This window comes from Sphaerisporangium sp. NPDC049457 (genome assembly GCF_055586705.1).
On record NZ_JBVJHR010000002.1, the window covers coordinates 422,370 to 537,712 of the forward strand.

Consider the following 115,343-nt stretch of genomic DNA (forward strand, 5'->3'; position numbering starts at 1 on the left):
CGGTGAGGACCAGCACGGTGATCAGCTTGCCCGCGGGCGCGAATGGGCCCGCACCCGCGAGCTCGTCGCGCACGAGCAGATGGGCGGCCGAGCTCGCCGCCGGCAGGTCTCCAGCGGCGACCGCGTAGGTGACGGCCATGTGGAGGATGTCGGCGATCTCCGGTCCGGTGGCCGGATCATGTCGCGGCAGTTTCGCCAGCAGGCCGAGCCGTTCCGTGGCCAGGGCGTGCGCGCGTTTCAGCCGTCCGGCCCTGGTGGCCGCGGCGCCGGTCGCGTCGAGGGCGGCGCTGACCAGCACCGGGTCCCCGGCCGCACGCGCCAGCGCCACCGCCTGGTCGGCGAGCTCGGCTGAGGGGGCACGCCACGTCGCACCCGCCTCCCACGCGGCGGCGACGGCCAGGGCGGCCCGCACGACGGGATCGCGTGGATCGCCGAGATCGCGTGCCCGGTCGAGGAGGCGGTGGAGCCGCTCGCGGGGGATCTCAGCGTCCGGGTCGGTATGGAACCTGTTGGCCACCTCGACGGCCCTGGCCAGCATGATGGCCGCTGTGTCGTCGTCGTCCGCTCGTTCCGCGGCCTCGAGCAGCAGGTCGAACGGCACGAGCTGCGAATTGGTGCGCAGCAGCTCGGCGTCGGCCGCCATGCGCAGGTGCTCGGCCTCCATCAGCGGCGTGGGTGCCAGCCTGGCCGCGTCCCTGAAGTGCCCGGCGGACTCCGCGATGAACCGGCGGGCATAGGTGAGGTTTCCCAGAGACCGGGCCAGGGCGTGATCGGCCCGTGCGGCGCGCAGGTCGTCGGCGACGATGTCGAACTCCGCGCGCCACTCGCCGGTCAGCCTGCTCTCCAGGTCGGAGGCAGTGCGCGCCGCCCATCGCAGATGTGCCCGCGCCGTCTGCTCCACCTCGCCGGAGGACGTGAGCTGTCTCATCGCGAAGGCCCGGATGGTCTCCAGCATCCGCCACCTGCTCACCACACCGCGCTGGTGGACGATCATGCTCTTGTCCGCCAGCCGGCCGAGCAGGTCGGCGGCCACACCCCGGTCACCGGCCGTGCCGACCTCCGCGGCCGCGCGCAGGTCGAACGCGCCGGCGAACAGCGCGAGCCGCCGGAACAGCGCGCGTTCCTCCTCGTCGAGGAGTGCGTGGCTCCAGCCGATGACGTGGCCGAGCGACCTGTGCCGCTCGTGGGTCCCGCGCACGCCCGCCAGCAGCCGCAGGCTGTCGTCCAGCCCGGCGAGCAGGCCGTCGGCTCCCAGTACGGTGGCCCGCGCGGCGGCGAGTTCGATCGCCAGCGGCATCCCGTCCAGGCGGGCGCAGAGCGCGGCCACGACGTCCGCGTCGGCCTCGAAGGCGGGATCGGCGGCGCGAGCCCGATCCAGGAACAGCAGCTCGGCATCGGAACCCAGCGGCAGTGGGGAGAGCCGGACGACGCGCTCACCGGGCACGGCGAGCCGCTCCCTGCTGGTGGCCAGGACGGTCAGCTCGGCGCAGCGGGTCAGCATGCCGGACACGAAGTCGGCCACCTGGTCGACGAGGTGCTCGCAGTTGTCCAGGATCAGCAAGGTCCTGCCGCGGCCGAACCGATGGGTGATCGATGTGATCAGAGGCTGCTGCGGCGACTCGGTGACGCCGAGGACGGCGGCCACGTCCTCGCTGATGAACCCGCCGCGCACCGGAACCAGGTCGACGAACGCTCCGCCGTACGGCCACGACCCGGCCGCGACCGCGGCCAGCCTGCTCTTCCCCACACCGCCGGGCCCGAGCAGCGTCACGAGCCGCTCGCCGTGGAGCGCCTCGACGATCGTTTCGAGCTCGCGGGCACGGCCGACGAACGTGGAGCGCGATCCGGGCAGTCCCGCGATGTGTCCCGGTAGCAGGATGTCCTCCGGTGGCCGGTCTGGCCCGGCGATCGCGGCCAGCTCCGATCTGCCCGCCACTCCGTACTTGCGCAGGAGCGAGGAGACGTGGCTCTCGACCGTTCGCACCGAGATGCGCAACTGCCGCGCGATCTGCGCGTTGGACCGCTGCGCGCCGAGCAGGCCGAGCACCTCCACCTCGCGACGCGACACCTGGCTCATCGGGCCATTATTACCTGCATTACGTGGCCTTTCCGTGGTCACCACGGATGCCGGCCCGTACCGGCGAACGGCACGATCAACGCCATGAAGACCATCGCATCTGCCAGTGTCTCCCTCGACGGCGTCATCGAGAACCCCCACGAGTGGTCGATGAAGTACAACGACCAGGAGGGCCTGCGGCTCACGCTCGACACCCTCTTCGGCGCTGACGCCCTGCTGATGGGGCGGATCACCTACGAAGGGTTCGCCGCCGCCTGGCCGAACATGCCCCCCGACGAGGCCGGGTTCGCCGAGCGGATGAACTCCATGCCCAAGTACGTCGCCTCCACCACCCTGGAGAAGGCCGACTGGAACAACACGACGATCATCAACGGCGACCTGGCCGACGAGGTCCGCCTGATGAAGGAGCGGTCCGGCGGCCACATCCTGATCTACGGGTTCGGCCCGATCGCGCACACGCTGCTGCGGGCGGGGCTGCTCGACGAGATCCGCCTCGCCATCTGCCCGGTTCTCGTCGGCCGGGCATCCTTCCCCGACGGCCTGCTGTTCCAGGAGGGACTCACAGCGGCCATGGAACTCGCCGACGTGCGGGCACTCGGCACAGGCTCCATCAGCGTCACCTACCGCCCCCTCTGACCGGCCGGCCGTTCCCCGAGCACTGTTCGCCCCCGCGCGAAGCGGTCACAGGCGGCGACGATGCCGAAGGCTTCTTCACCGCCGAGGTGGACAGAGCCTTCTCCGCCGCGTCACCTCCTTCAGCGGAGAGCCCGCTTCGTCTCCTTCGGAAAGCACTCGTTCGAAGGTTCGGCCGGCGGCCACGTCGTCGCGTGAGTTGAGTGAGCGCTTCCGTGCGGCGTCGCGCTACGCGTCGGTGCCCGGGTTCGAGTGGTGAAGCCGCCACTGGCGGAGGCGGGCGAGGCCGGGGCGGAGGTCGGGGAGGGCGGCGTAGGGGGTGCGCGGGCCTGAGGCGGTGGGGAGGGCGAAGCCGACGGCCTTGCCGGGGGAGTCGGTGGTGGTCGTGGTGGTGCGGTACGCCTGGCAGTGGCCCTGGGACAGCTCGTAGGTCAGCAACAGGCCGCGCCCGTTCTCGGCGAGGAGCGACAGGTCGGGCTCGGGCAGGGTCGCCAGCCGCTGGAAGGCGTCGCTGATCTTCTCAGGCTCCGGGTCGCCGTCGACGACCTCGCACCAGGTGGGGACGCCGTCGATCCGGAAGACGCGCAGCTCGTACGGGCGCCGGCCGTGCCGTTCAGCGTTCGCGGCCAGCTCGGCGACCACGATCTCGGCGTCGGTGATCGCGTCGACGTTAACTCCCGCCTGCCGTAGCACCTCCCTGACCACGGTGCGCGCCCGGCGCGCCGCCGAGCCGGGCTGCAGGATTCTCACGAGCACCCGGATGTCCTTGCGCAGCGCGGTGGCGGCCGGTGGCTCGTCCGGCCGCTGGGAAAGGGGGTGCGGGTCGGGGTCGACGGGGGGCATGACGGTGCTCCGTTCGTTGCGGTGACGGTGCACAGCAGGAAAGACCGCCGGGGGAGCGCGCGGAACGGCGTCGCGTGCGCGTTGATCAGGGGCGTGGCATGGTGTACGCCGGAAGTGGTCGATCTCTGGTCGTTTGATCCGAAGGGCTTGGCGCGGAGCCGAGACCGATGTAATCGTCATCACATTTAGTGGTCATGCGATTACCGAGGGGGTCCGGCGTGGGGGTACGGGGAGAGCAGACCGGTCGTCCGGAGCTGGTGAGGGCGCGGCGGCGCAAGGGGCTCAGCCAGGAGGCGGCGGCCGAGGCGGTCGGGGTCTCGCCGACGACCTGGGCGCGCTGGGAACGCGGTGAGCAGGGGGTACGCGCGCGGCACCGGTCGCGGATGGCCGCGGTGTTCGGCGTCGAGGCCATCGAGGTCGAACGATGGGTGGAGGGGTGGGCCTTCGTGGAGACACCTTCCTGGCCGCTCGTGGACTGTGGAGGCGGATCGCTGGAGGCTACGGTGAAGTCGGCCGACCTGCTGTGGAGGTTCGAGATGGATCCGTCCCGCCGTCACCTGCTGGCCACGCTGCCGTTCGTCCCGGCCGCGCTTGGTGAGTGGCTGACGTCCTGGACCTACGACACCCCGGCCGCCTCCACGGCGCACGCCGGGGCGGGCCGTGCGGTCGGCATGGCCGACGTGCAGCGGATCAATGAGGCGCGGCAGGCGTTCGGCCAGATGGACCACCAGTTCGGCGCCGGCCTGGTCCGCCCGGTCGTCCTGCGCTACCTCAACGGCAACGTCACCCCACTGCTCCACGGCCGCTACGACGACAAGGTCGGCGCCGAGCTGATGAGCGCAGCCGCGGGCATGAGCAGGATGGCGGGCTGGACGGCCTTCGACATGAGCCTTCACGGCCAGGCGCAACAGCACTTCGGCCAAGCCCTCAGGTTCGCCAAGGCGGCCGACGCCCCCTTGGTGGCAGCCTGGGTACTGACGGCCATGACCCGGCAGGCCATCCACATCGACCAGCCCCTCTGGGCTCTGCGGCTCTCCCGCTCGGCCGTGGACACCGCACGCCAGGCGCAGGCATCGCCTCGGGTCATGGCCCTGATGACCGTGCGCGAAGCCTGGGCGACGGCGCTGAACGCCAAACCCGGTGAGACGGGCGACAAGCACAGCGCCAGGCAGGTCGAACAGCTGCTCGCCGAAGCTGAACGCGCCTACGAACAGGGTCCCAGCGATCGTGATCCGGCCTGGATCGGTTTGCATGAGTGGGCGGAGTTGAACGCCGAGGCCGGGCAGTCGTGGGGCCTGCTCGGCGAGCACCAGCGCGCGGCCGCCTGCGCCGAAGCCGCGGTGGACGCCTTCCATGACCGCCTGCCCCGCTCGGCGCAGTTCAACCGGGTACACGCCGCGGACGCCTACCTCGGGATGAACGAACTGGAGCAGGCCCTCGACTCGGCCAGGGCCGCCATCCCGATGGCCAAGACGCTGAGCTCCGCCCGCTCGGTCGAGTTCATCCAAGCGTTCGCCGACCGCCTCGAACCGCACGGCACCACCGTCGCGGTAAGAGAGTTCCGCGACCACCTGCGCGCCGAACTGGTGGCGTGAGGCAGCACCTGGACGGTTTGGCGGATACCGCCATAAGTCGGAACTGATCGGAAGAGACGGCCAATCACTGTGAGTCATCGAGACCAGGCATAGTCCGGGACGGCTTCGGCAGGGGACGGCACCATTGTCGTCCCTGGTCAGGTCAGGGAGTCGATCCAGCGTTCCAGGCGGCGGCCCTCGGTGGACATGAGTTCGGGGTCGCGGAAGGTGTTGGTCAGGAGGGAGATGCCCTGGTAGGCGGCGATCAGGGCCACGGCGAGTTCGCGTGAGTCGGGGCGGCCCATCGCCTGGAACTGGTGCTCGGTCCAGTCGAGCAGGACTCGCATGATCTCGGCGATCTGGCGGTCCAGGCCGTCTTCGCGTTTGTCGAGTTCTGAGGCCAGCGTTCCGGTGGGGCAGCCGTACCGGGCCGCGAGATCGCGCTGCTCCACCCATCCGGCCACGAGAGCCTTCAGCCGCTCCTGCGGGGTGGGCAGCGCGTCGAGCGCGGCGATGATCGCCTGCAGGTTCTGCCCGTGCGCGTCGATCGCAGCCTCGACGAGCTGGTCCTTGGTCTTGAAGTAGTAGTAGACGTTGCCCACGGGTACGTCGGCCGCCCGTGCGATGTCGGCGAGCGTCGTCTTCTCGACACCCTGTTCGTGCAGTACGCGGGCCGCGGCCGTGGCCAGCCGCTCCCGCTTGCCCGGCTTCCGCCGCACCTTCGCTGAGTGAGTCACCTGACTAACTATAGACGCGTGGCGATCTGATCGACTAAGGTCCCTCTCGATAGTTAGTCAGCCGACTCACTCACTCTCACTGGAGGGACTTCTCATGATCGTGGTAACGGGTGCGACCGGGAACGTCGGGCGGAACGTCGTGCAGATCCTCGCCGCGGCCGGCGAGCAGGTGACGGCGGTCTCCCGGCAGTCCGTACAGCCCTCGCAACTACCGCCGGGCGTACGGCACGTTCGGGGCGACCTCGCCGAGCCCGTCAGTCTCAAGCCCGCGCTGGAGGCGGCCGACGCGCTGTTCCTGCTCGTCGCCGGTGACGACCCGCAGGGCATCCTGGACCTGGCCAAGTCGGCCGGAGTCCGGCGGGTGGTCCTGCTCTCCTCTCAGGGAGCGAGGACGCGACCCGAGGTCTACCGCCACCCCGCCGCGTTCGAGGATGTCGTGCGGGGCTCCGGTCTGGCCTGGACGATTCTGCGGCCCGGCGGCTTCGACTCCAACGCCTTCGCGTGGGCCGAGCAGATCCGGTCGCGGCGGACGGCCGCCGCGCCGTTCGGCGACGTCGGACTGCCGACCGTCGATCCGGCGGACATCGCCGAGGTCGCGGCCGCGACCCTGACCCAGGACGGCCACGCCGGCCGCTCCTACGAGCTCACCGGCCCGGAGCCGGTCACCCCGCGGGAACGGGCCGCGGCGATCGGTGCGGCACTGGGCGCTCCGATCCGGTTCGTCGAGCAGACCCGCGAGGAAGCCCGCGCGCAGATGCTGCGGTTCATGCCCGAGCCGGTCGTCGACGGCACCCTCGCCATCCTGGGCGAGCCGTCGGACGACGAGCGGAAGGTGAGCCCGGACGTCGAACGGATCCTCGGCCGCGCGCCGCGCACCTTCGCCGACTGGGCGGCACGCAACATCGCGGCCTTCCGATGACCGCCCCGGCCGGTGACCGTTCGGCGACGACCTCGGATCATTCCCGAAGGCGCCTAACCGCGTCGGCGGGCCGCTGCGCGTCGCCGAGGGGGCACGTCGCCACGCCGAACGCCACCGGCCCGCCCGGCCCGCCCGGCCGGATCGTGATCTCAGTCGACCGAGTGATGAAACCCAACATCTGAGAAGGACACAGCATGCCCATTCAGCCCGTACTCGACTCGACGATGTACTACGAAGACCTCGGCGCCGGCGCCCCTATGGTCTTCCTGCACGGCAATCCGACGTCCTCGCACCTGTGGCGGCATGTCATCCCCGCCGTTGGCGAGCCGGGCCGCGCCCTGGCTCCCGATCTGATCGGCATGGGCAGTTCCGGCAAGCCGCCCATTGATTACACCTTCGCCGACCACGTCCGCTACCTGGACGCCTGGTTCGACGCCCTCGGCCTCGATGACGTGGTGCTGGTCGGCCACGACTGGGGCAGCTTTCTGGCCTTCGACTGGGCCGCTCGCCACCCCGGCCGCGTACGCGGCATAGCGTTCACCGAGGCGATCGTCAAGCCGATGACCTGGAACGAGTTCCCTGAAGGAGGGCGCGAGCTGTTCCAGGCGATCAAGACGAGCGGTGTGGGCGAGGCGATGCTCCTCGACGACAACGCCTTCCTCCGGCAGGGGCTGCCGGGCACCGTCGCCACCGCCCTCAGCCAGGAGGACCTCGACGTCTACAGCAAGCCCTACCCCACTAGGGAAAGCCGCCTGCCGCTGCTGCGCTGGGCGCGGTCGATGCCGCTCAGCGGAGAGCCCGCCGACGTCGTGGCCAGAATCGAGGCTTACGACCAGTGGCTGGCGACCAGCCCTGACGTGCCGAAGCTGCTGCTCACCTTCAACCCGGGTCCTGGCCACATGATGACCCCGGCGATGTACGACTGGTGCGCGGCCAACATGGCCGGCCTGGAGATCCGGCACCACGACGTGATCGCCGGGCACCACACTCCCGAAGACCACCCCCACCTGATCGCCGCCGCCATCGCCGACTGGGCCGACAAGCACACACTCCGCTGATTACCGCGGAGGTCACCGGACGCGAGTCCGGCGCGGACGCCGGCGATGGCCGAGAGCCACCCCTCGGGGCCCTTGGCCAGGCCGGACCCGCGTCCTGTCCAGATTTCCGGCTATTGGGTCACCTTGGGCCGTATCCCTGGGGGCCGTACGGGCGCGGGTGGTCGTGATGCCAGTGGTGATGGCCGTGGTGCCAGTGATGGTGGCCGTGGGGGTGGCCCGGCGGGTGGGCGTGGTGCCAATGGGGATCACCGTAGGGCTGGCCGTCGTGGCAGCGGTCGCTGTACTGACCGTAGGGAGTCTGCGGGCAGGGGTGGGCCTGCGACAGGGACCCCGTGTCCTGGATCGTGGCGGATGCGGTGGCGGCCTGGGCCGACATCGCCGCGGGAACGACAAGAGCGAACGCCGCCAGCGAGCCGGCGGCGAGAGCGTTTCTGAGCATGGGAGATCTCCGTGTCTGGTGATCGAGTTCGGCATGGTGCCTGGACTCACGGAGCGCCGATCTGGCTTTCCGCAAGGTTCGCCGAATCGGCCTCTACGTCCAAGACGCTAGTCGCGGCACTGTGAATGGCCATGCCGTGGAAGCAAAAGTCGGGACCGGGATCGCCATGTAATTTGACCGACGAATAAATCGGAATTCCCGATAAATAAGCGATTTGGGCCGGTAATACCTGAGGTCGGGGCTTGCCATCGGTGCCCAGGGAAAGAGCCCGTCGCGCCGCACGTGACGCGGGCGGCACTGTCCGACACCCGAGCCTGGTGCCGTGCTGCGGCATCAACGAGTCGTATGCGTCGGATCAACGGGGCAGCAGTCGCCGGAGGTGATCCTGGGTCTCCGGGTCGACGGAGTACAGGAAGGTGCCGATCATGCCACGGGTGAGCAGGACCTTGTACGTGTTCCTGATCAGGCGGTCGGCCTGCTCGTCGGCGGTGCCTCGGGTGAGGGCGGGATCCTTGCTCGCCCGCCGGATGGTGACGAACCTGCCGTCCCGTACCACCAGGTCAGGGCCGATGATCACACCGCTCCAGTCGTACTCGAACCCTTGGGCGGTGTAGACGCAGCCGACCTGCTCGAAGCCGCCGTCGGCCGTGGCCCACAGCGCGCTGGCGGGCGCGTCGCCCACGGCACGGTCGCCTTTGACGTTCCAGGGCCGGGACCAGTCGCCGACGCGGACGTCGGGGACGAGCGTGTCGTCCGTGCGAGGTTCGCTCCATGGCCAGCAGAAGCCGGCCGTCATCCGGGCCGAGTACCCTGCGTCGAGTTTCGCGCGCAGCACACCTTCGAGTTCTCGCGGAGACTCGGTCAACGCGACCGCGAAGTGGTCGTCGCCGGCCCATGGTTCCGGCGAGCCGCCGTCCAGTCCGAGGAGCCGCAGCACCCAGTCCTCGTACGCGCGGCTGCCTCCGCAGCGGAACTGGTCGTCGAGGGAGATCACGCGGACGGGTAATCCCCTGGCTTCCGCGTGTGACCTGATCTCGGCGACCGTGCCCATCTCGCCCGGCCGCACGACCTGGTGCTCGTCCAGCAGGAATACCGGGACCCGCGCCGCGTCGAGCAACTCGTCCACCTGGCGCCGGTCGCTGCGCAGGCGGGCGGGCGTGTAGCGGTTCTGGGACGTCTCCCGGATGCGGTGCGCTTCATCGCATATCAGCACGTCCAGGTCGTTGCGTGCGGCCTGGGTGAAGCTGTTGAAGTACTTGAAGAGGTTCTTCACCTTGGAGGAGCCCTTGCCCGGCACCCGCCGAAGCGTTTCGGTGAACGAGCGGGAGCCGGTGGCGTGGACCACAGCCCGTCCCTGCCGGGACAGCTCACCCAGCAGCGACAGGGCGATGACGCTCTTGCCGCTGCCCGGCCCGCCGGTGACGACGACGACCTCCTTGGCGTCCGCCCCCCGAGCGCGCTCCACGGCGTGCATGACCATCTCGTACGCCAACCGCTGTTCGGCGAGCAGCACGAACTGCTCTCGCTCCTTGATCTCGCGGGCGGCCAGCTTGAGCAGTTGTTTGGAGGGGCGGATGGCGCTGCTCAGCAGGCGGTCCGCGGCGTCCGCGCCAGGCTGTGCGGCGAACTGGTCGCGGAGGTAGTCGAGGAAGGCTCCGCGGCGGCTCTTGGCGAACATGCGGGTGCGCTCGCCGGTGACCGCCGAGTAGAGGTCCCGGACGTCGGCGTCGGCGGCGTTGTGCAGGTAGGCCACACCTCTGATCGCGTCGTCCCGCCCCTCCAGAGCACCGGTGAAGTCGGCGATGTAGTCGCAGTACCCCTGTACCTGGAGCGCCGGATGCAGCCGGGGCCCGCCGGGCATGCCGTCGACGAGGACGAGATCGGAGTCGTCCTCGAACAGCTCGGCCCGGCTCCACTGCTTGAGCTCCACCACCACGTACGCGTCGCCGCCGGTGCGGCGGTCCACGCCGGCGAGCACGACGTCGGCGCGCTTGCTGGTCAGCGGCAGCTGGTACTCGACCAGCATCTCGATACCGCCGAGTCCGGCTTCCACCAGGTCGCGAGCGAGGATGGGGAGGCTGCGATCCCACGATCTCGCCTCGGCGGGGGAGGGGTTGATGTGCGCGGTCCTTCGGAGATGCTCCGCGAGGGCGTCGCTGAGACGCCTTTCGGGAATCGAACCGTCGAGCGCGAGCTTGGCCAAATTTTCGGCGGAATGCCGAAACGCCGTCACGGACCTACCCCCAAGGCAGCACGAGAGACTCGTGCGGTATGGGGGCGTGTCCGCGATCAGGCGATCAGCGGAAGCCCGTCGGGCCGCATCACTACGCCAGGCACATTACCTGGATCACCGGGAGAAATCAGGCGAGTCGCGGACCGTTCCACCCGATCTCCGGTGCATTCCGGCGATCAGCAGACGTCGCAAGGCACGGTGGCCTTTCTGGCCGGACCCCGGTGGCGCCTGAAGCGGCGGCGCTCATCCGTCCCAGACCGAGAACCGGACCGTTTCCTCAAGAACGGACGCCGCACCCTCGAGATCGGCGAGGCGGGCGGCCAGGGTGGCGGTGGCCAGACGTTCGGGCAGGGCGGCACTGAACTTCAAGCCGTTGAGCGCCTTCTCGTCGACGGAGGGAAGGCAGAGCCGTTCCGGGGCGTCCGCGGTGGCCACCTTCCACATCTCCGCGGTCAGATCTCCCCGCAACCGCAGGAAGGCGTCGTCGACGCGCTGCGCCTCGTCGGCGACTCCGGCGAGCGTCGCCGCCAGGGTGGCGTTCGCCCGGAAACCGGCCCAGGTCCACCAGCGGACGTCGCCGCCGGTCGAGCGGGTGATGACCGTCCCGCCCGGATGCACCGACTCGACCGCCTCCTCACGCAGCACGGCCAGCCGGTCGGCGGCCCGCCGGGTCAGATGCACAGGAGGGTCGGCGCCGAGCAGCACCGACCGCATCGACCGCGCCATGGCGAACGAGAGGCCGCCGAGCCCGAGTCCGTTCCATCGGGCCTTGCCGCGGCCGTCGGCGGGCTCCACGAAACAGCGGCGCCGTCTCCAGTCGATGTAGGTGACCCGCCAGGTCCGTCCGCCCAGCAGCAGCAATCGCGGCCCCTGGACCTCCTCGGTCAGCAGCGCCGGGTCGGTACGCCCGATCTCGGTGCGCCCGGCCAGCACGGTGAACTCGGGCGCGGCGGTGAAGACCGCGGTGAGGTTCATGAAGTGCCGATGACCGAAGCGGCGCTCGGCCTCGGGCCCGATGAAGAGCATGCCGCCGTCCTGGTCGAGGTAACCGGCGGACACCAGGTGGGCGACGACGGGGGCGGCCGACGGCCCGAACGGCCCGAGCCCGTTCCACCATTCCGGCCACAGCCGGTCGCCGACCCGATGCTCCTGCAGGCACAGCGCCAGCAACTGCTGGGCGGCGATGTGCCGGGGTTCCGGCGGCGGGCTGATCGGCTCCACCCAGCCGTGGCCCCACAGCAGCAGAAGACCGGCCGCGTGGAGGAGAGCGTCCTCGGTCAGCGCCAGGAACAGGCAGTTGCGCAGCGTCCCGGCCCGCCGTCCGGTACGGCCGAGGCGCTGGAGGAACGAGGCCACCGTCATGGGCGCGTTGAGCTGGATGACCCGGTCCAGGTCGCCCACGTCGATGCCGAGCTCCAGGGTGGACGTGGCCACGATGACGCAGTCGCGCGCCTCGGCGAACGCCTGCTCCGAACGGCGGCGCTCGTCGGCCGACAGCGAGGCGTGCGACAGGAACGTGGTCACCCCCCGCGCGCGAAGGGCGTGTCCGAGTTCTTCCACCAGTTGCTTGGAGTCGCAGAAGACCAGCCGCTTCTCGCCGCGGTGCAGCGAGGCGACGACGGTGGCCGCGTTGGACACCGAGCCGACGTAGTCGAGCTGAACGTCCCCGGCCGGGGACGCGGCGGAGCCTTCCAGTGACGGCCCCAGGGCCCGTGCGGCGGACGCGTCGGCGTCCAGGTCCGGGGCGATGACCTGGGCTGGGCGAACACCGGCCCCTGAGCCCTGCAGCCAGCGCAGCAGTTCGCCGGGGTTCCCGACCGTCGCCGACAGCCCTACACGCTGCAGTGGCCGTCCGGTGACGCGGGTCAGCCGCTCCAGCACGGCGAGCAGATGCCACCCGCGGTCGTCGCCCGCGAAGGCGTGCACCTCGTCGACCACGACGGACCGGAGCCCGGCGAAGAATGCCCGGTGGTCGACGTTGACGCTCACGAGCATGGATTCCAGGGACTCGGGCGTGGTGAGCAGGATGTCCGGCCGTTCCCGCAGGATCCGCCTGCGGGCCGTGCCGCTGACGTCGCCATGCCACAGCGCCACCCGCCTGCCCAGCCACGCCGCGTACGACTCCAGGCGGGGCAGCAGGTTGTTGAGCAGCGCCTTGATCGGGCAGACGTAGATCAGGGACGTGCCCTGCCAGTCGGAAGAGGCCATCCGGGACAGCAGGGGAAAGGTCGCCGCCTCCGTCTTGCCCGCCGCCGTGGGAGCCAGGAGCAGCGCGTCCGCGCCGTCGACCAGCGGGGCGACCGCCGCGCTCTGCAGGGGGCGCAGGGACGGCCAGCCGAGGGTGTTGACGATGTGGTGCTCGACCACGGGATGCAACCCGGTCACGGCAGGTCCAGCTCGACCTCGTCAGCGGAGCCGGACGGCCGTGCCGGCCCTCCTGCGACCGCGTTGCGCTCGTACTCGTTCAGCTCGCCGGTCGCGATCGTGAGCGCGTAGTGTGCGCGCGGGTCGAAATCGGGGAACTGGTCGACTCTGTCCAGCACGTCGCCGACCAGCTTCTTCAGGAACACTCTTGGTGCCACTCCCGCCTTACCGCCCAGCGAGCCGGCGACCGCGTGGGCCAGGTCCGCCAGGTAGGCGTCGTCCACCACGGCCAGCACTCGAGGCGGGTCGGCCGCACCGGACGCGTAAAGATCGCGCACCCGCCCTCCGAGTTCGAGCAGCGCATCGAAGGTGAACCCGGGAAGCCGGATCTGCGCCGCCCGCGGGTTGTCGAACCTCGGGTCGGTGGTGAAGTCGGTGGCCAGCCGCGACGCGAGCGGCGGGAGCCGCTGCAGGCCCTGATGGCCCTCGAAGAACGCCGGCGTCCCGGTGATGAGCACGTACAGCCCAGGGAAACGACCCGAGTCGATCTCGTCGACGAGCTGGCGCAACGCGTTGAGCGCCTTGTCGCGCACATCGGACCGGACTCGCTGCAGCGTCTCCACCTCGTCCAGCACCAGCAGCAGCCCCGGATGGCCGGAGTCCCGCAGCACGGTCAGCAGCCCTTGCAGGAAGCCGAGCGCCCCGAAGTGGTCGAGGTCGCCGCGCACTCCGGCCGCCCGCTTGGCGGCGGACGCCACGTGCGGCTGCCCGCCGAGCCAGGCGAGCACGCCTTCCGCAGTGGCCATGTCCCCGGCCGCGACCGCCGTACGGTAGCCGCGCAAGGCGGCGGCGAACGTCGGAGCCGACCGGCTGACCTCGGCGAGCCGCCTTTCCAGCAGGTCGGTGACCGCCGCCTCCAGTGCCGCGGCGTCGTCCTCGGAGACCCCGCCGGCGAGCGAGTCCTCCTCGAGGGTGAACATCCAGCCGTCCACGATGGCGCGAAGCGCGCTCGGCGGGAACTCGGCGGTGCTGAGGTTCTCGCACAGCCGCCTGTACACCGTCTCCAGCCGGTGCAGCGGGGTCTCGGTCTCGGAGATCTGCACCTCCGCCACCGCGAGCCGGGACCGCTTCGCCTGCTCGGCCAGCCATCGGGCGAAGAAGGTCTTCCCCGAGCCGTACTCTCCCCGCACGGCCTTGAACACCGACCCGCCCCCGGCGGCGGTGGCCAGCTCGGCGGACAGCGCCGCGGAGAACCGGTCCAGGCCTACGGCGAGCAGGTCGAGGCCGGCGACCGGCACCGTCCCACGGCGCAGCGCGTCGACCACCTCCCGGCGGCGGCGCTCGCTGACGTTCGAGATGGTCACGGCGCGCGCACCCCGAACTGCTCGGCGAGCACGTCGGTGGACAGCACCACGGTGACTCCATCAGGGTCGTAGGTCACCGGGTCGTAGCCGTCGATGCTGAGCAGGCGGCGGATCGCCGCGAGCACAGACCGCATGCGCGCCGCCGGCACTCCCGCGACCGTGGACAGAGCGGACTCGTGCAGCCGCCCGCCGTTGCGCATCAGCGCGCCCAGGACGGCGACCACGCGCGTGTCGTCGGGGGCCGCGCGACCGGCACGCGTACGTTGCGCGGCGTACAGCGGGCTCGCCACCAGCGCGTCGAGGAACACGGTCACCGTGTCGGCCGCCGCCTTGCCGGCCGCGCCGCCCGCCGCGGTCGCGGTCCCCGTGCCGCCTTCCTGCTCGCTCGTGTCCGGTGCGGCCTCGCCCGCCGCGGGCGGAGGCATGTCGAAGATGGCGTCCTGGCCGGGCATCTGGCGCGGCCTGTTGCGCGACTGCGTCACCCGTACCGGGGCGGTGGGCACGCCGCCGGACGGCGGTGCGGTGGCAGCGGGCGGTGAGGTGAGCGGCGCGTGCCACCAGACCGGTTCCTGCACCGGAGCCTGCGCCCATCCCGCCACTTCTTCCGTGGGGGCGGAGCTGAAGACGGCGAACGGCACGGCGACCTCGGCCGCCGACGCGCCGCCGTGGTAACCGGCCCGCTTGCCGGTGTAACGGATGTCCTCCCGCCAGGGCAGGATGACCGAGCCGCCGCCCAGGAGGACCCGCCGGCCGCGCACCAGCACCTCGCCTTCCCGGGGAGCGCCTTCGGAGACCCGCCAGCGGGCGGACTGGGCCCCCGTCCCAGAGATCATGGTGCTCCCTCGCTCGACCACGTGTCCATGGTCGGCGGTGAGGACGAGAAGGCGTCCGGCCGCCGCCGCCACGTCCACCAGGGCGGACAGGTGCTGGACCTGTGCCGGCGTCCAGGCGACGCCGCCGGGGTTCATCTTGTCGAGAGCGTCGTCGATGGAGTTCAGCACGACCCCGATCACTCGTACGTCGCTCGCGATCGCGGTCTTGACCTCCGAGGCGAGCTGGGACCCGCCGGGCCCCGGCAGATCGGCCTTGTGGAACAGCCGCGCCCGCGGGTCGCCCGTGGCGGAGGGGAAGCCGGCACGCTCCTCGTCCTGGCCGCCGGTGCGCAACGTGCCGGTCAGCAGGCTCGTGCGGCAGGCCTCGGTGACGGTCGGCAGTACGGGGAGAAGCACGTGCCGGTGTCCCAGCTCGGCGTCCACCAGCTCGGTCCAGCGCCGCTGGGTCAGCCCAGCGGCGATCTCGGCCAGGTTCCCGGCGGTCATGCCGTCGAGGACGACCACCAGTACCCGGCCGAGCGGTCGCACCAGGGCAGGCATGGCCGCCTCGATGGGGATGAGCCGGCCCGGCTGCTCGTCGACCTGCACGGCGTGCGCGAGCCGGGTGGCGAGCGACCGGTTCTCCGGCGCCCGGCGGGCCTCGACGGCTGCCAGCAGCTCCTGGTAGGCGGCTCCCACCAGGTCGTCGGTGTCTCCGGTCCAGACGTCTGCGTACGCCCATTCGATGTAGGCGCCCTCCTGGACCTGCCGGTACAGCGCGTCCGCCAGCGTGGGCGGCACAGGGCCGGCCGGGGTGGACAGCCAGCGGACCAGGCGCAACGCCATGCGGGCCGTGGGAGTGCGCGACTGCCGGTCCGCCAGCTCGTGCGCGACGAGCTGGGTGTGCGCCTCCTCGACGACCGCGAGCGCACTGGGGGACGGCGTGGGCAGCGCGTCTCTCACGGCTCGCGCGAACCGCTGGAGGCGGGTCTCGTACGCGCCGGGCAGCAGCGGCGAGAGCTCGATGAGCGACGCGGCGTTGAACTCCCGGAGGAGTCCTTCCGCGCGCTCCAGCAGGCTGTCCGGCCGTTCGAGCTGCGTGATCAGCGCCTCGGCGGCACGGGCCCAGGTCTGCGCCTGGTCGGCAGGCAGGTCGGCGCCGCCGAGGCGGGCCCGCAGCAGCCCACGGGACTCCGCCGCCTGAGGACCCGCCTCAGGGCGGGAGAGCAGCCCGGCGACCAGGCCGAGCGGCACCGCGTCGCCGCCGTACCCGCTCTGCACGGCCCGCAGCGTCCAGGCGCCCGCGGCGCCGGTCACCTCGCCCAGCCACCGGCCGAACCCCTTGCGGGTGTCGGTGTCCAGCTCGGTGAAGCGGTTCATGGCCACCGGATCGAGCGTCCACCGCAGCAGGCTCAGCGTGTCGGGATGACCGGAGCCGAGGTACGGCTCGCCGTCGGGGCCCTTGCCGAGCAGCACCTCGGCGAGCTGCCCGAGGGCGAAGTCGCGGGTGAGCGCGCCTCCCGGAGCGGCCGGCCAGCCGTTCTCAGGCGGCTGCCAGGCGGCCAGCGCCGACGCCGCCCAGCCTTCCTCCAGCAGCAGCGGGTCGAGCGTCTTGGCGTCGAACGACTGCTTCAGCAGCTCCCACGGCTTGATCGCGATGAGGTGGCCGCCGGCCAGGTGGGTGCGCACGCCGATGCCGAGGTCCCGGTCGCCGACGTCGGTGAGGACGACCAGGTAGTCGCCGTCGCGCGACGCGTGCTCGACCAGCGCCTCTCGCACGGCGAGAGCGGACGGGCAGGCACGCACGTGGACGGTCACGTCGTCATGCCGGAAGGACGGCTCACCGGGCCATTCCGGCCGGGCGTGGATGCCCACCACCCGCCGGTCGCGCTCACCCCGGTGAACCTTGCGCATGATGGTTCGCACCACGGGCAACGTGGCCGCGGCCAGGGGTGCGCGCGTGGTCGTCACGAGTGCGCCCGCCAGGTGATCGTGATCTCCATCTCGGGGTTCTTCTTCGCGAACTCGGACAGCTCCACCATCACGTCCATGATCACCTGCTCGGCCTTGCTCGCCACGACGACGAACTCGCCACCGACGTGGTCGCGGTGCTCATTCCCTCCAGGACCCGGTTTCGGATCCGGACCTGGCGCGGGACCAGGGCCGGGTATGGGACCGGGACCGGGCTTGGGATCCGGGCCGGGGCCGGGAGTCGGGTCAGGCTTTGCTCGACCGGCCAGGAAGGCCGCCGCGCGGCGGCCGGCTTCGCCCAGCGCCGGGGCGAGCGACACCTCGAACTCGTTGCGGCGAGCGATCTCCCGCAATCCCTCGACGATGGACTCGGCCTGGACATCGCCGGTCATGGAGGCGACGGGTTCGAGCAGGTCCCACTGGGCGCGGCGCAGCGCGTCGGCGGTCTGCTGCGCCGACTTGAGCGAGCGCGCGAGCACCTCCTCCTTCACCGGCATGGCGGTGGCGGCGAACACCTCGACCAGCTCGGTGTCACCCGACTCCGCGACCAGCCGCCTGACCAGATCGAGCGCCTCAGTGGCGGTGGTAAGCCGTGCGGAGGCACGGTCGAGACCGAGCAGCGACTGATGCTTCACTAGCTGGTCGTGCAGGAACTGGGCCGGTTCGCGGAGCGCCCTCGCCGCCGCCCGCACCTCGGCGGCGAGCTTGCCCACGTTGGCGGCCGACCTCAGCGGCGTGACGTGAATGCCGAAGATCTTGCCCGCACGGTCCTGCGCCGTCCGGAAGGCGACGTCGTCGGGGAGTTTCGGCAGCCGCAGCTCGTAGTCGGCGGTGATCTGGTCCAGCGGCGGCCGGGGCGTCCGGGAGCCGTGCCGGTACCAGACCCGGTCCTGGATCAGGGCGAACGCGGCGACCACCAACCCTCGGGTGTTCGCGTCCAGTCCGCGTGGGTGCGGCACGTCCATCCAGGCCAGCAGCTTGGCGACCGGGATCGACTCGCTCAGCCCGTCCTGGGCGGCGAGCTGGGTGAAGTGCCTCCGCCACCAGAAGGTGTCGCCGTTGAACAGGAAGGCGTTCTCCAGCGCCTCGCCGACGCCGAGCGGGTTGGCGACCTTGCGGAGGATCTCGCGGTCCTTGGCGACCACCGCGACCCGCCCGGACTGCTCGGCGGCGGCCAGGTCGAGGTACTCCAGCACCTTGGCCGTGTCGGCTCTGCGGACCTCTGAGGCGAACCTCGGATGCTCGGGATACTGCGCCGACAGCATCTGGTCGATCAGGTGGTCCATGCAGTCGGCGAGCCGCTGGCCCACCGGGGCCCCGAGGTTGAGGCCATGGTCGAGCGTGCCGAAGAAGGACGAATGCCCTCGCGAGGCGTCGATGTCGGCCTCCAGGCGCGGCGCCGCCCCGTACGCCTGCTGGATCACGCCGAGGAGTTTGTTCTCCAGCGTGCTCTTACGGTTCTCCAGCAGCGCCTTGGCCGTCGCACGGTCCTGCACCGACAGGTGGTTGGCGTTGGACTCGAACCTGTCGGAGGAGGCGAGGACGTAGCGGAGCCGCACCAGCTCGCCGAGATCCGTCTCCCGGGCGGCGGTGAAGAAAGCGGGCACCCAGCACACCGTGCGGCTCTGCACCCCCGAGCGTTCCAGGTCCTCGACCCGCGCCAGGTCGTCGCTGGGGCCGTGGCCGGAGGTGTCGAACGGGAAGTCGATGACGAGCTTCCATCGGTCGCCTTCGGCCATCAGGGAGGCGTCCGGCAGCTCGTGGGGGTCGCGCACGTTGCCGAACAGCACGTCCACCGTGCGCCTGCTGCCCCGCCAGGTCACCGTGTGCGGCAACCCGCCGCCGATGGTGTCCAGGTCCTTCGGCGGCAGCCCGAGCGACCGGAACACCAGCTCGCGCAGCAGCCGCCGCCGCTCGCCGGTGTTGTCCTGAGAGATGACCCGGTCCAGCACGCTCTCGTAGTCCACCCCGGCGAGCTGAATCGTGATCATGGGGTTGGCGTGGTCACCACTGAGGTGGATCTCGCTGACCCCCGACCCTGCGAGCTCGCGGAACAGGCCGAGGACCCGCTCGGCCTCGCGGCCCCTGATCGGCGTGGCGATCGTGCCGTGGTTGAGCGCGGCCAGCTTGCCCGCCGTCAGGTTGGCGAGCGCTGGCACCTTGGGAGCGAGCGCCGCCAGCAGCGCCGTCTTGACCAGCCGGTCGTCGGTGACGAACGGGTGGGTACGCGGTAACCCCTGCTGCGCGCCCTCGGCGAGCTTGTGCCGGTCCAGCAGCCGGGGGAGAAGCTTCTCTCCGTACAGCGTCCGCGCGTTGGCGAAGTGCTGCTTCATGTCGTCGGTGAGCGGCACCACCCCCGCGTCCATGAGCACGTCGAAGACGTCGCCGACCGGGATGATGTCGTCGACGGTCAGCTCTTCCCGGCCGCGCCGCAGCAGCTCGGCCATCGTGCGCAGCGCCGTCCGCTCGCGCTGGAGCAGGCCGGACAGGGCGACCATCGTGGCGACCAGCGCGGGGGAGAAGGGGTAGGTCTGGCGGAAGCTCGCGGCGTCCGCCGACTCGTCCAGACCCTCCAGCAGAACGTTCCAGATCTTCGGCTCGCGGGTCACCTTCGTGAACGCCGCCGACAGCTCGCCGTCCTGGCCGGGCTTGGCACGCAGCAGCCGGCGGCCGACGATGACCGGCAGGTTGCGATCCTCCAGGGTGACCTTGTTGAACCGGTCCTCCCACCAGCGGAAGGTCTCGCCGATGGCGTACTTCTCCGCGCCGGGCACGTTGTCCCCGAGGAAGTCGCGCAGGTCCCGCTGCCGGGCCACGAACGACACCAGCGGCACCACACGCTGCGCGTCGGAGGACTCCACCAGCTTGGCGACCCGCGCGCCCTGGTCGCCGACGAACGCCGGGTCGGAGCTGCGCGAGGCCAGCCAGAGCACCAGCTCGTCCAGGAACAGCACCACGCAGTCGTAGCCGAGCTGCTTGGCGTGCGTGCTCACCACGGCGAGGCCCTGGTCGAGGCTCAGGTACCCGGCGTTTCCGGTGTACCCGCTGAAGTGGGCGCGGATCAGGTCGGAGACCAGCCGCATCCGCTCGGGGTCACCGGCCGGGGCGTTGCGCGCCGCCGCGTACGACTCGGCGCTCCAGCCCGGCGCGAGCGTGCCCCAACCACCCGACTGGGGGGCGCTCTGGCTCGCCGAGGGGCGAAGGCTCGCGAAGAACGCCTCGTCTCCGAACCTGGCGCGCAGGTTGTCGGCGTCGTTGAGCAGCCCGTCGGTCAGGTGGACCTCGGGAGTGGGCGCGTCCGGGCGCAGACGGCGCATCTGCTCGACGTACCCGCCGAGCACCGCCTGCTCGATCGACTGCGCGCCGATCAGGTGGTAGGTCAGGCAGAGCATCTTGCGGTCGGCCAGCCACGGGTCGTGCTTCTCCAGCACCCACTCCAGGCCGTCGAGCGCGCGGGCGTCCGGGTCGTGCCGCAGGATGGCGTGCAGCACGGCCATGAAGTGGCTCTTGCCCGAGCCGAACGAGCCGTGCAGGAACGCGGCGTCGCTGCGGCCCTTCCCCAGCGCGCCCTTGACGTAGGAGAGGGCCTCGTCGAAGCAGGCGGCGAGCTGCGGGGTGACCACGTAGCTGGCCAAGGTCGCCTTGACCTGGGAGACGCCGTCGCTGAGCTTGAGCACGAAGTCGTTCGCGCTCAGCTCCTCGGGGATCTCGATGACGTCCTTGAGCATCTTCCTGGTCATGGTCAGGCCCCCTTCTTGCGCCCGCGCCCCGTGGCCGGGGGACGCCATGCCGAGAGCTGCTCGCGGGTCACGCCGTAGCGGTGCAGCTCGGTGTCGAGGAAGTCGGTGAAGTACGCGGCCGGGCTGCTGCCGTACATCGCGTCGTACTCGCCGTGCCACTGGTGCAGCCACGGCTCCAGCTCGGCGATGCCGGCCAGCAGCGGGGTCGCCCGGTCGGCGTCGTAGCCCCGGTCGACCAGCACGTTCGCGAGCGCGGTCGCCTGTGCCAGGTGGTCCCAGCCCGCCCAGCCGTACACGGGAGTGGGGTCACCGTCCCGCTCGGCGTTGGGGTAGCCGACGAACCGCTCCTTGGGCACGTCCAGCTTGCCCCGGTGCTTCCAGTAGCTCGCGGTCTTGAAGTCGGCGCTCGTGTACTTGGGCGGCACGTTGATCGTGACCTTCTCCCCGGCGTCCTCGCGCCGCTGGAGGTCCCAGACCTCTTCCCAGTCCTTGCGCTTGAGCAGGCCGGAGTCCCTGTACCGGTAGGCGGCCAGGTAGGGGACGTGCTCGTCCTTCAGCAGCTTGGCCAGCTCGGCGGTCAGGTCGTAGTCCGGCCGGTTCAGATAGAGGTCCATGACCTGCCGGAAGTCGGCATCGGTACGCACCAGGTCCGCGAGCTGCGCGACGGAGAGCGTTCGCGGGGCACCGCCGTCGATCCAGAGATACTCACCCTCCAGCTGATCCAGCAACCAGGTGCGCAGCGCCTCAGCCTGCATCTTCTCCCACGGCTCAGCCGCCCAGCGGCGCTTGCACTCGGGCCGCTCGATGAGATGAAGAAGCGGATGACTCTCAATCACCTCGATCCGCCGATTCACCAGATCCTTGTACGCCTGAGGCCAGTGCTCAGGCAGCTCAGTAATCGGCGTAGACCCATGCCGCTTATACCACTGCGTCTCGACCTCTCCGGCTGCCGTCTTGCGAGCTAGCACGATCTCGAATGCGCGCTCGCCAAGATTGATCCCCGGAAGGTCGTCACCTGTATAGGTTAGTCCCTGATCGAGAATTCCATAGAGTTGATAGACCTCCCAGTCGAGCTCTTCCTGCAGAGAGATCATCGCTATTCGAGTTGCGAGGTGGCAGCTGTTTGCCACTGCAAGAGCTTCCCGACTTGGAATCTCCGCGCTACAAATGGTTCTCGGTGCGACGGAGGCCAATTCGTGGGCCAAAGCGTCTAGATGTCGAGATCGGTGCAGGGGGCGACCAAGCGGTATGGGGTAATCCTTGAGTTTGGTTGCGTTGTAGACGAAGAAAGGTTCCCACATATCGTGCATGAAACCGCCGGTGCCAGATTGACTGCCCTTACTGTGACACATTTGCTTCAGCCAGAAGCATGCGGTAGATGAATTAAGTAGTCCAAGTAGCCCTAGATGATCATCCACCGTGGCTTGTTCGGACAGCTTGAGTATCGGTGCGGTGCGATTGAATACCCTTCCGCCTTTATCGAGAACGAAATGATTATGCGTAGCTACCTCAGCGAACGCTATCGTGAGCGGTGTTGTAAAGCGTCTGGTGAAAAACATCGAATATTCGAACCAGGTGAGTCCTCGTTCGATCTGACTATGGCCGAAGGCAACGCGTTGACGCAGAAGTACGCGACACGGCCACAGCAAACGTTGGACGTTCTCTTGTGGGAGGGCCGTCATCGACTGTGGATCGTAAGGCCATACTGATGCTACTGCGTCGGTGATCTGCCAGTCCCGAGTCGTGTCCCCATCGACCAATTCTCGTTGGAGAGAGTCAGGTACACGACTTCGACGTAACGCCCCTGACCCCAACATGTATGCACTGTCCTCGCGTGTCACGGCGCCTGTGCCGACATCTGCAATAGTTTGCAGTGACCGCTTCTGGTTCGTATTGATTATTTCAAGCAAGGAATCGGCTCCCCCGCCGGAGAGGGACCAGGGGTGAGTAGCAAGGCGTACGCGCGCCAGGTCGGTGATGGAAACGAAGTCAGTCTCAGTTCCCGGTGCATTGATGTTCTCGACGATGGAACGCCAAACTAGACCTTTTGCTGGGTCGGCTGGCTGCGTAGGCTCACCGCGGACGCCGAGGGCAGCCCGTACCGTACTGATTAGCATTCGGTCGCGGTTCTTGCCGATCAGAATGACCGTGGGAGTGCCATGGCCGGGAATGTAAGCGCCGGATGTGTCGATAACATATGTGAGGTCGACTTGGGTTTGAAGGAATCCCTCGACTAGCTTCTTGCCGAACTCTCGCTTCATAAAGGAGTTGGCGGTGATCTGCCCCACGTGGCCTGGTGAATCCTGGTCTTGGCGCGCGAGTCGAAAGAACAGCTCGGCAAATGGCACGCTCAGTGCGTATGCTCCGGCGCAGCATTCATATCGATCTCTGTATGCTTCATTGAGAGATTTGTCCTTGACGGCAATATATGGTGGGTTGCCAACGACAACGTGATACTGGTTGAAATGCAGGATTCCAGGATATTGATGGAGGTCTTCCCAGGCGTATTGGTGGTCGTTTAGTGGGCTGGCGTCCTCGAGGGTTAGTTGGCGGCCGCTGCCTCCGCCGTAGATCAAGGAGTCTCCTGTCCCGATGTGAAGGTGCAGGATGGGAGCCTCGGGGGTGTCGAGGCGGGTGACCTCGCAGGACCGTAGGGCGGTTAATGTCAAGCGGAACTTGGTGATGGCAGTTGCGGCTGGGTTGATATCGACGCCGTAGATGCTGTCGAGGACCTTCTGTACGCGCACACGGGGGTCCAGGCCCGGGGAGTGTTCGGTCCAGGCGTCGAGGAGTCGGTTGTACGCGCCTAGGAGGAAGTGGCCGGAGCCGCAGGTGGGGTCGATGAGTTTGAAGCCCTCTAGGCCGAAGTCGTCCAAGGCCGGGGTGAGGGTCAGGTCGAGGATGAACTCCTCTACGAACTCTGGGGTCTGGAGGAGCGCGTAGCGCTTGCGGATGTCCTCGGACAGGTCCTGGTAGAGGTCGCCGAGGAAGCGGGTGTCCAGGCCGGGAGAGTAAAAGTGGTGCGCCAGCCCTACGCCGGCGGCGTCGCGGCGGCGGAAGTTGGCGATGAGGGCGTCGGCCGCGTCGGCGGAGATGTCCCACCACCAGACGAAGTCGGTGTCGGGGAAGAGCCCGTGGCCGGCCCGGGTGGAGCGAAGCCAGGTGAAGGCTTCGCGCAGCCACTCGCGGGACGATAGCCGGGGGTTGGCCGCGATCCACGCTTCCTCGGCGTCGGCGGCGGCCGTGGTCGCTTCGCCCGACTCGGCGTCGCGGGAGGCGATCCAGCGATGCGAGGTCAGGTCGTTGTCCTCGCAGAAGCGGACGAACACGCAGGCGAGCACCCACGAGCTGGCGGCCTGCGTCGCCTGGGCGCTCAGCCAAGAGTTCCACGTCTCGGCGGTCCGGCCGATCGAGGTCGCCTTGGCGTGCATCTGCTGGAGTCGTGTGCCGGTGTCTTCGCGCTCTTCAGCCTGCCTGCGCAGGTCGGCTTCCAGGAAGCGAGCTTGTCTCTGCAGATCCTTCAGCATCTCCGCGGAGACCACAGACATCGCGCATACCCCTCGCCAGAGTGGTGCACCCGTCTATATGGGAAGAAAGGTGCACAAGCGACATAAAAGCGACCCGTCTATGGGTCGCCGACCAGCGAGTATGTCTAATTTGTATTACGGCTGAAAGCGAAATTGACGACCATGTTGGCCCGTCTAAAGCCCTCCTCCTGGCTTTCGTACTGATATTCGGGAAATGCATGTTCGTTGGGGCTGTGAGGACCCTGCTTCTCCTACTTCTCGGATCTGTGGTTGAGTCACAGGTTGATATCGGGCATCCTCTATACCGCTCTTTGTGGATGCATTTAGCCTATGCGGCCAGCTGAACGAGTGCTAATAATGTTCTGATGTGTCACGTAGACGCCGATACGTTGATGGCGGCGCGGTAGTCGCCGAGGGCGGGAAGTGTCCCGCGTTTGTGGACCGGGATGGTGTCGAGCACCATGTGGGCAGTGTGCAAGATCATGTGTGATCGGTAGTCGGGGTCGAGCTCTGAGATGACTTGTGTGGCGAGTTGGAGCGCTTCGTTGTGGCCGCCCAGCTTGCCGATGCTGATGGCTTCATGCAGACGGACGTTGGTCCCGTTCTGGTACGCGGGCGATTCGGAGAGGAGACGGTCACGGGCTTCGCGTCCATCTTCCGTTGCACCGCTGTGGGACAGCACCCAAGACGTCGCGAACCAGACTGACGATGGCACCCAGCCGTAGTTCTCGCCCAGAACGTCGCGTCCAGCCAGATCATGGAGGTGGTCCAGTCGCTCCCGTGCCTCCTGCTGCCTTCCAAGTACGGCCAGCGCCTGCGCTTCCGCACCCACGGCCTTGAGAAGTCCGGCGGTGACCCGACCTTGAGCGAGGGATTGCGCTGCACGGGCCAGGATGAGCACGCTCTCCGGTGCGCGCGGGGCGTAGAGAGCAAACACCGCCTCGGTCGCGCGGACCCACACCCTCATATCCGTGTCGCCGGAGGCGTCGGCGGCGTGGCGGGAAGTGGTCCACCACCGGCGGGCTGCGCCGTGCTCGCCAAGTCGGGTGAGGAGGTTGGCATGCAAGGCCGACAGCCAGGCCGCCGCTCGTTGCAGGTCGGCGGCACGGCCTGTGGTTTCGCGCTCAAGAACATGGTAAAGAGCCGCCAAGTCAAGAACGAGATCGTCCCGGACTGTGGCGGGAGGCCGAGTGACCACGGCGTGTAGGTAGTCCGCGCAGGTCAGGTGCCAGTCATCGACGGTGAAGCTGTCGGCCGTGTTCATAACCCGTTCGAAGCTCTGACGGATCGGCTCACCCGCACCGAACAGCGGGCTTTGGGCGAACAGGCCGAGGCCGGCCAACTGGAAGAGCTGTCGACGTTCCATGTCGTCTCCCTGGGGGAGGGCGCTGCTGCCGTTTTCACGGTAACTGGCGATAGTCCGGTTTGTCGCGGTGGCCAGTTCATCAAGCGTGCAATGTCCCAGCCGTTGCACCACAGGCCACAGCGTTTTCAACTGCCCGTCCGCGTTCAGGGCGTCGTCGATGGCCTGCACGCGCAGGCCGGACTCGGGGAGGCTCTCGCCTCGCTCGATGGAGCCGAGCATCGAGGCTGAATAGCCCGTGCGCGCCGCCAACTGGGCGACCGTCAACGGCTCGCCGACGCGCAGTTCGTACGAATCGCGCAGATCGCGGATGAGCGCTCCGAAATAGTGCGTCATCGATTTGTACCGATTGGTGCTCTTGCGCGGTGCGGGCATGTCTTGCCTCACCCTCGGGGGTCGCCGGAATCGCCGGTTGATCGCCGAAGTCGATCAGCTCTTGCTCCGGATGTGGACTGGATACGAGCCTCGAAATAACTCTAAATGATTGCTCGACTACAGATAGTCAGTTCTGAAAGTCGGCCCCGATCCGATCAGGAGTGCGATCGATGCCCCACCGCGAACCCCCCGAGCGCGGATGGCTCCGGCGGCAGGAGACCTCCCGATGACGGCCGTGAACGTGCACGGCACCGGTCGCCTGAGCCGCACAAGCCGCCCGTCCGCCGGACGGCACCGCCAGGGCCGGCCGAGCACCGTCCCCGACCGCCGGGAGTGGGACAGCGTCCAGAAGGCCGACACCGCCCGACTCGACCTGGTCGAACCCGGCTGGCTGGTGCGGTACGGCACGTACTACCGCCGCTTCTACGCCATCGCCCGCACGAGCGCCGTCGCCGATCCGGTGGTCGAAGCGCCGAACCTCGAGGAACTGCGCACCCTCATGCGCCAGGCCGAGGTGGCCCCCGCCCAGGGCCACCGTGGGTCCGGTGCAGGGTGGCGCCCCGCCAAGGCCCGAACCGCGCCCACGCATCCCGGTGGGACGTGGCGGTCGTGACCGGCGGGCTGGTGTTCGGGATGCCCGAAGACCAGGCGGAGTGCCACCGCCGCGCGCTCGGAGACCTCCGCAAGGAGCTGGAGTCCTGCGACCTGCGCTGCCGTCCGATCGAGCGACTGCATCTCCCCGATGGGCGGCTGGTACTACAAGCCGATTCTGCTGCCGCCGGAGATGGACGTGTACGGCGGCGGGCGGCTGATCGCGACCGTCGCCGTGGTCGACGTGCCGGGTGGCGGCGGCACCTGGTTCCTGCTCAAGGAACCCGGCGGCCTGCCGGTCCAGGCCCGGGGTGCCGGTGACCTCCCCGCGGCCGCTTCGGCGGTCCGGATCCTCGCCGTCTGCGGCACGGACACCAGCCATCATGGGGAGACCGCCTTGGGCGCGCCGCGCCCCGTACGCATGGAGGCGCCGCAGCAGGCGTCACCGGAGAAGGGAGGGGGAGCCTAGGTGTCGGCGCTCCGTCTCGCTTACGAGACCGCGGCGTCGCACGCCCGGGTGATCCAGGTGGTGGACAGGCGGACCCCGCCGAGGGCGCCTGGGGCGGGGCGGCCGTCGATGGAGGGCGGGCCGTCCTGTTCGGCCGGGAGGAGCAGCCAACGGGCGGCGGGGCGGGCCGTGGCCTGGTCGGCGAGGCGTTCGAGGACGGCCAGTCGGTCGTAGCGCGCCAGCGGTGCGGCCTCGACCACCAGCAGCGGCCGGGCGTCGGTCTCCAGCAGCCGCTCCAGAGGTGCCGCGGCCATCGCCACCAGCGTCCGCAGGTTCGACGCGTCTTGGGGAGCGGCGTCCGGCCGGTCGCTGCGCAGGACCAATGACCAGTCCACGTGATGCGCTGAAGCCTCGCGCCGCATCGCGGCCAGCAGTTCGGCTGTTGCGTCGACCGGCGTGACGCTGAAGCGCTCGGCCAAGGCACCGACGGCCTTCGCGTAGTAGCGCCAGTCCACCGACAGGGTCACGAAGGCGTGCTCGGCGAGTGAGGAGGTCATGCGCTGCTCGAAGCCGGCCAGTTCGCGGTCACGGCCGGCGCCTCCGACTCGGGTGACCGTCGTCTGGCCGTGACCGGTGGCGAGCCCACTGGAGGCGCGATCACGCGGCAGGTAGCGGCCGTCGCTGAAGACCAGCGGCACCTCGGCCACGTGCAGGAGGGCGTCGAGCTTGGGTCGGTCGGGAAGCTCGCCCACCATGGGGTATCTGGCTCGTACGCGGGCCTTGAGCTGCTCGGCGTCGAGCCCGTGACGGACGACACCGAGCGAGGAGGCCAGCTGGCGGAGCGCCCGCACCGGGTCGAGCCCCGCCGGGTACACCTCGCCGCGGCCGTTCGCCGCCGCCTTCTCCGACGCGGCGGCGCCGAGCGCGGCCAGCCGTACCGGGGACAGCGGCGCCATGCCCGGCGCCAGCCGTACCTCGCGGAGGCGCATCTCGCAGTGCGCCGCGGATGGAAGCGCCTCCTCGGCGGCGAGCTTGTCGGCCGCCCGTCCGAGCCGTACCGCGTAGTCGAGCAGGTCGGTGCCGGGAACGGCCTCCGGATTGTCGGGGATCTCCAGGGCGAGGACGACCGTGCCGTAGCAGCGCCTGGTCAGCAGGCGGGCCTCGGCCCCCCGGTCGCCCTCGACGTCCACGGCGGCCCGGACCAGGCCCAGAGCCCGGCATAGCCGCTCGGGGCCGTCCGCCAATGACCCTCGCGCGGTCAGCAGCGACTCGGCCACGTCGGACGCGGCGACGACCCCGCCCGCCTGGGCCACCAGGTCGACGATCTCGGCCCGGACCTCGGTGAGCGCCCGGTTGCGCGGCCAGCTCTTGCGAACCGTGGGCACGATCTGCCCGACGCGGCCCGAGGTGACGCCGTGCACCTGCGCGATCTCCGCCTGAGTGGGCCACACCATCGGCGCGTGGTCGCCTGTGAAGCCGAGATACGTGCGCATCACCGCCTCCGCGGAGGAGTCGGCCCTTTTCGGTTTCGGCAGCAGAGCGGCGAGGACACCGTCGACGCTGTGCATGGGGACGTCGACCGACTCGGCCGGCGCCGGCGTGGTGGTCTCGCCGGGGCGCAGCCGCGCACGCCACTGCTTGGCCCGACGGCGGACTTCTCGGCGGGTCGGCTCCGATACCCCCGAGAGGCGGGCGATGTCGAAGGGGGAACGGGCGAGCAGATCGGCCACGGTCCGGACGTCCACGCGGTGCAGTGCATCAATGGCCCGCGGCGTGAGCCCCGCGTCGGCGATCGGCGTCTCGAGAGTGGCGGCGGCGGCCCGCTCGTCCAGCTCCTCGCCGGCCACCGGCTCGGCGCCCCCTGTCACGGCGGTGTCGCCGGCGGCGGGCGGCACGGCCGCGAACACCGCCCGCCACTCCATGTGCATGCTCTCGACCGTGTCGTGGCGGTTCTTGGGATCACGGGCCAGCGCCTTGGTGAAGAAGCGGGTCAGGCCCTCGCTCACGGTCGGCTCGAACAGTGCCGGATCGATCGTCACATCCGTGCTGATCACCGCCGGATGGCTGCGGTTGCCCTCGCCGTACTCGGGGGTCTGGCCGGTCGCCATCTCGTACAGCGTCACCGCCGCCGCATACCTCTCGGCCGCGGCGTCGAACCTCGGGCGGTGGATGGTGTCGAAGAACGGGTCGAGATACGGAGCCGTGCCGACCCCCGTCTGCTCCAGCGGCGCCCGCGAGAGTGAGAAGTCGAACAAGGTGAGGTGAACCTGTCGGCTCTTGCCGAGCTCGCGGAACGCCAGGTTGTCCGGCTTGATGTCGCGGTGGTTCACGCCGGCGAGGTCGAGGGACACCAGGATCTCCAGCAGATCCTTGCCCCAGCGTTCCAGCAGGTCGAGGGAGAGTCGCCCCTCCCGCTTGATCATCGCGGCCAGGCTCTCGCGGCCGGCGTCCTCCAGCAGCAGAGCCGTACGGCCGCCGACGGCGAGCGGTCCCTCGAGGAGTTGAGCGATTCTGCTATCGCGGGCCTGCGGCAGCACCTCGGCCTCGTCCAGCAGCCTGCGGCGCGCGGAGTCCTCGTCCAGCGCCACCTTCAGCACGGCCTCGGTACGCTTCGGCGAGACCTCGCCCGGGCTCTCGTTGCGGCCTGCCTCCCGGCTCTCGCCATGGCCGGACTCCCGGAGCTCGCCTCTGCCCGCCTCGCGGCTCCCGTCGTGTCCACGTCGGCGGTGCTCATCGCGGACGAGCAGCGCCAGCGCGGTCGACCCCTGGTCGAGACGCTGCAGCACCTCGAAGCGCGTGGGATCGTCGGCGGTGCCGATGCGCTGGCCAGGTTTGGCATCGAACGGGTCGACCCGCTCGGCCGCCTCCTCGGGTTGCGACAGTTCGGCGACGAGCTTGGTGAACTCCCTGACGAAGTCGCCCACCGACTGCAGCCGCAGATCGGTGTCCCCGGCCGTCGCCTCCCTGACCAGGTTCACCATCGCCTGCGGGGCGCCGTCCATGGCCGCGCTGATGTCCAGACCGCCCGCGCGGGCGAGGACCTGCTGCAGCGCTTCCCCGCTGTCCGCCGGAGCCTGCCCTGTGAAGATCATGTAAGCCAGCGCGCCGAGACCGAACACATCGGCCAGCACCGGATCCGCGTCGTGACTGTGCAGGGTTTCCGGCGCCAGGAAACCCCGCACCCCGCCGTCGGTGAGCTCCTCGAGCGTCCTGGTGCCGGGGACGTACGACCCCTGGGTCGCCGGCGGCATTCGCAGGGCGGTGTGCCAGTCGCGTACGCGTACCCCATAGCGCCCCTGCGCCATCGGCCGGACGAACACCGACCGGGGACTGAGCCGGCGATGCACCAGCTTGCGCCGGTGGGCGTAGCCCAGCGTGTCGGCCAGCGCGCGCACCAGGTCGAGCTGGATGTCGATGGTGAGCCCGTCCCCCTTGTCGGCCAGGAAGTGGTCGAGCCGGATCTCGGACGGGTCGTGGGCGAACACCACGGCAGGGCCGCGCTCGTGCTCGTAGAACTCGATGGCCTGCGCGATGCCCGGGTGGCTGACGTTCTCCAGGATGCCGAACTCCCGGCGGGCGGCCCGCAGGCTCGCCATCTTCTCCTCGTCGGACGCCTGGGCGCTGCGGATGTAGAAGCGCACCCGCCGCACCCGGTCGAGAGCGGTGTGCCTGCCCAGGTAATCCTGCCAGCCAGGCCCCTCGGCGAGCGGGTTGTCCTCCAGCAGCAGGTTGCCCACCGTGCGATGCCTGACGCTGCGGCGCACGCCCGCGCGTTCGATCACCTTGGCGAGCTGCACCGACCGCTCGCGGTCGACGAGGTCCCGGCCGTCCCGGGGCGGGCGGGCGATCAGGTCGGTGAGCAGCTCGTCCAGCCCCGCCGGTCCCTGCCCGTCGATCCGGTAGACGCCTGCCCGGCCCCGGTCCGTGAGCTGTACTTGAGCGGCCGGCTGATGGAGCACGACCGCCGCGTGCACGAACGGAATACGCGTCCGCCCTGAGACGTCGATGAGGAGCTGCTTGAAGTGCTTGGCCTTGACGTCGGTGAGAATGCGGGGATTGTCCTCTGGACGTCTGTTGTGGAACCAGGTCTGGTGGTCACCGGTGATGGTCCCGGACCAGTGCTTCAGCTCCACCAAGTAGATGCCCGCGCGGCCGACGACCAGCAGGTCGACCTCGTACTGCCGCCCGCTGCGCGTGGTGAAGGTGAAGTTCGACCAGGCTCGGTAAGGGTCGGTGTCCGGAAGCAGCTCACGGATCGCCGCCAGCCCACCCCTCTCATGTGCGTACTCCGAAGGCGTGACCTCCACCCACCGCTTGCTCCCCGCCTCCACGCCCATCTCACCTCTCTTCGGAAGGCGTTGAGTCTAATCGGTGGAATGTCGGGAGGATAGGTGCGCCGGCTGTCCTTCTCGCGCACCGTCTCTTTGGCGCCGAGCTATGTCCAGAAAGTGGTGAAAAGTGAAATTGTACAGTGGCCTTGCGAGTGGAGAAGGCCTGGTGTCGTCGCGCGCTTCGGCATCAATTCGGATACGGCATCCATGGCCACTTCCATTCTGGGATAGCGTCTGCCTCTGGCCCCGGATCTAGGAGGCAATGTGCCTTTCGACAGCCCTGACGTCAACTTGGGTCACCTGCTCGGCGATATCGAGAGCGGCAAGTTGCAATTGCCGGATTTCCAGCGTGAATGGAAGTGGGACGACCCGCGAATCGCGGGACTGCTCGCGACCATCAGTCTTGGATATCCGGTCGGGGTGGTGATGACGCTGGAGACCGGAGGAGCGGATGTCAACTTCGCTCCCAAGCCCCTCGCCGGCGTACCCCGAGGAGAACTCTCCGCGCCCGAGCAGTTACTCCTGGACGGTCAGCAGCGGTTGACCTCGCTCTACCAGTCGCTGAAGGGCCGGCGTCCGGTGGACACGGTGGATCCGCGAGGGAAGAAGCTGGAGCGCTGGTACCTCATCGACATCGAGCGCGCATTGGGCGACGAGGGCGACCGGGAGGAGGCGATCATCTCGGTCCCCGCCGATCTGAAGCTCCGTGACGACTTCGGCCGGGTGGTCAGAGCCGACTACTCCAGTGTCGCGAAACAGTGCGAGGCGGGGGTGTTCCCCCTGTGGCGTGCCTTCGACCATGCCGCCCTCTTCGAGTGGCATGGTGAGTACGCCACGGACTCGGCAAGGGTGCAGCGATGGAACGCGTTCTTCGGGCAGGTCCTGAAGAACATCACCGACTACACCGTCCCTGTCATCGTGCTGAAGAAGTCCACCCCCAAGGAGGCCGTATGCATGGTCTTCGAGAAGGTCAATTCCGGCGGGGTGGCTCTCAACGTTTTCGAGTTGCTGACGGCGACCTTCGCCGGCGACAAGGTGCACAAGGACTTCCGGCTCAATGACGACTGGAAGGAGCGGCGGTCGCGTCTTACGGCGAAGCCGGTGCTGCGGATGCTGGAGAACACCGACTTCCTGCAGGCGGTCACGCTGTTGGCCTCGAGAGAGCGGCGCGCGAGGCATCTGGCCGCCGGTCGTGATCCAGGGCAGGCACCCGGCATCACCTGCAAGCGGCGCGACATCCTGCGGCTGACGTTGACGGAATACCTCGAACACGCCGCGCAAGTGGAGTCGGCGCTGGCATGGGCGGCGGGCTTCCTCGCCCAGCAACATATCTTCCGCGCCCAGGACCTGCCCTATCGAACGCAGCTCGTTCCCTTGGCGGCGATCAGAGTCGTACTGGGACAGCAGGCGGAGACTCACGCCGCGGACAAGAAGCTGCGACGCTGGTACTGGTCTGGGGTGCTCGGCGAGTTGTACGGGGGTGCGGTGGAGACGCGCTTCCCCCGCGACCTCGAACAGGTCGTCGCGTGGATTCGCGACGACGGGCCCGAGCCCGGCAGCGTGACCGAGGCCAACTTTCACGCTTCCCGGTTGCTGACGTTGAGGACCCGTAACAGCGCCGCCTACAAGGGTGTCTACGCGTTGCTGATGCGGGAGGGCTGCATGGACTGGATACGCCGGCAGCCGATGAACATGGCGACGTTCCTTGACCTGGCGGTCGACATTCACCACATCTTTCCCAAGGCCTGGTGCGACAAGAACGGCGTCGACGCGGAACGCAGGGAGAGCATTGTCAACAAGACCGCCCTTTCCGCCGGAACCAACCGGAAGATCGGCGGCCGTTCTCCGGCGGAGTACGTCAAGACGGTGGAGGCCGCTTCCGGCATAAGCGACACCGAACTGGACGCCGTGGTCAGTAGCCACCTCATCGACCCGGCGGCGCTCCGATCCGCGGACTTCGACCGCTTCTTCGCCGACCGTAGCCGGGGTCTTTTGCGCCTGATCCACGGGGCCATGGGAAAGCCGGCACTAGAGGACGGGGCGGAGTCTCCCGCCGAGTTCATGCAAGAAGACGACGACGTCTTCGACGCCGACCCGTCATTGCCGACGGGTGACATCGCCTGAGCGGAGCAGTAGTGGAATGAGCAGGCGGGCCGGCCCACGACGGTAGAGGGAATTCCTCGTTTTCGCCAGAAGCAGCGGCGGACCGCTGGAAGCATGGACAGTCGCATGATGCGCCCAGCCCGTAATGGAAGCTGACATGAGGTGAGACGGGCGTGACGCCCACCTTCCCGGCCGGAGAAGGTCGCCAGACCGGGGTGTCGCCGGGTGGTGTCTGGACCGCCGTGTGGCAGGCGTTCTGTTTCGTGAGCCGGACCAGGAGCGCGACGGACTCAGACTGAAGCGACGTTCCACGGCCTACGGGGTGTGCGGCAGGAACCGGGCGGCACAGGCGTGGCCGTGATGGACGTACACCACCCGGGATAGCCTGACGGTCGTTGTTCGTGGGGTCGCGGAGGACATGTGATGGTCGATCCGGCTTTGGATCATTTGGTTTATGCGAGTCCGGATCTGGCGGCGGCGGTGGCGCGGGTCGCGGAGTTGGCGGGGGTGCGGCCGGTTGAGGGTGGGCGGCATCCGGGGTTCGGTACGCGGAACTTTCTGCTCGGGCTCGGCGGACGGGCTTATCTGGAGATCATCGGGCCTGATCCGGACCAGCCGGAGCCCGATCTCCCCCGTCCGTTCGGGATCGACGAGCTGGCCGCACCGGCGCTGGTCGGCTGGGCCCTCGCGGTCGAGTCCGGTGAGCTCGACAAGCGGGTGGCGGAGGCGAGGCGGGCGGGATACGACCCTGGAGAGCCTGCGGCCATGTCGCGGCGCAAGCCGGACGGCACCCTGCTCGCCTGGCGGCTCACCCCGTCGCCAGGCGTGCCGCTGCCCTTCCTCATCGATTGGGGGAGCACCGTTCATCCGTCCGCCGGGCTGCCGGGCGTGCCGCTGAGGTCGCTGGAGATCACCCATCCCGCGCCCGAGACGATCCAGCGGGCGCTGGCCGCACTGGGTGCGACCGTCACCACTCGGGTCGGCGAACGTCCGGCACTGCTGGCGGAGATCGGTGCGGCGGACCGAACCCTCACGCTGAACTGACCGGGCAGGTCGGACGAGTGCGGTTCGACGGGCGCACCGGACCGACCGCCGGTGGCGGGTGCTGGAAATTCCAGTTCCGCCGGAGTCGGCGGCGGACCGCTGAGAGCATGTGCAGGCGCATGATGCCGTCAGCTCCTAATAGATCCTGACATGAGGTGGGTGGACCGCCGGGTGGCAGGCGTTCCGCACGGCGGGACGGTGGTATGCGCCCTACGTGCGACCGCCCGCGCTGCGGCGTGTGAATCGATCAGCCGATCTCAGCACGCGTCCGCCGGGCGAGTGTGCCGCCGGCGCCGTGGTCAGAGGTGGACGATCAGGTGGCCTTCGGGGTCGATGTGGATGGGGTAGGAGCGGAGGGAGGGCTGGCCGGTGGTCGAGCAGCCGGTGGTGAGGTCGAACATGTGCTGGTGCAGCGGGCAGATGACGACGTCGCCGTCGATCTGGCCGTCGGCGATGGGGCCTTGGGCGTGCGTGCACACGGCCGAGACCGCGCGCGCGTTCCCATTCCGCAGTCGGAACACGGCGATCCGCTCGCCGTCCACCGTGTACGCCCGGCCCTCGCCGAGCGGGATCTCGTCGAGGTGTCCGAGCCTGTGCGCTCTGACGGCCGGGCCCTCGGTCATCGTTTCGACACCGTCGGCAGTGGTCGGGCTCTCGGTCATCGCTTCGGCACCGCCAGCAGCGGCAGGGCGGGGCGGAACTGGCCGGGGGTGACGGGTTCCCGGCCCTCCTGCCAGGGGTCGCGGTAGGCGTCCACGGAAACCTGCACCGCCTCGTCCAGGCGGGCGGCGATGCCGTCGGCGTCGTCGACCACGATCTCGCGGATCCGCTCGATGCCGACGCGCGGCACGAACGCGTAGGTGCGTTCGAGCCAGTTGGCGTTCTGCCGGTAGTACTCCAGGAAGCGCCCGGTCAGGGTGATGACCTCCTCGGCCGTGTCGACCGTGGCCAGCAGGTCGCCCTTGCGTACGTGCGCCCCCGCCGCTCCGCCCACGTAGATCTCCCAGCGGCCGCCCTCGACGGCCACCACGCCGAGATCTTTGACGTAGGCCTCGGCGCAGTTGCGCGGGCAGCCGGTGACCGCCAGCTTCATCTTCGCGGGCCCTTCGAGTCCCTGGTACCTGGTCTCCAGGGCGATGCCCAGCGCGGTGGAGTCACCCAGGCCGTACCTGCAGAATTCCAGGCCCACGCAGGTCTTGACCGTCCGGAAGCTCTTGCCGTACGCGTAGCCGGACGGCATGCCGAGGTCCGCCCACACGTTGGGCAGGTCCTCCTTGGCGATCCCGAGCAGGTCGATGCGCTGGCCCCCGGTGAGCTTGACCAGGGGAACCTGGTACTTGTCGGCCACATCGGCGATGCGGCGAAGCTGGTCGGGGGTGGTGCAGCCGCCCTTCATCTGCGGCACGACGGAGAACGTGCCGTCCTTTTGGATATTGGCGTGCACCCTGTCGTTGATGAAGCGGGCGTCGCGCTCGTCGACGTACTCGTCGGCCCACATCATGCGGAGCAGCGAAGCCAGGCCCATCTTGCTCTTGGCGTCCTCCTTGCCCGCGGGTGCGAGCTCGGCGAAGACGGCGGAGACCGATTTGAGGCCGCGCGCACGGATCTCGGCCATGAGCTCCGGTTTGGCGAACGGGATGCCCGGCACGTACCAGCCGGCCGCGGGATCCTCCTCCGTCTCTCCGCCGGCCGCCCACTCGACGATCTGCGTGACGAGGGACCGGCAGGAGCCGCATCCCTTGCCGGCCCGGGTCTTGTCCATCACCCCGGTGACGGACCTGGCCCCGCCCTTGACGGCCGAGACGAGGGCCGCCTTGCTGACGCCGTTGCAGTTGCACACCTGCGCGTCGTCGGCGAGCTCGGCGACGCCGGTCTCGGCGGACGGCGCGCCCAGGTCGAACAGGAGCCGGACCCGCTCCTCGGGCAGCGGCAGCCCGCGGTCGAACGCCTGCATGAGGAAGGCGACCTTGCTGACGTCGTCCACAAGGGTCGCCCCGACCAGCCGGCCGTCGCGGATCACGACGCTCTTGTACGTCCCGCGGGTGGGCTCGGCGAACACCACGAACTCGTCGTCCTCGCGCTCGGGCCCTTTCAGGCCCATGGACGCCACGTTCACCCCGGCGACCTTGAGCTTCGTGGCGATGCGCGATCCGTGGTAGGCGGCGGTGGGATCGGCTCCGGTGATGTTGTCGGCCAGGACCTTGGCCTGCTCCCACAGGGGCGCCACCACGCCGTACACCTGGCCGCGGTGCTCGGCGCACTCGCCGACGGCGTAGATGTCGGGCTCGTCGACCGCCCGCATCTTGTCGTCGACGACGACGCCGCGCTCCACGACCAGGCCGCTGGCTCTCGCCACCTCGCTGTTCGGGCGGATCCCGGCGGCGAACACGACCATGTCGCAGGGGAGGACGCGTCCATCGGAGAGACCGATGCCGGTCACCCCCTCGGTGCCCCGGATCTCGGTGGTCCGGGCGTTCAGCTCGATCGTGATGCCCAGCTTCTCCACGCTGCGTTTCAGGACGGCGCCCGCCTGCGGGTCCAGTTGCTGGTTCATCAGGTGCCCGCCCGCGTGCACCACGGTGACGTCCAGGCCGTGGCTCTGCAGACCCCGTGCCGCCTCCAGGCCGAGCAGGCCGCCGCCGATCACCACCGCGCTGCGGTGGCCGCGGGCGTACCTGAGCATGTTGCGGGTGTCGTCGATCGTCCGGAAGGTGAACACGCCCTGATGGAAGCCGCGCTTGGCGTCGTACACCCCGGGGATGTCGGGGACGAACGGCTGGCTGCCGGTGGCGATGATCAGCTTGTCGTACGGCGTGGTCGTGCGGTCCTCGGCGTACACCTTCCGGGCGAAGCGGTCGATCCGTCTGACGCGGGTGCCGGCGTGCAGCGTGATGCCGTTGGCCGCGTACCAGGGAAGGCCGTTCAGGAAGATCCCGGCCTCGTCGTCGGTTCCGGCCAGGACGTTCGACAGCATGATCCGGTTGTAGTTGCCGTACGGCTCGTCGCCGAACATCGTGATGGAGAACTGTTCGCCCCCTCCCCGGGCGAGGATCTCCTCCACCGCGCGGGCCCCCGCCATACCGTTGCCGATCACGACCAGACGCTGCCGCATGGCGTTCCTCCTCACACCTCGACCAGTCCGAGATCGACGACGGCCGATCCGGACACGCCGTCCGGGGCGGCCACGAACACCTCGATGGTGGTCCCGGCCATCAGGTCCTCGACGACGCGCAGGGAGACGTGGACGCCGGCCTTCGCGCCGATCGGCAGATACCGCATGGGAGCCCCGTCGCGCATCAGCACGAGGCAGACGAGTTCGTCGCAGGAGTTTCCGCCCCGCAGGTAGACGGGCTGGGTGACGTACCCGTCGGGGACGACGTACCGCAGTTCCGACGCCAGCAGGTAAGGGGCGTCCATGCCCTTCCCGGTGAAGGGGAAGATGCCCTGCAGGAACCGGGGTGTCGAGTCCATATGAGTCCTTCCGCCGAGCTGTGGCCGAGCGGCCGACGCCGGCTCGGGTGGGGGTTCGATCTTCCTGACGGCGACCGCGCAGGCTTTGAAGGCGGGCATGCGGGAATGGGGGTCCAGCGCCGGATCGGTGAGGGCGTTGGCGCTGGATTCCCCGCCCCAGTGGAACGGGACGAAGAGGGTGTCGGGCCGGATGCCGTCGGTCAGCTCCGCCGCGAAGACGGCGCTGCCCCGGCGGGTGCGCAGCTCGACGGCGTCCCCCTCGCCGATGCCGTGCCGTCTGGCGAGGTCGGGGTGCATCTCCGCGCTCGGGACCGTGACGCCTTCGGTCAGTGCCGCGATCCTGCGCGTCTGGGTGCCGCTCTGGTACTGGCGCATGAGACGCCCCGTGGTGAGGACGTAGGGGAACTCCGCATCGGGCTGTTCGGCGGCGTCCCGGTGCTCCACCCGGACGAACCGCGCCCGGCCGTCCGCGGTGGCGAACCGTTCGGTGAACATCCTCGCCGTCCCCGTCTCCCCCTCGGGGCACGGCCAGAACACCCCCTGCTCCGCCTCTATCCGCTCGTAGGTGATCCCGGAGTAGTCGGCGACGCCGCCCGAGGAGGCCCGCCGCAGCTCGTGGAACACCTCTCGCGGGTCGGCGCTGAAGTACGCGCCGCGCCCGAGCCGCCGGGCCAGCGCGGTGATGATCCGCAGGTCGTCGCGCACCTGGCCGGGCGGCACGCGCACGGGCCTGCGCCGTAGGACCCTGCCTTCGAGGTTCGTCATGGTGCCCTCCTCCTCCGCCCACTGGGCGGTGGGGAACACCACGTCGGCCTCCATCGCGGTCTCCGACAGGAAGATGTCCGAGACCGCGAGGAAGTCCAGCGCGCGGAGGCGGTCGAGGACGCGGTCGCGATCCGGTGCGGACACCACCACGTTGGAGGCGAACACCAGCAGGGTGCGCACCCCGCCGTCCCGGCCGAGGCCGCTGAGCATCTCGTACGCCGACCGCCCCGGACCGGGCAGCTCGTCCGGGTCGATCCCCCAGACCGCGGCCACATGGGCCCGGGCGGCCGGGTCGTCGATCCGCCGGTATCCGGGAAGCTGGTCGGCCTTCTGGCCGTGTTCCCGGCCGCCCTGGCCGTTGCCCTGCCCCGTGATGGAGCCGTATCCGCTGTGGGGTCGGCCGGGAAGTCCGAGCGCCAGCGCCAGATTGATGTAGGCCTGCGCGGTGTCGGTGCCCTGGCCGTGCTGTTCGGCTCCCCGCGCCGTCAGGATCATCGCGGAGGTGGCGGTGCCGAGTATCTCGGCCACGCGTTCCAGGTCGGCCACCGGGACCCCGGTGATGCGCTCGACCCGGTCGGGCCAGTAGGCGGCCAGGCCCGCGCGCACCTCGTCGAACCCCGTGGTGCGCGCGGCGATGTACCCCATGTCGGCGTGACCGGCCCGGAGCACCAGATGGAGCAGGCCGTTGGCCAGGACGAGGTCGGTCCCGGGCACGGGACGCAGGTGGACCGTCGCCGCCCTCGCCGTCGCCGACGCGCGGGGGTCGACCACGATCAGGCTGCCGCCGCGTTCGCGCGCTTCGTGCAAGTACTGCATCGCCGGCGGCATCGTGTCGGCGAGGTTGCTCCCGGCCAGGAGCAGGGCCTGGGTCCGTGCCACATCGGCCAGCGGGAACGGAAGGCCCCGGTCGGCGCCGAACGCCCGGTTGGCCGCGCTCGCCGCCGACGACATGCAGAACCGGCCGTTGTAGTCGATCGATGCCGTGCGCAGCGCGACACGCGCGAACTTCCCCAGGAGATAGGCCTTCTCATTGGTGAGGCCGCCGCCGCCGAAACACCCGACGCTGTCCCTGCCGTACCGCTCCTGGCTCGTGGTGATCGCCGACACGGTGCGGTCCAGGGCCTCGTCCCATCCCGCCGGACGGAACGGGCTGCCGCGGTCGCCGGGAACCGTCCGTACCAGAGGCGTGAGCAGCCGGTCCGGGTGGTCCAGCAGCTCCGCCGCGGTCCACCCCTTCACGCAGAGGCCACCGCGATTGGTCGGGAAATCGACCGGTGAGAGGGAGACCTCGCCGTCGCGGACCGCCAGCGAGATCCCACACTGTAACGAGCAGTACGGGCAATGCGTCGTCGCCTCCGGCATCCCCACGACCACAAGGCTCAGCCCGGGCGATTACACCGGCATGCGCACGAGGTGTAGCCGCCGTTAACCCTCCCTCACCGGCTCCCGGGACAGACCGGAATCGACGGCCCTGCGCCAGCGCCGCCGCGGCGCGTCAGCTCCGGCCGCGGACGAGCAGGGCGGACATGGCGGACCACTTCCGGTCGCTGGACGCCCACCATGTGCCCGAGTCGAACGGCACTTCGGTGGCCCGCGTCCTGGTCGACGGGGCGGGCGCCGTCGTGCTCGGGGAGATCGCGCAGACGGTGAGGGGCAGCGGTGCGGCCTGCACCTCGCCGTTCGCGCTGCATCTCACCGTCGAGGACGGGTTCATCACCCGCTGTCGCATCTACGAGGACAGTCTCACGGTCGCGGGCGCCCTCAGCTCCGGGGACGCCGGGACGGCTCCTGTGCGGTCCCCCTGAGGCGCAGTGGCTCTCACATTCAGTCCGGAAGGTCGCGGGCGACGGACTGTCCCGGGAATGCGTCCCATCGAAGCCGATCCCTGTGGTTTCCCGCCGGTCATGCCGAGGGGAGCCGGTGGGGCGGCGCCGTCGCCGGCCTCTTCAACGTGGTCAGGTCTTGCGTGGTTCGCCGCGGTAGGTGCCGAAGGACCACAGGTTGCCCTCCGGATCGCGGACGGCGAAGTCGCGGGAGCCGTAGGCGGTCTCGCGGGGCGCGTAGAGCGTTTCGGCCCCGGCGGCCGTCGCCCGGGAGTACAGGGAGTCCGGATCGTCGGTGACGACGTACGCGCCGAAGGTGCCCGGCGGCAGCCACCATGGGTTGTCCTCGCCGCGCTCGCGGTCGGAGCCGAGCATGATGCCGCCGCCGAGCGGCCAGTCGAGTTGCGCGTGGTCGACGCGGTCGCCCTCGCCGTGCACGACGGTCTCCTCGAAGCCGAACGCGTCGACGAGGAAGGCGATGAGCCCGCGGGCGTCACGGGCGCGCAGTGTCGGCCAGACCTGGGGACGTGGTGTCTGTGTCATGCCGCCGAGTCTGACCGCCGGGGTGCGGTGGGGGCTTGGACGTATCGGAACTCTTCGGCCAGCCACTGGCTGGGCGGACAGCCGGCGAGGTCGCGGAACTCGCGCGCCAGGTGTGCCTGGTCGTAGTAGCCGCATTCGGCCGCGACGTCGGCCAGGCGGAGGACGGGCGTGCCCAGACCGGCCAGGTGTCGCAGTCTCCGGCGGGCACGGTCGAACCGGATGACGCGGGCGGCTGCCTTGGGGGTGAGCCCGGTCTCGGCGGTGAACCGCGCGCGGAGGTGGCGGGTGCTCCAGCCGACGTCGCGGGCCAGCGCGTCGACCGGCATCGTGCCGCCGCTGGACAGCAGCGACCGCCAGGCTCGGGCGACCTCGGGCGGTACGACGCCTCCGAGATCGGACCGGCGCAGCAGCAGTTCGTCCAGGATCGCGAAGCGTCGATCCCAGCTTGACGCGGAGTTCAGGCGCTCGTGCAGCTCGCGGGCGGCAGGGCCGAGGATGTCGGTCGCGTCCACGTCGACGTTGCCGAGCCGGCCGGCGGGCAGACCCAGCAGGGCACGCGCACCGAGCGGGGTCAGCGCGAGTTGCACGCCGGCCTGCCTGCCTTCGTGCGTGATCAGGGCGGCCGAGGTGTGCAGGCCGCCGACCAGCGTGTCGTACCGCCCGGGCGGCTGGGCCGGATCGGGGTGGGCGGCGACGATGAGCGGGTCGCCGAGCGTCACGATGACCGTCAGGTACGGCGACGGCAGCCCGCGGTGGGAACCGGGAAGCGCGTCCCGCTCGCGGTAGGCGTGGTAGGCGCGGACGAGCGCACGCAGCGGGGGAGCGGGTGTCCCGAGCACCATCTCCACGACCGCCTCCTTCTCCGGTGGAGCCTAGGTCCTGTTCCATGGTGACGGTCGCACCCGGCGGGCGCGAGGCCGGCGCGGGCGCGGCGGCCGGGCTCGGGAGGGCAGGGGTCAGCCGCGAGTCTGGGCGGTCTCCAGTCTTCGGATGATCGGGATGAGCAGATGTTCAGCTCTCTTGCCAGGGCGGTGACCGCCAGGCGGGCGGTGTCGGGGAGCGAATCGGAGGGGGCCGTCGGGGGCCGGCGGGAGGGCGTCGAGCGGGATCGGCGCGTCGACGAGCAGGGTGGTGCGCAGGAAAGGGGTGCGGGTGAGGTCATGGTCGGTCGGCTCCAGGTACTGGCCGAAGGTCTGCGGCCACTCGCGCCGGCCGCGGTCGCGCCACCATTCGCGGGAGGTGGTGAGCTCGGCGGGCAGCGGTGACACCATCAGGATGTGGGCGGTGAGCGTGCCGTCCCAAGGGCTGCGGTCGCAGGCGGCCTACAGGATGCGCCGGTGACGGCGCACGTACGGCGGCGAGGGCGAGATGGCGAGCCGCCAGGCGGCGCAGGCGAAGGTGACCGGCGCGATGTCGCCCCACGAGCCGTCGAACGCCGCTACGCCGTGCCGTACGTGGCGTAGCGGCTCGACCCGTCGGCGGCGAGCTCACGGTCGTGGCCGTGGTCGATCCAGAAGGCGTCGTGCTCGCCCATGCGTTTCTCTCCGACGTGGTTCCGTCGCGCTGACCAAAGCGGGAAATCAACCCTCAGCCGAAACCTTTATCCAACGACGTCAGGATCGAGAAAGATCGAGGTTAGCGTGACTGCACCGGATCGCCTGTACCTCGCGACCGGATGCGTGCCGACGCTCACTCTTGAGATGTCTGATCAATTTTCTTGTGTGCTGTACACAGATCAGGCATGTCTTTCCTTGTGTTGGAGCAGAAAACGTAATGCAAGTCTATGCGTAACACCCTTTCGCGGCCGCCGCTCGCATAGTCGACGAGAAAGCCTGAAGTATAACCACTCGCATCACCTGAATGCGATAATTGTAGAACCAGTTCGGCGCGTTTATGTATCGGCGAGTTTTCGGGTGAGCAGACCTGTGTGACTTCCCGGTTTCCTTGGGGCAGGCCCTTGCGCTGGATCGTGGTTGACTCGCCATTTCCGATGGTGTCGTTGTTGGAGGACCCATCGTGAGGGAGGAGGGCGAAAGCTTCAAGGTATATCCCGCCCTGCGGATGCTCTAAACGTATACTCTTTACAGTGACCGACCCGGGCCTATCCAAGCATAGGCGTAGCCCACCGTACAGGTAGGGTTTACCCGGCGTGCTTACACTCATACCCTCGCCGGTAATGACCCCTCCGCCTAGCCATTGGAGTTTAGGGCTCGCCGGAGCCGCGTCCGCACAGCCTGATGCTGCGATTAGCGCGACGCATGCCAGGGCTATGCGGACGCTTCCCATACCTTGCGGCTCCCATTCTGTGGTCGAGACTTCAGCGGCGATCAGATCACAACTTATGCGCTTCGACTCTCGCGGAGGTCATTACGCCAAGGGAGGACGACCCGCAGACCGTACTAGTGCCCGTGAAGTCCAGCGTAAGCTTCGACTCTTGCGTGTAGCCGCTTTGAGCCGACAGGCTGACGCCGACCACGGAGGCCACGTCGATGCCGCCCGCGATGGTGATGTTCTTAGATTTAGTCAAGGTCAGCTGAGAGCCAGCGTAGCGCTCAATGCATGTACCACCTAGAACTGGGTGATAGGCGCGTACGAACTTCTTGATTGGATCGCCCAGACTTGTAGGCTTGATGCGTTGCCCCAGACCACAAATGTTCTCGAAGCGCCCGTAGTTAACCGTGCCGATGGCCCAGGCGTCTACGATACGGGTGATCACATCCTCTTGTGAGCTTGACACGGACAAGGTAGCACTACCGCTTGACGTCCACTTGCTGGATGTGCCGGACGCCTTAGCTGCGACTCCCACCGTATGGTCCGAGCCAGACTTCTGCGTGAGGGTTCCCTTTGCGCCGGACCAGTTATGGAACCCCATGTACTGTTCTTCCCGTGCCGGATAACGCTGCCTGAGGAACCAACCGCAAGGCACTCGTTTGGCAGCTGCGGTAACCTCTCCCGCCGACATCTGGGCTGTCGTTATGGTTCCGGCCTGTACAGCCTGGTCGACGAAGGAGAAGTCCTGGGTCCGGGGTGCGGTCTCAGATGTCCGGAGGGCCGCGGCCGCTGCGGCGCTGATAGGTTGTGCCGGCCCAGGTTGAGTTGTGGCTGGAGGCGGCTCTTGTCCATCAGGGACTGGTTGCACTTCTTCGCCAACAGGAGCCGTCATCCAGCTAGAAGGGTTGTCGTTGACGTCGTACAGCTTCGGTTGATCACCAAGGTCGACGACGAGTTGTTGAGGAGCTGAGGCGCCGAGCGCATCCGTCTTTGCGGTAGACCATTGAGGCGTAATCACTGCGCCTCCTGCGGTTCCTACGAGGATGTTGAGGGGGGACGAGCCTGCAGATCCTGGGACAACGTATACGGGATCACCAAGATCGCCGCCATTGGTCACATCCGGTCCACACAGCTCCTCGTCCCCTCCAATCGTATTCTGATGCTGAGCCGGCCCGGCGGTGGTATTCCACCGAACCTCTCTCGTGTCGTCGGCGACAATGATCTCTAACTGCACCCGTCCCTTGGTGTCGAGGTACTGGCTTGGTAGCGACGCCGGGTTGACGTTGACGGAAAAGCGTCCCACCGAATTGCTGCTCGCGGCACCAACCAGCAGTGATGGAACCTCGGCGTCTATCGGAAGAGTATCTAGGACGTCTCCCGATGGAAAGGCGATTGCTAGGACATCTGCGCCGTATATGGGCGTTCCATTGCGAGCACGGCCGGTTGTACTCGTCCGCCACGTCCGAGATGAGATGGACGTTCACCGCGATGGGCACGCCGAGCCGGGCCGCCGGGCCGACCAGCGGGCGGACGAACTTCGCGTTCGTCAGCACGAGCAGGTCGGCGTCGCGCGCCGCCGCCCGCACAGAAAGAGGCCACACCGCGTCGGCGAGCTGCCACGTCGTCTGGAAGGACCCTCGGTCGAACGCGGTTCGCATGGCCGCCCGCACGTTGCCGAACTCGGATTCCAGCCAGTCGAGGGCCTTGACGCGCCCGGTGAACTCGGCCGGCTCGGCGGGCGGGTACACCGGCTCCGGAGGCCGCAGGCGCCGGTAGGGGAGAATGACGCCGCTCGCGGTGAAGGCGGTGTGCAGGAACCAGTCCAGGGCTCGTTGCACGGTCGCGTCGCGGACGGCCGCGCTCTCGTCCTGTTCGGCCATCTCACGGGCGTGCAGCCGGGTCAGGTCGTGGAACTGGTAGGACCCGCCCGGGACGTCGTCCAGGAGATTGGCGTCCACCAGCACGCCGAGCAGGTGCCGGACGGTCGAACGGGGAAGGCCCACGGTCGCGGCGGCCGCCCCGAGGTCGAACGTCATGCCCGGGAACAGGCCGAGCAGCCGGTAGACGCGCGCCGCCTCAGGCGGGGAGAGTCCGCGGTAGGACAGCGTCAACGTGGCCCGGATCGTGATGTTTTCCTCGACAGAAAGCGCGTTGAGGCGCTGCCTCTCGTGGCGAAGCGCGTCCGCCATCTCGGCCAGGTCCCAGCTCGGCCTGGTCGCGAGCCGTGCCGCGGCCACGCACAGCGCCAGTGGAAAACGGGAACAGAGTTCGACCAGTTCCAGAGCGGCGTCCGGCTCCAGTGCGGCCCGGTCATCACCGAGGGTCCGTCTCAGCAGTTCCAGCGCACCCTCGACGGTGAGCCGTTCGAGCTGTACGCCGCGGCCTCCGCGCATGAGGAGGCCGGCGAGCCGCCACCGGCTGGTGACGACGGCCATGCTGAACGCCGAGGCGGGGAGCAGCGGGCCGACCTGGGCGGCCGAGAGCGCGTCGTCCAGGACGACGACCAGGCGGCGCTCGCTGACGATCGACTGGTAGAGCGCCGCGCGCTCGGCCAGGCCGGCCGGGATGCGGCCGGGCTCGATGCCGAGCGCTCTGATGAACCGTCCCAGTACCTCCGCCGGCTCGATCGGCTCGCCGGCCGCGTGCCCGCCCAGGTCGGCGTAGAGCTGGCCGTCGGGGAAGGCGTGACGCTCGCGGTGGGCCCAGTGCAGAGCCACCGCCGTCTTGCCGACGCCGGCCGGACCGCTGATCACGGCCACCTTGGGGACGCCCGCCCCCTGGTCGTCCGCGCGCACGGAATCGAGCGCGGCGAGCACCTCGTCCCGGTCCACCAGGATGCCGGCCGGTGGCAGCTGGAACGGTTTGGGAAGAGGGGCGAACGGCTGGTGCACCTGGATTCCGCCGCTGATTTCGCGGGCTTGGATGAGTGGTCCGATGACCGATCCGCTCACGTCGTTGACATGACCGTCACGAACGTCGTCTTCGCTAGGACCGTTGCTCATCCGCCCTGCACATGTCGTGGGGCACGGAAATCCCGCTGAACCGCCCGAGCGGCATGGAACCGGTGCGACCGCCCGGACCGGTGGATGACCGTCCACCTGTTGGCACTGAAACCGGACTTCCATGCTTGCTCGTGCCCGAACACCCCGTCAAGGCGGGTCGCTCGATCGGTCTGAACAGGACCGGGCTTGGAGCGGCGACGATGTGCGGACCTGAATGCATTCGTCAGGGGGTGGCGACGCCGATTTTGGGGGCGATTATGGGGGCGAGGCGGTTGGCGACTTTGAGGTGGCCGGCGTCGTTGGGGTGGCCGTCGCCGTCGGCGTAGTCGGTGCCGGTCGTCAGCCAGCCCTCTGTGGAGATGTAGTAAACGTTCGCGTCGCCGGAGTTGTTGAGCGCGGCCACGGCCGCCTTGGTCTCGGTGACGTACCGCTTCTTGAAGGTCTCCATGGCGAACAGCGCGGCGCTGGGGTATCGGGCGCGGACGTTCCGCAGGAAGGTCGTGTACGAGGCCTGGAAGGTGGCGTTCGTGACGTGGTGCCCGATGTCGTTGGTGCCCAGGTTGATCACGACGGCGTTGGCCTGGTACCGGCTGAAGTCCCAGGCGGTCGTACCCGTGCTGCCCAGGTTGAAGAACTGTGAGCTGAGGCCGACGCAGCCCTCCTGGGCCACCAGGCAGTAGCCCGAGCGGGCGATCTGCGTGTGCCGTACGCCGAGGCGTTCGCCCAGGACCCAGCCGTAGGCGCTGACGGCGAGCTTGGACGACAGGTAGCCCGCGGTGATGGAGTCGCCGACGAACTCCACCAGCTTGCCCGGCGGCGCCGGGGTGTTCACCGTCCACGCGCCGCTGTCCAGGACGAGCCCCTGGAAGATCACGTCGCCGGAGCGGTAGGACACCCAGAGGGTGTGCGTACCCGCCCGCAGTGGCGTCGGGGTCAGGTTCACGGTGCCGGAGACGCCCGCGTAGAACACATCGGCGCCGCCGTCGATGCTGACGTACAGGTTGACCGCGGAACGCTGCTTGATCTTCACGGTGGTGCCGGTGAAGGCCGTCCGGATGTAGGCGCCGGCCCATTGAGGGACGTGGGCGGAGTCCCAGCGGCCGACATAAGTGATGTTGGGGTCGTTCGGTTGCCCGTCACCCAAGATCACTCCTGTAGGGGTGGGGGACGGCGTCGGAGTGGCGGAAGGCGTCGGGGTGGGGGACGGCGTCGGGGTCGCGGAAGGGGTCGGGCTGGGGGACGGCGTCGGGGTCGACGTCCCGCCGGCGCAGGTCACGCCGTTGAGGGCGAAGGACTCCGGGATCGGGTTGGCCATGTCGTTCCACGAACCGTTGAAGCCGAACGAGGTGCTCGCGCCCGTCGCCAGAGCCGCGTTGTAACCCGCGTCCGCCGCCCTGACCTGGGCGCCGGTCTGGGTGAGGGTGGTGTTCCACGCCTGGACGACCGTCTGCCCGGCGGTGAAGGACCAGGTGAGCGACCACCCGCTGATCGGGTCGCCCAGGTTGGTGACCGTGACGGAGGCGCCGAAGCCGCCGCCCCACTGGTTGGTCACCGCGTACGCGACGCGGCATCCGGGGGCCGCCGACGCCGTGGGCACGCCCCCGAACACGACGGCCAGGACCGCGGCGACGGAGAGGAAGACCGTGACCGGACGAATGAAGGACGTGCGCGACCTGGACATCACGGCTCCCTGGCGAGTGCGGTCCTGCCGTCGCAGCATTGAAACGTTCTATGGGACTGTCAACCGGCCGCCCGGCGCGCACGGAGAACGCGAAGGTAGAGCGCCCGGGGGCGCGGGGATCGGGGTGAAAGCTTCACGGCGGGCGTCGGAACCCGATCGCGTGCGGGCTGTGTCACTCGCCGGTTGGAAGGGGCCGGGGGATCCGGGTTTCCATCTCGGTGAGCTGGGCGGCGATGATCGATTCGAACACGGCCTCGCGGTTCTCGTAGAGGGGACGGATGTCGCGGGCGAAGTGGGCCAGTGCGGGGAAGCGTTCGGGGTCGGCGCCCAGCACGGCGACGCGGAACGACTCAAGGCCCTGTTCGCGCTCTTCGGGAGTGACGCTGCCGGCCGCCCCCTCGGAGGAGATCAACGCGGCGAAGAGGACCGCGAGCCGGTGGTAGTGCGCCGGGATCTCCTCGTCGGGCAGGCCCGACGCCCGCAGGGCCCCCAGCACCTCTTCTATGACCAGCCGGGAACCCGCGCCGCCTGACGCGTAGCGTCCCCAGATCGCGGCGACCTGGGGATGCCGGCCGAACGCCTCCTTCACCCGCATGGCCACGGCGGTGATGCGCTGTTTCCAGTCGCCCTCGGGGCGGTGGCCGTCCATGGCGGTGACGAGGATGCGGTCGGTGACCGCGCGCAACAGCTCGGTCTTGTTGCGGAAGTGCCGGTAGAGGCTGGAGGAGTCGGTCCCGAGCGCGGCGGCGAGCCGGCGCACGCTGAAGGAGTCGGCGTCGCTCGTGCGCAGCATCCGCTCCGCCGTGTCCAGGATCTCCTCGGTCGACCAACGCCTGCGGCCTGCCATGCCACCCCTCTCTCCAGACTCGACCCTACCGTTGCACGCGCCGTTGCACGCACCGCGTGCATAATGGGGGCATGGAGAATTCATCAGACGCCGTGGCGCTCGAAGCCGCCATGGAGAAGGTGCACCGTGCGGGGATCCCCGGGGTGTTCGCCGAGGTACGCGACGGCGACCACCTCTGGCGGGGCGCGGCCGGGGTCGCCGACGTCGCCACCGGCCGTCCCGTCACGGCCGGGATGCGGCACCGCGTCGGCAGCGTCACCAAGACCTTCACCGCCGCCGCGGTGATGCGGCAGGTCGAGAGCGGCCAGATCGGGCTCGACACGTCGATCGGCCGTTACCTGCCGCGACTGGTCCCTGGCGAACGCGGTGACGCGATCACGGTCCGGATGCTGCTCGATCACACCAGCGGCCTCGCCGAATACCTCCCCTACGCCTACCCGTCCCTCAAGGCGTTCCCCTCCGTGGCGGACACCAGGCCCGACAGCCTGGACGACCACCGGCTCACGCGGTTCGACCCGGCCGATCTCATCGCGATGGGGGTCGCGGCCCCCGCCGTCGGCGCGCCGGGCGGCGCTCCGGGGGTGTACTCCAACACCAACTACCTGCTCCTCGGCCGGCTGCTGGAACAGGTGACCGGCACCACGGCGGAGAAGTACATCACCGAGGACGTCATCGAGCGCGCAGGGCTTCCGGGCACCGGGTTCCCGGACGGACCGCATGTCGAGGGGCCGCACTCGCGCCTGTACGAGGCGTGGTTCGGCATGATCGAGCCGCCGCGCGACTACAGCGTGCACGACATGTCGTGGGTCGGGCCGGCGGCCGCGCTGGTCTCGACCGTCGCCGACCTCAACCGCTTCTACGGCAAGCTGCTCGCCGGGGAGATCGTCCGCCGGTCGTCGCTGGAGCTGATGCGGCGCACCGTCCCGGTCGTCTCCCAGGAGGGCAAGGTGATCGACTACGGCCTCGGCCTGCACCCGATGGAGATCCCCGGCGGCGGCGCCTTCTGGGGGCATGGCGGCACGGTCTGGGGCGGCGGAACGCTGTCCATGACCCGTGCCGACGGCCGCCGGCAGCTGTCCATAGCGGTCAACCTGCAGCGGTGGAACACACTCGACGCCTCGGGGAAGCCGCGGCCCCACCCCATCGACGACGCGCTCGCGGCCTTCTACCGGGTGGCGATGTCCGGCTGATCATGTGGCGTGTCCCTCCCGGCCACGGGCGGCTCGTACGGCCGCTGAGAGCTCGATACGGCCGGGAGGGACTCGCCGCGCTACGGCGCGGTCGTGCTCCGGACGGTCAGCCCGAGGCGCAGGGGGCGTCGTTCAGGGTGAAGGCGGTCGGGGAGGGGTTGCCGCCGGAGTGGGCGCCGTTGAAGCCGATCATCTGGGACTGTCCGGGTGCGAGGGTCTTGCCCCAGTCGGGTGCGGTGGCGGTCACGGTCCTGCCGGTCTGGTTCCAGGTGGCCACCCAGCCCCAGGTCACGTGCTGGGTGGTGAGGGGGAAGTCGAACATCAGCCGCCATCGCTCGATCGGCGTGCTGCCGGTGTTCTTGATGATGACACTGGCGGTGAAGCCGGTCGTCCAGCTCGTGGTCGTGTAGGTGACCGCGCACGTCACGGAAGGCGTCGGCGTCGGCGTCGCGGAAGGCGAGGGGGCGGTGTAGGTGGCGGAGTTGGACGGGGAGCTCAGCAGGGTGCCGGCGGTGTTGCGGGCGATCACCTGGAAGGTGTACGACGGCTCGTCGCCGACGGTCGCCAGGGTGCGCGGGAGCGAGCTGTCTATCGAGTAGACCCACTCGGAGGAAGAGCGGCGGAAGGCGATGAAGACGACCGATCCGCCGGCGTCCTCGGTGGACCAGCTCAGCGAGACGGTGCCCGAGCCGAGCCCGGAGCCGACGCGCAGGTTCGTCGGCGCGTGCGGGATGAGCGGTGCGGGGGAGGGCCCCGGCGTCGGCGGCTCGACCATGGCCGTGGCCTTGGTCAGCAGGCTGGGCACGCTCCTGTTGCCGGCGGCGTCCACGGCGACCACGTAGAACAGGTAGTCCCGGCCGGGGGTGAGGTCGGACACATCGGCGGTGACCAGGCTCGTCGGGGACGCGGCGACGATGCGCGCCCGCGCCAGGGTGAACGGGACGTTCGCCGGCGAGCCGTACGCCCAGGCGTACACCTGGTACCCGGTGACCCCGACGTCGTCGGTGGACGGTTCCCAGGTCAGGCCCGCGACGCCGTTCAGGTACACGTTCCGGGGAGACGGCGCGCCGGGTTCGCTGGGCGGGGTGGTGTCCGCGGCGACCTCGCCGGTCCGCGCCGTGCCGGACCCGGGGACGAGGGCGGGGGCCGGTACCGCGCCGGCGGCGGGTACCGCGCCGGCGGCGGGCATCGGGCGGGAGGCGGCGCCCGAGGCGGGCATCGGGCCGGCGCCGAGCACGGCCGCCGTGGCGGCGGCCGCGCACAGTCCGAGGAGAAGACCGCGTAACGCGGTCGCACGATGACGGGTGAAGTGCATGACAAGCCTCATTCGACGGGCGGACAGGACCCCCGGGCGGGCTTGCCCGCGGCGTGCCGATCGGGAGCGGGTGGCCCCGGCGGACGCTCGGGCGGCGCTGCGGACGACCGGCGGTCGGACGCCGGAGCGGCCGCACCACCGGGCACGAGCCTGGCGGCCGGTCGTCACATCGCCACCCGAGCGGGAACGGGGCGACCCGCACGTTATGTCAGAGATCATGCGTCCGGCAGGTGTGACGGTCCAGCGTGCGCGCGACCGGAGCGGGTTTCAGGACAGGTCAGAGACGGCGCTTCGCCGTGACCGGCTGAAACTTTCAGCCACCCGGCGAGCGCAGGGTTTCGTCAGCGGCGCAGGGTGAGGCGGAAGGCGGAGCCGGGGCCGGATTCGGTGGGGGAGCGGACGGTGAGGGTTCCGCCGTGGGCCTGGGCTGTCTGGACGGCGATGGGGAGGCCGAGGCCGGTGCCCGGGACGTCGCGGCGGCCGCGCCAGAAGCGCTGGAAGATGTGCTCCTGCTGGTCGGCGGGGACGCCGGGGCCGTGGTCGGTCACGGTGACCACGGCCCACGACCCGGTGAGCCCGACGTCCACCTCGACCGCCGAGCCGGCGGGCGCGTACCTGATCGCGTTGTCCACCAGGTTCGAGATCGCCCGCCGCACCGTGGGGGCGTCCACCGAGCACTCGACGGCCGGCGGTCCGGTGGTCACGAAGTCGATCTTCTTCGCGGTCGCCGGCACCCGTGCCTCGTCGAGGACGTCGCGGACGATGGCCGCCAGGTCCGCCGGGCGCCGCTCGATCACCCGGGCCCGCCCGCGCGCCTCCACGAGAAGCTCCTCGATCGTCGTCTCCAGCCGGGTGATCGTCTTGCGGGACCGTTCGAGCCCTTCGCGGTACACCTCGACGGTGGGGGAGGGGTGGGCGAGGAGGACCTCGGTGCCGGTCACCAGCACCGACAGGGGCGTGCGCAGCTCGTGGCTGGTCTCCTCGACGAGCCGGCGCTGCGTCTCGGCCGCCCGCTGCAACCGGTCGAGCATCGCGTCGAAGCTCGCCGCGAGCCGCACGACCTCGGCCGGACCGTGGTCGAGCCCGATGCGCAGGCCGAGGTCGGTCCCCTCGATGTCCTCGGCGACCTCGCGCACGCGCTCGATGGGACGCACCGCCCGGCCCGCCCACCACCAGGCCAGAGCGGCGGCGGCCGGGGCGAGCGCGAGGATCGTCCAGGTGACCCAGGCCGAGTGGTGGGTGGACGTGCTGCTGATCGTCTCGACGCCGTCGACCGCGTTCGCGGCCGTCTCGTCGTCGGTCAGCAGGATCACGCCGAACAGCAGGAGCGCAGGGACGTAGATCGCCAGGAACCCGAGCGCGGCCAGCCGTACTCGCAGCGACCCCCAGGCGCGGCTCATGCCGGCACCGTCAGCCGGTAGCCGGCGCCGGTGATCGTGACGATGGGGGCCGGCTCGCCCAGCTTCCTGCGCAGCCGGCTCAAGATGACCCGGACGGAGGAGGTGAACGGGTCGGCGTGGGCGTCCCACACGTGTTCCAGCAGGTCCTCGGCCGACAGCACCTGCCCGGGGTGGCGCATGAAGTACCTCAGCATGGAGAACTCCCGGGCGGTGAGCCGCAGTTCGGCGCCGGACCGCCACGCGCGGTGCGCGGCGAGGTCGAGCGTCAGTTCGCCGACGCGCAAGGTCGTCCCTTGCTGGTCGCCGCGGCGCGCCAGGGCGCGGAGCCGGGCGACCAGCTCGGCGAAATGGAATGGTTTGGTGAGGTAGTCGTCCGCCCCGGCGTCGAGCCCGGCCACCCTGTCGTCCACGGCGTCGCGGGCGGTCAGTATGAGCAGGCGGCCGGGCCGGTGCAGCTGCGGGTCGTCCGCCAGGCGGCGGACGAGGTGCAGCCCGTCGCCGTCGGGCAGGCCGAGGTCCAGGCAGGCGACGTCGTACTCGGTCGTCCGGAGCGACTCCTCGGCGCCGACGTAGGTGCCGGTGACGTCGACGGCGTACGACTCGTTGCGCAGGCCGAGGGCGACGACCTCCGCGAGGTCGGGGTCGTCCTCCAGCAGCAGGATGCGCATGACCGCCTCCCCTCAGTCCCGCCCGTCCGGCCGGACGCGCGTGTCCCCGGCCTGCGGGGTGTCCGTCTCAAAGGTAGGGCCGTCCGGGTCCCCGGCCTGTGGGGTGTCCGTCTCCAGGATGGGCCCGCTCGTGTCCCCGGCCGGCGGGGTGTTCGCGTCCTTGGCCGGCCGGGCGGTCGTGGTGCCCGCCGGTCCGGAGATGGTGAGGCCGCCCGCCGTGAACTGCAGGGTCACGTCGGGGCCGGTGCCGGTCGGGTCGTCCGGACGGTAGCCGCCGTCGCCGGACGCGACGAGCGGCAGCTTCGGCGGCTCGGACGGAACCTCGGCCGCCCCGATGCCGCCCTCCTCGTTCAGCGAGTACCAGCCGATGACCACCTTGTTCCGCGCGGTGATGGCGACGTAGGTGCGCACGTCGCCGCCGATGACGGCCGTTCCTTCGAGCGTGAACCCGCTGATGGGGCCGAACGACCGCTCGAAGCCCGCGCGTTCCTCGCGGCCCTCCTGGGTCTGCCCGCCGAGCAGCGCCAGCACGCGCTGCTCGTTCGCGCGCAGCTCGGCGGCGGGCACGCGCCGCGGCGGGAACAGCGCCGCGACGGCGTCCGCGCCGTTCGCGGAGATCGCGGTCCGGCCGCCGGTCGCGGTCACCTCGAACGAACCTCCCGAGTCCAGCCGGTAGGTTCCGGCGATGGCGGCGGCGCGGGCCGCGTCGCCGTCCCCGGCCTGCTCGGGAGGAGCCGGCAGCGGATCGCCGGAGATCAGGGCGGGCCCCACGGCTTCCAGCAGCCGCTCGGCGGTCACCTTGGGGGTGTTCGACGCCATCGCGATGACCTGCCGCCGTTCGGGGAGCCACGCGACGACGGCGTTGTGCCCGACGTCGCCCCCGCCGCCCGCCGTGACGAGGAACGGCGTGCCGAACTTCGACTTGCCGTAACGCACCCATCCGGGCGTCTCCGAGGTCCCGTCGCCCTGGTCGTACCCGGGGCGGCTGATGGCCTTCACCGACGCCGGGGACACGATGCGGCCGGTGAACAGCGCGTACGTCCACGACGCGAGGTCCCGCGTCGTCATCGCGAGGCCGCCGTTGCCGTCGAGCGCCCAGTGCGGCCCGGCGAAGTCGCCCATCTGGCCGGGCTCGCCGTCGTCGAGGTACCCGGTGGCGCGCGGCCCCGGCGCCGCGGGCTCGCCGTTCCAGAACCCGCCGGCGACGGCGCCGCCGGGAAGCCGCAGGGTCGTCGCCGTGGTGTGCTCGCGGTAGCCGGTCCCCGACACCTTGTCGATGATGAGCGCCAGCAGCGTGTACCCGGCGTTGGAGTACAGGTATCCGGCGCCCGGCCGGAAGGCCGGCGTCAGCCGGTCGATCGCCGTCAGCGCGGCGCGGCGGCTGAGCGGCTTGTAGTCCGAGCCGTGCGATCCGTTGAGGCCGCTGGTGTGCAGGAGCAGTTGCCGGACGGTCGCCTTGGCCACCGGCCCCGTCAGCTCAGGGAGGATCTCGCCCGCCCGGTCGCCGAGCGACAGCTTTCCGGCGTCGACCAGGCCGAACACCGTGGCGGCGGTGAACGCCTTGGTGACCGACCCGATGCTGAACACCGTACTCGGGGTGATCGCCGTGCCGGCGGCCTTGTCGGCCAGCCCGTAGCCGGCGAGACAGCCGAACGTCCCGTCCGTCGATACGGCGATCGAGCCGCTGAAACCGGCCTTCGCCCACGCGTCGAAACCGTCGCCGAGCCTGCCGTCGCACTGGGACCCGGCGGCGCGCGTCGCGACCGCCGCCGGCGCGGCCGGTTCGCGTTCCGCCGCGCCCCCCTGGGCGTCACACGCCGCGCACAGAGCCACCACGGCGGCCGTCAGCAACGCGCCACAAGACTTGTTCATGCGAGCGACCGTACGAACACCGCTGCGAACCTGATGTGAACGAACCCGCCGAGGCCACCGCCCACCGTCCCGTGCACGCGCGGGACGGTGGGCGCGTGGCCGGCCGCCGGGGACGCCCGGCCTTCGCCGGGCACCTCGCGCGGCTGGACACCCGCGCTGTGCCTACCCGTCCTTGGTGCAGGCGGCGCCGTTCAGGGTGAAGGCGGTTGGGGCGGGGTTGCCGCCGGAGTGGGTGCCGTTGAAGCCGATCCGTAGGGACTGGCCGGGTTTGATGGTCTTGTTCCAGGCGGTGTTGACGGCGGAGACGGCCGTGCCCGTCTGGGTCCAGGTGGCCGACCAGCCCGAGGTCAGATGCTGGGTGGTGAGGGGGAAGGCGAACGCCAGCCGCCATCCCTCGATCGGCGTGCCGCCGGTGTTCCTGACCGTGAGGTCGGCGGTGAAGCCGGTCGCCCAGCTCTTCGCCGTGTAGGCGACCGCGCAGTTCGCAGTGGCCGAAGGGGTCACGGAGGGAGTCACTGAGGGAGTCGGTGAGAGGGTCGGGGAGGGTGACGGCGAAGGGTTGAGGTAGGTGGCGGCGTTGGACGGGTTGCTCAGGTTGCCGTCGTCGTCCCGCGCCACCACCTGGAACGTGTAGGACGCCTCGCCGCCGATTCTCACCATGGTGCGCGGAAGCGGGCTGTCGTCCCCGAGGCTCCATTCCGAGGAGGAGCGGCGGAACACGGGCCAGTGGATCGTGGTCGTGGAACCGCTGGTCGCCCACTGCATCCCCGCGTAGTCGGGGGCGGGACCGGCGTAGACGCGCAGGTCCCAGGGCATGGGCGGCCACGACGGACTGGGGGACGGGCTCGGGAACGGCGGCTCCGACATGGCCCTGTTCATGGCGAGGAGGCTCGGCACGCTCCTGTTGCCGGCGGCGTCGAGGGCCACGACGTAGAACACGTAGGCGCGGCCGGGCATGAGGTACTTCACGTCGGCGCTGACCTGGGTGGGCGTGTGGCTGAAGTCCGCCTGGACGCGGCTGAAGGAGACCTCGGCCGGGGAGCTGTACGACCAGGCGTAGATGTCGTACCCGGTGACCCCGACGTCGTCGGTCGACTGCGCCCAGGTGAGGCCCGCGACCCCGTTGCGGTAGACGGTCCGGGGGGTGAGCCCTAGGGGTTCGCTGGGCGGGGTGGTGTCGGCGGCGGCCGCACCGGCCCGCGCCGGGTCGTGAGCGGCGCCCGCGGCGGCCATCGGCCCCGCGGCCGCCATCGGTCGCGCGGCGGGCGGCAGGCCCGCGGCGGCGCCGGAGGCGGGCGTCAGGCCGGCGCCGAGCAGGGCGGCCGTGGCGGTCGCCAGGACGGCGGCCGCGCAGCCCGCGACCAGAGGCCGGCGCGACGCGGTCCCACGAGGACGGGGAAAGGGCATGAGGAGCCTCTCGTCGAGCGGACAGGACCTCGGACGGACCCGCCCCCTGGGCGCAGGGCCGGAAGCCGGTGCCGCCGGACGCGCGGGCGATGCCGGCGCGCCACCGGCCGTCGCATTCGGAGCGCTCCCGTCGGACGCGCTCGCGACCGGCCATCGCATCGGCTCCCCCGAGCGGAACGGCGACACGCGCCGTCCACCTTCGATCGTGCGCCGCGGGCGAGGCCCGGTCCAACGCCGGTCCGGCCCCCGGCCGATCGGCCGCCTGTCACGACAGGTCAGGGCGGAGTGGCGGTCGTGTCAAGGTGAAACTTTCAGCCCAGAGCGCAGGGTCGAGTTCGATCTCCGTGGGCCGTGTCATTTCGAACCGTCATGTATCGCATTACGCTAGCCTCCATGGTCGCGGCGTTCGAACCGGTTGGCGAGGTCCGTCATGCGAGCCTGACGACGACGAGGGTTCCTCTGCCGATGACCGCCCTGCCCTGCCGCGTTCACCGTCATGGACATCGTGTTCGACCTTGTGGTATCGCCTCCCGGCCACGCGCCGACCCGTGGGCGACGACCTCGTCAAGGGGTTCATGGCCGCAGTGGAGCAGGGCGCACATCTTCTGATCACACAGCGATCGACCTGGGAGACCAGCAATGACCCTTTCACGCGCCATCCTCATCACCGGCGCCACCGACGGCCTCGGCCTGGCCCTGGCCGAACGCCTGGCGGCCGAGGGCTCCGACCTGATCATGCACGGTCGCGACCAGGCCAAACTCGACCGCATCGCAGCCGAGTTCGCGGCCCGCGGCTTACCCAGGCCGCGGACCGTGACCGCGGATTTCGCCGACCTCGACCAGGTCCGCCGCATGGCCGCCGAGATTCGCGCATCGGTGGGCCGGCTCGACGTCCTGGTGAACAACGCCGGCATCGGCTCGGGGCAACCGGACGGCCGCACCCGCCGCACCAGCGCCGACGGCTACGAGCTGCGCTTCGCCGTCAACTACCTCGCCGGCTTCCTGCTCACCCTCGAACTCCTGCCGCTGCTGCGCGCGTCGGCGCCGGCCCGCATCGTCAATGTCGCCTCCATCGGCCAGTACCCGCTCGACTTCGATGACCTGATGGTGGAGCGCGACTACGTCGGCGGCCGAGCCTACGGTCAGAGCAAGCTGTCCCAGATCATGTCCGGCTTCGAACTCGCCGCACGCCTGCCCGCCGACGAGGTCACGGTCAACAGCCTGCACCCCGCGACCTACATGCCCACCAAGATCGTCCTCTCCGAGAGGGGACACAGCATCGACACGCTGGAACTCGGCGTGACCGCCACCCACCGGCTCGTCGCCGATCCGGCACTCGCCGGCACCACCGGACGCTTCTACGACCGCACCCGCGTAGCACGCGCTCACCCCCAGGCGTACGACAGCGCGGCCCGGCGGCGTCTGTGGCAGGCGAGCCTGGAACTCACCAAGGCCGAGGACCCCTGGGGCTAGGCACCGCTGGAGCGGAGGCCGGGGGTGCTCGACCAGACCGGCCTCCTCGTCCTCCGCCGTCCGGCCGGCGTCCTCGCGTTCGGACGCAGGGCGGGGGCCCGCCGGACTACGCCTGGTTCGCCGCGGCGGTGGCGTCGCGGGCGCGGCGGGCTTCGCGGCGGTCGACGAAGCGGGAGGCGGAGACCTCCAGCCGGGCGAGGAAGTCGGCGAGCTCCTCGCGGGCCTTCTCGCCCCCGGCGTCCAGGCCGGTGCGGTCGAAGACCGACCACTGGCGCAGGACGGGCATCAGGACGTCGTCCAAATGCAGGCGCAGGTCGTAGATGCCGGCGTTGGCGATGGTCATCGCCTTGCGGGTGAAGCCCTCGATGCCCGTGCCGGGCATCTGGAAGGTGGTCACCACGTCGGTGACGGCGCGCATGGTCTGGCTCGGCGCGAGCTTGAAGGCCGCGTCGAGCAGGTTGCGGTAGAAGAGCATGTGGAGGTTCTCGTCGGCGGCGATGCGGGCGAGCAGCCGCTCGCAGTCGGGATCCTGCGAGGCCTTGCCGGTGTTGCGGTGCGAGATGCGGGTGGCGAGCTCCTGGAAGGAGACGTACGCCAGCGAGTGCAGCACACCCTCGTAGGAGTTGGTGAACCCTTCGCCCATGTGCGTCATGCGGGCCCGTTCGAGCGCGACCGGGTCGACCGCGCGCGTCACCGTCAGGTAGTCGCGGATGGCGACGCCGTGCCGGCCCTCCTCGGCCGTCCACCGGTGCACCCAGGTGCCCCAGGCGGCGTCCCGGCCGAACGTCGTGGCGATCTCGTGGTGGTAGCTCGGCAGGTTGTCCTCGGTCAGCAGGTTGACGATGAGGGAGACCCGCGCCTCCTCGGGGATCGCCGAGTCGGTCTCGGACCACGCGTCGCCGCCGAAGACGCCGTCGTAGTCGCGGCCGCGCGACCACGGGATGTACTCGTGCGGGAACCACTCTTTCGCCACCTTCAGATGCCGGTCCAGCTCGCCGGCCACCACCGGCTCCAGCTCGAACAGCAACTCGGTGTCGTTGAACTCACGCACGAGAAATTCCCCCCGTCGACTACCTGGCCATAACCTACGCTAGCGTAAGTTACGGCGCTTCGCGTCCGGCGGAGGTGCGTTCCGCGGCCGGCGCCATGTCGGCCGCCCCGCGATCGCTTCCCGCCCTCGTGCCGGTCGTGGCGACGGGAAGCGATCGGGTCGTACGGTGGCGCCGGTGCGTCACCTGCCGAGGTCGGTCAGGGCCGTGGTGAAGGCGGCGGCGTGCTTCAGTTCGTCGCCTGCGGTGTCGGCCAGCAGCTCGGCGGCCTCGGTGTCGCCGGACGCGGTGGCCTGCCGGGCATAGCCGGGGTACATCTCGGTACCTTCTTGGGTTTCGCCGGCGATCGTTTCGGCCAGGTTGGTCCTGGTGTCGCGGACCACGCCGGCGAGTTGCGCCTGTTCGGCGAAGTGCTCGGTGAGTTCGGTCCGCGCCGCGCTGTTGAACAGGTCGGCCAGCTTGGGCACGCCGGTCTCCCGGGCGCGCTCGGCGTACATGTCGTACTTCAGCCCGGCGAACGCCTCTCCCTGCATCGCGGTGCGCAGGTTGCGCAGCGTCTGCTCCGACGACACCCGCGACTCCCCGGCCCTGACGCTCGCGGGCTTGGCGGTCAGGCCGGAGGGGATGGTGGCGCCCGAGGACGGGTCGGTGATGGCCTTCAGCGCCTGGGCGAAGTCGTCCCGGTGCCGGGCCTCGTCGCCGCTGATCTCGGTGAAGAGCTCGGCCGCGCCGGTCTCGCCGGCCGCCTCGGCCTGGTCGGCGAAGTCCTTGTACATCCGGGTCGCCTCGTAGGTCTCCCCGTTGATGGCTTCGCGCAGGTTGGCCGCGTTGTCGCCGACCATCCCGAGCAGGTCGGCCTGCTCGGTGAAGTGCTCCTTGTACTCGGTGTCGGCGGTGCGCTCGTACATCGCCTTCACCTCTGGGAGGTTCTCGCGTGCGGCCTGGGCGGCGTAGGCGCGGTACTTGGCGTAGGCCATCGCCTCGCCCTTCATGGCGTTGGTCAGGCTGGCGCGCGTCGAGGACTGGACGTCCTCGGTCCTCGGGCCCGCCGCGGCCATCGCGCCTCCGACCGGCACGACGAGAACGGCGACGGTGCCGAGGACGACGGCCCCGGTCTTCCAGCTCATGAGCTCTCGGGCGTTCATATGCTCCCCCGATCGGCGTGTCGCTGAAGCCGGCGCCGGGGCGCGGCCGCCTCACGCGGCGTTCCGCCTCGGCACGGGGTGGACGCGGCGCTGCCGGACCGTCCACGCCGGTTCGTACACCTCGAAGTCGTACCCGCGGGGACATGCCGGGACGCTCCTTGTGCACCAAGGCAGGCATGATCTCTGGACAAAACCCCACTATTTACAAGAAAACGCTGCGAAGTGGACGGGTCGCTCGACGGAGGTCACGACGAGGGTTCGCCGCGGTGTCGACCACGCCGGAGCCGCCAACAGGGGAGTGCCGATCCAGGCCGCGGCCGTGAGGATCACCGTCCGACCTCTGTGAGACCCGAAGGTCGGACCGGTCTGGACGGCCCGGTCGCGTTTGCTGGTCCGGTGTCTCAGCCGCACGGCCGCCACGCCGAGCGCGGGAGTGAACATCATGATGCCCGCCGGCGACCCGAACTGCGGAGACCCGAGGCCGTGCCCTGACCAGAGCGGTAAGGCGACGAGCCAGGATGCGCCATAAGTGACGACGCAGAAGAGGATGAGGTCGGCGGATCGCCTTTCTGTCACACGGCCTGACCCCGGCGGGCGCCGCGGATGACTTCGGGATACGGAGCCGTCTCCACGGCGGCACGAAATCTGACACGCCATCCTTCCTGATAACGATCGAATGAAGAGCGGGCCGGAGATGCCGCGCACAGTGGCGACTCTATGCGTGGCGATCCTCGTCCGAGCAGGACGAATGCGTTCGATGGTGTGACCCTTCCGATGCGAGGGACGGCAATCACTCTATGTCGGCTCGTCATTGACTTGCCGTATCACTCTTCGCGCTGACCAGCGCTTCGATCGCCCGTTGAGTGATTTCGGAGTGAAATCGTCCGGGGTTGACTTCATGGGCGGGGTGATGGAGCATCTCTATCAGTAACGGGGTAATGGCCGGCATGAAATCGGGGATGAAGCGGCCGTGCGCATTCGCGCCTCACGACCACGCGCATCCGCGATGTGCCAGGGGGAGTGATGGGGAAAGTCCTGGTGTTACTCATTCGGTCGTGTTAAGGGGAGATGTTGTCATCTGCTTTAGTAAGCAGGTGGCGGCCGGCCGTACAACAAGACGATAGGAGTTCGCCCATGTCTTCCATTCGGAGATCCTCGCTGGTCGTCGCGGTCGCCTTCGCGGCGGTCATGACGGCGTCCACTCCGGCCGCTCTCTCCGCGGCAACGGATTCGACGTCGCCCTCTTCTGGCCGGGCCGCCACCGTTGTGGCATGGACGCCGCCTCCGGGATACGAATTCGAGGCCACCTTCTTCGGTGGCAACGCCGGATGCGAACAGGCTGGACGGGCCGGAATTCAGGAGGGTGACTGGAACGCCTACGTATGCCATGAAACGCTGCGCAAGCTCGCCGACCTATGGTTCCTGTACGGCGATCTGTACGTACGCAGGTGATCGGAAGAACAGAAACAGCGGCCGGGCACTCCGCCCACGGGGGATATCCTGCGGTCTGAGGCCAGGCGTGCGCATGCCCGTCCGGGGCCAGGTGGCCGACCAGCCGGAGGTCGGGTGCAGGGTGGTTCGCGTCGGCTCCTTCCGAGCGGAACGGCGACACGCGCCGTCCGTCTTGGATCGTGCGCCGCGGGCGAGGCCCGGTCCGACCGCCCGCCTGGCCGTTGGCGTTCCGCGACAGGTGCGTAGCCGAAGGTCCCAGCCCGGTGCGCAGGACCGCGTCCCATCTCCGTGGGCGGTTTCGCCAGGCGAATAACCGGAGGAGAACACGTCAGCTCCTCCTATAGCGTGACCCGCGTGATTTCGACGATGTGTTGCACCGTGCTTCGTGGGGCGCGGGCATGTTGAGCCGGTTGTTGCGCGTCCACCTGCGGCCGTACTCGGCCGAGCTGGTGGCCGTGGTGTTCTTCCAGCTCGTGGGGACGATCGCGTCGCTGTACCTGCCGAGCCTGAACGCCGACATCATCGACAAGGGGGTCGCCACCGGGGACACCGGTTACATCCTCGGCATCGGCGGCTGGATGCTGACGGTGTCGCTGGTGCAGATCGCGTGTTCGATCGCCGCGGTGTACTACGGGGCCAAGGTGGCGGCCGGGTTCGGGCGCGACGTGCGGGCGGGGGTCTTCCACCGGGTGGTGGGGTTCTCCACGCGAGAGGTCGCCCAGTTCGGCGCGCCGTCGCTCATCACGCGCAGCACCAACGACGTGCAGCAGGTCCAGATGCTCGTGGTGATGACCTGCACGATGCTCGTCGCCGCGCCCATCATGGGCGTCGGCGGCATCATCATGGCGCTGCGGCAGGACATCGGCCTGTCCTGGCTGATGCTGGTCTGCGTTCCGGTGCTGCTGGTGTCGATCGGCCTCATCGTGTACCGCATGGTCCCGCAGTTCCGCGCGATGCAGACCCGCATCGACGAGGTGAACCGCGTGCTGCGCGAGCAGCTGACCGGCATCCGCGTCGTGCGGGCGTTCGTACGCGAACGGGAGGAGACCCGCCGGTTCGCCGACGCGAACGAGGCGCTGACCGGAACCGCGCTGCGCGTCGGGCGGCTGACCGCGCTGATCTTCCCCGTCGTGATGCTGGTCCTCAACGCGTCGAGCGTCGCGGTGCTGTGGTTCGGCGCGGCCAGGGTGGACGGCGGCGAGATCCAGGTCGGCGCCCTGACCGCGTTCCTCATGTACCTGATGCAGATCCTCATGTCGATGATGATGGCCACCTTCATCTCGATCATGATCCCGCGGGCGGCCGTCTGCGCCGAGCGCATCGGCGAGGTGCTGGACACCGAGTCGTCGGTGCGCCCGCCCGGCAGCCCGGTGCGCGAGGTGCGGACGCGCGGTGAGCTGGAGATGCGCGACGTCGAGTTCCGCTACCCGGGCGCGGCGGCGCCGGTGCTGTCCGGCATCTCCTTCCGGGCCGGCGCCGGCCAGACCACCGCGATCATCGGCAGCACCGGAGCGGGCAAGACGACGCTGGTGTCGCTGGTGCCCCGGCTGTTCGACGCCACCTCCGGCACCGTGACCGTCGACGGCGTCGACGTCCGCGACCTGGACCCCCAGATGCTCTGGACGCGCATCGGCCTGGTGCCGCAGAAGCCGTACCTGTTCACCGGGACGGTCGCGAGCAACCTGCGGTACGGCAATCCGAACGCCACCGACGAGGAGCTGTGGGAGGCCCTGGAGGTCGCCCAGGCGCGCGACTTCGTCGAGGCGATGCCCGAGGGCCTGGAGGCGCCGATCTCGCAGGGCGGCACCAACGTGTCCGGCGGGCAGCGCCAGCGGCTGTCGATCGCCAGAGCGCTGGTCAGCAAGCCCGAGATCTACCTGTTCGACGACTCGTTCTCGGCCCTGGACCTCGCCACCGACGCCCGGCTGCGCGCCGCTCTGCGCCCGCACACGGCGGAGGCCACCGTGGTCATCGTCGGCCAGCGGGTCTCCACCATCGCCGACGCCGACCAGATCATCGTCCTGGACGACGGCGTGATCGTCGGCATCGGCACTCATGACGAACTGCTGGACTCCTGTCCGACGTATGTCGAGATCGTCGAGTCCCAGGTGACCGCGGGGAGCGCAGTATGAGCCGGGTTCCAGCCGACCACCGGGAGGGCGGCGTGGGCGCTCCGTCCACCGCCGGCACCGGACAGGGCGCGCCGGGCGCTCCGGCGGCGTCGTCCAAGGCCGCCAAGACGCTCGCGGCGCCCGTCCGTCCGCCCGCGGGAGGCGGCCCGTTCGGGCGGGGGCCCTTCGGGGGCGGCGGGATGCCCGCGGAGAAGTCGATGGACTTCGGGCCGTCCGCCCGGCGGCTGATCCGGCGGCTGGACCCCGAGCGCCCGAGGATCCTGGCGGTGATCGCCCTCGCCGTCATCAGCGTCGTGTTCGCCGTCATCGGCCCGAAGATCCTCGGCCGCGCGACCGACATCATCTTCAGCGGCGTGGTCGGCAGGCAGCTGCCCGCCGGGTCGACCAAGGAACAGGCGGTCGAGGGCGTCCGCGCGTCCGGCAACGGCAACCTGGCCGACATGCTCGCCCGCATGGACCTCATCCCCGGCCACGGCATCGACTTCGCCGCCCTCGCCACGGTCCTGAGCTGGGCTCTCGGGCTGTACGTCGCGGCGTCGGTCTTCAGCTGGCTGCAGAACTACCTGCTCAACGACGCGACACAGCGCACCATCTTCCGGCTGCGGTCGGACGTCGAGGACAAGCTGAACCGGCTGCCGCTGAGCTTCTTCGACGGCCAGCCGCGCGGCGAGCTGCTCAGCCGGGTCACCAACGACATCGACAACGTGTCGCAGACGCTCCAGCAGACTCTCAGCCAGCTGCTCACCTCGCTGCTCACGGTCATCGGCGTGCTGGCGATGATGTTCGTCATCTCGCCGCTGCTCGCGTTGATCGCCCTGGTGACCATCCCGGTGTCGATGGTCGTCACCGGGCTGGTCGCCAAGCGCTCGCAGAAGCAGTTCGTCGCCCAGTGGGCCCACACCGGCACCCTGAACGCCCACATCGAGGAGGCGTTCACCGGGCACGAGCTGGTGAAGGTCTTCGGCCGCGGGCCGGAGGTCGAAGAGGTGTTCCGCGAGCGCAACGAGGACCTGTTCAAGGCGAGCTTCGGCGCCCAGTTCATCTCCGGCGTCATCATGCCGACGATGATGTTCATCGGGAACCTCAACTACGTCGCCATCGCCGTCGTCGGCGCCGTCCGCGTCGCCACCGGGGCGCTGAGCCTGGGCGACGTCCAGGCGTTCATCCAGTACTCCCGGCAGTTCACCCAGCCGCTGACCCAGGTCGCGTCGATGGCGAACCTGCTGCAGTCGGGGGTGGCGTCGGCCGAGCGGGTGTTCGAGCTGCTGGACGCCGAGGAGCAGACCCCGGACGCCGCCGGCGCGCCGGCACCCGCCGACCGGCGCGGCCGCGTGGAGTTCGAGCACGTGTCCTTCCGCTACAACCCTGACCAGCCGCTCATCGAGGACCTGTCGCTGGTGGCCGAACCGGGGCACACCATCGCGATCGTCGGGCCGACCGGTGCGGGGAAGACCACCCTGGTCAACCTCATCATGCGCTTCTACGAGCTGGACGCGGGCCGCATCACCCTGGACGGCGTCGACATCACCGCGATGCGCAGGGACGACCTGCGCGGGCAGATAGGCATGGTGCTCCAGGACACCTGGCTGTTCGGCGGCACCATCCGCGACAACATCGCCTATGGCGACCCGCGGGCCACCGACGAGCAGATCCACGCCGCCGCGCGGGCCACCTACGTCGACCGGTTCGTGCGCACCCTGCCCGACGGCTACGACACCGTGATCGACGAGGAGGGCAACAACGTCAGCGCGGGCGAGAAGCAGTTGCTGACCATCGCCCGCGCCTTCCTGGCCGACCCTTCCCTGCTCATCCTCGACGAGGCCACCAGCTCGGTGGACACCCGCACGGAGGTGCTGGTGCAGCACGCGATGGCGGCGCTGCGCAGCGACCGCACCAGCTTCGTCATCGCCCACCGGCTGTCCACCATCCGCGACGCCGATCTGATCCTGGTGATGGAGGACGGCAGCATCGTCGAGCACGGCACCCACGACGAGCTGCTCGCCGCCCGGGGCGCCTACCACCGGCTGTACTCGGCCCAGTTCAGCGGCGCCCTGGTGGCCGCCGACGACGAGATGTCCGGGTGAGGCCACCAGGTCGCGGCGCGCGGACGATTCCTGCGTGACGCCGTAGTTGTTACCGTTTGCCGGTGGTCGCCTACACCGACGCCCGCCGGCGGCTGAGCGCTCACGCGCGAAGTGCCCGCCCCGGCGGACCGGTCACCGTCGTCAACCTCTGCGGCCCGGTCGGCGTGGGCAAGAGCCGGCTGGTCTCGGCGCTCTCCGGCACGGTGGCCGACCTGGCCGCCGGGCCGGCGCCCGCGGTCCCGCCGGCCGGCGGCCTGCTGGTGGTCGACGGCGTGGACCGCGACGAGCACGCCGAGACGGTCGGCGAACTGCTCGCGCGCGTGGCGCCGGGCACGTGCGTCGTGGTCGTCGGCCGCAGGCCGCTGGCCTCACGGCCCGGCTGGTCCGGCCGGCGGGTCGAGACCGTGCCGCTCGACCCGTGGAGCCGGGCGGCGGTACGGCGCCTGGCGCGGTCGCGCGGCCTGCGCGACCCTGCCCGGCGTGACCTGGTCGCCGATCTCTCCGGCGGCATCCCGCTCATCGCCGACCGCCTCATGCGGGCCCTGGCGGCGGGAACGGCGGCCGGCGCGCCGGCAGGAGTCGCGGGCCCCGCGGACGAGACGGGGAGCGACGTGCTGGGGTGGCTCGCCGACGCCGCCGCGAGGGAGCTGCTCGGCAGGCTCGCCGTCGAGGTCGCCGGCCCGGTGCCCGGCGCGCTGCCCGTCGTGGCGGCCGTGGGCGGCGCGGACGCCGACCTGCTCGCCGCGCTCGTCCGGGGGACGCCCGGCGAGTTCGACCGGCTCGGCGCGTTGAGCGTCGTCCGGCCGGACGCGCACGGACTGGTGGTGGCGGAACCCTTCCGCACGATCTTCGAGCTGGCGTACCGGTGGCGGCATCCGGTCACCTCGCACAGGCTGCTCGTGAAGGGGTCCGCGTACCGCCGTCGCCAGATCGCCGGCACCCATGACCCCGTCCTGCGCGCCAAGCTGGCCGACCAGGTCCTGCGCATGTCCGCCCACCCGCAGGTCCACCGCACCTTCTTCCCGGCCGTGCCGGGCGCGTTGCGCGTCAGGGCGGCGACGACGGCGGACGAGGACGACATCGTGCGGCTGACCCGCCAGTGGGCCGACATGGAGTCGCTGGACCGTCGTCGCGCCGACCGGATGCTCGACCTGTGGATGTCCGCTCCCGCGAGCCGGTTCGACCTCGTCGTCGACGGCGAGGACCGGCCGCTGGGCATGGCCAACATGACGCGCGTCGGCGACGGGGCCGCGCCGGTGCTGGAGGCGCTGCTCCAGCAGTACGCCTCGCCGCTGGCCGGCGCGCGGCGGGATGACGGCTCCGGCGGCGTCGTCCTTGGCATGATGGTCACCGCCCACCGGCGTCCGGCGGCGCACGCCGTCATGCTCCGGCACATCCTGACCGCCGCCATGGCGGCCGGCACGGTGGTCGTCTCCACGCCGTGGCCGCCCTACCAGCAACTGTCGGCGCGCCTGGGCCTGAGCCACCTGGGGGAGACCCGCGAGGACCGGTTCCGCTGCGGTCGCAGGAGCGGCGTCTTCTCGCGCACGTTCACCCCCCGCAACATGCCCGCGTGGCTGCGCCGGCTCGAACAGGAAGTCGTGCCCGCCGTGGACGACGCCCTGGTGGACGCGGTTCGCGCCGCGCTCAGCCGTCTGGGCGACCCGCGCATGCTGGCCGCGAGCCCGCTGCTCGCCGTTCCGGGTCTGGGGTCGCCCGAGGCGATCGTCACCTTCGTCCGGCGGCGGGTGGAGTCGCTGGCGTCCTCGGACTCGCCGGTCGACAGGGAGGCCGCGGAGATACTTCGCCTGTACTACCTTCGCGGCGGCGCCGGGCACGAGATCATCGCCCACCGCCTGCATCTGAGCCGGGCCACCTATTTCCGGCGCCTGGACCACGGCATCCGCCACCTCGCCGAGGCCGTCCGGTGGCCGGTGGGCCCGGGCGGCGGCGCCGGGCCTCACCGGAACCCGCCTGTTACAGGTTGACGATGGTGTGGGCGCCGAGTTCGGTGCGGGCGGGGCACCGTGCCAGCGACGTGCCCGTTCCGGGGCCGTACACCAGAGTGCCGTTGACGCGGACGATGGTGCCGCGCGGGGTCTCACAGTCGACGCGCAGATACCACGCGGTGGCGGTGGGGTTCGTGCACGTGGCCGCGATCTGCGGGATGGAGAGGTTGTAGCTGTAGACGCAGCTCGCCGGGTCGACGGCGGCATGGGCGGGTAACGCGGTCGATGCGGTGATCGCGACGGCCCCGATCAGGGCGGCGGCCGCACCTCGGCTGATGCCTCGGACGATGGACACGGTGACCTCCTTCGTGGTTCGTGCCCCGAAGGTAACAACGCCCGCCGGCGGTGAAGTCTCACATGAGTCTCAGGCCCTGTCGCGCCGTCCGCCGTCGGACGGCTGCGCTTTCCCGACATGCTGATGGTCGGCGGGCTGGGGGCGGGCATCAGGACCAAGGACTACTCCTCCGCCTGCAAGCCGCCCGCACTCAAGCGGCCCGAGGAACACCCGGCCCCGCACGACCAGACGGCCGCCGGGCGGGTCTCAGCGGAGCCGTTCCGGCGCGGGGAGACACCACGAACGGGACAAGGCCGGTCAGCGACCCGGTCTTGTCCCCTCGGTGGCCGCCGCCAGTCGTTCGATGGCGGCGCGCAGCGGCCGGGCCGTGCCGTCCCGCTCCCATTCTTCGACGGCCACGGGTATTCCGGTCTCCTGCCGCACTCTGGCGGCCAGCGCGGCGAGGTCCCCTTTGTCCCGGACGCAGGTGATCATGATCAGGGCGTCGTGCCCGGTGCTCAGCACCTGGCGGACGAACCGGCCGGTGAAGTGCTCGGAAAGCCTTCCGCTCATGGTCGGGGCGAACATGGCGAAGACGCCGATGCGCATGTCGCCCCGCTCGGAGATCCATACGACGAGCGGGTCTCCGATGCCGGCGTCGTGGTGCACCGCGATGCGCTCGCCGTCCCGGAGAGCCCCGATCGACGCGTCCCTCACACGCGCCTCGAAGAGCAGCGTGTCGATCAGCGCCAGCATGGAGTCGGAGTACGCCTTGGGAGCCGTCGCGTCGATGATCTCAAGGAGGCGGCGCGCCTCGTCGCTGGGCAGGTGGGCGGCCAGCCCTAGGGCGGACCTGCGCCAGTGCCAGGCCATGCGCACCTCGAAGTCCTGGAACTTCGCCCCCACGATGGGCATCCCGGTGACCGCGAGCAGCAGGAACGCCGCTCCCGTGAGCAGCAGCACCGCGCTTCCGACCTGGTTCTCGCTGACGAAGACCGAGGCCACGCCCGCCCCGGTCAGGACCGTGCCGACCGCCGAGGCGCCGAGGCGCTGCCCTCCTCTGAGCGGTACGGGCTCCAGTGAGTGGGACTCCGACGACTCGGAGACGTCGCTCGGCCCGGCCTCTGGCATGACTCGATCCTAGATCGCTCTCGCCCTCGCCTTGACCGGCGCCCGGGTAGAGGCGCCTTGCGGCCGTGACGGGGGAGGCCGCAGCCGGGACGGCGGTCCCTTCGGGTCGTGCTCATGCCGCGCGAGCGCGTGACCACGAGCCGGTGAACCGCCCGCCCCGTCCCATCCTGACGTCCCTCGGCGGCAGGTCAGCGGGGGGTCATCGGTGGTCCGTAGCTTGAGCGAACGTCTTCGCGCGCGGTGGCGCGCGGTCGCGGCGGTCGCCACGGCCGCGACGTCCCTGTGCGCCGGGGTGGCGTCCGGTGGGGCGGTGGCGATGGCGCGGGCGGTGGTCTCGCCGCAGCCGCAGGGCGAGGCGTTCGGATTCCAGGCCGCCGGGCCGGTGGTGGTGCCCCGGTCCCCGGACGTGCCGTGCCCGCCCAACTTCACGAGAATCCTGGCATCCCTGCCGACCCCCGTGGGGACCGCGCGGGCCCTGCGCGCGGCCTGCGCCGTCGAGACCGGGGCATCCACGGCGTACGCCGCCGTGGACGGCGCCGACCTGCTCGACGGCGCGGTGCGGGTCGTCGGCGCGCGGAGCTTCTGCCGGGCCGCCGGCGGCGGAGTCACCCGGTCCTCGGCCGTGGACCGGATCAACGGAACGGCGATCGGCAGCGCTCCGGGATCGCTGACCCTCTCGGGCGGCATCATCGTCCGCTACAACGAGAACGTCACCGACACCGACGGCAGCGCGGGGCGGAACGCCGTCCGGATCACCCGGCCGGACGGGCTGGTGATCATCCTGGCCGGCTGCCGGTTCGGCTCCGGCGCCGCACGCACCTTCGGGCGATGAGCGCGGCGGCTTCAGCCCTGGGGCGGACATCCTGTGGGCCGACGCGGGGCGCGGCGGTTCGGACGGCGGGCCGATGCGCCGCCGCCCGGGACGCGAGAGCGTCGAGGAGTCCCCATCGACGCCGGCGCCGGAGGAACCCTGATGATCGATGTCCTGGCCGCGGAGTGGCACAAGCTCCGATCGGTCCGCTCCACCTACTACACGCTGGGCGTCGCCGCGGGCGGCCTGCTGCTCGGCGCGGCGATCGCCATGTCGGCGGCGGCCGCCTTCGACGACGCCCCGCCCGGACGGCGGCCGACGTCCTCGATCGCGCACATCGAAGAGGTGGTCGTGATGATCCCGCAGCTGTGCCTGGGCATACTCGGCGTGCTCGCGGTCACGTCGGAGTACGCGACCGGGACGATCAGGACGAGCCTGATGGCGGTGCCCCGGCGCTGGCCCGTCCTCGCGGCCAAGGCCGCCATCCTCGCCGGGCTCGCGGCGCTCGCCGGGCCGCTTGTCGTGTTCGGGACCTATTTCGTCAGCCGCTCGGTGATCGGCGGCCGGTTCAACGGCGCCTACCTCGTCCCCCTGGCGGACAGGGCGCTCCTGCTGACCGTCACCGGATCGTCGGTGGTCGTCTTCGCCCTGGTCGGGCTGGGACTAGCCGCGATCTTGCGGTCCACCGCGGGGGCGATCGTCATCCTGGTGGGGCTGGTGTACGTGATCCCGATGGTGGCGGGCAACCTGCCGGAGCCGTGGAGCGAGCGCATCGGATCGGTCATGCTGCCGGGCCTGCCCCGCCAGATCATCGGCGCCTCCAACGCCGATTCGGTTTACGGGTCGCTGCTGTCCCCCGCCGGAGCGGTGGCGGTGCTGCTCGCGTACGCCGTGCTGCCGCTCATCGCGGGCGTTCTGCTCCTGCGCCGCAGAGACGTCTGAACGGCCGGGCGTCCTGCCCGTCCGCCGCCGGGGAGGGCCTGGACGCGGGCCGGCGTCCGTGCGTCGCATGGCTTCAGCGGCGCGCGTGACAGGCGGGCCGGGAATCGTCGTCCACAGGTTGTCCGTCCGCCGTTGAGAGCGGAGTCGACGGCTGTTAACGTCAGGCCCCGGATCATGCGTGGTCGAACGGCCTTATGACACCGACCCTTGACGAGGTGGTATGAATTCCGAGCCGCTGAACCCAGGCTTTGATGCGACAACGCCCAATGTGGGGCGAATGTACGATTATTACTTGGGCGGCAAGGACAATTACGCCTCCGATCGCGAGGCGGCCGAGCGGGTGATCGGCGTCTTTCCGCGCACCCGCGAGCTTGCCGTCGCCAACCGCCGTTTCCTGCGACGCGCCGTCGAGTACGCCGCGGGCGAGGCGGGCATCGACCAGTTCCTCGACATCGGCTCGGGGCTGCCCACGCAGGAGAACGTGCACGAGGTGGCCCAGCACGTCGTTCCCGGCGCGCGCGTCGCCTACGTCGACCTGGAGCCGATCGTCCTGTCCCACGGCCAGGCGCTGCTCGCCACCGACGACCAGACCATCATGGTCGCCGGCGACCTGCGCCGGCCGCACGAGATCGTCACCGATGAGACCATCCGCGGGCATCTCGACTTCGAGCGGCCCATGGCCGTCCTGCTCGTCTTCGTGCTCCACTTCATCAGAGACGAGGAAGACCCGCGCGGCATCGTCCGTACCCTGACCGACGCCCTGGCCCCGGGGTCGGTCCTGGTCCTGTCACACGCCGAGGCCGATCAGCGGCTGATGCCGGGCACGTCGGTGTACGACAGGGCCAGCTCTCCCGCCGTCCTTCGGTCCTACGAGGAGATCGAGGCGTTCTTCGACGGCCTGGAACTGGTGGAACCTGGGGTGACGCGCCTGGACTCCTGGCGGCCGGGACCCCGGTCGCGCCCCGGGGAAGACGACCTGCCCGCCTTCTGCGGCGTAGCCCGCAAACGCTGACCCGGCCGCCCACGCCGGGACGCGTCGAGCGAGACGCGGACGAGCGCCGCGGCGAGCGCGCGGTGGAGACCATCCTGGCCGCGGTGTCCTGACCGGTTCGGCTCAGCGGAAGTCGGCGGCGTGGTCGGCGGCCCACTGGCGGAAGTCGGTCGCGGGCGAGCCGGTGACCTCCTCGACGGTCGTGGTGACCGTCTCCGGGACCGCCGCCATCGCGGCCTGCCCGGCCAGGATGTCCCGCACCAGCGAGGCCGGCATGCCCTGGGCGATCAACGCCTGCCGCGCGGCCTCGGGGGATGTCTCCTCCCAGCGCACCGGACGGCCGACGGCCTCGCCGATGAGGCTCACCTGCTCGACCTGCGTGAGCGCCCGCGGCCCGGTCAGCTCGTACCTGGCGCCGCCGTGACCCGGACCGGTCAGCGCGCGCACGCCCACGGCGGCGATATCGCGTTCGTGGATCAGCGACCTGCGCGCGTCCCCGTACACCCAGCGGACGGTGCCGGTGTCCCGGATCTGCGGCGCCCACAACAGGGTGTTGGCCGCGAAGCCGCTGGTGCGCAGGAACGTCCACTCCATCCCGGACCGCTCGATCAGGTTCTCCAGGCGGGCGTGCGAGCCGAGGATCGTCCCCTCCGCCTGCTGGAGCCCGGAAACGCCGCGCGCGGACAGGTAGACGACGCGCCGGGCCCGCGCGGCGATCGCCTCGATGGCGGCCGGGGCGGCGTGGTCGGCCGACAGGGTGGGCCAGACCAGGAACACCGCCTCGACGCGGTCCAGCGCCGCGTCGAGGGTCTCGGGTTTCGCCAGGTCGCCGTGAACGACCTCGACGGTGTCCGGCAGCCCTGCGGCGGCCGGGTCGCGGGACAGCGCCCGCACCTCGGCGCCGGCCGCCAGCAGAGCGGAAACGGCCTGCCGCCCGACGCGCCCGGTGGCGCCCGTGACCAAGATCATGACGTTCTCCCTCGTCAGAAGTACAGGGCGACCATCGTGAAACATGAACCTCGGTTGAGGTCAACATCGCAAGCCCGGATGTCGGCGGTGAATCACTTGCTCAGCGAAGCGTCATGTCAACTGGGAGAGGGGCGGGACGATTCAAGTCGCGACGAGTCGTGATCCCGGTAATTTATCTGGGCGTACAGAGATTTGTCCTCGGCGGAATTTATCGCGACATACATGACTCGGCCATCCACGATCTTCGTCGCCCCGGCGATGCAGCCAAAGCACATCCGGTCATATGATGGCGTTTCGGGGGTGAGATGCGACCAGCCCGCGGACCAGAAGCCACTCAGGAACTCCTCTGCCGGCCTTCCGCCGGCGAGACCGGCCTGAAGTTCCATTCCGTCGTTCCCCTCATCGCAGTCATTCCATTCTGACACCCTGCCGATGGCGCCGGCCGGGAACAGTTCGAAGGTCTCCGCTTTGAGCCGTGCGATTCGCTGGTCGACGGCCGAGACGCAGGCCTTCTGCTCCTCGTCCGCCGCGATCATCGAACATGCGCCGCAGGCGAGGCCGCCGAGCAGGGACGCGAGCAACAAGACGAACAGCGCGCGTCTCATGATATGGAGTTCCCCTCGATCTGGACCTGCCGAAATCTCGAAGGCGAGGGTGGCTGAATTGCGCGCGCCCCATACCCTGTCCGAGCCGCTCGGACCGGGGTGGCCGCGGCCCGTCCTCTTCCGAAAAGGGTAGCTTGCGGGCAAGGGAAACCGCTTCCGGATCGACCATAAGGGCGACAAATCGCGTGACCGGCTGGTTAGCGGGTTACGATCGTCTTCACGGGGATGTATCGACTTCGGGGTGATGGCTCTGCGTGCAGGGCCGCGATTTCGTCTGGGGGGCGGCATCATGGTGAACTCCTGGTGGGTCGGCAGGTGGCCGGTGGTGGATCCGGACATCCCCGAGGACGACAAACGGCGCATCGTCGGAAACAACGCGCTCGCCGACCGCCGTTTCACTCCCGGCAGCGCCGCGACCGCGTTCGCCGTCATCGGCGGAGTCATGTTCGTCGGCGCGCTCATCAGGCTGGCGCAGACGATGACCCGCGGCGACCTGTCGCCGGCCGACGGATCGCTGGTGATATCGGTCCTGCTGTTGACCGCCATCGCTGTGGGCGCGCCATGTGCTCGCCCGGCACCAGCCGCGGCAGATAACGCCCGATCGGCGCGTCCAGGTCGAGCCGGCCACGCTCCACCTGCCGCATGAGCGCGACCGACGTGAACGCCTTGGTGACACTGCCGACGCGGTGGTACATCCCCGGCGTCACGGGCCTGCCGGTGCGCACGTCGGCGACGCCGGAGGCTCCCGCCCATCGCGCGTCGCCGTCCCGGACGCTGGAGTACACGATTTCCAATCGGCCACACCGTCCGCGAGGTCCGTGCCGGTGAAGGGATGGACGCCGGACGTCCTCAGCGCTCAGCGGCCGGGGTCGGGGTCGCGGGACGGGCGGAGGCGGGCCTTGTCCTCCATGTGGGCCTTGTCGTCCTTGTCGCCGGGCCGCGGGTCCGGGCCGCCGTCCTTCGGTCCGCCGTTCTTCGGCGCGCCGTGTTCCTTGCTCCCGTGTTCCTGGTCGCCGTGCGCGCCGCCGTCGCGTTCGCGGGCGTCGCGCGGGGCGCCCTTGGCGGACGGGAACGGCCACGGGTTCGGGCGGCAGCCCTGCAACGACTTGGTCTGCTGCGTCATCACCGGGGCGAGTGCGCCGCGCTTCGGGCACGACCGGTGCCCGTGCCCGAGGGCGTGGCCGACCTCATGGTTGATCACGTACTGGCGGTAGGCGATGAGGTCGCCGTGGTATCCGGGGATGGCGCTGCCCCATCGCTTCGCGTTGATGACCGAACGTCCGCCGTTCCAGCAGGAGAGCTCGCCGAACGTCAGCAGCGGGCGGCAGTTCTCGTTCGTCATCGCGGGGCTGCTCAGCGCCACGCGGAACCGCACCGGCCCGTGGTCGACCCGCTTGAACCGCTGGTGGCCGCGGCCCCAGCTCCGGGGGTCGTTCAGCGTCCGGTGCACCATGGCGGCGAACTCCTCCGGGTCGAACGGGAGCCCGCGTTCGACCTCGACGAGGTAGCGGATCACCTTGCCGTGGCCGCCGGCCGGCGGGCGCGCGACTCCCTTGACCACCTTGTAGCGGCCCTTCGCCGAGTACGGGACCCGGACGACCACCGGCTGCTTGCCGAAGCCCGCGTCCGGGTCGCGGTCGTCGTCCGGGCCGGTGGTGGAGTCCGGCGCCTCCGGCCTGGCGGCGGGAGGAGTCGTACCGGCGGACGGGGTCGTGCCGGTGGCCGGGATGGAGGCGTGGGGGGTGCCGCCGACCGGTCGTCCGGGCGAGGAGGGGGCCGCCGCGGCGGGAGAGCCCGCCGCCGAGGGGGTGGCGGCCGGCAGCCGCGCGGCCGAGCCCACCGCGGAGTCCTGGCCGCCGGGCAGGGCGGCGAAACCGCCCAGCAGGCAGGCGGCGATCGTCAACGCCATGATGAAAGCCCCGAGTTTCCACGTGCGACGCGTACGAGGCGGGATATTTCCGGACATCGTCGGGGAAGCCTAGTACTGATCGCCTCATTGATCACCTTAGGCCTCTCACACCACGAAATCGGGCGGGACACGCCGCCGGCGTGAGTCCCCGCCCGATGATGCGGACCGACCGGAAGTGCGGGCCGGATCCGCCGCATCCCGGGACGGCGGCCCTGTGCGCACAGCGGGGGCGGCCGTCCCGTCGCGCCGGTGTGGGACGCGGCCCGCTCAGCCGCCGTGCGCGCCGTGGAACGGCGTGGTGATCCCCTGATACGCCAGGTGGAGCACCATGCCCTGGTCGGCGTGGCTCAGGTTGTGGCAGTGGTTCATCCACAGACCCGGGTTGCCCGCGCGGAACGCCACCTGCCACACCTCCCCCGGACGGACGTCGAAGGTGTCCATCTCCAGCGGGCTGCCCGCCGGAGGGCGCCCGTCGCGGGAGAGCACCAGCACGCGATGGCCGTGCAGGTGCCAGGGATGGGTCTCCCGGCCCCGGTTCACCACCGTCATCCGGACGACGTCGCCCTCGCGGACGAGCTGTGTCGGGACGGACGGGAACGCGTGCCCGTTCACCGTGTGCGCGTACAGCGGCCGGCCCTCCGACAGCGCGAGCCCCTGGTCCAGTACCAGCGTGAAGTCACGGTCGTACCGCCCGGTCAGGTCGTCCCGCCGCGCGTCCCCCGGCGTGCCGTACCGCAGAAGGTCCAGCTCCGGCCACGCCGCCGTCCGGGGAACGACCACCGGCCCCGCCTGCGGCCCCGGACCGGCGCCCGGTCGCGTACCAGCGGCGGGAGCGGCGGCGGTGAGCCGCAGGGCGGCCGCGCGGTCGTCCACGGCGAGCACGACCGGCGCGCCCGGCGGCATGGTGAAGGACAGGTCGTAGCGGCCGCCCGCGGGCAGGCGCAGCCCCACCTGGCCCAGCTCGCCGGGGCCGTGCAGATCGGAGCCGTCCACGGCCACCAGGCGGTACCGGGCGCCCGCGAGCGCGAACCGGTGCGGGGTGTTGTCGGTGTTGACCAGCCTCAGCCGCACGGGCGTGCCGGGCGCCGCGTGCCACTCGACCGGCTGGTCATGGTCGCCCACCACGGTCCGCCCGGCGAACGTGTGCGCCAGCAGCGTCAGATCGACACCCGAGGCCGCGGTCTCGCCGGGGGTCGCCGGTGTGCGCGGCGTGACCACCAGGGCGCCGTACAAGCCCATCTTCACGCCCTGGTCGGACACCTCGTGCGTGTGGTACCAGTACGTGCCCACCTGGTCGGCGAGGAACCGGTACACGAACTCCTGCCCGGGCCGCACGGCGTCCTGCGTCAGGCCGGGCACCCCGTCCTCCCCGGAGGGCACGTCGTAACCGTGCCAGTGCAGGGTCACCCCGCGCGCGATGTCCGCGTTGCGCAGGCGTACCTCGATCAGGTCGCCCTCGGCGGCGGTGATCGGCGGGCCGGGAACGGTCCCGTTGAACGTCCACGCGGCCACCTTCCGCCCGGAGGACAGGGTGATCGTGGCCGTGCGCGCCGTCAGCTCGTACCGGCGGACCGTGCCGCCCGGCGCCGGCGCGGCGGGCCCGCGCAGCGCGGTCACCGGCCGGTCGTCCTGTGCCACGCCGGCCGCATGCACCCCCGCCGGGTTCCCCCTGCCATCACTTTCGCCGGCCATCCGCATGGCTTCGTGCCCACCCGGCATGCGCATGGTGTCCGGGGCGGCGACGGCCGGGCCGCCGCCGGTGTCGACCCCGTCCGCGGGCAGGAACGCGAGCCCGGCTCCGGCGAGCATGGCCACGACGGTCGCCGCCACGGCGACCCGCGTCCCGCGGACGCGGGCGCCGGGGGACAGGAACCGCTGGGTGGTCAGCACCGCGGCGGCCACGAGCGCCGCCGTGACGACCACGGTGCTCCACGTCGCGGGATATCCCAGCAGCAACGTGACCACCGGCCCGGCCGCCGCCGCGTACCCGGCTCCGAACAACGCCAGGACCGCGCGTGGCCCCACCGTCCCTCCCGAACCGGACCCGGCCGCCGGCCCGACTCTGCCCGCCGGTCCCGTTTCCGCCGAAGGCTCCGCCTCGGCCGCCGGTCCCGGTACGGTCGCCGGCTCAGCCTCGGCTGCGGCTCCAGATACCGTCGCCGGCTCCTCGACCGCCCGCGCCCCCGCGACGTGCGGTGCCGTGGCCGTCGGCTTCGTGCGGGCGGCCCCGAAGCCGCCGAGCCCACCCTGACCAGTGCGCAGTGCCGCTCTGACCAGCGGCGGAGCGGCGAGCACGGCGGCCGCGACCGTGCCCGCCGCCAGAAGCGGCAGCGTCAGGGTGATCTTCTCCTGGACGAACCACCAGCCGGCGCCCGCGAGCGCCAGGACGAGTCCGCCCTTGGCCAGCGACGCCAGTACCGCCAGGACGAGCAGAGCGGCGGCCACCCTGACACGGCGGGCGGCCGCCGCCGCGCCGGCGCCCAGCCATGCCACCGCGGCGAGCACCCCGGCGAGCAGGTCGAGCGCCATGAGCGCTTCGACGCTCACGAGGACCGTGCCGCGGATTCGCCGCTCAGAGGACCTGAGGTCCGCGCGGCGGCGGCGCCGGCACCCTCGGAGCCGCGCGGGGCGACGGCGAGCGTGCGGGCGTTGCGGAACACCATGCCGGCCGCCCCCATGACCGCCATGCCGTTGAGCCCGTGCAGGCCCAGGATGACGAGCGCGGTCGTGGTGGTGTTGCCGGCGGCGTCGTTCAGCACCCGGCCGAGCACGACGATCAGAGCCTGGACGATCACCAGGCCGAACGGCAGCAGGGCCGTCGCCACCTGCCGCCCGGGCGCGCGGGAAACGGCGGCGGCCACGGTGACCAGCAGTGACAGCAGCGGGATGATCATCATGCCGGTCGCGCTGTGCAGCGCGAACGAGTTGTCGTCCTGCGGCTTGGCGAACGCGCCTACCGCGGCGAAGTAGAACTGTGCCACTACGGCGGCCAGCAGCAATCCGGCAAGCGCTACGTAGATTTTGCGCATCGCGTGCTCCCTTCAGAGCTTGGTGGGGGTACTGCCGATGCTGTTCCACCCGCCGCTCGGCGTCGTCCCCCCTCCAGCGACACGTCGCGTACTCCCGAGGGAGTACGCGGACCGCACCGGGACCGCCCCCCGGACGTAGCGGAGGCGATCCGCGCTCGCGCGCCCCGCCGTACGCCCGTGGACGGCCGGCCGGGCATCGGCGGGATAGACGAAGACCTCCGGCCGGGTGGAGAGGTCGTCTCCACCGGTCCGGAGGTCTTCTTGTGAATCGGGTGTCAGCCTCGGCGCGTCACCAGTCGCTGCCGAGTGCGGCCGCTACCTGGTCATGCCCGGGTCCACCTCTGGTTGGCGGATCCGTTGCAGGAGCTGACGGTCACGGTGGAGGTGTTGCCGGTGCCGTTGGCGTTGAGGCAGAGGTTGTTGGCGCCGTTGGTGATGGTGCCGTTGGAGTTGAACGTCCACTGCTGGTTGCTGTTGGTGTGGCAGTCCCAGATCTGGACGCGGGTGCCCGAGCCGGCGTTGGTCGGGGAGTCCAGGCACTTGCCGAGGGTCTCCAGCCGGCCGGAGTCGTAGGTGAAGCGCTGGTTGGCGTTGGTGTGGCAGTCGTAGATCTGCATCAGCGTGCCGTTGGCGGTGGCGCTGTTGGGCGAGTCCACGCACCGGCCCGCCGCCTCGTTGCGCAGCCGGAAGTCGGACCCGGGGGTCGGAGTGGCGGTCGGCGTCGGGGTGACGGTCGGGGTCACGGTCGGCGTCGGGGTGGGCGTCGGGTTGGGGGTGGCGTTGTTCAGGGCGTTGAGGACCGCGTCGTAGGCGGGCTTCTTGTTGTTGCCGCTGAACAGCAGCGGGGTGTCGCCGGAGCGCCAGGAGTCCTGGTCGCGGACGCCCCACACGGTGATGCCGGCGCAACGGGCCACCGCCAGGCAGTCGTTCACCACGGCGGCGTAGGTCTGCGCGGAGGCGCCCTGGATGTCCAGCTCGGTGATCTGAACGTCCACGCCGAGGGCGGCGAAGCTGGAGATGGTGGTGCGGTAGTTGCTGTTGTAGGGGCTACCGCTGTTGAAGTGCGACTGCAGGCCGACGCAGTCGATCGGGACGCCGCGCTGCTTGAAGTCGCGGACCATGTTGTAGACGCCCTGCGTCTTGGCCCAGGACCAGTTGTCGATGTTGTAGTCGTTGTAGCAGAGCTTGGCGGCCGGGTCGGCCGCCCGGGCGGTGCGGAACGCGACCTCGATCCAGTCGTTGCCCGTCCGCTGGAGGTTGGAGTCGCGCCTGCCGCCGGAGTTGCCGTCGGCGAACGCCTCGTTCACCACGTCCCAGGCGTAGATCTTGCCCTTGTAGTGGTTCATCACGCCGTTGATGTGGTCGATCATCGCCTGGCGGAGGCTGCTGCCCGACAGTGACTGCATCCAGCCCGGCTGCTGGGAGTACCAGGCCAGCGTGTGCCCGCGCACCCGCTTGCCGTTCTGCACGGCCCAGTTGTAGATGCGGTCGGCGTTGGTGAAGTTGAACTGGCCCCGGTTCGGCTCGGTGGCGTCGATCTTCATCTCGTTCTCGGCCGTCACCATGTTGAACTCGCGGTTCGCGATGGTGGTGTACGCCGAGTCGCCCAGCTTGCCGGCGGCGATGGCGGTGCCGAAGTACCGGCCGCTCTGCGCGGCCGCGGCGCCCAGCGTGCTCGCCGCGGCGCCCGCGGGCGACGGCGCCGACAGCGCCGTGATCGTGCCGAGAAGTCCGAGAGTGCCCGCGAGCAGGATCCGGCCGAGACCGCTGCGCGATCGCCGGAACCGATCCGAGTAGGTGGCCTTCGTGCTCATCCTTGAGCCTCCAAGTGAGTCGCGAGATGGCGAAAACTCGGCGCCGCCCTGCTGGATCGACGTCCGACCCCCGTGGCAGTCCAAGGCCCCTGCCACCACCGGCCCGGCGGGCACAGGGCGCCTCGGGGACTCAGTGTGGAAACCTCCCCGAAACATGTCAAGACCGCTGTGAAACTTTCGGAGGCGCTGTCTCGCGTTGACGTCCGCGAACATGCTCCGACATCGGCCTCGTCGTCGATCTCGTCATGCTGAGGAACATCATGGTTGAAACTTTCAGCACAATCGCGCCCGGCGGGTCGGCAAGGAACTCGCGGACCTGCCGGGCCCCGCCGGTCGTCTACTCCTCGTCCCTGCCGTCGTCGTCACCGTCGCGGTCGGGCGGGCGGTGTCCGGCCTCGGCGAGCTGTGACAGGTGGGCGAGCAGGCGGGTCAGCGCGGGCCCGGGGGTGAACTCCCCGTTGCGCTCGGCCTGGGCGAGGTCGCCGACGATCCGGCGGAGGCGGTCGGCCGCTTCGCGGTCGTCTCGGCCGCCGTGACCGTGTTTTTCAGGTCTTCCAGGTCTTCCGGGTCCTCTGTCGCCCCGGCCGAGCCTGGCGCGGGCCTCGGCGATGGCGTGCTGGACCTTCCCGGCGATGCGAGGGTCGAGCCGGCCCTGGTCGACCGCCCAGCTCAGCCCCTGCGCGAGCTGGGCGAGCAGGACGCGCGGATCGTCCGACAGCCGCCTCGGCCCGACGGCCACCACGGAGGACGGCGAGGGCGAGGCGATGGGGGACCCCGGAGGCGACACCGGCGCGGAGCCGGACGGGATCGGGGACCCGGAGGCGGACGGTGCGGCCGCCGCGGCGGCCGGGCCGGGCGTCGTGGCCGGCCCGGGGCGCAGGAGCGCGAAGGCGAGCACCGCGACGAGCGCGACCGCCGAGACGCCCGCGGCGGTGACGACGGGCGTGCGTTCGCCGCGTGTGGTGGGCGTGGCGGTGGTGGTGGGCGGCGGGCCGGTGAGGAGCCGGGACACCTGGTCGGCGGCCGGGCGGGCGGCGGGGTCCTTGGCCAGCAGGCGCATCAGCAGGTCGTCCAGGACGGGCGGCACGTCGGGGCGCGTCCGGCTCGCCGGCGGGGGCGGGGCCTCGACGTGCTGGTGCAGCACCGCCGTGGGGGCGGCCGCGCGGAACGGCACGTGCCCGGCCAGCAGTTCGTACAGCATGCACCCGAGCGCGTACATGTCGGACGCCGGCCCGGCGTCGCGGCCGAGGACGCGCTCGGGGGCGAGGTAGGCGCTCGTGCCGACGATCAGGCCGGTGCCGGTGAGCGCCGCCGCCTCGCCGGCCAGTCGTGCGATGCCGAAGTCGACGACCTTGACCGTGCCGTCGGCCGTGATCAGCAGGTTGGCGGGCTTGACGTCACGGTGGACGACGCCCAGCCGGTGCGCGGCGGCCAGGCCGGCGGCCGCCTGGGCTCCGACGCGGATCACCTCGTCGACGCCGAGCCGCCCCGCGGCGGCGAGGTGGTCGGCGAGGCTGCGTCCCTCGATGAGCTCCATGACGAGGAAGAGCCGGTCGCCCGCCTGGCCGAAGTCGTGGACGGCGACGACGTTGACGTGGTTCAGCCTCGCGGTGACCTGCGCCTCCTGCCGGAACCGCGCGGCGGCCGACGAGCCGGCGGCCTCGGCCGGCAGCAGCTTGACCGCGACGGGTCGGTTGAGGACCTCGTCGGTGGCCCGCCAGACCTCGCCCATGCCTCCGCGCCCGAGAGGCTCGTCCAGCCGGTATCGGGCCGCCAGCAGCACGCGAAACGCCTTCCTTCTCATGCCCGGCGGGCCGTGCGTCCCCCGGTGCGATGATGCGCGCCGTTGTCGACGAAAGGCCGTCAGGACGGCACAAAGGCGATCTTGAACCGCCACGGCGTCCCAGGATACCGATCGCGGACGGCCGTCGAGCGTGCCCGCCGCCGCCTGTGGACGGCGTGGTCGCCGCTCCGGACGGAGCGGGCCGCATGGAGACTTGACGTTGGATAGTTAGACTATCTAACGTAGGAGGTGGCGCTGACGCGACGGCCGGAGCCCCGGCCTCTCTCGCGGGCTCAGCGGTCCCCGGTCTTCGCAAGGAGTGCACGACGATGGTTCAGGACCCCGGTTTCGCGCGGCGGATGTGGCACCAGCTCGAACCGGTGCACGCGCCCTTCTGGTACGCGCCCGAGGTGTTCGCCGAGGCCGCGGCCCTGGGGTTGCCGGTGGACACCCGGTGGCCGAGCTACTTCGCCTGGCGTTCTGCGCCGTTGGGCGAGGCCTCCGCCGAGCTGGTGGCCGCGACGTTCTACAGCTTCAGCCCGCGCACGGTCGCCGAGCACGTGCCCGCCGCGTGGACCGTCGCCCCCGCGCACAATGTGCTGGAGGCGCGGCTGCGCGCCGTGGACGCGATGTACCGGGCGATGCTCGGCGGTGACGTCGGCGCCCCAGGGCTCGCCGAGGCGGCGCTGCTGGCCAGGGAGGCGGCGGAGGCGGCGGGCACCGGAGGCCGTCCGCTCGCCGCCGCCAACGCCGCGCTGCCGTGGCCGGACGAGCCGCACCTGGTGTTGTGGCAGGCCATCGGCGTCCTGCGCGAGCACAGGGGGGACGGGCACATCGCCGCGCTGGTCACCGCCGGACTCGACCCGTGCGAGGCGCTGGTCTCCATGGCCGCGATCGGCGGCGCCCCGCGCGAGACGTTCGCCGCTCGCGGGTGGACCGCGCAGGAGTGGGACGCCGCCCGCGACCGCCTCGCGTCCCGCGGCCTGGTGGACGCGGACGGCACGGCGACCGAGAGCGGCCGGCGGGTGCGTGAGGACGTCGAGCGGCTCACCGACGACCTGGCGATCGAGCCGTGGCGGGCGATCGGCACGGCGAAGGCCGAGCGCCTCGCCGAGCTCACCACGCCCCTTCTGATCGCCGCGCTGGAGTCCGGCCTGCTCCCCGCCGCCAACACCCTGGGCATCGGCAAGGTCCCCACGCCCCCCCCGATGACCCGGCGATCACGCGGATGACCACGCCGTGACGTCCCACCTCCGCCGCCGGCGGCCGCACCCCCGGTCACGGACGCCCGGCGGCGCCGGAGGCCTCCCAGTCGCGCCGGTACTCATCCCAGTCGGCGGCCGTGGCGGCGAAGTCCACGTACAGCGCGACGCCGAAACCCGGGCGGTCGGCGCCCGTCCCGAGCCCGAGGCGCACGCCGCGTACGGCGGCGGCGACGGTCTCGGCGGAGGCGTGGCGGAGCAGGTTGTCGTCGTGGTAGGCGGGCAGTCCCATGAGCAGCCGGGTGCCCGCGGGGACCGCGGCCAGGGCCAGCCGGGTCTGCCGCCGGACGTACCCGGTGTACAGGGCCTCGGTGGGCTGGGCGGTGTCGTAGCTCATCACCGCGACCTGGTCGAGGCGGCGGGCCACCTGGGTCAGGTAGCCGGACGTCCACCACTTGGGATGGCCGAGCAGCGCGTTGCCGGCGAGGGCGACGCCGGGAAGCGGCTCGATGTGGTGCACGGACATCGACAGCACGCCCCGGGCGGGCGGGATGGCCGCGCGCGTGCGGTCGAGCAGGTCCAGCAGCCCCCGGTCTCCGTCGGGCACAGGCTCGAAGTTGTAGTGGACGCCGTCGAACCCGGCGGCGATCGCCTGCTCGGCCGCCCGCACGACGTTCGCCCGCACGGACGGCGAGCCGAGGTCGAGCTTCCCGGGGTCCACGAGCTGGCCGAGCCAGGCGTGGACGCGCAGGCCGGGGACGGCCCGGTGGAGCGCGCCGATCGCCCACGCCGCGCGGGGGTACAGCGAAGCGCGAAGGGTGCCGTCGAGTTCCAGGGGCCCGGTGTGCAGGTACACGTCCCCGATGCCGCCGCCCCGCAGGCGCCCGGCGAGCGCGGCGAGCTCGCGTTCCCCGTTCCGCCCGTCCACCCATGCGTGCCCGAGCCAGATCGCGTCCTGGCCGGGGGACGGCCGGCGTGCTCCCGGCTCGCCGGACCCCAGCAGGTAGAACCAGGCGCCGCTCACCACCAGCAGCAACGGCGGGATCGACAGCGATCCCACGATCCAGCGCCTGACCCGACTCATCCGACCGACCGACACACCTGTATACAACCGGGTATTCGCCTCCCTCGCGCACCCGCGGCCCCCGCCGTCGCGGAGGCCGCGGCCGACGGGACGCGGATGAGCGGCGCCGGTTCCGCCGGGGCGCGAGTCAGCGGTGCCGGTTCCGGGTGCCGGAGGAATACTGAGAGGCTCAAGGTATGCGGATCGATCTGCACGCGCACTCCACCGCCAGCGACGGCACCGACACTCCCGCCGGGCTGATGGCGCGGGCCGCCGCGGCCGGGCTGGACGTGGTGGCGCTCACCGACCACGACACCACGGCCGGGTGGGAGGCGGCGACGGCCGCCGTCCCCGCCGGCCTGACCCTCGTGCCGGGCGCGGAGCTGTCGGGACGCTGGTACGGCGAGCCCTCGGTCGGACTGCATCTGCTGGCCTACCTGTTCGACCCCGCCCACCGGCCGCTGGCCGAGGAGCTGGCCAAGGTCCGCCGGTCCCGCGACCACCGCAGCGCGAAGATCGTCGCGCTGCTGAACGCCGACGACATCGACGTCACGCTCTCGGAGGTCCACGGGTACGCGAAGGGCGGCACGGTGGGGCGGCCGCACATCGCGCGGGCGCTGGTGCGGCGGGGCCTGGTCGGCTCGGTCGACGAGGCGTTCGCCCCCGAGTGGCTGGGACGCCGCTACCGGCTGCCGAAGACCGACATCGACGTGCTGACCGCCATACGGCTGGTGACGGAGGCGGGCGGGGTGTCGGTGCTGGCGCATCCGAGGGCGGGCAGCCGCGGCCACATCATCCCGGACGCGCTGATCGCCGCCCTCGCGGAGGCGGGCCTGTGGGGGGTGGAGGCCGACCACCCCGACCACACGCCCGGCGACCGCGAGCACGTGCGCGCGCTCGCCCGGGACCTGGGCCTGCGGGTCACCGGGTCGAGCGACTACCACGGCGAGAACAAGACCGTCCGCCTGGGCGCCTTCACCACCGGCCGCGAGGTCTACGACGAGCTGGTCTCCACCGCCACCGGCACCGCCCCGGTGCGGGGCGCCTGACCGGGACGGGGGGCCGGCGCCGGCGGCCCGTCGCCGCGGCGCCGAAGACCCGTCCCGTCGGCGGCGCAGGGTCAGATCGGGTCCGCCGGGAGGGCGGCGTATTCGCGGCGGACGGTGGCGAGGAGCGGGTCGTCCAGGGACAGGGCGGCGCCCTCGATGAAGCGGACGGGGCGGGGACCGGCGGCGGCGTCGGTGATGAAGGCGGCGTCCATCGCGGCCAGGTCGTCGGTGTCGATCTCGGCGGTGTCCGACGGGACGCCGGCGCGGCGCAGCGCCTCGTCGACCAGGCGCATGGTCACCCCGTTGAGCCGGTCGTACCGCGGCCACAGGACGCCGCCGTCCCGGACGAACCCGATGTTCCAGGTGGGCCCCTCGGTGACCTGGGAGCGGGCGTTGACGAACAGCGCGTCGTCGTGGCCTTCGAGCTGGGCGAACCGCCGTCGGAGCAGCGCGCCGAACATGCCCGAGTGCTTGACCTGCGGCATGTCGCGCTCGTACTCGGCGAGGCCGAGCGCGGGCGGCGGCCGGTCGGCCGGGACGGGCCGGGTGGTGACCAGGATCTCGGGCCGGGCCTTGGCCCCCGGGTGCGCCAGGTCGAACTCGGGGTCGAAGACGGTGACCCGCACGATCACCGGCGACGGCGTCGCGGACGCCGCGCGGCGGACCAGGTGGCGCACCCGCTCAAGGTCGAGCTCGACGCCGTGCAGGACGCGGCAGTCGCCGAGGAGCCGGTCGAGGTGCAGTGACAGGCCGCGGACGTGCTGGTCGTCGACCCGCATGGTGGTGAAGTGCCCGTAGTTGTGCAGCGCGAGCGGGCCGAGCTCGCCGGGGGTCACGGGACGTCCGTTCAGCTCCATCATGCGGTCATCCTGGCACCTTCCCGGGCCTGCCCGGACCCGCCGGCGGCCTTGTTCGCCGGAGGCGTGACCGCCGCCGCGAACGCCCGGTCCGGTAAGGCGCTTTTCCCCTCCCGGGCCGCCGGTGATGGTCTAAACCAATGGCCTCGCCGTGGCCCCCGGAGTTATGCGCGGAGAATGATCCGGGAATTGGTATGTACCAATGCGGGACCAGGCCCGACTTTCCGCGGACATCCCGGCGCCGGGACGAGTGGATTAGACCGCTATATTGAGGTCTAGCAGGGCGAACACCTCCACGGCGGGTGGGTGACGTTTCCTCCGGTTAATTGTCGGTAGAGTCCCCGGAACGAGGCGGAATCGTACGCCATAGGTGTCGGTGAAGGAGTCCCAGTGCCCAAATACGTATACGGGTTCACCGAAGGCAACAAGGATCTCAAGGAGCTCCTCGGTGGCAAAGGCGCCAATCTCGCTGAGATGACGAACCTGGGTCTTCCCGTGCCACCGGGGTTCACGATCACGACGGAGGCGTGCCGCCGGTTCCTGGCCGGCGGCGGGGTGCCCGAAGGGCTGTGGGACGAGGTCGACGAGCACCTGCGCGCGATGGAGGACCGCATGGGCAAGCGCCTCGGCGCCGCCGGGGACCCGTTGCTGGTCAGCGTCCGCTCCGGCGCGAAGTTCTCCATGCCGGGGATGATGGAGACCGTCCTCAACATCGGTCTCAACGACGAGTCCGTCCACGGGCTGGCCGAGCAGGCCGGCGACGAGCGCTTCGCCTGGGACTCCTATCGCAGGCTCATCCAGATGTTCGGCAGGACTGTGCTGGGCATCGAGGGCGACCGGTTCGAGGGCGCCATCGAGGACGCCAAACGGCACAACGGCGTGTCCAGCGACCTCGACCTCACCGCGTCCGACTTCCACCGCCTCGTGGAGACCTTCAAGGGCATCGTCAAGGACGAGACGGGCGGCGAGTTCCCCGCCGATCCGCGCACCCAGCTGCGCATGGCGGTCGAGGCGGTCTTCGAGTCGTGGAACGCTCCTCGCGCGGTCGTCTACCGCCGCCAGGAGCGCATCCCCGCCGGCCTCGGCACGGCCGTCAACATCGTCGCGATGGTCTTCGGCAACCTCGGCATGGACTCCGGCACCGGCGTCGCCTTCACCCGCGACCCCGGTACCGGCAACCAGGGCGTGTACGGCGACTACCTGCAGAACGCCCAGGGCGAGGACGTCGTCGCCGGCATCCGCAACACGATCCCGCTGCAGGAGCTGGAGAAGATCGACGCCGGCTCCTACCACGCGCTCGTCGACATCATGCGGACGCTGGAGAACCACTACCGCGACCTGTGCGACATCGAGTTCACGATCGAGCGCGGCAGGCTGTGGATGCTGCAGACCCGCGTCGGCAAGCGCACCGCCGAGGCGGCGTTCCGCATCGCGACCCAGCTCGTCGACCAGGGCCTCATCGACATGGACGAGGCCGTCGAGCGCGTCTCCGGCGACCAGCTCGCGCAGCTGATGTTCCCGAGGTTCGCCGGGCACGACGACCTGCGGCCGATCGCCAAGGGCATGAACGCCTCGCCGGGCGCGGCCGTGGGCAAGGCGGTGTTCAGCTCCGAGCGCGCCGAGGAACTGGCCGCCCAGGGCGAGGACGTCATCCTCGTCCGCCGTGAGACCACCCCCGACGACCTCGCCGGCATGATCGCCGCTCGGGGCGTGCTGACCAGCAGGGGCGGCAAGACCTCGCACGCCGCCGTCGTGGCCCGCGGCATGGGCAAGACCTGCGTGTGCGGGGCCGAGCAGCTCGACGTCGACACCAGGGAACGGCGGTTCACCGCCCCCGGCGGCGTGGTCGTGCAGGAGGGCGATGTCATCTCGATCGACGGATCCACCGGCGAGGTGTACCGCGGCGAGGTGCCCGTCATGGCCTCGCCCGTCGTCCGGTACTTCGAGGGCACAGGCCGCTCCGAGGGGACGGGCGAGCCGTCCGACGACCTCGTCCGGGCCGTGCACCGGGTCATGGTGCACGCCGACGGGCGGCGCCGCCTGGAGGTCCGCGCCAACGCCGACACCCCCGAGGACGCCGAGCGGGCGCGCAGGTTCGGCGCGCAGGGCATCGGGCTCTGCCGCACCGAGCACATGTTCCTGGGCGAGCGCCGCCGGCTCGTCGAAGACCTGATCCTCGCGGTGTCCGGCGAGGAGCGCCAGGCGGCCCTGGACGCGCTGGAGCCTCTGCAGAGGGTCGACTTCGCCGGCATCCTCGCGGCGATGGACGGCCTGCCGGTCACGATCCGCCTCATCGACCCGCCGTTGCACGAGTTCCTGCCCGACCTCACCGCGCTGTCGGTGAAGGTCGCCCTGGACGGCGACGGCGCCTCCGGCCGCGACCGCAGGCTGCTCGTGGCGGTCAGGCGGCTGCACGAGGAGAACCCGATGCTCGGCCTGCGCGGTGTGCGGCTCGGGCTCGTGATCCCGGGCCTGTTCGCCATGCAGGTGCGGGCCATCGCCCAGGCGGCGGCCGAGCGCCGCGCCGCGGGCGGCGACCCCCGGGCCGAGATCATGATCCCGCTGGTCGGGGCGGTGCAGGAGCTGGAGCACGTCCGGGACGAGGCTGAGCGGATCCTGCGGGAGGCCGGGGTCGAGGCCGCGATCGGCACGATGATCGAGGTGCCGCGCGCGGCGCTGACCGCGGGCCAGATCGCCGAGGCCGCGCACTTCTTCTCCTTCGGCACCAACGACCTCACCCAGATGACCTGGGGGTTCTCCAGGGACGACGTCGAGCACGCCTTCTTCTCCCGCTACCTCGACCTCGGGATCTTCGGGGTCTCGCCGTTCGAGAGCATCGACCGCGAGGGCGTCGGCCGGCTGATGTCCATCGCCGTGGAGGAGGGCAGGTCCACCCGTCCCGACCTCAAGATCGGCATCTGCGGCGAGCACGGCGGCGACCCCGAGTCGGTCCGTTTCTGCCACGAGATCGGCCTGGACTACGTGTCCTGCTCGCCGTTCCGCGTCCCGGTCGCCCGACTGGAGGCGGGACGCGCCGCCGCCTCGGCCCGCGGCGAGGGCGACTCACGCTGACCTGCCGAACTGGGCCGGGGGAGCGCCGGAGCCCCGTTCACCTCCGCCGGCTCTGCCGCCGGAGTCTCCGGCCCCCGGGGTACCGCGCCACCCCGGGGGCCGGCCTCCGGCAGGGGTGGCATAGGGGGCGGGTGACCTGCGGGGAAAGACGAAATGCGCCGGACATCGCGAGTTTCCTGCATGTTTGTCATGTACCGCCCATAGCGGGGGTAGCATCCCCGCTACCGATGACAGGCTACGACGAAGCAGATCAGGCCAGATGGGTGCCGGAACCTCCCGGCAACCCCGAGCGAAGCGCGTTCGAGCGCGACCGGGCACGGGTGCTGCACAGCGCCGCGCTGCGGCGGCTGGCCGCCAAGACCCAGGTCGTCGGGCCGGGTGAGATCCCCGACCACGGCCGCCACATCCCGCGCACCCGCCTGACCCACTCCCTGGAGTGCGCCCAGATCGGCCGCGAGATGGGCAAGGCGCTCGGCTGCGACCCCGACCTGGTGGAGACCGCCTGCCTCGCCCACGACCTCGGCCACCCCCCGTTCGGGCACAACGGCGAGACGGCGCTGAACGAGCTCGCGGCCCGCTGCGGAGGCTTCGAGGGCAACGCCCAGAGCCTGCGGCTGCTGACCCGCCTGGAGGCCAAGGTCCTCACCGGCGACGGCCGCAGCGCCGGGCTCAACCTCGCCCGCGCGAGCCTCGACTCGTCGCTGAAGTACCCGTGGACCTCCGCCCACGGCCCGAAGTTCGGCGTCTACCCCGACGACCTGCCCGTCTTCGACTGGGTCAGGCTGGGCGCGCCCGAGGGGAGGGTCAGCTTCGAGGCGCAGGTCATGGACTGGTCCGACGACGTGGCCTACTCCGTGCACGACCTTGAGGACGCCCTGCACTCCGGGCATCTCACCCCGCGGATGCTGCTCGACCCGGGGGAGCGGCGGGAGGTGTGCGAGCGCACGCTCAAGTGGTACGCGGGCGACTCCTGCCTGACCGAGCTGGAGGAGACGCTGACCCGCCTGGTCGCCGAGCCGCTGTGGCCTCGGCGCTTCGAGGAGACCATGGCCGACCTGGTGGCGATCAAGTCCTTCACCAGCGCGCTGATCGGCCGGTTCTGCCTGTCGGCCCAGGAGGCCACGATGCAGGCGTACGGCCGGGGACGCACCAGGTACGGCGCCGACCTCATCGTGCCGCGGGTCACCCGGCTGGAGTGCGCGCTGCTCAAGGGCGTCACCGCGCACTACGTGATGTCACGCGCGGACCACCACGCCAACCAGGCGCGCCAGCGCGAACTGATCGCCGAGCTGGCATCCATGATCATGCTGGGCGCTCCCGGGACGCTGGAGCCCGCGCTGCGCCAGGCCTTCGCCGGCGCGGCCGACGACGCGGCGCGGCTGCGCGTGGTGATCGACCAGATCGCCTCGCTCACCGACGGCAGCGCCGTCGCCCTGCACCGCTCCCTGGGCTCGCGCGTCTGACGCCTCCGGCGCGCCGGCGGTGTAAGTTCCACGGCCGCGCGATGGTGGGCCGCGAGGTGAGCTGGGTGAAGGCCCGGGACCGGCGCCCCGGCGGCCCTGGGCCGTTGCCGCGCCGCGCGCGCCGACCTAGCGTCGAGGACCGGTCGCGACGTCGTTCATCCTCCCGCCCACGGCGCCACGCACGCGCGCCCGGCTCCTCCGGCGACACCATCGTCCACCTCGTCGGCACCGAGGGCGGCCCGACCGGCGTGCCCGGTCGCGTAGCGGCCCCGGTCATTCCCGCACCGAGGAAGGACGATCACATGCCCAGGTTGAGAGCGATCATCATGGGGGCGGTGGCGGCCCTGGTCATCGGAGGCGTCGCGCCGCTCCCGGCGACGGCGGCGACCGGCGACGGCTCGCCGACCGACGCCAACATCTCCTTCACCGGCCGCTGGGACACCAGGAACCCCGCGGCCTACACGCCGTACTGGGCGGGCGCGTACTTCACCACCGGCTTCACCGGGACGACGGTCAAGCTCAAGCAGCGCAACACCATCGATCTGTACTACAGCATCGACAACGGCCCGTTCGTCTACCGCACCAACGTTAGCGGCACGGTGAACCTGACCCCCTCGCCGCTGCCGTCGGGCGGCCACACGCTGCGCGTCTCCTACCGCGTCGTCGCCGGGTCCTACCACGGCGACGCGGTCTTCCAGGGCCTGGTCCTGGACCCGGGCGCGAGCACGTTCCGCGCGAACGTGCCCTCGACGCTCCTTGAGTTCATCGGCGACTCGATCACCGTGGGGACCACCACCTCGAAGAACGCGCTGACGGCGTACGGCTGGCTCGTCGGCGAGCGGCTCGGCGTGCGGCACACGCAGATCGCCCAGGGCGGCGCCTGCCTGGTGGCCACGGCGGACGGGTGCGTGGGGCTGGAGCGGCAGTTCCTCAAGCTGAACCCCAACGCGGCGACCCCGGACTGGGACTTCTCCCGCTACCAGGCGCACGTGGTGGTGGTCAACCTCGGCACCAACGACTCCGGCCACGGCGTGCACACCCCGCAGTTCCAGGACTCCTACACCAACCTGCTGCACGAGATCCGGGCGAAGTACCCGTACGCCACGATCTTCGCCATGGAGACCTTCCGTATGAAGTTCGTCGCCCAGACGCAGGCCGCGGTGCGGACGCTCAACGACGGCGGCGACCCCAACGTCTTCTACATCAACACCGAAGGCTGGCTGACCGGCGCCGACCTCAGCGACTCCGTGCATCCGAACGACGCGGGACACGTGAAGATCGCGAATCGCCTCGCGCCGATCATCGCCGCGAGGATCGGCGCTCCCTGACCGGCGGCCGTGCGCCGGTCAGGACGACGGGCCCTGACCGGCGCCTCCCGCGGCGGCGAGTGCCGGCGGGCGGCGGGCGTCAGCGGGTGGTGGGCGTCAGCGGGTGGTGGCGGGCGTCAGCCGGTGGTGACGGTGTCGGGGTCGGCGGTCTGGGTGGGCACGGGGGTGGGCCGCTTCTTGACCGGCTTGGAGGCGCACAGCGTGCGGCAGGGAGGCGTCGCGCCCACCCGGGCGCGCGTCGCGGCCACCTGCTCGGCCGGGGACATCGTGGGGTTGCCCTTCAGCCACGCGTCCAGGTAGGTCCACGGGTCGACCATGCCCCGGCGCACCCACCAGTACCGGGAGGAGGTGGCCCAGGACACCGCGAAGTACAGGTTCGTGCCCTGCCCTCTGGCGTTGCCCGAGTCGCCGACGCGTCCGAGCGCCTGGCCCGCCGCGACGCGCGTCCCGGGCCGGATGCCCGCCTCGACCGCGTCGAGGTGGCCGCCGAAGTAGCGCACCCCGTCGTCGCCGAGCACCGACACGAACAGGCCCTCGCGCTCGGCCCCGTGGTCGGTGGAGGACTTCCAGCGGTCCTTGGTGCTCACCTCGTGCACGACGCCGGTGACCGGCGAGACGTACGCGCAGCCCTTGCCGGCCCAGATGGTCGTCTTCGGCAGGACGAGCTGCTTGCGGGCGTAGCTCACCCGGCATCCGCGCACGGGGAAGACGTAGGTGAACTTGGACAGCCTGGGCGGGGGCACGCGGACGGGGTCGTCGCCGCGCGGCGGCCTGACCTCGGCGCGGGCGCCCGAGGAGGGCGAGGGGGTCGGCTTCAGCGTGGCGGCGTCGATCTCGGTGCCACCCCCGCCGGTGGGCGAGGGGCTGGGGAGCACCTCCGCCGCGCCGGTGGCCGCCACGTCTCGCATCGGCGGCGCGGGCGGCAGCGTGCTTATGCCGGCCACACCGCCCGGGGCCGCGCAGGCGGCGGTGACCAGCACCGCCGCTCCGATGACGGCCAGTCGCCCCGATCGCATGATCTCCACCCGCTTGACGTTACCGATATGAGCGTTCCCTTTGTAACCGACCTTTGCCGCCATCACGACTTATTCGCCGAAAATCCACCATCTTGGACGGTTGCCGGCGGCGGCCGCCGGAGCGGGATGTCGGTGGCGAGTCGTAGACTCGCGGCGTGGCAGGGCGGATCAGTGACGAGGACATCGCGCTCGTGCGAGAGCGCTCAATGATCGCCGACGTCGTGGGGGAGCACATCCAGCTTCGCAACGCCGGCGGCGGCAATCTCAAAGGCCTGTGCCCCTTCCACGAGGAGAAGTCCCCGTCGTTCAACGTCACCCCGTCCCGCGGCTACTGGTACTGCTTCGGCTGCGCCGAGGGCGGCGACGTCATCACCTTCGTCCGCAAGCTCGAGCATCTGTCCTTCGCCGAGGCGATCGAGCGGCTGGCGCAGCGTGCGGGCATCCAGCTCCGCTACGAGCAGGGCGGGTACGTCCCCGGGCGTGAGCAGGGCGAGCGCAGCCGCCTGATCGAGGCCCACAGGGCCGCCGCCGAGTTCTACGTCTCCCAGCTTGAGACCCCCGAGGCGGCGCCGGGCCGCCGGTTCCTGTCCGAGCGCGGCTTCGAGCGGGTCGACGCCGACCACTTCGGGGTGGGCTACGCCCCCACCGAGTGGGATCGCCTGGCCCGCCACCTGCTGGGCCGCGGGTTCACCGCCAACGAGCTGATCAAGGGCGGCCTGGCCAGAGAGGGCCGCCGCGGCCCGGTCGACCGGTTCCGCGGCCGGCTGGTCTGGCCGATCCGCGACATCACCGGCGACGTGATCGGCTTCGGCGCGCGCAAGCTGCTCGACGGCGACGACGGGCCCAAGTACCTCAACACCCCTGAGAGCCCGATCTACAAGAAGAGCACGGTGCTCTACGGCATCGACCTGGCCAAGCGCGAGATCTCCAAGCGTTCGCAGGCCGTCGTCGTCGAGGGGTACACCGACGTGATGGCCTGCCACCTGGCGGGCGTGCCCACGGCCGTCGCCACCTGCGGCACCTCCTTCGGCGAAGAGCACATCAAGGTCCTGCGCCGGCTCCTGCTCGACCAGGCCGAGTTCCGCGGCGAGGTCGTCTTCACCTTCGACGGCGACTCCGCGGGCCAGCGGGCCGCCCTGCGCGCCTTCGCCGACGAGCAGAAGTTCGTCACCCAGACCTTCGTGGCGGTGCAGCCCGACGGGCTCGACCCGTGCGACCTGCGGGTCAAGCACGGCGACGCTGCCGTCCGCGACCTGGTCGCCGCCCGCGAGCCGCTGTTCGCGTTCGCCATCCGCAGCGTCATCTCGCGCTACGAGCTGACCACCAACGAGGGCCGTCTCGCCGCCCTGGACGCCGCCGCCCCGCTGGTGGCCGGCATCAAGGACCCCGCGCTGCGCGGCAGGTACGCCATCGACCTCGACCGCTGGCTCGGCTTCATGGACGAACGCATGGTGCTGCGGCGCATCCAGGAGGTCGGCGGCGGCCGGCCTGAGGGCCGGGCGGCGTCCGGGCGGCCCGCGAGACGGGCGAGCGCGCCCCCTCCGGCCGATCCCGCCGACCCGATGGTCCGCATCGAGGCCGAGGCGCTGAAGCTCGCGGTGCAGCGCCCCGCGCTCATGGGCCCCGAGTTCGACGCCCTGGGGTCCCAGGCGTTCACCGTGCCCGAGCACGTCGCCCTGTACGAGCTCGTCATGACGGTGGGCGGCACGGCGGCGGGCGGCCCCGGCGGCCGCGAGTGGGTCGACAAGCTGCTCGCCGCGACCGAGGACGACGCCCTGCGAGCCCTGGCGACCAGGTTCGCGGTCGACCCCGTGCGGGCCGACCTGGCGAGCGAGGAGCGCTACGGCCAGGCCGTGCTGGCCCGGCTGGCCGAGATCGCCGTGACCCGGGCGCTGGTGCAGATCAAGGCCAAGATGGAGCGCCTCAACCCCGTTGAGCAGCAGCAGGACTACAACCGGCTCTTCGGTGAACTGGTCGCGCTCGAACAGCAACGGCGCGTCTTAAGAGAACGCGCGGTCGGAGCGTAATTTACCTTTCTTTCCGCTTCCCTCAGTGCCCAAACTTTTGTTTCATATCAATTCGGTAATGCCTCGGCCTTACCTCTGGTGACAAAAATAGGCCTGCCCTTTTACCGCCCCTATACCGCAGACTATGTGCCGTGGGTGCATCGGTGCTGCCAAGTGGACCGCCGTCGGTAGACCAGGTGGCGGATCTCGTCGCGAGAGGAAAGGAGCGCGGCAGCGTCACCGTCGACGACGTCGCCGCCGCGCTCGACCGCTCCGAGTTGCCGGCCGACGCGCTGGAGCGTGTCGTGCGGATGCTCGCCGAAAAGGGCGTGGAGGTGCTCGAGCCGCAAGGCGACGAGGACACCGTCCGCCCCGATGAGGAGGATGTCGGCAAGCGGGCGCCGACCAGTGACCTCGTCCGCATCTACCTGCGGGAGATCGGCCGCGTGCCGCTCCTGACGGCCGAGGAGGAGGTGGAGCTGGCCAAGGCGATCGAGGCGGGGCTCTTCGCCGAGGACAAACTGTGCGACATCGGCATGCGGCTGGCCAAACCCGAGTTCGAGGAGCTCGTATGGGAGGGCGTGCGGGCCAAGCAGAGGCTCATCGAGGCCAACCTGCGGCTCGTGGTGTCGATCGCCAAACGCTATGTCGGCCGCGGAATGCTCTTCCTCGACCTCATCCAGGAGGGCAACCTCGGGCTGATCCGCGCGGTCGAGAAATTCGACTACACCAAGGGATATAAGTTCTCGACCTACGCCACGTGGTGGATTCGCCAGGCGATCACCCGGGCGATCGCCGACCAGGCGCGGACGATTCGAATTCCCGTGCACATGGTCGAGACGATCAACAAGCTGGTGCGCGTGCAGCGCCAGCTCCACCAGGATCTCGGCCGGGAGCCCGCTCCCGAGGAGATCGCGCTGGAGATGGACCTGCCCGTGGACCGCGTCGTGGAGATCCAGCGCATCGCGCAGGAGCCGGTGTCGCTGCAGTCGCCGATCGGCGAGGAGGACTCCGACCTCGGCGACTTCATCGAGGACGCCGACGCCGTGGTGCCGATCGAGGCCGCGGCGTTCATCATGTTGCAGGACCAGCTCGACGACATCCTCGCCACCCTCTCCGACCGGGAGCAGCGCATCATCCAGCTCCGCTTCGGGCTGTCCGACGGGCACCCGAGGACGCTGGAGGAGGTCGGCAGGGAGTTCGGGGTGACGCGCGAGCGCATCCGCCAGATCGAGTCCAAGACTCTGGCCAAGCTGCGCCATCCGACGCGGGCGCAGATGCTGCGCGACTACCTCGAGTGAGACGTCCCGCGCCCGTCCAGGGTCAGATGAGGCCATAGGCCCTGGACGGGCGCGGGCCATCAGCGCCGAGGTCCGCCGGGACGAGGAAAGGGGGCAAGGCAGGGACGGCACCTTCTCCCGTTCTCCGAGGAGGCGGTCACGGCCGGGCGGGCTTGATCACGGCCGCCGAGCCCGACCCGCCGGGAAGCACGTCCCGCGCCGCGAGGCGCGGCGGGCCTCCCGCCTCAGGATTGCGGACTCCTGCCGACGATCCGATGGACGCGCGGTCCGCGCTCGACGACGACACCGCGCTCGAGCAGGCCGCACTCGACGTGCTTGACGCGAATTGGACGGGGTCGGCCACCGTCCCCGCGGCGGGGCGCTACCCCCACCAGTGGAGCTGGGACTCCGCGTTCGTGGCGATCGGACTCGCCCGCCGCCGATGGTCCCGAGCCTGCACGGAGCTCCTGAGCCTGTTCTCCGGCCAGTGGAGCACCGGAATGCTGCCGCACATCGTCTTCGACCCCTCCGTGCTGGACGCCTACTACCCGGGGCCGTCGATGTGGCGGTCGGCCGACTGCGCCGCCGCGCCGCGCGGGGTGTCCACCTCGGGCCTCACCCAGCCGCCGCTGCAGGCCTGCGCCGTGTGGTGGATCTGGCGGTACGCGGCCGACCGGGACGCGGCGCTCGGCTTCGTCCGCAAGGCCTGGCCCAGCCTGGTGGCCCAGCACGACTACCTGGCCACCGCCCGCGACCTCGGCGGCGACGGGCTGGCGGCGATCGTCCACCCCTGGGAGTCGGGCCTGGACGACAGCCCCGCCTGGGACGCCCCGCTGGCCGCGCTGCCCATGGTCCGCTACGCCTGCGGGCTGGAGGAGTGGCACTCCGACAGCCACCACGACCGCTACGTCTGGCTGGCCCTGCGCTACCGCGACGCCGGGTACGGGGCCGGCTACCTGCGCGACGAGCACCCCTTCGCCGTCGAGGACCCCATGTTCAACGGGATCTGGCTGGCCTCGTGCACGGCGCTGGCCAACCTGGCCGACGCCATCGGGGCCGACCGCAAGCCGTTCGAGGAGGCAGCCGAGCGGATCCGCGGCGGGCTGCTCGACCATCTGTGGGAGGGCGCCTTCTACGCGCGCGACCTGCGCACCGGGGCGCTCATCCCGGTACGCACCATCGGCGGCTTCGGCCCGCTGCTGGACCCCGGCATGCCCGCACCGATCGTCGGGACGCTGGCCGAGGTGCTGGAGTCGGGCTTCCTCGGCCCGAGCGGCTACCCGGTGCCGAGCTGTGAGGTGCGGGCGCTGGAGTTCGACCGCGAGCGGTACTGGCGCGGGCCGTCCTGGGTGAACACCAACTGGCTGCTGCGCCAGGCAGCGGCCGAGCACGGGCTGGACGCCCTGGAGAGGGTGCTGGCGGCCGGCACCCTGCGCCTGGTGCGCCAGGCGGGGTTCCGCGAATGCTACGACCCCTTCGACGGCATGGGGCGCGGCTGCCGCGACTTCTCCTGGTCCGCCGCCCTCACCCTCGACCTGCTGGCCGGGTGACACCCCCGCCCCGGCGGCCGGTAGCTTTCAACCCATGCGATTTCCCTGGGGTGCGAGGAGCCTTCCCGCGGAGGCCGGCGTGACGCTGGACGCGGGCGAGCGGGTGCTGGTCCACGCCCGGACGCCGGACGGCGGGTACGTCGTCGCCACCGACCGCGCGCTGCGCCTGCCGGCCGGCACGGTCATGCCGTGGTACCGCATCGACCGGGCGCTGTGGGACGAGGAGGGACTGCTGGTCGTGGGCACCGACGGCACCCGCCGGCGGGTGGAACTGCCCGACCCCGGACGCCTGCCCGAGGCCGTCCGCGAGCGGGTGACCTCCTCGATCCTGGTCAACCGCCACGTCCGCCTGGGCGAGCGCGGGGGAGTGCGACTGGTGGCCCGCCGGGTCCCCGGCCAGGAGACGGCCGACTGGGAGTTGGTCTTCGACGCGGGCCTGGACCCCTCCGACCCCGGCCTGCGAGCCGCCGCCGAACAGGCCCTGGAACAACTCCGCCGCAACCTCGGCGTCTGACGAACCGCCGCGCGCCCGGCGCCCGCAGGACTCGCGCGGCCGCCCGGCGTCCGGCTCCGGCGCATCCTCCGGTGGCAGGCGCGACGGCCACCGTGCTCACGGCGTGCGGAAACGGCCCGGACGCGGGGGTTCACGCGGGCCGTCTCCGTATGCGCGCCGGTCAGGTGACGCGGTCCATCTCGCTGTCGGGCCAGCCGGTGCCCGTGTCGTCCCTGACGGCGCTCCAGCCGTTCCTGTGCAGGAAGGGCACCCGGTCGCCGAGGACGTCGCCCAGCTTGTGCTTGGTCACCTCGGCCGCCTTGGAGGCCTGGGCCCCCGCGACGCCCGCGGCCTGCTGGACCATGGGGCTGTCGGCGACGCGCTGCGCCAGCCGTCTGATCTGCTCGTACCGCTCTCGCCCGGCCTTGCTGCCGAGGACGTACCCGATGGCCAGGCCTACGGCGAACGTGAATCGATATCGCATCTGGTTTACCTCCCGCGTGCCGTTGGCATCCCCCGCTCTCGGCTCCCCTACCCTCGCTGCGGGCGGTTATGGTGCGGACGGGCGCAAGCTTCCACCGGAGGGCGAACGGGCCCGCACGGCGGAGCCCGCCACGGGCTTCCGGCGCCCGAGGAGTGCCCCGCCGAAGCCCGGATGATCCGGGTGCGACATGCACCCCTCGGAATGCGCTAATCTAGTTCCGCGCCGCAAGGAAGGGCCAACGCCCAGCCAGCGGGGCGCAAACGGTCCCGTGTAGCTCAATCGGCAGAGCAGCCGGCTGTTAACCGGCAGGTTATAGGTTCGAGTCCTATCGCGGGAGCTTCGGTAGAGCCGAGAAGCATGAAGTTCAGGCCCCCTGTCCCAGATCAAGGACAGGGGGCCTGAGTCGTTCCGGGAGCCGGTCGGTGAGCCCGTTCACTCGTAAGCCGTCATGATCGCCGCGGTCGCCGTCACGATGCTCATCAGGATGCCGTACGCCAGGGCCGCCCTCAGCGGGATGAGGTCGCCGGCCGCCAGGGTGCCGTCAGGGTCGGTTCGGCGGTAGGTGGCCACGATCAGCAAGGGATACAGGATGGAGAACGCCACGCCCCCGGCGATCAGGGCGATGGCCCGGCCACGGCTGTCCGATTGCTCCTTGATGGCGGAGTCGGCCTCGGCCCTGATCTGGACGGCCTGCATGGCGAGGTTCGCGGCCTCGACCGTGTCGGTCCTGTCCAGTTGACGACTCTTGCCGTCGAGAGCGTCCGCGTAGGCGATCCTCGTCTCGTGCAGCCGGGCCGCCGACGGCGGAGGGTTCAACTCGAACAACGCATGCTGATCCAGCGCGAAGCCGGCGATCAGGAAGTAGACGACGGTGCCCCATCCGAGCACCTTGAGCACAAGCTCCTGCCTGGTTTTCCGGCGCTCGTCCACATACCGTCCCTCAACGTGATCGCCCCGTGCGGTCGATCCGGGCAGCTGTTCGAGCAAAATTGTTCCCCGCGCCCATCCGCGCGGTCAATGGATGCCGAGAGCGTCCGCGACAACCCGCGGCCCCCAGGGAGTCTCCCTGGGGCTGTTGCCGTTCTCGGACACCAACCCTTCCGCGATATGCCGGGACAAATCCCGGCTGATGGCTGAAGATGTGGGTCTGCCGCACTTCATGGCACTGTGCTTACGCGCCGACGCGCACCGTCACCGCGTTCGCCCGTGGCCGGAGCGCGGAAAGCCGCGGATCCGTGCCGACCGCAGCGGGGAAGGCCGCTGCGCCCAGGGTTGTCAGAGCTCCCGGAACGACTGTGACACCCATGTGAATGATGTGGCGGTTGTCCGGTGTTGGGCTGGTTGAGAGCTCTGGTTCGGGTAAAGTCTGCTGTCGCGACGCGTCAATGGGTTCGTCAGGCCTCCGCGTCGTCCCCTGAGGAGGGCGGTGCCCGCGGGTCTTCCCCCTCGGGGAAGGATGTCCCACTGTCTCCCCCTGGACGGAGCGGAGTCCCCGTGTCGATCCATGAACGGGACGGCGGCCGCCGGTCCGCCCGGCCTGCGCAGCCGGTGGCGCTGCCCCTGCACCGGCCCGGCGACGGCGACGGTTACGCGGACCCGCAGGAGGCCGAGAAGTTCCTGCGGCTGTTCCACGCAGAGAACCCCTCTGCGGGCCCGTTCTGGCCGCGCATGCACCAGGTGCTGGCCGAGATCGACGCGTGGGGCACCTACACCCACACCGCCGACGAACTGGCCTTCGGGGCGCGCGTGGCCTGGCGCAACAGCAACCGGTGCATCGGCAGGCTGTACTGGCACTCGCTCCGGGTGCGCGACCGCCGCCACGTCGACACCGCCGAGGGGGTCGCGGTTGAGTCGGTCGAGCACCTGCGCGAGGCCACCGGGACCGGGCGCATCCGCCCCACGATCACCGTCTTCGCCCAGGACCGGCCGGACCGCCCGGGGCCGCGCATCTGGAACGAGCAGCTCATCCGGTACGCGGGCTACCGGGGACCGGACGGCGCGATGCTGGCCGGCGACGCGCGCAACGCCGATCTCACCGCCATGGCCCGCCGCCTGGGGTGGCCGGGCGGCCCCGGCACCGACTTCGACGTGCTCCCCCTGATCATCGAGGCGGGCGGCCGGCCGCCGTTGCTGGCCACCGTCCCGGCCGACGCGATCTTGGAGGTCGCGCTCGTCCACCCGGTCTTCCCGTGGTTCGCCGAGCTCGGGCTGCGCTGGCACGCCGTCCCGGCGATCTCCGGCATGTGCCTGGAGATCGGCGGCGTCTGCTACCCGTGCGCGCCGTTCAACGGCTGGTACATGGGCACCGAGATCGGCGCCCGCAACCTGGCCGACACCGACCGCTACGACATGCTGGAGGTCGTCGCGCGGCGGCTCGGCCTGGACACCTCCAACGAGCGCACGCTCTGGAAGGACCAGGCGCTGGTCGAGCTGAACGTCGCCGTTCTGCACTCGTTCGAGCGGGCGGGCGTGACGATCACCGACCACCACACCGAGTCGCGCCGGTTCATGTCCCACCTGGAGCGGGAGGAGCGGTCGGGGCGCATCTGCCCGGCGGACTGGTCGTGGATCGTCCCGCCGCTGTCCGGCTCGCTCACGCCGGTCTTCCACCGCTACTACGAGGACGTGCAGCTCTCGCCGGCGTTCGTCCACCACCCCCGGAAGAGCCAGTACGGAGGGTGACCGGGCCCCGCTCGTCCGGCAGACTGGTGTAGAACGTTATTCTGTATCGGTCTCCGCTGGAGGTTCCATGTCCGATCTGGTGCTGTCGTCGCTGGACGAAGGCGTGCTGACGCTCACCTTCAACCGGCCGGACCGGCTGAACGCGTGGACCGACGCCATGGGCAGGCGCTACTTCGACCTGCTGGAGGAGGCCGAGCGCGACCCCGGCGTGCGGGTCGTCGTGGTCACCGGCGCGGGCAAGGGCTTCTGCGCCGGGGCGGACTTCCAGACGCTCGCCGCCCTGCGGGACGGCTCGTACGACGCCGAGCCCGACAAGCGTCCCAACACCCACCCGACGACCATCCGCAAGCCCGTCATCGCGGCCGTCAACGGCGCCTGCGCCGGGCTGGGACTGGCGCACGCGGTGGTGTGCGACCTGGTGTTCACCGCCGCCGAGGCCAAGTGGACCACCGCCTTCGCCCGGCGCGGCCTGATCGCCGAGTACGGCCTGGCGTGGATCCTTCCCCGGCTCATCGGGCAGGCCAGGGCGATGGACATCCTGCTGTCCGGCCGCACGTTCACCGGCGCGGAGGCCGGCGAGATGGGCCTGGCCAACCGGGTGGTGCCGGGGGAGCGGCTGCTGGAGGAGACCCTCGCCTACGCGCGCGAGCTGGCGGCCCACAGCTCGCCCGCCTCGATGGCCGTGATCAAGCGGCAGATCTGGGGCGACTGGCAGCGGTCACTGGAGGAGTCGGAGACCGAGGCCGTGCGGCTCATGATGGACTCCTTCGGCCGCCCGGACTTCGCCGAGGGCGTCGCCAGCTTCCTGGAGCGCCGCCCGCCCGCCTTCCCGCCGCTCGCCGGCTGAGGCTCCTCGGCGGCGGGCGCCCGAGGCGGCGCCGGGGGCAGCGCCCGCCACCGGCGGCCCCTTCGTGGCAGGCGATGACGGGCTCTCGGCGCCGCCGGAGCGGGCGCGCGAAAGAAGGGGTCTGCGTTGGCCTTCCCGGGCGGCATGGTGTTGAATGGGGATCGGTTGTAGTAGAGGTTCGTTAACGTGTAGCAGCGCCTGCGGAGTTCTAACAGCGGGCGTTCCACCGTGCGAAGCCAAAGTGTTTCAAGGGGCGGTCGGTCGCTAAACAACCCGAGGATCCGCGCCGTGGACCTCGTAGATCGTCTCATGAGGAGATCAGTTACATGGCTCAGGGAACCGTCAAGTGGTTCAACGCCGAAAAGGGCTTCGGGTTCATCGCTCCCGATGACGGCAGCGCGGACGTGTTCGTGCACTACTCCGCGATCGACGCCTCGGGCTACCGCAGCCTGGAAGAGAACCAGCGAGTGGACTACCAGACGACTCGTGGCCCGAAGGGCCCCCAGGCGGAGCAGGTTCGCCCGATCTAGGTAGTACAAGCCGAAAGGCGCATGTGGGGGCGGTCTGCCGCCTTCACCAATAAGGACGCAAAAGGGGCGGTTTTGCTCCACCGCGAACCGCCCTCGCGTCCGCTGATTGGAGGTCCTTGGATGGACCTGTCAGTAACCGTCCTTGGCGACGCCATCGTGTGCCGCGTCAGCGGGGACATCGACATCGCATGCTCCTCTGATTTGAGCGAGCGGCTTCTCGGCCTGCTCCGGTCGCCGCACACCCGGCTCGTCGTCGACCTCTCACAGGTCACCTTCATGGACGCCAGCGGGCTCGGAGCCCTGCTGGCCGCCCGGCGGCGTTCACTGCTCCTCGGCGGGGAACTAAGGCTCGCGGAGCCCTCGTCGCCCGTATGCCGCGTCCTGGAGGCCAGCGGCCTCACCTCCCGCTTCAACCTGGACCCCCAGCGAGCCCCACACCTCCGGCCTGACCAGGGCCCCCGGCCCGAGAACACCCCCAGCCCGCGCCGCCGCCCCGCCAGGCCATCTCGCAACCACACCGAACCCGCCCCGCGCTGAGGGCGGCTTCGGGCTGATCAGGGGCCCGGCCGTGGGAGCCCCCGGTACGCGGCGCCGCCTCTCCAGGCCATCTCGCGACCTCACCGAACCGGCCCCGCGCTGAGGGCGGCCTTCCTTTCACCCGTGTGCACCACCGCCCCCTGTTGGCTGTGGGGGGGGCGAGGGTCGGTTTCTTGCGGTGTGGGGTGAATGTATCCGGCGCCGGGTCGGTGGGGTGTGGCGATGCCGGCGCCGTTGTACGGCGCGCGACCGGTGAACCTGCGTGCCAGCGTGCTAGAGGAGGCGGTGGGCGCCGGGGGCGAGGGTGGCGGGGAAGAAGCGGGGGGCTGCCCAGTCACGCTGCTCGTAGGCCCTGACGACCTCGTCGCGGACCTGGCCGGCCCGGTCGTCGGCCACCAGGGCGATCGCCGAGCCGCCGAACCCGCCGCCGGTCATGCGGGCTCCGCGCGCGCCGCCGCGCACGGCCGCCTCGACCGCGACGTCCAGCTCGGGGCAGGACACGTCGTACTGGTCGCGCAGCGAGAGGTGCGAGGCGTTCAGCAGCGCGCCGATCTCGCGCACGGCGCCGGCGCGCAGCAGGCCGATCAGCGCCTCCACCCGGTGGTTCTCGGTGACGACGTGCTGGACGCGCCTGCGCTCGTCGCCCTGGAGCCGCGACAGGGCGGCGGCCAGGTCGGTGACGTCGCGCAGCGCCTTGACGCCGAGGTGGGCCGCGGCGCTCTCGCAGTCGTGGCGGCGGCGCGCGTACTGCCCGTCGGCGAGTTCGTGGTGCACGCCGGTGTCGATGATCACAATCTGCAGGCCCTCGGCGGCGAGGTCGAGCGGGACGCTGCGCGTCGCCAGGCTGCGGCAGTCCATGAACAGGACGTGGCCCTCTTCGCTGAGCGCGGACGCGGCCTGGTCCATGATGCCGCAGGGCATGCCGACGAAGTCGTTCTCGGCCTTCTGCGAGATCAGGGCGAGGTCGAGCTTGGCCAGGCCCAGCTCGTGCAGGTCGTTCAAGGCCATGGCGACCGACACCTCAAGGGCGGCGCTGGAGGACAGCCCCGCGCCCTGCGGCACGTCGCCGTCGATCACCAGATCGGCGCCGCGGACGTCGTGGCCGGCCTGCCGCAGCGCCCAGAAGACGCCGACGACGTACCGCGCCCAGCCCTTGGCCTGGTCGTACTCGGTGATCACCAGCGGGCGGGGGGCCTGGTGCCCGTCGCCGCCGGCCGTCGCGGAGTCTTGCAGGGACACCAGCCTGATGGTGTCGTCGTCGCGCAGCGAGACGGCGGCGGTGACGCCCCAGGGCACCGCGAACGGCAGCACGAAGCCGTCGTTGTAGTCGGTGTGCTCGCCGATCAGGTTGACCCGCCCGGGGGCGTGCCAGACACGCTCGGGCTCACGGCCGTACGCGGCGCGGAAGGCATCGGCAGCACGCATGACGCGCATCTCCTCATGTTCGAAGGACCGTCGGTAGCCTACCGAGCCGCTCACACCGCTCGCCGCCTGCCAAGCTGGCCCTGTGGACAACGGCGAAACAGGTGACGGGCCGCTTCGGCCGCTGCCGCCGAGCCCGATCGAGGAGATACGCGACGACCGGCTCGGCGGTGTCCGCCTGTTCGTCAAGCGGGACGATCTGCTGCACCCCGAGCTGCCGGGCAACAAGTGGCGTAAGCTCAAGTACAACCTCGCCGAGGCCGCGCGCCAGGGGAGCCGCACGCTGCTGACGTTCGGCGGCGCCTACTCCAACCACATCAGGGCCACCGCCGCCGCTGGGCGGAGGTTCGGGTTCGCGACCGTCGGGGTGATCCGCGGCGAGGAGCATCTGCCCCTCAACCCCACGCTGGCGCGCGCCGTGGCCTGGGGGATGCGGCTCACCTACCTCGACCGCACGACCTACCGCGCGAAGCACACCCCCGAGGTGATCTCCCGGCTGCGCGAGGAGTGGGGCGACTTCTACCTGCTTCCCGAGGGCGGCAGCAACGCCCTCGCCGTCAAGGGCTGCGCCGAACTGCCCGCCGAGATCGACGCCCAGCTCACGGCCGATGCCCGGTTCGCCGCCGACACCCGGCTCACGGCCGATGCCCGGTTCGCCGTCGCCGGGACCCGCTCCTACGGCGGGTTCGACGCGGTCTGCTGCGCCTGCGGCACGGGGGGCACGCTGGCCGGCATCGCCGCCGGCCTCGCCCCGGGGCGCCGCGCCATCGGCTTCCCCGTGCTGAAGGGCGGGGAGTTCCTGGCCGGCGAGGTCGAACGGCTCCAGCGCGAGGCGTTCGGCGCGCCCTCCGCCAACTGGAGCCTGGAATGCGGCTTCCACTTCGGCGGGTACGCCAGGCGCACGGCGGCGCTGGACGCGTTCGTCGAGGACTTCGCGGCGCGGCACGGCCTCCTGCTCGACCGCGTCTACATCGCCAAGATGATGTACGGGATCTTCGCGCTGGCCGGTCAGGGAGCGTTCGAACCGGGCGCGCGCGTCGTCGCGGTGATCACCGGTGGCGCCGAACCGATCGAACCAGTCGAAACGGTCGAACCGGTAGAAGCGGCCAAACCGGTCGAATCGGCGGGCTGACAAGAACTGCGCTGACAGGTGTAGCCACAGGCCGTGCAAGGGGCTGTAAACAACTGCAATTTGACGACGTTCCAATCGGGGCCAATTCCGGCGAAGAGTCAAAGGAACGCAAGCGATTTGCAGGATTTCCACCTATGATTGCGCCGTGACACGGCGACTGGCGGAAGTGGCGAAAAAGGTCGGCGTCAGCGAGGCCACGGTCAGCCGGGTGCTCAACGGCAAGCCGGGGGTTGCCGAGGCGACGCGGGCCGCGGTGCTGACCGCGCTGGACGTGCTCGGCTACGAACGGCCCACGCAACTGCGCGGCGAGCGGGCCCGTCTGGTCGGCCTGGTGCTCCCCGAGCTGGGCAACCCGATCTTTCCCGCCCTGGCCGAGGTCGTCGGCGGCGCGCTCGCCCAGCAGGGCTTCACCCCGGTGCTGTGCACGCGCACCGCGGGCGGCCTGTCCGAGGCCGACTACGTCGAGATGCTGCTCGAACAGCAGGTGTCGGGGGTCGTGTTCGCCGGCGGCCACTACGCCGAGGCCGACGCGCCGCACGAGCACTACCTGCGGCTGCTCGACCTGCGGCTGCCCGTCGTGCTGGTCAACGCGGCCACAGAGAGCCTGGACTTCCCGCGCGTCTCCACCGACGACGCCGTCGCGGTCGAGCAGGCGTTCGGCCACCTGACCTCCCTCGGGCACGAGCGCATCGGGCTGGTGCTCGGCCCCGAAGACCACATCCCCTCCCGGCGCAAGCTCGCCGCGTTCACCGCGTCGGCCCGCCGGGCGGGCGCCGAGGCAGGTCCCGAGTCGGTGGAGCACACGCTGTTCTCCCCAGAAGGCGGACAGGCCGTGGTCACCCGGCTGCTCAAGCGGGGCGTCACCGGCCTGATCTGCGCCAGCGACCCGCTGGCCCTGGGCGCCATCCGGGCCGTGCGGCGCGTGGGCATGTCGGTGCCCGAAGACGTCTCGATCGTCGGCTTCGACGACTCGGCGTTCATGAACTGCACCAACCCGCCGCTGACCACGGTCCGCCAGCCGATCGAGGCCATGGGCAGGACCGCGGTGACCCTGCTGGTCAGCCAGATCGAAGGCGCGAGGGTCACCGCGGAGGAGCTGCTGTACGAGCCCGAGCTGGTCGTACGAGGGTCGACCGGGCCGGTCAAGGTTCGTTCCAGCGCGTTTGTGGAGTAAGGTCCCGGATTCGGGCCCTCGCGCCGTTCGCGCGAGGCCACCTCGGAGAACGCGGGAACCCTCGGCGGACCCGGCTGGAAGGCACAGAAGGAAAGGCAGGTCGGCCAATGTCGCCCGATCGTCGGATTCTCTTCGTCCACGCCCACCCCGATGACGAGTCGATCGGCACCGGCGCCACCATGGCCAAGTACGCCGCCGAAGGCGCCCACGTCTGCCTGGTCACCTGCACGCTCGGCGAGGAGGGCGAGGTGATCCCGCAGGAGCTGCGCCACCTGGCCGCCGACCGCGACGACCGGCTCGGCGAGCACCGGGTGGGCGAGTTGGCGCGGGCCTGCTCGGCGCTGGGCGTGCGGGACCACCGCTTCCTCGGCGGCGCGGGCCGCTGGCGCGACTCCGGCATGATGGGTGCGCCCACCAACGACGATCCGGCCTGCTTCTGGCAGTGTGACGTGGACCTCGCGGCGGCGGAACTGGTCGGCATCGTCCGCGAGGTGCGGCCGCAGGTGATCGTGACCTACGACGACAACGGGTTCTACGGTCACCCCGACCACATCCAGGCCCACCGGGTGGCGTGGCGGGCGTTCGAGAAGGCCGCCGACCCGTCCTTCGGCGACGGCGAGCCGTGGACGCCGTCGCGGTTCTACGCCACCGCGACGCCGCTGTCGGTGCTGGAGCAGGCGGTGGAGGCCGGACCGTTCGCGCGGCCGAAGTCGGTGGAGGACTTCGGGTTCGGCGTCCCCGACGAGCAGGTCACCACCCGCATCGACGCGGGCGGCCACCATGAGGCCAAGATCGCGGCGCTGCGCGCCCACCGCACCCAGATCACCGTGGACGGCGACTACTTCGCCCTGTCCAACGACGTCGGCCAGCCCGTGCTCTCCGTGGAGCACTACACCCGCCTCGCCGGCGCCCCGGGACCCGTGGGCGACGACGGCTACGAGACCGACCTGTTCGGCTAGCGCGGGGCGGCCGTACGGCGCCGGGGCATCCCGCTCGACGGCCTGACGGCGGCCGCGCCGGGCGTCATGAGTCGTGCCCCGTCGCGCCCGTCCCGCCCGCCTCGCCTGTTGACGGGCCGGCGGGCCAGTGCTGCAACAGGAAGTGCAGGGCCTCCAAGGCCCGGTCCCAGGACGCCCGCACGTCGCGGGCGTGGCTGAACCCGCCGTTGGCCTCCAGGGTGATGTAGCCGTGGAAGGTGCTGCGCAGCAGGCGGCCCGCGTCGGTCAGGTCGGGCTCCTGCAGCCGGTACGCGCGCAGCATCGCGTAGGTCAGCTCGATGTTGCGGGCGAAGACGGCCGACCCGGCCAGGACGGCGGGGTCGATCGGGAGCTGCGTGGCGGCGTATCGCCCGGGATGGGCGAGGGCGTACTCCCGGTAGGCGTTGGCGAACGCGGCCAGGGCCTCCTGCCCGGCCCGGCCCGCGACCGCCGCGCCGATGCGGTCGGCCATCTCGCCCGAGGCCAGCAGCGCGACGCGCTCTCGCAGATCTTTCAGGTTCCTGACGTGCGAATACAGGCTCGCGTCCTTGACGCCCAAGCCTCGCGCCAGCGCTGAGACGGTCAGGTTCTCAAGCCCCACGGCGTCCGCCAGATCGGCCGCCGCCTCCGTCACGCGTTCGGCCGTCAGTCCGGCACGCGCCATCCGCCACCTCGCCTTCCTAGAGCCCCTAGGTACTTGTCTAGTATACCTAGGCACTGTAACGTTCCGCGCCAGGCAAGCAGGCGTGACCGGTCACCACGGTGGCCGGCCGGTCACGCCCGTCACACGACGGAGGGGCACGATGAGACACAGCGGATGGGCGGACGAGGGGTTCGGGCCGGTCGCGGACGCGTTCTCCCGGAACTTCGCCGAGCACGGCGAGCTCGGCGCGGCCGTCACCGTGTTCGCCGGCGGGCGCAAGGTCGTGGAGCTGTGGGGCGGCGTCGCCGACGAGCGCGCCGGCCGGCCATGGGAGCGCGACACGGCCGTCCCCGTCTTCTCCTGCGCCAAGGGCATCGTCGCCGTCTGCGCGCACCTCCTCGCCCAGGAGGGCCGGCTGGATCTCGACGCCCCGGTGAGCCGGCACTGGCCGGAGTTCGCGCGGGCCGGCAAGGAGACGATCACGCCGCGCATGGTGCTCGGGCACCGCGCGGGGCTGCCGGTCCTCGACCGGGTGCTGAGCTTCGAGGAGATCGTCGCCTGGACGCCGGTGATCGGCGCGATCGAGGAGCAGCCGCCGCTGTGGGAGCCGGGCGCCGCCTACGAGTACCACGGCCATGTCTTCGGCTTCCTCATCGGCGAGCTGATCCGGCGGATCACCGGGCTCACGCCCGGCGCGTACTTCCGCAAGGCCGTCGGCGACGAACTCGGCCTGCGCGCCTGGATCGGCCTGCCCCGGGAGGAGCTGTCCACGGTCGCCCGGCTCGTCGAGGCCGAGGGACGGCCGCCGATGCCCGGCCCCGAATCACTGCTGACGCGCATGGTGACGATGAACGGGGCGCTCGTCTTCCCCGGCCTTGAGCTGCCGCGCGGCTGGAACGACCCCGCGATGCTCACCGCCGAGTTCCCCGGGGCCGGCGCGGTCGCGTCGGCGAGCGGCCTGGCCGGGCTGTACGCCGCCGCCGCGACCGGAGTGGACGGCTCGCCCCGTCTCCTGACGCGGGACACCGTCACCGGGGCGGTGCGGGAGCTGTCGTCGGGAGTCTCGTGGTCGGGGTTCCCGGACGTGGGCGCCCGGTGGGGGGCGGGTTTCCTGCTCGACTCGCCGGGCTTCCGTCCCATGCTGGGCCCGCGCAGTTTCGGCAACGACGGCGCGGGCGGCCAGTTCGGCTTCGGGGACGACGAGTGGGGGGTGGGCTTCGCCTACGTCGCCAACCGGATGATCGGCCATGGCGACGCGCGCGCGAAGCGGCTCGTCGCGGCGGTGCGGGAGTGTCTTGGCGGCCGCCCCGGTCAGTGACCCCCGTGGTAGGCGTGCAGGACTGCGTGGCCCTTGCCCCGGGAGATCAGCCAGCGGTTGACCGGGGTGGTCAGCACGAACGCCACCACCAGCGACCCGGCCAGCGAGGCCCAGAACAGCACCTCGCCGAGCCCGGCGTCCATCGCCCCGGGCACGGTGACCATCACCGCGTTGTCCAGCACCTCCATGACGGCGATCGAGATGGTGTCGGCGGCCAGCGCGACCTTGAGCGCCGCGCCGAGGCCGACCCCGGCGCGCAGCACGCCGCGCACGGTGAAGGCGTAACCGAAGACGAACGCCAGCGCCACCGACAGCACGACGGTCGTGGCGTTGTGCAGGCCGGCGGCGGTGCCGATGGCCATGCCGGCCACCTCGCCGATCGCGCAGCCCGTCAGGCAGTGCAGGGTCGCCCGCGCCGCCATCGCCCAGGTGGCGGCGGGCGGACCGTGCTGCTGCGCGCCCGCCGCCGGAGCCGGGTGGTGCTGCCCCTCCGAGGTCGGGTGGTGGTGTCCCTCGGGGGCCGGATGCCGGTGACCCTCCGTGGCCGGATGCTGATGTCCCTCCGGGGCTGGGCGGTGCCCCTCCGGAGCCGGGTGGTGTTCTTCCGCCGCCGGGGCCGGGTGATCGTGACCGGCCGGGGCGGCGGGCATGGGGCGGTGATGGGTGCCGTGCTCGTCCATGTGAGCCTCCTCGCCGCCCATAGTACCCCTAGGGGGTACCCTGCGGTCGTTTCAGCCCGCGGCCTCTGTCACGCGCAGCCAGACGGCGGTGTCGGAGGGCAGGGTGTCCGCGCCGAGGGGGCCGCTGGCCAGCAGGACGCTCTCGTGCGCGGGCAGCGGCACCGGCTCGGCGTTCAGGTTGACCACGCAGACCAGCCCGGACTCGCGTGCGAAGGCGAGCACGCCGTCGGGCGCGTCCAGCCAGCGCAGCACGCCGTCGCCGAGCTCGGCCCGCCTGACGCGCAGCGCCGTACGGTACAGGCACAGCATGGAGTCGGGGTTCGCGCTCTGCGCCTCGGCCGTCAGGTCCTGCCACGAGGCGGGCTGGGGCAGCCACGGCTCACCGGTGCTGTAGCCGAACGGCGGCGCGTCCCCCGACCACGGCAGCGGCACGCGGCAGCCGTCCCGGCCGGGAACGGTGTGCCCGGACCGCGTCCACATCGGGTCCTGGCGCAGCTCGCCGGGGATGTCGTCCACCTCGGGCAGCCCGAGCTCCTCCCCCTGGTAGACGTACACGCCGCCGGGCAGCGCCATGGCCAGCAGCGCCGCCGCCCTGGCCCTGCGCCCGCCCAGCGCCGGGTCCGAGGGCATGCCGTCCCTGCGGTCGTCGTGGCTGAAGGACGTCACGGCCCTGCCGTACTTGGTCACCGGCCGGGGCACGTCGTGGTTGGACAGCACCCAGGTCGGCGGGGCGCCGACCGTGCGGTGGGTGGCCAGCGTGAGGTCGATCGACTCCCGCAGCTCGCCCGCCTCCCACGGGCGGGACATGAAGTCGAAGTTGAACGCGGTGTGCATCTCGTCGGGCCGCAGGTACAGCGAGAACCGTTCCTGGTCGGGCAGCCACACCTCGCCGATCAGAATGCGCTCGCCGTACTCGTCGGCGATCCGGCGCCAGCCCCGGTACACCTCGTGGACGGCGTCGTGGTCGGTGTAGGACTCCTCGACGCTGTCGAAGTCCTTGAAGAGCACGGCCGCAGAGTCGATGCGGATGCCGTCCACGCCGCGGTCGAACCAGAACCGCAGGATGTCGTGGAACTCCTCCACCACCTCGGGGTTGGTCCAGTTGAAGTCCGGCTGCTCGGGGGCGAACAGGTGCAGGTACCACTGCCCGTCGGGCACGCGCGTCCACGCCGGGCCGCCGAAGATCGACCGCCAGTCGTTCGGGGGCAGCTCGCCGCGGCCGTCGGCGAACCAGAAACGCGCGCGCTCTGCGGACCCGGGCCCGGCCGCGAGCGCCTGGAGGAACCATTCCTGCTGGTCGGAGCCGTGATTGGGCACGATGTCGATGATCGTTCTGATGCCCAGCGCGTGCGCCTCCTGGATGAACTTCTCCGCTTCCGGCAGGGTGCCGAACGAGGGGTCGATGTCGCGGTAGTCCGCCACGTCGTAACCGCCGTCGGCCATGGGAGAGGGGTACCAGGGGTTGAGCCAGATCGCGTCGACGCCGAGCTCCGCCAGGTAGGGCAGGCGGGACCGCAGGCCGGCCAGGTCGCCGACGCCGTCGCCGTTGCCGTCGGCGAAGCTTCGCAGGTAGACCTGGTAGATCGCGGCTCCGCGCCACCACGTTGCTGACATGCTGGAGTCTCTCCTCACAGATTCGGTGCGCGTCCGGCGCCGTCCGCGGTGACGGAGGGCTCCGGACGCGGGGTGTACGGCCCGGGCGGCGGGTGCGTCAGGCTCGGGGGGGCGGCGCGGCCGGGCGGGGCTCGCGCCCGGTCATCCCTTGAGGCTTCCCGCGGTCAGACCGGCCATGATGCCGCGCTGGAACACGAAGAAGATCACGATGGCCGGGATGCTGGCGATGACCAGGGCCGCCATGAGCACGTTCTGCGGCATCTGCGCCGACAGCGATGAGATGCCCACGCTGATCGACATCTTGTCGCTGTCCGGAAGCACGAGCAGCGGCCAGACGAAGTCCTTCCAGACGCTGACCACCGACAGGATCGACACCACGCCGAGGATCGGCCTGGACACCGGCAGCACGATCGACCACAGGATGCGGGCCGGGCCGGCGCCGTCGATTTCGGCGGCCTCCAGCAGCTCCCGGGGGATGGAGTCGAAGAACCGCTTGAGCAGGAAGATGAAGAAGCCGTTGGCCGCCGCGGGCAACCAGATCGCCCAGGGGGTGTTCAGCAGGTTGAAGCCGAAGATCGGCAGGTCCTTGACCGTCAGGTAGGCCGGCAGCAGGATCACCGTCGGCGGGATCATCAGCGTGGCGAGCATGCCGCCGAGGACGAGCCTGCCGAGCACCGGCCGCAGCTTGGAGAGCGCGTAGGCCGCGGTGACGTCGATGGCAAGGGTGAACAGCCAGGCCCCGGCCGCGTAGACCACCGTGTTGCGCAGGAAGGTGCCGAGGTCGAGCTGGTCCCACGCCTCGGCGTACACGCCGAAGTCGGGGGAGGCCGGGAAGAGCGACGGCGGGATCTGGGCCAGCTCGTCCGGCGACTTCAGCGCTCCGGTGACCATCCAGTACAGCGGGAACACGAAGATCGCGGTGAAGCCGGCCACCACCGTGACCAGGACGGTCCAGTAGATGATCTTCCCGTGCGTCGTGCCGAGCGTCTGCGGGGACACCAGGCCGCGGAACTGGCGCTCCGGCGCCTTCCCGCGCCGCCTGCGCGCGGGGGGCGACGCCTCGGCGCCGCCGGGGAGATCCCGCCCGGACGGCGGTACGGGACGCGGCGGCCGGCCGGGACGTACCTCGCCGCTCGGGCTCACTGTGCTGCTCGACATCGTCGTCGACTCCTAGATCTGGTTGTCCCGCGAGACGCGCAGGTAGACGGCCGAGAACACCATCAGCACGATCATGAGCATGAGTCCGAGCGCGCCGCCGCCGCCGAAGTCGCCGAAGCTGAAGGCGTACTGGTACATGAGGTAGGCGACCGTGACCGTCGCGTTCTCCGGGCCGCCGCCGGTGAGCAGGTACGGCTCGATGAACACCTGCATGGTGGCGACGATCTGCAGCAGGAGCATCACCAGCAGGATCAGCTTGGTCTGCGGGATGGTGACGTGCCACACCCGCCTGAACAGGCCCGCTCCGTCCAGCTCCGCCGCCTCGTACAGCTCGCCCGGGATGCTCTGCAGCGCGGCCAGGTAGATCAGCGTGCCGGTGCCGAGGTTCATCCAGGTGGAGACCAGCACCAGCGAGAGCAGCGCGGTGCTGGTGGAGTCCAGCCAGCTCAGCGCCGGCAGGTGCGCCAGGTCGAGGATCTGGTTGAACAGCCCGGGGCCCGGGTCGTAGAACCACTTGAACAGCAGCACCGCGACGGCCGGCGGCAGCATCACCGGCAGATAGACGACGAACCTGAGGTAGGCCTTGGCGTGCCGCAGCTCGTTCAGGACGATCGCCGCCGCGAACGGCACGGCGTACCCGACGACCAGCGCGAGCCCGGTGAAGGCGGCCGTGTTGATCCAGGCCTGGGCGAACGCCGAGTCCTCCGTCACGGTGCGGAAGTTGTCCAGGCCGACCCATTCGGGCGGGCCGACGAAGTTCGTCTTCTGGAAGCTGAGCAGGACCTCCCGCACCATCGGGTACCAGGAGAAGAACGCGAAGCAGATCAGTGCCCCGCAGAGGAACCCGTACGCCGTCAGGTTGCGGCGGACCAGGCGCCGCCTCGCCCCTGGAGCGCGGCGCCGTGCTGCCGCCACGGCCGTCGTGGTCATCTGTACTCCCGATCGCGTTGGTGCGTGGCCGGGGCGCCGGCCGGTGGCGGCCGGCTCCCCGGGGCCGAGGTCAGCTCGACTTGGCCAGGATGTTGTCGACCTTCTTCTGCGCGTCGGCGAGAAGCTGGTCGATGTTCGCGTCCTTCCTGGTCAGCACCGCGGACATCGCCGTGTCCAGCACCGCGTAGATCTCCTGGGCCTTCGGCGGCTCCAGCTTGAACCGCACGGCCGCGTTGGCGTCGATGTACGGCTGGAAGTGTTCCACGGGGATGGTCGCGAACTGCTTGCGCAGCTCAAGGATCTTCTTGCCGGGCTCGGTGTCGCCGAACAGGTCGATGTCGGGCAGTCCGACCGGCAGCCCGTCGGCCTTGGCCCGCTCGAAGTCGAACTGGCCCTGGCCGGGGGTCAGGAACTTGTACTCCAGCCACTGGAG

Annotated in this window: 86 protein-coding genes and 1 tRNA gene (2 of these 87 cut by a window edge); 36 read left to right on the forward strand and 51 right to left on the reverse strand. The window is 70.7% G+C overall.

Translation table 11 applies throughout. From position 1 onward, the window contains the following. Nucleotides 1-2,077 carry the 5' portion of an ATP-binding protein gene (locus ACZ6QO_RS05220; RefSeq protein WP_465847837.1) on the reverse strand. Its footprint begins 569 nt before the window's first position, so the window shows 2,077 of its 2,646 coding nt (coding positions 1-2,077); the start codon lies at nucleotides 2,075-2,077; its stop codon lies beyond the left edge, outside the window. A gap of 84 nt (nucleotides 2,078-2,161) precedes the next feature. On the opposite strand from ACZ6QO_RS05220, the gene ACZ6QO_RS05225 reads away from it, so the two are divergent. Beyond that, nucleotides 2,162-2,713 (forward strand): dihydrofolate reductase family protein, encoded by a 552-nt coding sequence (locus ACZ6QO_RS05225; RefSeq protein ID WP_465847839.1) that lies wholly within the window; start codon nucleotides 2,162-2,164, stop codon nucleotides 2,711-2,713. Nucleotides 2,714-2,938: 225 nt separating this feature from the next. On the opposite strand, the gene ACZ6QO_RS05230 is transcribed toward ACZ6QO_RS05225, so the two are convergent. Then, nucleotides 2,939-3,553: an ATP-binding protein gene (locus ACZ6QO_RS05230; protein ID WP_465847841.1), complete on the reverse strand. Its 615-nt coding sequence runs from the start codon at nucleotides 3,551-3,553 to the stop codon at nucleotides 2,939-2,941. Between the two features lie 218 nt (nucleotides 3,554-3,771). Between ACZ6QO_RS05230 and ACZ6QO_RS05235 the strand changes: the two genes are divergently transcribed. Continuing rightward, a complete protein-coding gene (locus ACZ6QO_RS05235) occupies nucleotides 3,772-5,148 on the forward strand; it encodes a helix-turn-helix domain-containing protein (RefSeq protein WP_465847843.1) in 1,377 nt (458 codons plus the stop codon). A gap of 137 nt (nucleotides 5,149-5,285) precedes the next feature. On the opposite strand, the gene ACZ6QO_RS05240 is transcribed toward ACZ6QO_RS05235, so the two are convergent. Continuing rightward, the gene (locus tag ACZ6QO_RS05240; RefSeq protein ID WP_465847844.1) at nucleotides 5,286-5,864 is read right to left on the reverse strand and encodes a TetR/AcrR family transcriptional regulator; all 579 of its coding nucleotides are present in this window, start codon (nucleotides 5,862-5,864) and stop codon (nucleotides 5,286-5,288) included. 94 nt (nucleotides 5,865-5,958) lie between these two features. Here ACZ6QO_RS05240 and ACZ6QO_RS05245 point away from each other — a divergent pair, with 94 nt between their 5' ends. Both ACZ6QO_RS05245 and ACZ6QO_RS05250 read left to right on the forward strand, forming a co-directional pair. Continuing rightward, a complete protein-coding gene (locus ACZ6QO_RS05245) occupies nucleotides 5,959-6,783 on the forward strand; it encodes an SDR family oxidoreductase (RefSeq protein ID WP_465847846.1) in 825 nt (274 codons plus the stop codon). Between the two features lie 194 nt (nucleotides 6,784-6,977). Beyond that, the gene (locus ACZ6QO_RS05250) at nucleotides 6,978-7,841 is read left to right on the forward strand and encodes a haloalkane dehalogenase (protein ID WP_465847848.1); all 864 of its coding nucleotides are present in this window, start codon (nucleotides 6,978-6,980) and stop codon (nucleotides 7,839-7,841) included. 118 nt (nucleotides 7,842-7,959) lie between these two features. Here ACZ6QO_RS05250 and ACZ6QO_RS05255 read toward each other — a convergent pair whose 3' ends face one another. From ACZ6QO_RS05255 to ACZ6QO_RS05290, 8 genes are all read right to left on the reverse strand, one after another. Then, nucleotides 7,960-8,280 carry a hypothetical protein gene (locus ACZ6QO_RS05255; RefSeq protein WP_465847849.1) on the reverse strand — a complete coding sequence of 107 codons (321 nt, stop codon included), beginning with the start codon at nucleotides 8,278-8,280 and terminating at the stop codon, nucleotides 7,960-7,962. A 355-nt stretch (nucleotides 8,281-8,635) separates the two neighbouring features. Further along, the gene (locus tag ACZ6QO_RS05260) at nucleotides 8,636-10,513 is read right to left on the reverse strand and encodes a DNA/RNA helicase domain-containing protein (protein ID WP_465847851.1); all 1,878 of its coding nucleotides are present in this window, start codon (nucleotides 10,511-10,513) and stop codon (nucleotides 8,636-8,638) included. A 243-nt stretch (nucleotides 10,514-10,756) separates the two neighbouring features. Further along, nucleotides 10,757-12,898, reverse strand: a complete 2,142-nt coding sequence (locus ACZ6QO_RS05265; RefSeq protein WP_465847853.1) for a DEAD/DEAH box helicase — start codon at nucleotides 12,896-12,898, stop codon at nucleotides 10,757-10,759. Next, nucleotides 12,895-14,235 carry a BREX system ATP-binding protein BrxD gene (brxD, locus tag ACZ6QO_RS05270; RefSeq protein ID WP_465848081.1) on the reverse strand — a complete coding sequence of 447 codons (1,341 nt, stop codon included), beginning with the start codon at nucleotides 14,233-14,235 and terminating at the stop codon, nucleotides 12,895-12,897. The genes ACZ6QO_RS05265 and brxD overlap by 4 nt, the downstream gene beginning before the upstream one ends. Before the next feature lie 2 nt (nucleotides 14,236-14,237). Next, nucleotides 14,238-16,967 (reverse strand): BREX-2 system phosphatase PglZ, encoded by a 2,730-nt coding sequence (pglZ, locus tag ACZ6QO_RS05275; RefSeq protein ID WP_465847855.1) that lies wholly within the window; start codon nucleotides 16,965-16,967, stop codon nucleotides 14,238-14,240. 53 nt (nucleotides 16,968-17,020) lie between these two features. Beyond that, nucleotides 17,021-20,764, reverse strand: coding sequence for a BREX-2 system ATPase PglY family protein (locus ACZ6QO_RS05280; protein ID WP_465847857.1), 3,744 nt, complete (start codon nucleotides 20,762-20,764; stop codon nucleotides 17,021-17,023). A 2-nt stretch (nucleotides 20,765-20,766) separates the two neighbouring features. Beyond that, complete coding sequence (pglX, locus tag ACZ6QO_RS05285; RefSeq protein WP_465847858.1) at nucleotides 20,767-24,291, reverse strand: BREX-2 system adenine-specific DNA-methyltransferase PglX; 3,525 nt, start codon at nucleotides 24,289-24,291, stop codon at nucleotides 20,767-20,769. 370 nt (nucleotides 24,292-24,661) lie between these two features. Further along, entirely contained in the window at nucleotides 24,662-25,990 is a 1,329-nt protein-coding gene (locus tag ACZ6QO_RS05290; RefSeq protein ID WP_465847860.1) for a helix-turn-helix domain-containing protein, read from the reverse strand. Nucleotides 25,991-26,255: 265 nt separating this feature from the next. On the opposite strand from ACZ6QO_RS05290, the gene ACZ6QO_RS05295 reads away from it, so the two are divergent. Further along, nucleotides 26,256-26,642, forward strand: a complete 387-nt coding sequence (locus tag ACZ6QO_RS05295) for a hypothetical protein (protein WP_465847862.1) — start codon at nucleotides 26,256-26,258, stop codon at nucleotides 26,640-26,642. Between the two features lie 129 nt (nucleotides 26,643-26,771). Further along, a complete protein-coding gene (locus tag ACZ6QO_RS05300; RefSeq protein WP_465847864.1) occupies nucleotides 26,772-27,089 on the forward strand; it encodes a hypothetical protein in 318 nt (105 codons plus the stop codon). A gap of 20 nt (nucleotides 27,090-27,109) precedes the next feature. Here the strand turns inward: ACZ6QO_RS05300 and pglW are convergent, their stop codons facing one another. Then, nucleotides 27,110-31,405, reverse strand: coding sequence for a BREX system serine/threonine kinase PglW (gene pglW / locus ACZ6QO_RS05305; protein WP_465847866.1), 4,296 nt, complete (start codon nucleotides 31,403-31,405; stop codon nucleotides 27,110-27,112). A gap of 258 nt (nucleotides 31,406-31,663) precedes the next feature. On the opposite strand from pglW, the gene ACZ6QO_RS05310 reads away from it, so the two are divergent. Both ACZ6QO_RS05310 and ACZ6QO_RS05315 read left to right on the forward strand, forming a co-directional pair. Then, entirely contained in the window at nucleotides 31,664-33,523 is a 1,860-nt protein-coding gene (locus tag ACZ6QO_RS05310) for a GmrSD restriction endonuclease domain-containing protein (protein ID WP_465847867.1), read from the forward strand. Nucleotides 33,524-33,925: 402 nt separating this feature from the next. Then, the gene (locus ACZ6QO_RS05315) at nucleotides 33,926-34,546 is read left to right on the forward strand and encodes a VOC family protein (protein WP_465847868.1); all 621 of its coding nucleotides are present in this window, start codon (nucleotides 33,926-33,928) and stop codon (nucleotides 34,544-34,546) included. Between the two features lie 299 nt (nucleotides 34,547-34,845). Here the strand turns inward: ACZ6QO_RS05315 and ACZ6QO_RS05320 are convergent, their stop codons facing one another. From ACZ6QO_RS05320 to ACZ6QO_RS05330, 3 genes are read right to left on the reverse strand one after another with little or no spacing between them, the layout of a single operon-like run. Next, nucleotides 34,846-35,169, reverse strand: a complete 324-nt coding sequence (locus ACZ6QO_RS05320; RefSeq protein ID WP_465847870.1) for a Rieske (2Fe-2S) protein — start codon at nucleotides 35,167-35,169, stop codon at nucleotides 34,846-34,848. Between the two features lie 35 nt (nucleotides 35,170-35,204). Further along, on the reverse strand, nucleotides 35,205-37,658 hold the full coding sequence (gene nirB, locus ACZ6QO_RS05325; RefSeq protein ID WP_465847871.1) for a nitrite reductase large subunit NirB: 2,454 nt from the start codon (nucleotides 37,656-37,658) through the stop codon (nucleotides 35,205-35,207). A gap of 11 nt (nucleotides 37,659-37,669) precedes the next feature. Further along, nucleotides 37,670-40,144 carry a molybdopterin oxidoreductase family protein gene (locus tag ACZ6QO_RS05330; RefSeq protein ID WP_465848083.1) on the reverse strand — a complete coding sequence of 825 codons (2,475 nt, stop codon included), beginning with the start codon at nucleotides 40,142-40,144 and terminating at the stop codon, nucleotides 37,670-37,672. 164 nt (nucleotides 40,145-40,308) lie between these two features. Here ACZ6QO_RS05330 and ACZ6QO_RS05335 point away from each other — a divergent pair, with 164 nt between their 5' ends. Next, entirely contained in the window at nucleotides 40,309-40,587 is a 279-nt protein-coding gene (locus tag ACZ6QO_RS05335) for a nuclear transport factor 2 family protein (RefSeq protein ID WP_465847873.1), read from the forward strand. 150 nt (nucleotides 40,588-40,737) lie between these two features. Here the strand turns inward: ACZ6QO_RS05335 and ACZ6QO_RS05340 are convergent, their stop codons facing one another. The 7 genes from ACZ6QO_RS05340 to ACZ6QO_RS05370 form a co-directional block, all read right to left on the reverse strand. After that, nucleotides 40,738-41,148, reverse strand: coding sequence for a VOC family protein (locus ACZ6QO_RS05340; protein ID WP_465847874.1), 411 nt, complete (start codon nucleotides 41,146-41,148; stop codon nucleotides 40,738-40,740). After that, the gene (locus tag ACZ6QO_RS05345; RefSeq protein ID WP_465848085.1) at nucleotides 41,145-41,990 is read right to left on the reverse strand and encodes a helix-turn-helix domain-containing protein; all 846 of its coding nucleotides are present in this window, start codon (nucleotides 41,988-41,990) and stop codon (nucleotides 41,145-41,147) included. Before ACZ6QO_RS05345 ends, ACZ6QO_RS05340 begins: the two co-directional genes overlap by 4 nt. Before the next feature lie 114 nt (nucleotides 41,991-42,104). After that, on the reverse strand, nucleotides 42,105-42,419 hold the full coding sequence (locus tag ACZ6QO_RS05350; RefSeq protein WP_465847876.1) for a hypothetical protein: 315 nt from the start codon (nucleotides 42,417-42,419) through the stop codon (nucleotides 42,105-42,107). Between the two features lie 1,061 nt (nucleotides 42,420-43,480). Further along, complete coding sequence (locus tag ACZ6QO_RS05355; protein WP_465847877.1) at nucleotides 43,481-43,864, reverse strand: hypothetical protein; 384 nt, start codon at nucleotides 43,862-43,864, stop codon at nucleotides 43,481-43,483. A gap of 646 nt (nucleotides 43,865-44,510) precedes the next feature. After that, on the reverse strand, nucleotides 44,511-46,370 hold the full coding sequence (locus tag ACZ6QO_RS05360; RefSeq protein WP_465847878.1) for a hypothetical protein: 1,860 nt from the start codon (nucleotides 46,368-46,370) through the stop codon (nucleotides 44,511-44,513). 274 nt (nucleotides 46,371-46,644) lie between these two features. Next, nucleotides 46,645-48,102: a cellulose binding domain-containing protein gene (locus ACZ6QO_RS05365; RefSeq protein WP_465847879.1), complete on the reverse strand. Its 1,458-nt coding sequence runs from the start codon at nucleotides 48,100-48,102 to the stop codon at nucleotides 46,645-46,647. A gap of 172 nt (nucleotides 48,103-48,274) precedes the next feature. Further along, nucleotides 48,275-48,949 (reverse strand): TetR/AcrR family transcriptional regulator, encoded by a 675-nt coding sequence (locus ACZ6QO_RS05370; protein WP_465847881.1) that lies wholly within the window; start codon nucleotides 48,947-48,949, stop codon nucleotides 48,275-48,277. A gap of 71 nt (nucleotides 48,950-49,020) precedes the next feature. On the opposite strand from ACZ6QO_RS05370, the gene ACZ6QO_RS05375 reads away from it, so the two are divergent. Next, on the forward strand, nucleotides 49,021-50,139 hold the full coding sequence (locus tag ACZ6QO_RS05375; protein WP_465847883.1) for a serine hydrolase domain-containing protein: 1,119 nt from the start codon (nucleotides 49,021-49,023) through the stop codon (nucleotides 50,137-50,139). Between the two features lie 106 nt (nucleotides 50,140-50,245). Here the strand turns inward: ACZ6QO_RS05375 and ACZ6QO_RS05380 are convergent, their stop codons facing one another. The 5 genes from ACZ6QO_RS05380 to ACZ6QO_RS05400 all read right to left on the reverse strand — a co-directional run bounded on the left by ACZ6QO_RS05380 (nucleotide 50,246) and on the right by ACZ6QO_RS05400 (nucleotide 56,801). After that, the gene (locus ACZ6QO_RS05380) at nucleotides 50,246-51,454 is read right to left on the reverse strand and encodes a cellulose binding domain-containing protein (protein WP_465847884.1); all 1,209 of its coding nucleotides are present in this window, start codon (nucleotides 51,452-51,454) and stop codon (nucleotides 50,246-50,248) included. A 341-nt stretch (nucleotides 51,455-51,795) separates the two neighbouring features. Beyond that, the gene (locus ACZ6QO_RS05385) at nucleotides 51,796-52,854 is read right to left on the reverse strand and encodes a HAMP domain-containing sensor histidine kinase (protein ID WP_465847886.1); all 1,059 of its coding nucleotides are present in this window, start codon (nucleotides 52,852-52,854) and stop codon (nucleotides 51,796-51,798) included. Next, nucleotides 52,851-53,522 (reverse strand): response regulator transcription factor, encoded by a 672-nt coding sequence (locus ACZ6QO_RS05390; protein ID WP_465847887.1) that lies wholly within the window; start codon nucleotides 53,520-53,522, stop codon nucleotides 52,851-52,853. The genes ACZ6QO_RS05385 and ACZ6QO_RS05390 overlap by 4 nt, the downstream gene beginning before the upstream one ends. A 12-nt stretch (nucleotides 53,523-53,534) precedes the next feature. Beyond that, a complete protein-coding gene (locus ACZ6QO_RS05395; RefSeq protein WP_465847888.1) occupies nucleotides 53,535-55,394 on the reverse strand; it encodes a serine hydrolase domain-containing protein in 1,860 nt (619 codons plus the stop codon). Between the two features lie 162 nt (nucleotides 55,395-55,556). Beyond that, nucleotides 55,557-56,801: a cellulose binding domain-containing protein gene (locus tag ACZ6QO_RS05400; protein ID WP_465847890.1), complete on the reverse strand. Its 1,245-nt coding sequence runs from the start codon at nucleotides 56,799-56,801 to the stop codon at nucleotides 55,557-55,559. 639 nt (nucleotides 56,802-57,440) lie between these two features. Here ACZ6QO_RS05400 and ACZ6QO_RS05405 point away from each other — a divergent pair. Then, on the forward strand, nucleotides 57,441-58,274 hold the full coding sequence (locus ACZ6QO_RS05405) for an SDR family NAD(P)-dependent oxidoreductase (RefSeq protein ID WP_465847892.1): 834 nt from the start codon (nucleotides 57,441-57,443) through the stop codon (nucleotides 58,272-58,274). A gap of 106 nt (nucleotides 58,275-58,380) precedes the next feature. Here the strand turns inward: ACZ6QO_RS05405 and ACZ6QO_RS05410 are convergent, their stop codons facing one another. Together ACZ6QO_RS05410 and ACZ6QO_RS05415 are read right to left on the reverse strand one after the other, a co-directional pair. Further along, nucleotides 58,381-59,325 (reverse strand): acyl-ACP desaturase, encoded by a 945-nt coding sequence (locus ACZ6QO_RS05410; RefSeq protein ID WP_465847893.1) that lies wholly within the window; start codon nucleotides 59,323-59,325, stop codon nucleotides 58,381-58,383. Between the two features lie 180 nt (nucleotides 59,326-59,505). Next, a complete protein-coding gene (locus tag ACZ6QO_RS05415) occupies nucleotides 59,506-60,468 on the reverse strand; it encodes a ferritin family protein (RefSeq protein WP_465847895.1) in 963 nt (320 codons plus the stop codon). 1,134 nt (nucleotides 60,469-61,602) lie between these two features. Between ACZ6QO_RS05415 and ACZ6QO_RS05420 the strand changes: the two genes are divergently transcribed. The 4 genes from ACZ6QO_RS05420 (at nucleotide 61,603) to ACZ6QO_RS05435 (ending at nucleotide 68,124) form a co-directional block, all read left to right on the forward strand. Continuing rightward, nucleotides 61,603-61,920: a hypothetical protein gene (locus ACZ6QO_RS05420; protein ID WP_465847896.1), complete on the forward strand. Its 318-nt coding sequence runs from the start codon at nucleotides 61,603-61,605 to the stop codon at nucleotides 61,918-61,920. Nucleotides 61,921-62,318: 398 nt separating this feature from the next. Further along, a complete protein-coding gene (locus ACZ6QO_RS05425; RefSeq protein WP_465847898.1) occupies nucleotides 62,319-64,052 on the forward strand; it encodes an ABC transporter ATP-binding protein in 1,734 nt (577 codons plus the stop codon). Continuing rightward, complete coding sequence (locus tag ACZ6QO_RS05430) at nucleotides 64,049-66,136, forward strand: ABC transporter ATP-binding protein (protein WP_465847899.1); 2,088 nt, start codon at nucleotides 64,049-64,051, stop codon at nucleotides 66,134-66,136. Before ACZ6QO_RS05425 ends, ACZ6QO_RS05430 begins: the two co-directional genes overlap by 4 nt. Nucleotides 66,137-66,198: 62 nt before the next feature. Then, nucleotides 66,199-68,124: a hypothetical protein gene (locus ACZ6QO_RS05435; RefSeq protein ID WP_465847901.1), complete on the forward strand. Its 1,926-nt coding sequence runs from the start codon at nucleotides 66,199-66,201 to the stop codon at nucleotides 68,122-68,124. On the opposite strand, the gene ACZ6QO_RS05440 is transcribed toward ACZ6QO_RS05435, so the two are convergent. Together ACZ6QO_RS05440 and ACZ6QO_RS05445 are read right to left on the reverse strand one after the other, a co-directional pair. Further along, complete coding sequence (locus tag ACZ6QO_RS05440; RefSeq protein ID WP_465847903.1) at nucleotides 68,114-68,440, reverse strand: hypothetical protein; 327 nt, start codon at nucleotides 68,438-68,440, stop codon at nucleotides 68,114-68,116. The two genes, ACZ6QO_RS05435 and ACZ6QO_RS05440, sit on opposite strands and share 11 nt — an antisense overlap. Nucleotides 68,441-68,737: 297 nt before the next feature. Then, a complete protein-coding gene (locus ACZ6QO_RS05445) occupies nucleotides 68,738-69,550 on the reverse strand; it encodes a hypothetical protein (RefSeq protein WP_465847904.1) in 813 nt (270 codons plus the stop codon). A gap of 217 nt (nucleotides 69,551-69,767) precedes the next feature. Between ACZ6QO_RS05445 and ACZ6QO_RS05450 the strand changes: the two genes are divergently transcribed. The 3 genes from ACZ6QO_RS05450 (at nucleotide 69,768) to ACZ6QO_RS05460 (ending at nucleotide 72,315) form a co-directional block, all read left to right on the forward strand. Further along, nucleotides 69,768-70,382, forward strand: coding sequence for a hypothetical protein (locus tag ACZ6QO_RS05450; protein WP_465847906.1), 615 nt, complete (start codon nucleotides 69,768-69,770; stop codon nucleotides 70,380-70,382). A 141-nt stretch (nucleotides 70,383-70,523) separates the two neighbouring features. Then, on the forward strand, nucleotides 70,524-71,303 hold the full coding sequence (locus tag ACZ6QO_RS05455) for an ABC-2 transporter permease (RefSeq protein WP_465847907.1): 780 nt from the start codon (nucleotides 70,524-70,526) through the stop codon (nucleotides 71,301-71,303). A 220-nt stretch (nucleotides 71,304-71,523) separates the two neighbouring features. After that, nucleotides 71,524-72,315 (forward strand): SAM-dependent methyltransferase, encoded by a 792-nt coding sequence (locus tag ACZ6QO_RS05460; RefSeq protein ID WP_465847909.1) that lies wholly within the window; start codon nucleotides 71,524-71,526, stop codon nucleotides 72,313-72,315. Nucleotides 72,316-72,417: 102 nt separating this feature from the next. Here ACZ6QO_RS05460 and ACZ6QO_RS05465 read toward each other — a convergent pair whose 3' ends face one another. From ACZ6QO_RS05465 to ACZ6QO_RS05500, 8 genes are all read right to left on the reverse strand, one after another. Further along, entirely contained in the window at nucleotides 72,418-73,263 is an 846-nt protein-coding gene (locus tag ACZ6QO_RS05465) for an SDR family oxidoreductase (RefSeq protein WP_465847911.1), read from the reverse strand. A 116-nt stretch (nucleotides 73,264-73,379) separates the two neighbouring features. Next, the gene (locus ACZ6QO_RS05470; RefSeq protein ID WP_465847913.1) at nucleotides 73,380-74,414 is read right to left on the reverse strand and encodes a hypothetical protein; all 1,035 of its coding nucleotides are present in this window, start codon (nucleotides 74,412-74,414) and stop codon (nucleotides 73,380-73,382) included. Next, nucleotides 74,330-74,653 (reverse strand): serine hydrolase domain-containing protein, encoded by a 324-nt coding sequence (locus tag ACZ6QO_RS05475; protein WP_465848087.1) that lies wholly within the window; start codon nucleotides 74,651-74,653, stop codon nucleotides 74,330-74,332. The genes ACZ6QO_RS05470 and ACZ6QO_RS05475 overlap by 85 nt, the downstream gene beginning before the upstream one ends. Before the next feature lie 71 nt (nucleotides 74,654-74,724). Further along, the gene (locus tag ACZ6QO_RS05480) at nucleotides 74,725-75,777 is read right to left on the reverse strand and encodes a DUF3152 domain-containing protein (RefSeq protein ID WP_465847915.1); all 1,053 of its coding nucleotides are present in this window, start codon (nucleotides 75,775-75,777) and stop codon (nucleotides 74,725-74,727) included. A gap of 267 nt (nucleotides 75,778-76,044) precedes the next feature. Beyond that, a complete protein-coding gene (locus tag ACZ6QO_RS05485) occupies nucleotides 76,045-78,324 on the reverse strand; it encodes a multicopper oxidase family protein (RefSeq protein WP_465847917.1) in 2,280 nt (759 codons plus the stop codon). Then, a complete protein-coding gene (locus ACZ6QO_RS05490) occupies nucleotides 78,321-78,806 on the reverse strand; it encodes a DUF6220 domain-containing protein (RefSeq protein WP_465847918.1) in 486 nt (161 codons plus the stop codon). The genes ACZ6QO_RS05485 and ACZ6QO_RS05490 overlap by 4 nt, the downstream gene beginning before the upstream one ends. 323 nt (nucleotides 78,807-79,129) lie before the next feature. After that, the gene (locus ACZ6QO_RS05495) at nucleotides 79,130-80,620 is read right to left on the reverse strand and encodes a glycoside hydrolase family 10 protein (protein ID WP_465847920.1); all 1,491 of its coding nucleotides are present in this window, start codon (nucleotides 80,618-80,620) and stop codon (nucleotides 79,130-79,132) included. Between the two features lie 337 nt (nucleotides 80,621-80,957). Next, nucleotides 80,958-82,403, reverse strand: coding sequence for a serine/threonine-protein kinase (locus ACZ6QO_RS05500; RefSeq protein ID WP_465847921.1), 1,446 nt, complete (start codon nucleotides 82,401-82,403; stop codon nucleotides 80,958-80,960). A 329-nt stretch (nucleotides 82,404-82,732) separates the two neighbouring features. On the opposite strand from ACZ6QO_RS05500, the gene ACZ6QO_RS05505 reads away from it, so the two are divergent. Further along, nucleotides 82,733-83,635 carry an SCO6745 family protein gene (locus tag ACZ6QO_RS05505; RefSeq protein WP_465847923.1) on the forward strand — a complete coding sequence of 301 codons (903 nt, stop codon included), beginning with the start codon at nucleotides 82,733-82,735 and terminating at the stop codon, nucleotides 83,633-83,635. 46 nt (nucleotides 83,636-83,681) lie between these two features. Here the strand turns inward: ACZ6QO_RS05505 and ACZ6QO_RS05510 are convergent, their stop codons facing one another. Further along, entirely contained in the window at nucleotides 83,682-84,665 is a 984-nt protein-coding gene (locus ACZ6QO_RS05510) for a glycoside hydrolase family 18 protein (protein ID WP_465847925.1), read from the reverse strand. Between the two features lie 200 nt (nucleotides 84,666-84,865). On the opposite strand from ACZ6QO_RS05510, the gene ACZ6QO_RS05515 reads away from it, so the two are divergent. Further along, nucleotides 84,866-85,717: a PHP domain-containing protein gene (locus tag ACZ6QO_RS05515; RefSeq protein WP_465847927.1), complete on the forward strand. Its 852-nt coding sequence runs from the start codon at nucleotides 84,866-84,868 to the stop codon at nucleotides 85,715-85,717. Between the two features lie 71 nt (nucleotides 85,718-85,788). Here the strand turns inward: ACZ6QO_RS05515 and ACZ6QO_RS05520 are convergent, their stop codons facing one another. After that, nucleotides 85,789-86,574 carry an aminotransferase class IV gene (locus tag ACZ6QO_RS05520; RefSeq protein ID WP_465848089.1) on the reverse strand — a complete coding sequence of 262 codons (786 nt, stop codon included), beginning with the start codon at nucleotides 86,572-86,574 and terminating at the stop codon, nucleotides 85,789-85,791. Between the two features lie 390 nt (nucleotides 86,575-86,964). Between ACZ6QO_RS05520 and ppdK the strand changes: the two genes are divergently transcribed. The 3 genes from ppdK (at nucleotide 86,965) to ACZ6QO_RS05535 (ending at nucleotide 92,437) form a co-directional block, all read left to right on the forward strand. Next, nucleotides 86,965-89,646: a pyruvate, phosphate dikinase gene (ppdK, locus tag ACZ6QO_RS05525; protein ID WP_465847928.1), complete on the forward strand. Its 2,682-nt coding sequence runs from the start codon at nucleotides 86,965-86,967 to the stop codon at nucleotides 89,644-89,646. A 227-nt stretch (nucleotides 89,647-89,873) separates the two neighbouring features. Beyond that, on the forward strand, nucleotides 89,874-91,109 hold the full coding sequence (locus tag ACZ6QO_RS05530) for a deoxyguanosinetriphosphate triphosphohydrolase (RefSeq protein ID WP_465847929.1): 1,236 nt from the start codon (nucleotides 89,874-89,876) through the stop codon (nucleotides 91,107-91,109). Nucleotides 91,110-91,411: 302 nt separating this feature from the next. Beyond that, nucleotides 91,412-92,437 carry an SGNH/GDSL hydrolase family protein gene (locus ACZ6QO_RS05535; RefSeq protein WP_465847930.1) on the forward strand — a complete coding sequence of 342 codons (1,026 nt, stop codon included), beginning with the start codon at nucleotides 91,412-91,414 and terminating at the stop codon, nucleotides 92,435-92,437. A gap of 116 nt (nucleotides 92,438-92,553) precedes the next feature. Here ACZ6QO_RS05535 and ACZ6QO_RS05540 read toward each other — a convergent pair whose 3' ends face one another. Next, nucleotides 92,554-93,453: a M23 family metallopeptidase gene (locus ACZ6QO_RS05540; RefSeq protein ID WP_465848091.1), complete on the reverse strand. Its 900-nt coding sequence runs from the start codon at nucleotides 93,451-93,453 to the stop codon at nucleotides 92,554-92,556. A 155-nt stretch (nucleotides 93,454-93,608) separates the two neighbouring features. Between ACZ6QO_RS05540 and dnaG the strand changes: the two genes are divergently transcribed. From dnaG to ACZ6QO_RS05560, 4 genes are all read left to right on the forward strand, one after another. After that, nucleotides 93,609-95,480: a DNA primase gene (gene dnaG, locus ACZ6QO_RS05545; RefSeq protein WP_465847931.1), complete on the forward strand. Its 1,872-nt coding sequence runs from the start codon at nucleotides 93,609-93,611 to the stop codon at nucleotides 95,478-95,480. Between the two features lie 176 nt (nucleotides 95,481-95,656). Then, on the forward strand, nucleotides 95,657-96,760 hold the full coding sequence (gene rpoD / locus ACZ6QO_RS05550) for an RNA polymerase sigma factor RpoD (protein ID WP_465847933.1): 1,104 nt from the start codon (nucleotides 95,657-95,659) through the stop codon (nucleotides 96,758-96,760). Nucleotides 96,761-97,014: 254 nt separating this feature from the next. Next, complete coding sequence (locus tag ACZ6QO_RS05555; protein ID WP_465847935.1) at nucleotides 97,015-98,289, forward strand: amylo-alpha-1,6-glucosidase; 1,275 nt, start codon at nucleotides 97,015-97,017, stop codon at nucleotides 98,287-98,289. Between the two features lie 34 nt (nucleotides 98,290-98,323). Further along, complete coding sequence (locus tag ACZ6QO_RS05560) at nucleotides 98,324-98,803, forward strand: hypothetical protein (RefSeq protein ID WP_465847937.1); 480 nt, start codon at nucleotides 98,324-98,326, stop codon at nucleotides 98,801-98,803. 160 nt (nucleotides 98,804-98,963) lie between these two features. Here the strand turns inward: ACZ6QO_RS05560 and ACZ6QO_RS05565 are convergent, their stop codons facing one another. After that, nucleotides 98,964-99,266, reverse strand: coding sequence for a YtxH domain-containing protein (locus tag ACZ6QO_RS05565; protein WP_465847939.1), 303 nt, complete (start codon nucleotides 99,264-99,266; stop codon nucleotides 98,964-98,966). A 264-nt stretch (nucleotides 99,267-99,530) separates the two neighbouring features. Between ACZ6QO_RS05565 and ACZ6QO_RS05570 the strand changes: the two genes are divergently transcribed. Continuing rightward, nucleotides 99,531-99,603: transfer RNA gene (locus ACZ6QO_RS05570), tRNA-Asn, on the forward strand. Between the two features lie 95 nt (nucleotides 99,604-99,698). Here the strand turns inward: ACZ6QO_RS05570 and ACZ6QO_RS05575 are convergent. Next, on the reverse strand, nucleotides 99,699-100,196 hold the full coding sequence (locus ACZ6QO_RS05575; RefSeq protein WP_465847940.1) for a hypothetical protein: 498 nt from the start codon (nucleotides 100,194-100,196) through the stop codon (nucleotides 99,699-99,701). Between the two features lie 564 nt (nucleotides 100,197-100,760). Here ACZ6QO_RS05575 and ACZ6QO_RS05580 point away from each other — a divergent pair. The 4 genes from ACZ6QO_RS05580 (at nucleotide 100,761) to ACZ6QO_RS05595 (ending at nucleotide 103,862) form a co-directional block, all read left to right on the forward strand. Further along, nucleotides 100,761-101,948 carry a nitric oxide synthase oxygenase gene (locus tag ACZ6QO_RS05580; RefSeq protein WP_465847942.1) on the forward strand — a complete coding sequence of 396 codons (1,188 nt, stop codon included), beginning with the start codon at nucleotides 100,761-100,763 and terminating at the stop codon, nucleotides 101,946-101,948. A gap of 67 nt (nucleotides 101,949-102,015) precedes the next feature. Continuing rightward, nucleotides 102,016-102,795 carry an enoyl-CoA hydratase-related protein gene (locus tag ACZ6QO_RS05585; RefSeq protein ID WP_465847943.1) on the forward strand — a complete coding sequence of 260 codons (780 nt, stop codon included), beginning with the start codon at nucleotides 102,016-102,018 and terminating at the stop codon, nucleotides 102,793-102,795. A gap of 326 nt (nucleotides 102,796-103,121) precedes the next feature. Beyond that, nucleotides 103,122-103,325: a cold-shock protein gene (locus tag ACZ6QO_RS05590; protein ID WP_465847945.1), complete on the forward strand. Its 204-nt coding sequence runs from the start codon at nucleotides 103,122-103,124 to the stop codon at nucleotides 103,323-103,325. 120 nt (nucleotides 103,326-103,445) lie between these two features. Further along, on the forward strand, nucleotides 103,446-103,862 hold the full coding sequence (locus ACZ6QO_RS05595; RefSeq protein ID WP_465847947.1) for an STAS domain-containing protein: 417 nt from the start codon (nucleotides 103,446-103,448) through the stop codon (nucleotides 103,860-103,862). 273 nt (nucleotides 103,863-104,135) lie between these two features. On the opposite strand, the gene galK is transcribed toward ACZ6QO_RS05595, so the two are convergent. After that, on the reverse strand, nucleotides 104,136-105,287 hold the full coding sequence (gene galK / locus ACZ6QO_RS05600; RefSeq protein ID WP_465847949.1) for a galactokinase: 1,152 nt from the start codon (nucleotides 105,285-105,287) through the stop codon (nucleotides 104,136-104,138). Nucleotides 105,288-105,369: 82 nt separating this feature from the next. Between galK and ACZ6QO_RS05605 the strand changes: the two genes are divergently transcribed. From ACZ6QO_RS05605 to mshB, 3 genes are all read left to right on the forward strand, one after another. After that, nucleotides 105,370-106,416, forward strand: coding sequence for a 1-aminocyclopropane-1-carboxylate deaminase/D-cysteine desulfhydrase (locus ACZ6QO_RS05605; RefSeq protein ID WP_465847951.1), 1,047 nt, complete (start codon nucleotides 105,370-105,372; stop codon nucleotides 106,414-106,416). Nucleotides 106,417-106,561: 145 nt separating this feature from the next. Then, on the forward strand, nucleotides 106,562-107,590 hold the full coding sequence (locus ACZ6QO_RS05610) for a LacI family DNA-binding transcriptional regulator (RefSeq protein ID WP_465847953.1): 1,029 nt from the start codon (nucleotides 106,562-106,564) through the stop codon (nucleotides 107,588-107,590). Nucleotides 107,591-107,697: 107 nt separating this feature from the next. Continuing rightward, nucleotides 107,698-108,549 (forward strand): N-acetyl-1-D-myo-inositol-2-amino-2-deoxy-alpha-D-glucopyranoside deacetylase, encoded by an 852-nt coding sequence (mshB, locus tag ACZ6QO_RS05615; protein ID WP_465847955.1) that lies wholly within the window; start codon nucleotides 107,698-107,700, stop codon nucleotides 108,547-108,549. A gap of 64 nt (nucleotides 108,550-108,613) precedes the next feature. Here mshB and ACZ6QO_RS05620 read toward each other — a convergent pair whose 3' ends face one another. Beyond that, entirely contained in the window at nucleotides 108,614-109,231 is a 618-nt protein-coding gene (locus ACZ6QO_RS05620) for a TetR/AcrR family transcriptional regulator (protein WP_465847957.1), read from the reverse strand. A 139-nt stretch (nucleotides 109,232-109,370) separates the two neighbouring features. Between ACZ6QO_RS05620 and ACZ6QO_RS05625 the strand changes: the two genes are divergently transcribed. Continuing rightward, nucleotides 109,371-110,528 carry a serine hydrolase domain-containing protein gene (locus ACZ6QO_RS05625; protein WP_465847959.1) on the forward strand — a complete coding sequence of 386 codons (1,158 nt, stop codon included), beginning with the start codon at nucleotides 109,371-109,373 and terminating at the stop codon, nucleotides 110,526-110,528. On the opposite strand, the gene ACZ6QO_RS05630 is transcribed toward ACZ6QO_RS05625, so the two are convergent. The 5 genes from ACZ6QO_RS05630 to ACZ6QO_RS05650 all read right to left on the reverse strand — a co-directional run. Then, on the reverse strand, nucleotides 110,522-111,208 hold the full coding sequence (locus ACZ6QO_RS05630) for a DUF4396 domain-containing protein (protein ID WP_465847961.1): 687 nt from the start codon (nucleotides 111,206-111,208) through the stop codon (nucleotides 110,522-110,524). The genes ACZ6QO_RS05625 and ACZ6QO_RS05630 overlap by 7 nt on opposite strands. A 51-nt stretch (nucleotides 111,209-111,259) precedes the next feature. Then, nucleotides 111,260-112,822, reverse strand: coding sequence for a glycoside hydrolase family 13 protein (locus ACZ6QO_RS05635; protein WP_465847963.1), 1,563 nt, complete (start codon nucleotides 112,820-112,822; stop codon nucleotides 111,260-111,262). Between the two features lie 141 nt (nucleotides 112,823-112,963). Next, a complete protein-coding gene (locus ACZ6QO_RS05640; RefSeq protein ID WP_465847965.1) occupies nucleotides 112,964-113,980 on the reverse strand; it encodes a carbohydrate ABC transporter permease in 1,017 nt (338 codons plus the stop codon). Between the two features lie 12 nt (nucleotides 113,981-113,992). Further along, nucleotides 113,993-114,910 carry a carbohydrate ABC transporter permease gene (locus ACZ6QO_RS05645; RefSeq protein ID WP_465847967.1) on the reverse strand — a complete coding sequence of 306 codons (918 nt, stop codon included), beginning with the start codon at nucleotides 114,908-114,910 and terminating at the stop codon, nucleotides 113,993-113,995. A gap of 70 nt (nucleotides 114,911-114,980) precedes the next feature. After that, nucleotides 114,981-115,343, reverse strand: partial view of an extracellular solute-binding protein gene (locus ACZ6QO_RS05650; RefSeq protein ID WP_465847969.1) — the 3' portion only. Its footprint extends 1,017 nt past the window's final position; 363 of the gene's 1,380 nt are visible here — the last part of the coding sequence; its start codon lies beyond the right edge, outside the window; the stop codon is at nucleotides 114,981-114,983.

Excerpts from the sequence above, each read along its gene's own strand:
- ACZ6QO_RS05225 (WP_465847839.1), top strand. The coding sequence starts at position 2,162 with ATGAAGACCATCGCATCTGCCAGTGTCTCCCTCGACGGCGTCATCGAG.
- ACZ6QO_RS05230 (WP_465847841.1), bottom strand. The coding sequence starts at position 3,553 with ATGCCCCCCGTCGACCCCGACCCGCACCCCCTTTCCCAGCGGCCGGAC.
- ACZ6QO_RS05245 (WP_465847846.1), top strand. The coding sequence starts at position 5,959 with ATGATCGTGGTAACGGGTGCGACCGGGAACGTCGGGCGGAACGTCGTG.
- ACZ6QO_RS05250 (WP_465847848.1), top strand. The coding sequence starts at position 6,978 with ATGCCCATTCAGCCCGTACTCGACTCGACGATGTACTACGAAGACCTC.
- ACZ6QO_RS05255 (WP_465847849.1), bottom strand. The coding sequence starts at position 8,280 with ATGCTCAGAAACGCTCTCGCCGCCGGCTCGCTGGCGGCGTTCGCTCTT.
- pglZ (WP_465847855.1), bottom strand. The coding sequence starts at position 16,967 with ATGCGCAAGGTTCACCGGGGTGAGCGCGACCGGCGGGTGGTGGGCATC.
- ACZ6QO_RS05280 (WP_465847857.1), bottom strand. The coding sequence starts at position 20,764 with ATGACCAGGAAGATGCTCAAGGACGTCATCGAGATCCCCGAGGAGCTG.
- pglX (WP_465847858.1), bottom strand. The coding sequence starts at position 24,291 with ATGCTGAAGGATCTGCAGAGACAAGCTCGCTTCCTGGAAGCCGACCTG.
- ACZ6QO_RS05290 (WP_465847860.1), bottom strand. The coding sequence starts at position 25,990 with ATGACGCACTATTTCGGAGCGCTCATCCGCGATCTGCGCGATTCGTAC.
- ACZ6QO_RS05295 (WP_465847862.1), top strand. The coding sequence starts at position 26,256 with ATGACGGCCGTGAACGTGCACGGCACCGGTCGCCTGAGCCGCACAAGC.
- ACZ6QO_RS05300 (WP_465847864.1), top strand. The coding sequence starts at position 26,772 with ATGGGCGGCTGGTACTACAAGCCGATTCTGCTGCCGCCGGAGATGGAC.
- pglW (WP_465847866.1), bottom strand. The coding sequence starts at position 31,405 with ATGGGCGTGGAGGCGGGGAGCAAGCGGTGGGTGGAGGTCACGCCTTCG.
- ACZ6QO_RS05315 (WP_465847868.1), top strand. The coding sequence starts at position 33,926 with ATGGTCGATCCGGCTTTGGATCATTTGGTTTATGCGAGTCCGGATCTG.
- ACZ6QO_RS05320 (WP_465847870.1), bottom strand. The coding sequence starts at position 35,169 with ATGACCGAGGGCCCGGCCGTCAGAGCGCACAGGCTCGGACACCTCGAC.
- nirB (WP_465847871.1), bottom strand. The coding sequence starts at position 37,658 with ATGCGGCAGCGTCTGGTCGTGATCGGCAACGGTATGGCGGGGGCCCGC.
- ACZ6QO_RS05330 (WP_465848083.1), bottom strand. The coding sequence starts at position 40,144 with ATGCCGGAGGCGACGACGCATTGCCCGTACTGCTCGTTACAGTGTGGG.
- ACZ6QO_RS05335 (WP_465847873.1), top strand. The coding sequence starts at position 40,309 with ATGGCGGACCACTTCCGGTCGCTGGACGCCCACCATGTGCCCGAGTCG.
- ACZ6QO_RS05340 (WP_465847874.1), bottom strand. The coding sequence starts at position 41,148 with ATGACACAGACACCACGTCCCCAGGTCTGGCCGACACTGCGCGCCCGT.
- ACZ6QO_RS05345 (WP_465848085.1), bottom strand. The coding sequence starts at position 41,990 with ATGGTGCTCGGGACACCCGCTCCCCCGCTGCGTGCGCTCGTCCGCGCC.
- ACZ6QO_RS05350 (WP_465847876.1), bottom strand. The coding sequence starts at position 42,419 with ATGGTGTCACCGCTGCCCGCCGAGCTCACCACCTCCCGCGAATGGTGG.
- ACZ6QO_RS05365 (WP_465847879.1), bottom strand. The coding sequence starts at position 48,102 with ATGTCCAGGTCGCGCACGTCCTTCATTCGTCCGGTCACGGTCTTCCTC.
- ACZ6QO_RS05370 (WP_465847881.1), bottom strand. The coding sequence starts at position 48,949 with ATGGCAGGCCGCAGGCGTTGGTCGACCGAGGAGATCCTGGACACGGCG.
- ACZ6QO_RS05375 (WP_465847883.1), top strand. The coding sequence starts at position 49,021 with ATGGAGAATTCATCAGACGCCGTGGCGCTCGAAGCCGCCATGGAGAAG.
- ACZ6QO_RS05380 (WP_465847884.1), bottom strand. The coding sequence starts at position 51,454 with ATGCACTTCACCCGTCATCGTGCGACCGCGTTACGCGGTCTTCTCCTC.
- ACZ6QO_RS05385 (WP_465847886.1), bottom strand. The coding sequence starts at position 52,854 with ATGAGCCGCGCCTGGGGGTCGCTGCGAGTACGGCTGGCCGCGCTCGGG.
- ACZ6QO_RS05390 (WP_465847887.1), bottom strand. The coding sequence starts at position 53,522 with ATGCGCATCCTGCTGCTGGAGGACGACCCCGACCTCGCGGAGGTCGTC.
- ACZ6QO_RS05395 (WP_465847888.1), bottom strand. The coding sequence starts at position 55,394 with ATGAACAAGTCTTGTGGCGCGTTGCTGACGGCCGCCGTGGTGGCTCTG.
- ACZ6QO_RS05400 (WP_465847890.1), bottom strand. The coding sequence starts at position 56,801 with ATGCCCTTTCCCCGTCCTCGTGGGACCGCGTCGCGCCGGCCTCTGGTC.
- ACZ6QO_RS05405 (WP_465847892.1), top strand. The coding sequence starts at position 57,441 with ATGACCCTTTCACGCGCCATCCTCATCACCGGCGCCACCGACGGCCTC.
- ACZ6QO_RS05415 (WP_465847895.1), bottom strand. The coding sequence starts at position 60,468 with ATGAACGCCCGAGAGCTCATGAGCTGGAAGACCGGGGCCGTCGTCCTC.
- ACZ6QO_RS05420 (WP_465847896.1), top strand. The coding sequence starts at position 61,603 with ATGTCTTCCATTCGGAGATCCTCGCTGGTCGTCGCGGTCGCCTTCGCG.
- ACZ6QO_RS05425 (WP_465847898.1), top strand. The coding sequence starts at position 62,319 with ATGTTGAGCCGGTTGTTGCGCGTCCACCTGCGGCCGTACTCGGCCGAG.
- ACZ6QO_RS05430 (WP_465847899.1), top strand. The coding sequence starts at position 64,049 with ATGAGCCGGGTTCCAGCCGACCACCGGGAGGGCGGCGTGGGCGCTCCG.
- ACZ6QO_RS05445 (WP_465847904.1), bottom strand. The coding sequence starts at position 69,550 with ATGCCAGAGGCCGGGCCGAGCGACGTCTCCGAGTCGTCGGAGTCCCAC.
- ACZ6QO_RS05455 (WP_465847907.1), top strand. The coding sequence starts at position 70,524 with ATGATCGATGTCCTGGCCGCGGAGTGGCACAAGCTCCGATCGGTCCGC.
- ACZ6QO_RS05460 (WP_465847909.1), top strand. The coding sequence starts at position 71,524 with ATGAATTCCGAGCCGCTGAACCCAGGCTTTGATGCGACAACGCCCAAT.
- ACZ6QO_RS05465 (WP_465847911.1), bottom strand. The coding sequence starts at position 73,263 with ATGATCTTGGTCACGGGCGCCACCGGGCGCGTCGGGCGGCAGGCCGTT.
- ACZ6QO_RS05470 (WP_465847913.1), bottom strand. The coding sequence starts at position 74,414 with ATGGCGGTCAACAGCAGGACCGATATCACCAGCGATCCGTCGGCCGGC.
- ACZ6QO_RS05480 (WP_465847915.1), bottom strand. The coding sequence starts at position 75,777 with ATGGCGTTGACGATCGCCGCCTGCCTGCTGGGCGGTTTCGCCGCCCTG.
- ACZ6QO_RS05490 (WP_465847918.1), bottom strand. The coding sequence starts at position 78,806 with ATGCGCAAAATCTACGTAGCGCTTGCCGGATTGCTGCTGGCCGCCGTA.
- ACZ6QO_RS05495 (WP_465847920.1), bottom strand. The coding sequence starts at position 80,620 with ATGAGCACGAAGGCCACCTACTCGGATCGGTTCCGGCGATCGCGCAGC.
- ACZ6QO_RS05505 (WP_465847923.1), top strand. The coding sequence starts at position 82,733 with ATGGTTCAGGACCCCGGTTTCGCGCGGCGGATGTGGCACCAGCTCGAA.
- ACZ6QO_RS05515 (WP_465847927.1), top strand. The coding sequence starts at position 84,866 with ATGCGGATCGATCTGCACGCGCACTCCACCGCCAGCGACGGCACCGAC.
- ACZ6QO_RS05520 (WP_465848089.1), bottom strand. The coding sequence starts at position 86,574 with ATGGAGCTGAACGGACGTCCCGTGACCCCCGGCGAGCTCGGCCCGCTC.
- ACZ6QO_RS05530 (WP_465847929.1), top strand. The coding sequence starts at position 89,874 with ATGACAGGCTACGACGAAGCAGATCAGGCCAGATGGGTGCCGGAACCT.
- ACZ6QO_RS05535 (WP_465847930.1), top strand. The coding sequence starts at position 91,412 with ATGCCCAGGTTGAGAGCGATCATCATGGGGGCGGTGGCGGCCCTGGTC.
- ACZ6QO_RS05540 (WP_465848091.1), bottom strand. The coding sequence starts at position 93,453 with ATGCGATCGGGGCGACTGGCCGTCATCGGAGCGGCGGTGCTGGTCACC.
- ACZ6QO_RS05555 (WP_465847935.1), top strand. The coding sequence starts at position 97,015 with ATGGACGCGCGGTCCGCGCTCGACGACGACACCGCGCTCGAGCAGGCC.
- ACZ6QO_RS05560 (WP_465847937.1), top strand. The coding sequence starts at position 98,324 with ATGCGATTTCCCTGGGGTGCGAGGAGCCTTCCCGCGGAGGCCGGCGTG.
- ACZ6QO_RS05565 (WP_465847939.1), bottom strand. The coding sequence starts at position 99,266 with ATGCGATATCGATTCACGTTCGCCGTAGGCCTGGCCATCGGGTACGTC.
- ACZ6QO_RS05585 (WP_465847943.1), top strand. The coding sequence starts at position 102,016 with ATGTCCGATCTGGTGCTGTCGTCGCTGGACGAAGGCGTGCTGACGCTC.
- ACZ6QO_RS05590 (WP_465847945.1), top strand. The coding sequence starts at position 103,122 with ATGGCTCAGGGAACCGTCAAGTGGTTCAACGCCGAAAAGGGCTTCGGG.
- ACZ6QO_RS05595 (WP_465847947.1), top strand. The coding sequence starts at position 103,446 with ATGGACCTGTCAGTAACCGTCCTTGGCGACGCCATCGTGTGCCGCGTC.
- galK (WP_465847949.1), bottom strand. The coding sequence starts at position 105,287 with ATGCGTGCTGCCGATGCCTTCCGCGCCGCGTACGGCCGTGAGCCCGAG.
- mshB (WP_465847955.1), top strand. The coding sequence starts at position 107,698 with ATGTCGCCCGATCGTCGGATTCTCTTCGTCCACGCCCACCCCGATGAC.
- ACZ6QO_RS05620 (WP_465847957.1), bottom strand. The coding sequence starts at position 109,231 with ATGGCGCGTGCCGGACTGACGGCCGAACGCGTGACGGAGGCGGCGGCC.
- ACZ6QO_RS05625 (WP_465847959.1), top strand. The coding sequence starts at position 109,371 with ATGAGACACAGCGGATGGGCGGACGAGGGGTTCGGGCCGGTCGCGGAC.
- ACZ6QO_RS05630 (WP_465847961.1), bottom strand. The coding sequence starts at position 111,208 with ATGGACGAGCACGGCACCCATCACCGCCCCATGCCCGCCGCCCCGGCC.
- ACZ6QO_RS05635 (WP_465847963.1), bottom strand. The coding sequence starts at position 112,822 with ATGTCAGCAACGTGGTGGCGCGGAGCCGCGATCTACCAGGTCTACCTG.
- ACZ6QO_RS05640 (WP_465847965.1), bottom strand. The coding sequence starts at position 113,980 with ATGTCGAGCAGCACAGTGAGCCCGAGCGGCGAGGTACGTCCCGGCCGG.
- ACZ6QO_RS05645 (WP_465847967.1), bottom strand. The coding sequence starts at position 114,910 with ATGACCACGACGGCCGTGGCGGCAGCACGGCGCCGCGCTCCAGGGGCG.